The sequence below is a fragment of the Acinetobacter sp. SFB genome (genome assembly GCF_001647545.1).
In the GTDB taxonomy this organism is placed as follows: Bacteria; Pseudomonadota; Gammaproteobacteria; order Pseudomonadales; family Moraxellaceae; genus Acinetobacter.
On the sequence record NZ_LSZH01000001.1, the window covers coordinates 1 to 115,343 of the forward strand.

Here is a 115,343-nt window from a genome sequence, read left to right on the forward strand (position 1 = left end):
TCATGGCTAAGGCTAAGTTTGAACGTAATAAGCCACACGTAAACGTGGGTACAATTGGTCACGTCGACCATGGTAAAACAACTTTAACTGCTGCAATTGCAACGATCTGTGCAAAAAATTACGGCGGTGAAGCTAAAGATTACGCAGCAATTGACTCTGCACCAGAAGAAAAAGCACGTGGTATTACCATTAATACTTCACACGTAGAATACGATTCTCCAATTCGTCACTACGCGCACGTAGACTGTCCAGGTCACGCCGATTATGTTAAAAACATGATTACTGGTGCTGCTCAAATGGACGGCGCGATCCTTGTATGTGCTGCGACTGATGGTCCTATGCCACAGACTCGTGAACACATCCTGCTTTCTCGTCAGGTAGGTGTACCTTACATTCTTGTATTCCTTAACAAGTGTGACCTTGTTGATGATGAAGAATTGCTTGAATTGGTAGAAATGGAAGTTCGTGAACTTCTTTCTACTTATGACTTCCCAGGTGATGATACTCCAATCATCCGCGGTTCAGCGCTTCAAGCATTGAATGGTAATGAAGGTCCGTATGGCGAATCTGCTGTAATCGAATTGGTTGCTGCGCTTGATTCTTACATTCCTGAACCAGAACGTGCAATCGACAAAGCATTCTTGATGCCAATCGAAGACGTATTCTCAATTTCAGGTCGTGGTACTGTAGTAACAGGCCGTGTTGAATCTGGTATCGTTAAAGTTGGCGAATCAGTTGAAATCGTTGGTATTAAAGATACAGTTGTAACGACTGTAACTGGCGTGGAAATGTTCCGTAAATTGCTTGACGAAGGTCGTGCTGGCGAGAACTGTGGTGTTCTTCTACGTGGTACTAAGCGTGAAGACGTGCAACGTGGTCAAGTACTTGCTAAACCAGGTACAATCAAACCGCATACTAAATTCGACGCAGAAGTATACGTACTTTCTAAAGAAGAGGGTGGTCGTCATACTCCATTCCTTAACGGTTACCGTCCACAATTCTATTTCCGTACGACTGACGTAACTGGCGCAATCCAATTACAAGAAGGCGTGGAAATGGTAATGCCTGGTGACAACGTTGAAATGTCAGTAGAACTCATTCACCCAATCGCAATGGACCCAGGTCTACGTTTTGCGATCCGTGAAGGTGGTCGTACAGTGGGTGCTGGTGTAGTTGCTAAAGTAACTCTATAATCAGTATTGATTGTATAAAAAAGCGCTCCTTTGGGGCGCTTTTTTTATGGGTAATAATTTCTTTGCTTGGGTTTTACATCAAAAAAAATTTCACTGATCCTAGTTTTTTTTCTTGCGTCAAAATAAAGTAGCACTTTATTTCTCCTCATGTCCTTAACTGATATTTTCCTGACCTTATCTGCACTTATAGCAAATTTTTAAATACGTAATATAGGAATTAAGAAAAACAAACATCAGTGAATTGAGCAATATTATTTTGCTAGATAGGAGTAAGAGTCATGAATGCAAAGGTCAATATTACCAATCGTGCAGGTGCAAGCTTTCCTGTACGTCGAATGAATTTCGATTTTAATAATGTGCCAGAATACTGGATGAATGGCTCGGCAGGTCTTACCCATTTTATGACAGCATTATCTGCATTATTTCCGGCAGGTGAAAAATTTTTCATTGATAGTGTTCGAGCTGTTCGCCACCATCCTGCCATTAAAGATAATCAGGAATTACAAAAAGAAATCAGTGCCTTTATTGGTCAAGAAGCCATGCATACTCAAGAGCATGTCGGTTTTAATGCTTCCGCCCAAAAATATGGGCATGATATTGCTGCTTTAGAATCTAAAACAGATAGCGTGATTCAAACTTTCCGCACAATATTCGTAAAAATGGCAAAACCTGTAGGTATTACGCAGGAGATGATTGATTTAACTGCCACTACAGCACTGGAACATTTCACCGCCACCATTGCATCTGAACTGCTGCGTAATCCGCATATTCAAGATCTGATGACGGATAAAACCATGGCGACTATGTGGGCATGGCATGCAATTGAAGAAAACGAACATAAAGCGGTAGCCTATGATGTTTTTGAGGGCGTGTTTGGCCGAGGTCTTAAAGCCTATATATTACGTACCAGCTCTTTAAGCTTAGCAATGGTCATTCTTTTTATCACTCAATCCTATTTTCTTGCACGCTTATTAAAAGAGGATAATCAGTTAAATCTGAAATCATTAAAAGAAATTTATGCTTATGCCTATAAGCCATCCCAAGGCATTATTGCCGGCATGGGTAAGGAAATGCTGGCTTATTTTAAACCCGGTTTTCATCCGAATGATTTAGATACTGTCAGTTTGCTTGAGACTTGGAAAGCTAAATTAGGTTTTTAAGCGGTGTTAACTCTTTGGGCAATAAATATTGCCCTTTTTTTCTCGATTTTTTAGGCAAAGTTTCTATAATGCGAAGCTCCTGTTATTTAAAAGATGAACGAAGATGATTCGTTTAATGCAAAAAGCGGATGTAAGTCGCATCACGCAAATTGAGCAATTGGTACAAAGCCATCCGTGGACCGCAAAACAGTTTGAAGAATCTATTGATTCTTATCTCAGTACCGTGATTGAGCAGCAGGGACAGGTGGTTGGTTTTTGTATCTTGCAACCCGTGTTAGATGAAGCCAATCTTTTACTGATGGCCATTCATCCGAGTCAGCAGGGTAAGGGATTAGGTTATCAATTGCTTGAAGCTTCAATTGCCCAATTGAAAAATGATCCGCTGCAAATTTTTTTAGAAGTGCGAGAAAGTAATCAAACGGCAGTTGCACTGTATGAAAAAGCCGGTTTTCATCAGATTGATTTACGTAGAAATTATTATCCCAATCCTGATGGCTCACGCGAGCATGCCATTATTATGGTGAAATCATGCAGTGATGATTTTTCACAGCTTTTTAAATAGTTAATAATTAATGTTATTTAATAATTGGGTTATTCCATCCAGATGGTAAGGTCGTCATGAGTGAGTTTCCCAATTGTTGAATTTCTTCTTGAGTGAGCAAGCGATTTAAACGGCGCCATTGCCCGTCAATTAAAAGCTCTAAAGGTACATATTGAGATTTGTAATTCATTTTATTGGAATGCGGAACCCAGTAGCCTAAATAAACATAAGGCAAAATTAAAGTTTGGGCATGTTCAATTTGTTTAAGTACTGCAAATACACCCAGTGAGCGTCGACTTTCATCCGGATCAAAAAAGGTATAAACCGCAGACACCCCATCATCTAAAGGATCACAACTTGAAACGCAAACAAGTTTGTCATCTTTCCAGAATTCGAGAAAAAAACTGTCCGTGCAGCTATGTACTAAAAATTTTTCGAATTGATCTAAGCTGGGCGGGAACATATCGCCATCGGCATGACGCTCAATGATATAGCGTTCATACAAGGCATAATGAATTTCCGATGCATCGGCAGTACGACTAATTTTAACGGTCAGGTCTTGATTGCGTTTCCATGCCTTTTTTTGCGTACTGTTCATGTGAAAATCAGCAACAGGGACGCGGCTAGACAAGCATTGACGGCATAAGTGACATTCAGGACGATAAACAAAATCGCCACTGCGACGAAAACCGACACGAGAAAGTTCAGATAGACTGACCACATCAATGCGATGTGCAGGATCGAGAAAGACCATCCGCGCTGATTTATTTTCCAGATAACTACAGCTGTGTGGTGGGGTAATATAATACTGTAAATCATTCAATAGGGATTTTGGGTGATACGAATTCATGGCAAGATCCCTCTGTTATTTTCATTCAATTAATCGTGCGTGTTGCGCTATTGTTTTACTTGAAAATACACCCTCCTGATATTTTTTCCAATCTATAGCGGGCTGTTTCACAACATTTTGTAACGAATTAAGATACGCTTGGCGAGAAATTGTACAAGCACCTAGGCTCAAAAGGTGATCATTGACCAGTTGGCAGTCCACCCAAGGCAGATGATTGTCCTGGCCAAGCAGCATTAAGGTGTAAAAAGCCATTTTTGAAACATCGGTTTGAGTACTGAACATTGATTCGCCAAAACAACCCTGTCCAATGGTCACTCCATACAAACCGCCCACCACTTTGCCTTCATCCCATACCTCAATGCTATAGCCATAACCCGCATCAAATAATTGGCAGTACCCGTCAATAATATCCTCAGAAATCCAGGTATCTTCCGCATAACTACGGGGTAGAGAGCAGCAACGAACCACATGTTCAAAAGCATGATTAATTGTGATTTTATAATCAAATTTTTTCATGTTACGCACGAGAGATTTACTGGGATGGTAATCTTTGGGACGAATGATGCAGCGCGGTTCAGGGCACCACCAGCAAATAGGCTCACCCTCACTAAACCATGGAAACAGACCGTGAGTATAAGCTTCAAAAAGCGTAGCAGGGGAGAGGTCGGCACCGATGCAAATGAGTCCCTGATCATCGGGGTCAGCTTCGATAGGATCGGGAAAAATGAATTCTGAGGGTGCTAAGGGGTGCATAGGATTCATCCTGAACGAGAACAGTAACTCGCGATAAGCGTTTATGATTTTGATCATATAAAAAAACCGCCCAGTGAAGGACGGTTTTTTTGTTTAGATAAAATTATTCACCTAAAGCATCGAGATATTTTTCAGCATCAAGTGCAGCCATACAGCCTGAACCTGCAGAAGTAATCGCTTGACGGTAAACGCTATCCGCAATATCACCTGCAGCAAATACACCCGCGACAGAAGCCGCAGTTGCATTGCCTGCAGTGCCACTGTGAACTTGAATATAACCATCACGCAGGTTCAACTGACCTTCAAACATGCCGCTATTTGGTTTATGACCAATGGCAACAAATAAGCCAGTGACTTCTACATCTTGCTTAGAGTCATCTTGAGTCGATTGCAGACGAACTGCAGTTACACCTGACTTGCTGTCACCCAGAACTTCATCGACTTGATGATTCCAGATGATGCTGATTTTGCCTTCTTTCTCTTTCTCGAAAAGATGATCTTGCAGAATTTTTTCTGAACGCAAAGAATCACGGCGGTGAACAAGTGTCACATGGGATGCAATATTTGAAAGATAAAGTGCTTCCTCAACAGCGGTATTACCACCACCGACCACCATGACTTTCTGGTTTTTGTAGAAGAAACCATCACAGGTTGCACATGCGCTCACGCCTTGACCCATGAATGCAGCTTCAGATTCAAGACCTAGGTACTGGGCTGTTGCACCTGTTGCAATAATCAGTGCATCACAGGTGAATTCTTCCATATCGCCTTTTAAAACGAATGGACGAACGCTTAAATCAACTTCGTTGATATGGTCATAGACAATCTCTGTACCAAAGCGTTCAGCATGCGCTTGCATGCGTTCCATCAGTGCAGGACCTGTTAAACCTTCAGGGTCACCCGGCCAGTTGTCAACTTCAGTTGTCGTGGTCAGTTGACCGCCCAATTGTAAGCCTGCAATCAGCATTGGCTTTAAGTTGGCACGTGCAGCATATACAGCTGCGCTATAACCAGCAGGGCCTGAACCTAGAATAATCAAACGTGAGTGACGAGCGCTCATTCGCGGCATCCTTTTTTTATTTAGAAATTTGTGAAATTATACGTGAAACTTGATAACAGTTGTGTGCGTTCGATGTCGATATTATTGATCATTCAAATCGATTTGAGCTATATACAATAATAATGCAGTACTAGATACTGCATTCAGTAGTATAGGTCGTTACAGCCTATACATAATATTGCATCTTTTTCCTTGGAACAGGTGCATAATATCGAGTTGAATTGCGAAACTATTTTGTCTTAGTTTCTTACAAAAACATGAATGAAAAATTGGTTACAGGACAGTATATGACTGCGGTGTCGAGTGCTTATGCACAGCGCTTAATAATGACATTATTTTTAGTCTCTTTTGGGATTTACTTATTCCTTGCAACAGTGACTTATACGCCTTTTGATCCAGGCTGGATGCATATTTCCAGTGATACACAGCAGGTATCGAATGCCAGCGGTGTGGCAGGTGCTTGGATTGCAGATTTACTGTTCGGTTTTTTAGGCTGGGCAAGTTTACTCATTCCAGTCTTTCTATTCGTTGAGGCGATACAGGTCTGGTGGCCGTATAGCTTTTTGAATAAACCTTTTCGCTATTCTGCACAGTTTTTTATTTTACTGGCGACAGCAAGTTTATTGTATTTATATTGGCAAGTGCCTGCCGACACTTTAGATAATTCATCGGGTGGTATTATTGGTTATGAATTGGGAGAAAGTCTGTCGCAGATTTTAACCATTTATGGCGCAACCGTGTTTCTTGTCATATTTTGGGTGGTTTTATTTACCCTGTCATTTGGTGTGAAGTGGAATAAAACCTGGGTCACACTCAAAGCTACACCTGCTTATTTACAAGACTTATTTTATAAAAATGTTCCAGAAACCGAGTCTGCATTTGATCGTACAACGCCTGAAGTTAAAAAGTCAGTTGCTGGTGCCAAGCAAAAAACTGTAGCAGAAAGCGTGACACCTGCTCCAGAACATCGTGAAGTTCAAGAGACCTCATCCGTAGTGCGAGATCAGGCTGCGGAACGCCTGTTCAACGATATGGTGGAAAAAGAACAATATGCACAACAGCAACTCATTGACGCTGAAGATGAAGCGGAATTCGCACAAGTCTTGGAAAAAGCACATCGCCTAGAAGAAAATACTCGACGCGTGGTTGCAACGGGTGAAGTTTGGCGTGCCTTGAACTCGGATGAAAATCAACAACATAAACAAGATATTGATGCTTTATTAAAAGCAGCAGAAGAATCTGAACTACATACGCCGCATGAACATTTTAAAGCCTTTGTTGATGAGCAGCCTGTATCAATCGCTACGCCACAGTCTAAACAGAATTTGGACTGGGATGATGATGAAATTTTTGACGAATTACTTGCCGCTGTTCCCCATGGAAAAACAGCCACCGATGTGCATACCCCATTTAATCATGTAGAGAGTGAATCTTTGCTATCCAGTGTTGAAGAAAAGATTGTAATTGCACCTACTCTAGCAGCTTCACCATCGATCCATACGAGACCTAAGAATTCGGCTTTAGATGACGAGTTCGATGGACTAGATGATTTGCTGGTAGAAGATTTGTTGATTGATGAGGTTGAACAAACGGCCCCAGTTCGTACTACTACCAGCAGCTATGCCCAATCATCCGCATTTATCAGCGGTGCAATAAAAACTCAAATTCAGCAACCGATTATTTCAGAAGATGAAAAAGCTTTAATTTCATCAAATAAAGATGTGTTTCGTGAGGTTTGGCAGGAAACGGCAGGTAAACCCGTCGAGGTCGAGGAAGAAGAATTTGACTTCGATGCACCGTTAACTGATGCCTCAGGTCGTCCGATGTCGCTTGCGATGCAAGTGGCTGCACGTCGTAAAGATTTGTCCCCATTACCGGGACTGGATTTACTCGATAAAGTCGATCCAAATAAAAAAGTCAATTTTACTGCCGAACAGTTAGCCCGATTATCTGAACTTTTAGAGATTAAACTACAAGAGTTTAATGTTAAAGCCAAAGTTGTGGAAGCACAGCCGGGACCGGTAGTGACGCGTTTTGAGCTGGATTTGGCACCAGGTGTAAAAGCCTCTAAAGTGACCAATATTTCACGTGACTTGGCGCGTTCAATGTCAATGGCATCGGTGCGTGTGGTCGAAGTGATTCCAGGCAAACCGTATATCGGAATTGAAGTACCGAATAGCACACGTGAGATGGTGCGTTTGATTGAGTTATTAACTATTCCTGCGTTTACCGATCCAAACAGCATTCTTTCGGTGGCGATGGGTAAAGATATTTCGGGTAATCCGGTCATTGCTGACTTGGGCAAAGCGCCGCATATGCTGGTCGCAGGTACAACTGGTTCAGGTAAGTCGGTGGCAGTAAACTCGATGATTTTATCGATGCTATTGAAATATACTCCGGATCAGTTGCGTTTAATTTTGATTGATCCGAAGCAGCTAGAGCTTGCCAACTATAACGATATACCACATTTGCTTACGCCAGTCGTGACTGACATGAAAGATGCCGTCAATGCCTTAAACTGGTGTGTCAATGAAATGGAACGTCGCTACAAGCTGATGTCTTACTTGAAGATTCGTAAACTCAGTGACTATAACCGCAAGGTTGAAGAAGCTATCGCCAATGGTGAAGACTTAATTGATCCGACCTGGAAAGCAAGTGACTCAGTTGTAGGAGAGCGTGCACCACGTTTAACGCCATTGCCATCGATTGTGATTGTGGCCGACGAATTTGCCGACATGATTATGCAGGTGGGTAAAAAAGCTGAAGAAATGATTACCCGTTTGGCGCAAAAATCTCGTGCAGCGGGTATTCACTTGTTACTTGCAACGCAGCGTCCATCGGTCGATGTCATCACCGGTTTGATTAAAGCCAATATTCCAACCCGCGTGGCTTTACGGGTAAACAGTAAAATTGACTCACGGACTATTCTGGATGCCAGCGGTGCAGAAGACTTACTCGGTCATGGTGACATGCTGTTCCTTGGGCCAGGTAAAATTGAGCCTGAACGGGTGCATGGCGCTTTTATTTCCGATGATGAAGTCAACAATATCTGTGATGCATGGCGTGAACGTGCTGCTCCGAATTATGTCGATGAAATTCTGACGCCTTATGATGAAGAACCAGCTTCACGTGGTTTTGAAGATGGTGATGGTGGCTCGGATCGGGATGCCTTATATGACCAGTGTGTGTCCTTTGTGCTGGAAACCCGCAAGGCTTCAACCTCATCGTTACAGCGTAAGTTTAGCCTCGGTTATAACCGTGCTGCACGCATCATTGATCAGATGGAAGAAAATGGAATTGTCAGTAGCATGGGTGCCAACGGTAAACGTGAGATTTTAGTCTAAATTTTCATATTGAGTTCAAGGCCTGCTTATGCAGGCCTTTTTCTGGACATTTAAAATACCTAGTTTAAAAGTTATATGAAGAAGCATTAAGGCGATAAAGATTATTGATCTGATGCAATGGAAATAAAATTTAGGGATGAAAAATAGAGAATGAATATGGTAATGGCTTTGTTTCCATTAATTATTTTAATTGCCTTAGGTTATATCTTTAAAAGGGTGCAGTTTTTAACGGATGAATTTTGGCGTGGCGCTGAAAAACTGAATTATTTAATTTTATTTCCGGTATTACTTTTTAATAATCTTGCTTATATAAGACTGGAACTTGCAACCTTTACTCAGGTGCTATTAGCTCTATTTATTGTCATTATTATTAGTAGTTTAACGCTGTGGATAGCAAAAGCGATATTTCATATCCCGGTCGCGCGTTTTGGTGTGTATGTACAAAGTCACATTCGTTTTAATACTTATATGGGTTTATCCATTATCTCATTGCTGTTCGGTGCTCAGGGCATGCAAATGTTTGCCATGATGATTGCGCTGACCATTCCTTTGGTCAATGTGATATCAGTGCTGGCCTTTTCCCAAGGGCAGGGTTTAAAACCGGCACAAATTCTACTTTCTTTGATAAAAAACCCCTTGATTTTGGGCTGTGTGGTTGGAATTATTTTTAATCTGCTACAACTGTCATTATTTTCTGGTGTGGAACAACTGTTTAAGATTTTAGCCAGTATGAGTTTGCCACTGGGATTAATTTCTGTAGGCGCTGCCTTACAGTTTGCAGAATTGAAACATGATTATTCAAGATTATTGTTGAATACTTTAGGGCGATTAATGCTAATGCCGTGTTTGGCATACTTGATTTGTTATGCATTAAATTTAAATCAGTTTGAAACCACGATATTGGTGGTCTTTTTTGCTTTGCCTACCGCATCTGCTTCTTATATTTTAACCCGTTATTTTAATGGCGATAGTCAACTCATGGCGGGTGTAATTAGCTTGCAAACACTCTGCTTTGCAGTGACTTTTCCTGTGTTGATGATATTGCTAACTTAATGCGATTATCTTGGCTGCCTCATAAAAAAAGCCTGTCAGTATGATTTAAACAGACAGACTTTTTTAATTTTTAGCTATATTTTTATAAATTAGGCAAACTTCGCCAAAACGTCTAAGAAACCTTCGCTTTGACGAGGGTATTCAGCAATCACATCATGAATGCGTTGGCCTTCAGGATTGGTTGCATTGACATCACGACCATCGGCAACGAATTGCGTCAATAAGCGTTCAAAGTCATTTGGACGCATATGCTTGAATGCGTGATAAAGCACGTGAAAATCGGCATTCACGCCTGCAGGAGGAAGCTGTGTTAAATAGGCAAATACACGCTCGTCTGACCATTCTTCATTGAACGTTGCTGGCTGAGATAATGCCATCGCAATCTCTCCTTGGTAAATTGAATAAAATAAAAAAAGGCAAAATATGCAGGACAAGAGAAAGTAGTTTTGCTTGCGCCTGCGAACTTGAAGCACCGCTTCTCATCTTGCGGCTGGGCAATGACTACTTTGCTGATCCAGTCTCATATTTTGCCTTGATTCAATTTGCTTGACTAATCAGAATTCAGATTATCGCTCTTCAGGCAAATTGATATTCATTTCTAACATTTCGAGATTTGCTTCAGAACGAACCGACATTTGAATATGCTGCTCATCCACACCACGAACATAACGATTGACCACCTGCATGATTTCTTTCTTCATTTGGTCAATTTTGTCTTGGCTTAAGCGTTTACTTAGACCTTGCTCAGAGGCAACAATTACTTTTAAGCGATCTTTAGCAGTTTGTGCGCTTGAAGGTTTATCATCGTTGCTGAATAACTTACTCCAGAATCCTGCCATTTCTTACGCTCCAAATAATCGTGCTAACCAACCCTTAGGTTTTACCGAAATGTGACGGTAAGGACGTTCTTCACCCAAAAAGCGTGCTACAAGGTCATCATAAGCCTGACCTGCTGCATCTTCAGTAAACAGAATCACCGGTTTACCTTCATTTGATGCTTGTAATACGCTTGGACACTCAGGAATCACACCCAGTGTTGGTACGCGTAAAATGTCTTTAGAAATATCGTCAATCGTTAACATTTCCTGTTTATCCGCACGTTCTGGATTGAATCGTGTAATACACAAATGTTTACGGATACGACCTTCGTTTTGTTCTACTTTTTTGGTTTTGCTGTCGAGCATTCCAATAATACGGTCAGAGTCACGTACTGAAGAAATTTCAGGATTGGTCACAATGATCGCTTCATCAGCATGGTACATCGCCATGATTGCACCGCGCTCGATCCCCGCAGGTGAGTCACAAATAATGTAATCAAATTCTTGCGAAAGTTCATCCATTACACGTGCTACGCCTTCATCTGTCAAGGCATCTTTATCACGGGTCTGTGATGCAGGAAGGATATATAAGTTCTCAATATCTTTATCGCGAATAAGCGCTTGTTGAAGACGAGCTTCGTTATTTAAAACATTCACAAAATCATAAACAACACGGCGTTCACAACCCATGATTAAATCTAGGTTACGTAATCCCACGTCAAAATCGATCACAACAGTTTTGTGACCACGAAGGGCTAAACCTGTTGCAAAAGATGCACTAGTCGTAGTTTTACCTACACCACCTTTGCCTGATGTTACGACAACAATTTTCGCCACCGAATCCACTCCTGTTATGGTTCAAATCCCCTTTTAGATATGGGGGCTTTTGGTGTTTATTTATACATTAAAATTCGAGAACTTCAAACATAAGTTCTTGTTGATCATTCAAGCAAATATGCACAGCTTTTTTGAGGACATGCTGAGGAATGTCATCTGCTACACAATATGTACCTGCAATCGATACCAGTTCTGCTTCTAGGGAATGACAGAAAATACGTGCTGCACCGTTCCCGCCTACGCCGGCGATGACTCTACCACGCACGCTACCATAAATATGTATATTTCCTGAAGCAATGACTTCAGACCCACTATTAATGCCGGCATTGAGAATAATATCGCCATGATCTTGTACCAGACATTGACCGGTGCGCAAAATTTCATCGTGATAAGAAGTCACATGACGAATCACTGGCGCGGGAATGTCTTCCACTACAGTTTCTTTTACCAGATTGGTTTCTGATGCTGTAGAGGTAAGTTTGCTTTCAACCACCTGTTCTTTGGTGGGTTTCACTTGCTGCATTGGGCGGTCTGCAGGAATCACCGGGAATTGAATTGAGCGAGCCTGATCTGCCAGTAAACCTTCAGTTACCGCCATTGGTTGTACTTCCAGGCTGATCAATAACTGAATTAAGGCAATAAGTTCTTGTTCAACTGAACTTTCAATCACAACTAATGTACCCGGCGGAAATGCTTTTTGTAGCATTGGCGCGAGTTGCTGGCGGATTGCATCATGATCATTGGTGTCTAAGCTAATGCGAATCGCATTGACCATTCTGCCTTTTATCCGTATATCAGCCATAATTATTCCTTAATACTTCTGACTCATTCATTTTATGTCGAAGTGATGTTGTAAATAGAGCAAATCCTAGAACAAATTGAATGATTTCTCTAGCAACGTTTTAAATATTTTTATCTGATGATCATTCTTTAACTTGATCATGTTGTTCCAGCATTTGTTGCCATTGCTTTACTTTAACTTGTTGACGAATCGCTTCTAAGCTCTCAAAAACGGCAGACTCAACCAGTCTTTCAACATGGACATTATTTTCAAATTGTATTTGACTGATTCTATTTGAAATTTCTAAATAAGTCAGATTTTCTTTGTTTTTATTACTTTGAGCAAAAGGCTCAATCAGTCCTTGGGTAATGTTTTCACCCAAACGTTGTCCAATACTTTGAATCTGTTGTTCGATCCGTCCACCCACAATCGGAATTAGTCGTAATAATTGTGTTAATTCGGGCGTATCTTCAATGGCCTGATTGACAATGCTTCCAACATTTTTTGCAATGGTCAATCTTTGCGCTTGTAACTCTTTGCCCAACGATTCTTGTAAAATATCGGCAAGGGCCGTGGCGAACATTTCACGGTGATGGGCAACCAAATCTTCAATCAGTTTTTTATGCGTGGTACTGGTGGAAAGTTCATGTTTTATGCTGTCTAAAACAGTAATCACAATACGGCTGGTTAGTTCCTCGAGCACCACGTGATAATAAAATTTGGCACGTTTATACCAACTGTCAGGAATCACTTTATAGCCATGCTCATGCAGGTTGTAGGCGATTGAGCCGGCACGTAATAAACGCAAAAAACGCAGTTGTGGAATAATGGAGAGAATTTCATACCAATGAATAAAAGGAAAGAAAAACCAACGCTTATGATGCTGGCCCAGGATGGCAATTCCCCAACGGATTAGCAGTTCAATCACCAGAAAACTGGTAAACCAACTTTCGGTAATAATCACCCAAGGGCGTAACTCTGTCCGATAAAACTGCAACAGTTCAGGAAGATAGATAAAGTTAAATAACCAGCCGCCAAAATCACTCATCAGAAGGGCGTTGGCACTTAAGCAGAACAAATTAATGATGATCAAAAGCATCATAAAAATGTCATAGCACAGTGCAACTTTCCAGCCCCAAGAGTCTTTTTTCACGAAATGAAAGGTTGGCTTGGCTATTTTCTCGTCTTGATTCATTTTCTTCCTTAAATATTATTTATGCCTTTGCAGCCAAGTCTTGCTTCATGCGTTCAATTAGTTGATCTTTTTCAGTCCATAACTCATCGACCCATTGCTGAAAGTGTTCACGATATTCAGCATCATCTTCATAGTTGCCGCTTAAAACCCAGCTTGGAATATCAATTTTACGCAAATTGACTGCAATACGATTAACATCCCCCAACCAAAAATCACCGTAGCCTGGTGGGCCATCAGGATAAACAATGGTCATATCTACCAGAGCATCAATTTTGTCACCTAAAATATTTAGGGCCAAAGCTAAGCCACCCGCTTTAGGTTTGAGGAGATGTTTATAGGGAGATTGCTGTGCATCATGTTTCTCGGGGTTAAAACGTGTACCTTCTAAATAGTTCAATAAGGTAAAAGGTTGACTCAGCAATTGTTCACACGCTTTACGTGATTCTTCTATATCACGTTTTTTAAGCTCCGGATTTCTAGAAATTTGTTCCTTGCTATGACGTTTCATCATGGGGAAACCCAAGATTTTAAAGGCTTGTCCAACGAAGGGAATAAAGATCAGTTCCCACTTGGTAAAGAAACGGGTCAGCGGCATACGGGTTAAACCAAAATACTGATTTACAGTGGTATCAACCCAACTTTGATGATTACAGGTCATCAGGTAACGGCCCTTCATGCTCAGATCTAAATCGTCATCAATACTGATGTCCCATTTTAAATGCGGTAACACATGATCAATCAACCAATTGTTGACCCCGAGCCAACTGTTGGTAATCTGAATATTGGTTTCATCCACTTTACGTGATTTTTTAACCAGTTTAGTCAATCCTAAGGCAAGCACAGGGGGGCCATGAAAAAACGTACTTCCGGTAATCACTGAGCCGACAGTTAATCCACGAGATAATTTTTTTAATATAGATTGCTTCTTGATTTGCGATGACATAGAAGAACGGTCCTAAAGATGAAGTCGTCTAATTTCTTTTCACCATTTAATATAAGTGTAGAATTTGAAATAAAAAAGTCTATTCATGCAACTATGTAGGAATTATGACCAAGATATCGTGATCGGCAGTATAAAATATTACAAAATGTAACTGAGGCATTTATTATTTACAAAAAATCAATGGTATGCCCAATTCTTTTAATCCATTATTCCACCATACGATAAAACACAAGAAGGAGGCATGCAATGCGTGCACTAGCAATTTCAGCAGTAGTAGGGGCAATGGTATTATCAGGTTGTTCAACAACGGGTAATAACTTAGGCGGCGTAGAATACGACAAAACAGCAATTGGCGCACTTGTAGGTGCTGCTGCTGGTTATGGTATTTCTAAAGGTAGTGCAAATTCGAGTGCACAAAACAACCGTGCAGCAGCAATTGGTGCTGTGTTAGGTGGTGCTACTGGTGTTTATCTTGATAATAAAGAGAAAAAACTTCGTCAACAAATGGCGGGTACTGGTGTAGACGTAAACCGTAATCCAGATGGTTCTGTTGGTCTAGTTATGCCGGGTAGCATTACTTTTGATACCAACAAATCAAATATCAAACCAAACTTCTATACGACTTTGAATAAAGTTGCACAAACTTTAACTGAAGATAACAAGAGCGGTATTTTGGTAACGGGTTATACCGACAGTACAGGTAATGACTCAATCAATATTCCATTGTCTCAAGCACGTGCGCAATCAGTAGCTAGCTACCTTGCTTCTCAAGGTGTTTCTACTTCACGTATCAATGCACAAGGTCAAGGTTCTGCGAATCCAATTGCAAGCAACTCAACTGCAGCAGGTCGTGAACAAAACCGTCGTGTAGAAATTAGCATCTACGCTATTCAATAAGTTTTATTGAATATATAAAACCACCTTCGGGTGGTTTTTTTATGAATGTCAAATCTGTATTTTAGGTTATGCAAGCTTGGCTTTGACGACTATAATCTAGCTCGAATCAAAACGAGGAAATACTATGTCGTCGGCAAGTCAACTCAATGACAAGCAACTTGAAGCCATGAAATATACTCAAGGACCCTTGTTAGTACTTGCAGGGGCAGGTTCAGGCAAAACATCCGTTATTACGCGAAAAGTCGCACATTTGGTGCAGAATTGCGGTATTCCTGCACATCGCATTACGGCTATGACCTTTACCAATAAAGCCGCACGTGAAATGAAAGAGCGTGTCGGAAAATTATTATCTCGTGAAGAGGCCAAAGGCCTTTCTGTTTCGACCTTCCATACTTTTGGTTTGAATTTACTTCGTTTAGAAATTAAACATACGCCATTAAAAAATAATTTTTCAATTTTAGATGCAGATGACTGTAAACGTATTCTGATGGATTTAATGCATCGTGATAATTTGTCCGGAGCAGAGAGTAAAGAGCTTATTGCCAAAGCAATGAGAATGATTTCGGAGTGGAAAAATGACCTGATTCCGCCCGAGCAAGCACATACTACCTGCGAGACAGCAGAAGACGTGCAATTTGCGCATTTGTATCAACTGTATGAGCGCAACTTGCGTGCCTATAATGCAGTGGATTTCGATGACTTGATCGTGATGCCGACCCGTTTATTGCAAGAAAATGCCGAAGTCCGGGATAAATGGCAAAACCGTGTTCGTTATCTGTTGGTCGATGAATATCAGGATACCAATACTGCGCAGTATATTTTGGTGAAATTGCTGGTCGGGGTGATGGGACAATTCACCGCTGTAGGGGACGATGACCAGTCGATCTATGCATGGCGTGGTGCAAAACCAGAAAACATGGCCTTATTGAAAGAAGATTTTCCGAATTTAAAAGTGATTAAACTCGAGCAAAATTATCGTTCGACCAGTCGTATTTTGAAAGCAGCCAATACGGTTATTGGTAACAATCCACATATTTTTGATAAAAAGCTTTGGTCAGATAAAGGTCATGGCGATGTGATTCGTGTCATTACTTGCCGTAATGATGATGATGAAGCAGAACGCGTAGTCAAAGACGTCATCACGCATAAACTGATGAACGGTAAAAACTGGAAAGATTATGCGATTTTATATCGCGGTAATTTCCAGGCACGGGTTTTAGAAACCCAGCTACGCCAAATGCAAATTCCGTATAAATTGTCGGGTGGTCAGTCGTTCTTTGGACGTGCTGAAATCAAAGACATCATGAGTTATTTGCGTATTATCATTAATCCGGAAGATGACAGTGCATTCTTGCGGATTATTAATACGCCTAAACGTGCAATTGGTCCGGTGACTTTAGAGAAATTGGGCCTGTTCGCGCAAGAAAATCATTTGTCGTTACTCACCGCGGCCGCTGATCAGCGTTTGACGATGGTGATGCCGAGAAAAGCCACTACTCAATTAGCAGAATTTGCCGATTTTATTGGTAACTTTACCCGTAACTTGCTTGAAGATGACGAGCCTGTGCCGATCATTCGTCAGATGATGCTTGAAGCCGGGTACATCGATTACATCAAAGAGCAGGCGGCAACACCTGCACAAGAAAAAACCAAGATCGATAACATTGAAATCTTGTACAGCAGCATTCAAAGCCTAATTAATCGTGCGGAAGATGTCGATGAGAAAAACATTGAAAGCGTGATTCGTAAAATGGTGTTGCTGGATATGCTGGAGCAGCAGAAGGAAGAGGAAGATATCGACAAGGTCAATTTACTGACTTTGCATGCCTCAAAAGGTCTTGAATTTCCTTATGTTTATCTGATTGGCTTAGAAGAAGAGTTATTGCCGCATAAAAACTCGATTGCTTCAGAAACCGTTGAGGAAGAACGCCGTTTGATGTACGTGGGGATTACTCGAGCACGTCAAGGCTTAACCATTACGCTTGCTGAACAGCGTAAAAATGGCGGCCAAATGAAGCAAATGACCCCAAGCCGTTTCCTCGATGAATTGCCTCAAGATGATTTGGACTGGCTGGGTCGCAAGAAAAAATTGGCAGGCAATATTGATCCAAAATTGCAAGCACAGCATTATCTCGAAAATTTACGTGCGCTGATTAAGCGTTAATACCCTATTTAAACCATGCGATTAGGAAAGAACAGATGAAAGTTCAAGTGAAAGTACTCGATACACGTTTAGGCAGCCAGTGGCCTATGCCCACCTATGCGACTTCGGGTTCAGCAGGTTTAGACTTACGTGCTTGTGTAGACGAAGCGACTGTCATTGAGCCCGGTCAAACGGTATTGGTTAAAACAGGTTTGGCCATTTATATTGAAGATACCAACTTCGCAGGTTTGATTTTACCGCGTTCTGGCTTGGGTCATAAACACGGAATTGTTCTAGGCAACCTTGTAGGTTTAATCGATTCAGATTACCAAGGTGAGTTGATGGTATCGGTTTGGAACCGTAGCCAAACCGCATTTACTTTAGAGCCCGGTGAACGTTTAGCGCAATATATACTCGTTCCTGTGGTGCATGCGGAATTTGAACAAGTGGAAGAATTTGTAGCAACAGAACGTGGTGCAGGCGGTTTCGGCCATACCGGTAAAGGCTAAACTGTAAATTTAGTTTAAAAAATTTAGAACCTGATAAATGAACAATAACATTAGTTTTTTTATCAGGTTTTATTCTTTATTTCACTGTCTATTTCATAAAATAATTCCTAAACAAGGATTTACAATATTGGAATTAGAATGATTGCTTTTAATGCCTTTTCATCTTTGGATGATTTTTGTTTTTATTTTGTAGATTATTTATTTTTAAATAAAAAATTGCTTGCTAAATATAGTTATAAAATGGAATAAATGATCTGTTTTTCAATTGTGTATCCTCTCTCTTAAAAATATTTGTAAGACCTTTTTACCATTGATAAAATATGAAATGCTTTTAAAATGCTAATCTTCTTCTTTAAGTAAGATGATGCACGGCTTATGAAATCTAGCCTAATCCAGCATTCCATAAGATTTTCACTTTATGGACTACTTTTAAGTAGAAGAACTCATCATGAATTTAAAATATAAAAAATTTCCGGCACAAATTTTTCGTGCTTACGATATTCGTGGAAAAATATCATTTTTGACGCCTGAAGTTGTAAAAGCGATTGCCAATGGATTGGTGGTCCAATATCAGAAGATGGGACAGACTCAACTTGCCATTGGTTATGATGCGCGTTTAACCAGTCCAGCATATGCAGAAATCATTAGACAGGTATGTGAAGAGAAGGGCTTGAATGCAACGATCATCGGTTGCTGTTCAACGCCAGTATTATATTTTATTGCGCGTCAATTTAATGGTAACGGGATCATGCTCACGGCAAGTCATAATCCAAAAACCGATAATGGAATTAAATGGATTATTCAGGGTGAACCTCCTTGTCCTGAGATGATTCAACAGGTCGGCATAAGTGCCAGTCGGGTTTTTGATCTCTCCGAAAAAGTAGGTGTCAAACCGGTTCAGCATGAAGTTATTGTTGAATATTGTCTCGAATATCAGCAAGCACTATTAAGCGATATTCAGTTAAAGCATCCTTTTAAAGTGGTACTCGATGGTTTAAATGGTTCGGCAGGGCGCTGTGCGGCATTGGTATTAAAAAAATCAGGTTGCGAGACCACGACTATTCGCTGTGAGGCGAATGGTGATTTTCCTGATCATGCACCCGATCCTTCCCAAGAAAAAAATCTGGTTGAATTGCGAAAAACCGTACTTGAACAGCATGCTGATATCGGTATTGCACTGGATGGTGATGGTGATCGTCTGGTGTTAATAGATGAATATGGCACGATTATTTCAGCAGATCGATTATTGGCTTTATTTTCCGAGATGTGTTTGAAAACGCATCCTGGTCATGAAGTTGTTTATGATGTGAAGTGTTCGACCATGGTCAGGAATACGGTTCATCAATTAGGTGGACAGGCGAAAATGATTCGTACAGGCAGTTCTTTCTTGCGGACCTACATGTCACAATCTAAAGGAAAGGCAGTTTTTGGCGGAGAATATGCAGGTCATTATGTGTTTAATGATGGTCGTGGTTTTGGCTATGATGATGGTTTATATGCAGCTTTACGTGTGCTGGAATATTTGAGTCAAGAGCCTGGTTTAACCCTGTCAAAAGCATTGCAAGCCTATCCAGAACGCAGTTGCACCGAAGACCTTTACATTAGTACCCATAGTGAAGACCCTGCAGCGGTATTACATGATGTTGAAGTTAAAAGTCAGAATCTGGGTGCACAATTAAGTAAAATTGATGGTGTACGACTTGATTTTGAAGATGGATTTGGCATTATTCGAGCATCGAATACCGGTGAATATTTTACAGTGCGCTTTGATGCGGACAATCCTGTAAGATTAAACGCGATTCGACACACATTTGTTTCCATGTTAAGTGAACGATATCCTAAAATCGCACAAGACATTTTAGATGCTCAATAAGGAGAGGCGAATGCCACATCAGCATACTGGCATCGACAAAGCACAAATTTTGACTGAAGCTTTGCCGTATATTCAACGTTTTGCGGGTAAGACGCTAGTAGTGAAATATGGTGGCAACGCAATGACCGATCCGGAGCTGGAAAGCTCGTTTGCACGTGACATTGTATTGTTGAAAACCGTCGGTTTAAATCCAATCGTGGTGCATGGCGGTGGTCCACAAGTGGATTCCTTCTTGAAGCAACTCGGTCGTGAATCTGACCGTATTGATGGCATGCGTGTAACCGATGCTGCAACCATGGAAGTGGTTGAAATGGTTTTGGGCGGCAGTGTGAACAAATCTATCGTCAACCTGATTAATCAACATGGTGGACGTGCCATTGGTTTAACCGGTAAAGACGGTAATTTGTTGCGCGCTCAAAAGCTGTTGATGCAAAAGACCGCTGCAGATGGCACAGTACAACAGATTGATCTTGGTTTGGTCGGTGAAGTGGTTGGCGTGAAGACTGACGTGCTGGAAATGTTCACGAACAGCGATTTCATTCCGGTGATTGCACCACTGGGTGTAGATGATGAAGGCAATACTTATAACATCAATGCCGATTTAGTCGCGGGTAAAGTGGCTGAAGCCTTGGGTGCAGAAAAACTCATTCTTCTGACCAATATTTCTGGTGTTCTGGACGAAAATAAAAACCTGCTCACCGGTCTAACCACTCAAGAAGTCGACCGTCTGATTGAAACAGGGGTAATTTACGGTGGCATGATTCCTAAAGTGGGTTGTGCACTTGATGCAGTGAAAGGTGGCGTAGTCAGTGCGCATATTGTGGATGGTCGTGTTCCCCATGCAACCTTGCTGGAAATTTTCACAGATCATGGCGTAGGGACGTTAATTACCAACCGTGCCAAACATTAAATAAGCCATTTAAAAAAGCCTCCTATGTGAGGCTTTTTTATTGCCTTATGTGGCTATCTTAATTAAATAATTAATAAAATTAACGTTTTAAACATTATTCTTGAGCTAATACATAAAAGAGTGATGAGTATTGTAAATTGAGATTTGCAACGCCTAGTCCAGTCATGCAAAATAGAAAAATCCTGTATTTGCTGTTTGATCAAAACTATGTGCCAGTTGCTCGGAATGAATTGTGCTACGCCAACGGATGTAACTTTCTCATTTCGTGGTTTTTCTCAACGCGCGGGCATTACATCCGACCATTGTGACGGTTTTGGTATTGCCTTTTTTGAAGATAAAGCCTGCCGACTTTTTGTCGATAATCAATCGGCAGTTGAATCTCCGATTGCTGAACTGGTGCGTAATTATCCAATCAAGTCACGCAATGTAATTGCCCATATTCGTAAAGCGACGCAAGGTAAAATTAATCTGGAAAACTCTCATCCCTTTAGTCGTGAACTGTGGGGGCGGCAGTGGATTTTTGCCCATAATGGCGATTTACATAATTTTAATCCCATTTTATCCGGTCGTTTTACCCCCGTGGGAAATACCGATAGTGAACGCGCTTTTTGTTTTTTACTGGATCAGTTGGTGCATAAGTTTGGTTATCATGAACCGAAGTTGAATCAAATTTTTGATCTGTTGGCGGAAGTCTGTCCAAAAATAGCCGAACATGGAACATTCAATTTTTGTCTGTCAAATGGGCAGGCTTTATTTACTTATGCCATTACCAAATTGCATTGGCTGGTAAGAGAATATCCATTTAAACCGGCTCAATTGATTGACCTTGATGTGGAAGTTGATTTCAGTCAGGTGACAACACCTGAAGATCGCGTCGCCGTGATTACCACAGAGCCTTTAACGCAAAATGAACTGTGGACTGCTTTTGAACCTGGAGAGATGATTTTATTTCAAGAAGGGCGTCCTATTAGAAAACAACAGACTTATATAGAACGGCTCGAACGTGAAAAATTAAACCCGGAATTAAAAAGAATCACCAGAGCAGACCAATATTAATCAATAAAAATTTAATATATGTAAATCTATAAAGTTATTCGAGTAAATAGTTTTATAGATTTTTTTATGAGTAGAATATTTTTTAAAATTAATTCTCTCGGTGAAAATGGAGTTAAATAATTTATTTTAGATCATGTTTTTATCATTCTATAATCTTAATTATTTTTTCTTAATTATCAAAAAATGTGTTGATTCTTCTGATTTATCTTATCTCCATCCATATTATTTTTTTAGCTCTAAATTCAACTTAAGTATTTTATTTTTTTAAATAATTTATAAGAACTAAAGTTTTTTGATTCTTATTAATCAGATTGATGGATTATATTGGTTAAAAAATACTTTACTCTTTTGATTGGGATTAATTTTAAAAACAATAGATATCATGTGCTTAAGTAAAAAGTAAAGTTTTCTCATTAAAACCAACTGTTTTGGTTGATTTTTATTTGTTTAAAATCAATATATTATGAATTTATGTGATGAGTCGTATATATTTTATAGGTGGTCGTAATGAAAATGAAATGGGTTCCAGAATATAATACTGGTATCGATGTGATTGACGATCAGCACAAAAGAATTCTTGATTATATCAATGAAATTAATGAAGTTGCACAACATACGGATCGTGCCCGTATTAAACAGATTTTTGATAATATCATTGATTATACGCAATCGCATTTTACCTTTGAAGAGTCTTTGCAAGAAGAAGCAGGTTATAAATACCGCGTACCACATAAACGTGTACATGATTTATTTATTAAGAAAATTGAATCTTACCGTGACCGTTTTGAATTGGGACAAGCCATTGAAGGTGAACTCCATGAAGTGCTTTCAAAATGGCTCATTAACCATATTCAGCACGATGATGCCGATTATGTCGGTGCAGTGAAAGAAAATATGATGGGAATCATTAAAGAAAAGGAAAAGAAAACAGGCAAAAACTGGTTTGCTCGTTTCTTTTCATAAAGAAAAATAAACCTGATAACAGCAAATAAAAGTCATAATAATCTTGCGCAGCAAATCATTAGAGATGATGGTTTGCTTTTTTCTTTTTGATTTTCTTGCATGACAAAGGCAAAATAGCCAAAGACTTTTTTAAGGAACGCATCATGCAGGACAATGCTATGTCAGGATGGCTATCACCGCTGATGGCATTTTGTTTATCTTTTCTCATCATTGCCACATTAGCACCGGTTGTAGGGATTCAAGTTGAGCGTCAACTTGATTTTTGGTTGTTATGGTTAGGGACTATGCTTATTTTGGCATTACCGATCTGTTATTTAGAAATTGCCTTGGCAAAGCGCTCCAAAACAACAGCGTTAAATGCATTGTCTAACTTAACGCGTGATGCGGATGCATCGCAGAAATGGCGCTTAGTCGGTTGGTTGGCCGTAGTTTTTATTCCATTCCTGGCAGGCGGCATGCTGTCTAATGCAAGCCAACTATTGGGACATTTTGCATTTAATGGCATTGCACCAAATCTGTTGTTCATAGGCTTGGCGGTTATTGCAATTTCACTTTCATTTGCACCGCGAAAAATTATTGTCATTTTAAGTGTTGTGGGTGCTTTAGCCTCCTTGATTCTAGCGAACGTAATGGGAACGACTTTGCCTGCTTGGCAAGTAACGCCCGTTGAATTTAGTGAATGGGGTAGTGCGACCGTATTGGCACTCGTCGCTAGCGGTTTGGGTATGGGCTTGTACTGGCAAAGTAGTTTGCCTACGGTAAATCAACAAGAGGTTGCAACCAAAACTGTATTACCTATTTGGATTGCACAATTACTAGCAGTGATTGCTTTTGGCTTCTTTGCTGCCAATGCTCAAATTCCAGGTTTTGCATTCGTGCTAGCGGTAGTGAGTGCATCTGCACTTTTACTCAATATGGCCCGTGAACAATTAATACAACGTCAACTGAATATCGCGATTCAATGGCTTGTCATCTTAGCGGCTGTATTGGTTTGGGCCATTCCTGCAATGAGTCCAATTTTTAATACGGTGCTTATGCTTTGGGGCTTAGTGATTTGCTTGATCTATGCCATTTTTGCTGGTTGGATTATGAAAATCAGCCATTTACGTAAATCTATGAATTTTAGCAATGAGCTGTTTTATAACCTGTGGCGTATCGCAGTACGTGTAGTGCTTCCTGTATCGATCGTCTTAGCGATGATTGCAATCATTGGACAATTGGTCTAATGAGTGAGATACAACAGGTTTGGGTGGCGTATGCGGCTCAGGATCAACAATTTCATCTGGCTGTCCCTTTTCAACTTGGTATGACGGCTTTGGATGCGATTGAGCAAAGTGGTATTCGGGCACAGATTGATTTACCCGACCCGCTTGTATTGGGAATCTTTGGGGTGAGATTGCAAGATCCAAATCAATTATTACAAGTCGGTGATCGTGTCGAGATTTATCGTGCCTTAACCATCAATCCGAAGGAAATTCGCCGCAAACGTGCTGCAGAAAATCCGGTCGGACTTTATTGTCGCGGAAATCGCTTTAAATAATTGAAGTGATAAGAAAAACCCCTCATTGAGGGGTTTATTTTTATTTCAAAGCGGCTATAGTGGTGGCGCATTTAGAATCGCTTCTTTTGATCCTGGTAAGCCGGGTTGAGATTCTGGAATGGTTTCCAAACCTTCAATCTTTTGTACTGTTCCTGTTGGATCAAAATAGATTCTTAAATGTTGACCCTGAGCTGCAGGAATTTTGGCTTTTTTAGCATAGGTTCCTGGTGTGTAGTTGTAGATGTAGTCCCAACGTAAAGGATTCATTGGGTCTGAAACTGTAGGACTACCGAGCAAGAAGCGAACTTGTTGGTGACTCATACCGACCTGAATTTTTGAAGCTTGTGCTTGAGTTAATGGGGTCCCTTGCGGAATATCAACTTTATACACGCCCAAGGTCGAACAGCCTGCGAGCAGTGAAGTGACGAACAACGTCAACATGATTTTTTGCATTTTGCTACACTATCCCAAATTAATTATGATGCATTTGATCCACGGATAGATCATACTGCATCTAAACTTTGTTGCATATTCCAACTTTAAATTTGTTGAGAGACCTTTTTACATGCCTATTTCAAATCAAGATTTACGCAAAGCTGGACTTAAAGTTACGCTTCCACGAATAAAAATATTGGAATTATTAGAAAATTCAAGACAACACCATTTAAGCGCAGAAGACATTTATAAAACTTTACTCGAACAGGGTGAAGATGTCGGTTTAGCAACTGTGTACCGCGTGTTAACACAGTTTGAAGCTGCGGGTATTATTCAGCGCCATCATTTTGAAAACAATCATTCAGTTTTTGAAATCATGCAAGAAGATCACCACGATCATATTGTTTGCCTGAATTGTAACAAAGTCGTTGAATTCATCAATGACGTGATTGAACATCAGCAACATGAAGTGGCTGAAAAGTATGGCTTCACTTTGACAGGTCACTCTTTAAATCTATATGGTTATTGTGATGCACCTGAATGCCAAGAGGCATTACGTAAAAAATAATACTGACTTCAAATCAGTTAAAAAACAGGCTTCATTTTAAGCCTGTTTTTTTTGCTTTTAAGCTTGACCATCAAAGGTGATATTCGAACTTGCATGTAATAAGCGTTCGGCACCTTCTTCAGACAACTTGATTTGTAAACGCAGATCGTTGGGAGAATCCGCATGTTTCAAGGCATCTTTATAAGTAATTTGTTTGGCTTTATATAAGTCAAACAGTGCCTGATCAAAGGTTTGCATGCCCAGTTCTCGTGAACGCTTCATCAACTCTTTAATTTCATGCACATCACCTTTACGGATCATATCTGCAATTAAAGGGGAGTTGATCAAGATTTCAATTGCTGCGCGGCGAGACTGACCATCCACAGAAGGAATGAGCTGTTGTGCAATCACTGCTTTTAAGTTGAGTGATAAGTCCATAAACAATTGACTATGACGATCCGCATCAAAGAAGTGAATAATCCGGTCAATCGCTTGGTTGGCGTTGTTGGCATGCAGGGTGGCAAATACCAAGTGACCGGTTTCAGCAAAGGCAATGGCATAATCCATAGTTTCACGCGAACGGATCTCACCAATCAAGATCACATCGGGTGCTTGACGCAGAGTGTTTTTCAAAGCAATTTCGAAAGAGTCGGTGTCAATGCCCACTTCACGCTGGGTAATGATACAGCCCGCATGTTGATGAATAAATTCAATCGGGTCTTCAATGGTAATGATATGACCTTTGGAATTCTGGTTACGATAGCCAATAATGGAAGCCAAAGAGGTGGATTTGCCGGTACCTGTGGCACCTACAAACAAGATGATGCCGCGCTTGGTCATGGCCAGTTCTTTTAAAATAGGCGGTAACTTCAGCTCATCCATAGTGGGAATCACGGTTTCAATACGACGCAAGACCATACCGGGTTCATCACGTTGTTGAAATGCACTGACACGAAAACGTGCCGTTTTATCGCGATTACTGATGGCAAAGTTACATTCGCGGCTTTCAGCAAATTCTTTACGCTGTTTTTCACTCATAATTGAGTTTAAAAGCTGACCGACAATTTCGCCAGTCAGTTTGGTCTTTGCGATTGGAACAATCTGACCATTAATTTTCATGGATGGTTCAACATCGGCAGTAATAAATAAGTCAGATGCCTGCTGTTGAATCATCAAATTCAGTAAGTCGTTAAAATCCATACTAAGATCCTAAATCCGTTTAAACTTATAAGAATGATTCTGGCTGTTTTGCCATAGTGCGGGCAACTTGCGGACTAATAATGCCTTTGGCGACCAGCGTTTTTAGGCTTTGATCGAGCGTAGTCATACCGTAGTTGGCACCCGTTTGAATGGCAGAATACATTTGAGCCACTTTGTTTTCACGGATCAGGTTACGGATAGCAGGAATACCGATCATAATTTCATGTGCCGCGACACGACCGCCGCCATTTTTCTTCAATAAAGTTTGAGAAATCACGGCTTGTAATGATTCAGACAACATTGAACGCACCATGTCTTTTTCTTCAGCAGGGAATACGTCAATCACACGGTCAATGGTTTTTGCCGCAGAGGTCGTATGCAGTGTACCAAAGACCAGATGCCCCGTTTCAGCGGCAGTCAAGGCCAAACGGATGGTTTCAAGGTCACGCATCTCACCGACCAGAATAATATCCGGGTCTTCACGCAACGCTGAACGTAATGCTTCGTTAAAGCCATGCGTGTCACGATGCACTTCACGTTGGTTAATCAAACATTTTTTCGATTCGTGTACAAATTCGATTGGATCTTCGACCGTTAAAATATGGTCATAACGGTTATCATTAATATAGTCGATCATCGCCGCAAGGGTAGTTGATTTACCCGAACCCGTTGGACCTGTCACTAGAACAATACCGCGTGGAAAATTACAAATATCTTTAAAGATTTGGCCCATGCCAAGATCTTCAATGGTCAGAACTTTTGAGGGAATGGTACGGAATACAGCACCGGCACCGCGGTTCTGGTTGAATGCATTGACACGGAATCGTGCCACACCTGGGACTTCAAAAGAAAAGTCAGTCTCTAACTTTTCTTCAAAATCACGACGCTGTTTATCGTTCATGATGTCATACACAAGTTTGTGTACTTCTTTGTGTTCTAAAGCCGGTAAATTAATACGACGAACTTCGCCATCGACACGGATCAGTGGCGGCATACCCGCAGATAAGTGTAAGTCCGATGCCCCGTTTTTAGCAGAAAAAGCTAAAAGTTCAGTGATGTCCATAATTTCCCCGAGATCATTTAAATGTTATTTATTTTGTTAGAATAATAAGGCTTTCCCAGAGCTTAACCAACAGTTAGTTTAGAGGGAAAGTAAAAAAGATGAATGAAAATGAGAACCTTGTCAATGAATAGTCTTCAAGCGTCACGAAATCAAGTTTTACAGCAAATTCAGGATGCCTGTAAACAGGCCCAGCGTGAGCCGGAAAGCGTACAGTTACTGGCTGTTTCGAAGACTCATCCAAGTGAGTCCTTGCGCGAAATGTACCAAACCGGGCAGCGCGCATTTGGTGAAAACTATTTGCAGGAAGCTTTGGATAAAATTGAAACTTTAAATGATTTGGATATCGACTGGCATTTCATTGGCCATGTGCAGCGCAATAAAACCAAACATCTGGCTGCAAGCTTTGCTTGGGTACATGGGGTAGACCGTTTTATTATTGCCGAGCGTTTATCCAGTCAGCGCGAAGCCTCTCAAGTGCCCCTCAATATCTGTTTACAAGTCAATATTGATGCACAGGACACCAAAGACGGTTGTCAGCCAAATGAAGTGGTGGAACTGGTTAAACAGATTAGCCAGCTTCCACACTTAAAACTGCGTGGTTTGATGGTGATTCCCGCACCGAATAATACTCAAGCTTTTAGCGATGCCAAGCAATTATTTGAACAAGTGAAATCTGAACATGCACATCCCCAAGATTGGGATACCTTAAGCATGGGCATGTCAGGCGATATGACCGAGGCGATTGCGGCAGGTTCAACTATGGTTCGAGTGGGAACGGCATTATTTGGGGCACGAGATTACTCAAAATAAACCATCCTTGCATTCATTTTGATTATTTAGAAAACTGAACTTTAGGGTTCAGTGTTTGTTTTAAAAATTGAACTTTCCACTAAAGTTGAGTACAAGAAGAACCAGCTAAAGCAATAATCTGTATAAAATCCATTGATTCGACCAGGGAAATAGGCAAGTTTATGGCGGCATATTATCAACTCATTGAACGAAATATCGATAGCACTGGAAAAGTTACGGCGCATTATCGCTCAACGATACTGGCTCAAGGCGCATGGAATGAACATGAACAACATATGGCACCGGCGACCGGAATTATCTGTGCGGAATTAGACCGTTTCATGCCTCGTCAAGATATGCGCATCGGCCGGATTAGTTTAGATATTTTAGGGCTGATTCCTGCGGGAGAGTTTAGTATCACAACTAAAGTGATTCGCCCGGGCAAGACCATTGAGCTGATTGAATCAGAGATGATGGCAGGTGGTAAAATGTGTGTGGTCGCAAGAACCTGGCGCATGATCACCCAAAACAGCCAGTTGATAAAAGGTCTGGAAGATACTGATACTTCGGATCCTGAAAGTGCACAGATTTGGGAAGGAATTCGTCAGTGGCCCGGTGGATATATTCAGTCTATCGAAGCTAGAAGTCATCAGCGCCGTGCTGGGAAGGGCATTGTTTGGTTGCGAACGCAACATGACATGGTTGAAGCTGAACCGACCAGTGATTTTGTCCGCTTGATGGGAATGGTCGATACCGCCAATGGTATTGTGCCACGTCAAGAAATACCTTGTAACTGGGGTTTTCCAAATCTGGATTTACAGATCCATATGCACCGTTTACCGCAGGGTCAGTGGCTGGGTCTGGAAACCGTACAACAGTATGGAGAAGATGGCATTGGCCTGACCAGTTCCGTGTTGCATGATATTGATGGACCATTTGGACGCAGTGAACAGATTCTGACTTTGCGCCCCATGGCATAGTTTTTTGCATAAAAAAGCCTAGATCATTTTCTGGGCTTTTTTTATGATTTTGAATTAACCCACCACCTGAATGGTACTTGCACCGGCACCCAAAGGCTTGACCTGAATCTGTACCGGAATACGTTCGTGCATTTCTTGAATATGCGAGATCAGCACTACTTTTCGCCCTTGGCTTTGCAACTGATCCAAGGCATTCATCACCATATATAAAGAAGATGCATCTAAAGTCCCAAAACCTTCATCAATAAACAGCGATTCAATTTTCATCGAACCGGAAGCCATATTGGCAATTGCCAAAGATAAAGCCAGAGCAGTCAGGAAGGATTCACCGCCAGAGAGGGAAGAAACTGAACGGGTTTCTCCATCCATATCGTGATCGACAATCGCGAGGCTTAACGAGTGATCTAAACGCTTGAGGGTATAACGCTGCGATAACATGGCAAGTTGCTGATTGGCATGTTCCACCAGAATGTCGAGATTGTATTGCTGTGCATAATCACGGAAATCTTTGCCTTTGGAATCACCAATCAAGCCTGAAATTTTGCCCCAGCGATGTTCCTGTTGTTGAATGCTTTGAATCTGATCGGCATATTTTTGCAGTTTGTGCACATTTTGCTGATGCACTTCGAGCTTTAAATTTAACTGGTCATAAGCATCACGCTGATTTTTTAATAAGCCAAGATGTTGCTCCAAGCGCTGTTGTAATGCTACGAAATCACAGTCAGGCTGTAATTTTAAATGTTCATTCAATTGTCCATGCATGGTTTTTAAAGCAGAGGATGATTCATTGAGCATCCGTTCGGCTTGCTGGAGTTGCTGACGAATCTGATGTTCTTGAGTGCTATCAATTAGGAGTAACTGGCTTAACTGATCCGCTTCAAAATCAGGATGCAGCGTCAACCATTGCTGAATTTCAGTATCCGATTTTTCTTTGGCCTCTATATGCTGTTGTTGCTGGACTTTAAGCTGGTTTAACTGATTTTTCTGCGTTTCAAAATTTTGACGTAATTGTTCAAACTGTTGTTTCAATTGAGTATAAGTGGTTTGCTGCTGCTGACGTTTTTGATCATGGGCTTTGAGCCAATCATTCGGCTTATCTTGCTGTGTGCCAGTCATCTCAAAAATAAGCGAACAGGCAATTTTACTGTTCTGCCGGCCTTTGTCCGAGAGTTCATTGACGGCTTGTTGCGTCTCCTCAAGCTGCTTTAACAGATAGCCAAGATCGGACTGTACTTTTTGCAGTCCCTGTTGTTGTGCGCTTAGATCTGTATCGAGCCGTTGCAAGTGCTGCAGTTGTTTAAAGCGTTGCTGCAAATCCTGTTGAATTTGCTGCGCCGTATGAACGGTGTTCTGTTGCCAGGCTTGTTGTTGGGCTGCATTTAGGCAAGAGAAAACATCATTCACTTGAGTTTGCAAAGTCTGAGCAGATTCAAGTAAATGCTGTTGTTCCTGAATCTGATGAGATAATGACTGCTGATCTTTAGCGGCTTGAAGCAAATTTGAAATCTGCTGTTCAGCCTGCTCTAAACTCAGTTTGAGCTGTGTTTGGGCCGTCAAAAATTCTTCATTTAAACATTGCTGCGGCTGCTCCATATCAAGCTGTAATGCAGCAACTTTAAACAGTGACTCTAATGCATCTTTTGTCGCTTTAAGTTTTATTGTTAATTGGAGAATCGTCGTTTCAGTTTGGGTATATTCAGTTTGTAATTGAGTCAAATGCAGTTGCTGATCTTGCCATATTTTAAATGTCGACTGCTCAAGTTCAATCGCTTGATGCTCTTGTTGCTGTTGTAAATTAAACAGGGTTTTAGAAATAACGCTTTGATCTGCTTTATAAGGATGATGGGTACTGCCACAGACCAGACACGCTTCACCTGATTGCAAGCTGTCACGCAGCTGTTCAATATTTTCAGTATGCAATAAGCGTTGCTGTTGCAAAAATTGTTGCAGTTTTTCACGCTCTAATTTAGCCGCTTGATAATCTTGTTCTGCCTGTTGAACCTGATGTTGCAGTTGTTGCAAGTTGATGGTTGACGTATCTAATTGTGATTGAGCAGTTGTTTTTTCATAATTATCTGTAAACCACTGCGCAAGTCGTTGCTCGATCAAACTGAACTGATTCAGTTGTGCCTGTTGCTGTTCACGTTGCTGACGGATTGCTGCTAACTGTTGTTCTAATGCCGCAATATTTCCAAACTGTGAAATATGCTGTTCAAACTTTTGTTTTTGCAATACAAAATTCTGTTGAGCCGTCGCAAGATTGCCTAAACTATTTTCAATATTTTGATAGTGTTGAATAAAGCGTTGTAATTGTCCGAGATGAACATCTAAACCTTGGTCTAGAGTTAAAAATTGTTGGCTCTGTTGCAGTTGTTGCGTAATAGTAGCTTGGTTGTGTTCAAGCTGTTGAGCCAGTTGCAAGCTTGCGTTGAGTTGTTGTTCTAAAGGCAGCTTTTGAAGTTTAAGTTCATCCAGTTTGGTATTGGCTTTACGAAAGTCTTGCGCAATAAATTCCCGTTCCAGAATGCACTGACGAACCTGTTGTAAGGCATGGTCGTGTTGTTGTTCAAATTGCTGGGTGATTTTTAGGTCAGTTTCAGCCTCTAGATAAATCTTTTTTTCGGCTTCAAATTGTGCCTCAAGAACTGAAAACTGCTGTTCAGAGTGTAAGATTTTCGGGGCAAGTTGTTGCTGTGCTTGAATGCTGTGTTGTTGCTGAAAGACCACAGGGCGGATACTGGAAAATACCTCTAAGCGTTGTAGCTGTTCACGTTCTTTTGACAGCTGTTGATGACTCAGCTGCTGTGCATCAAAATGCTGCTGTTTAAGGATGATGTCTTGTTGCAGTTTATGTTTATGTTCAAACCATTGCTGTTGGAGTTCAAGACGGGTTTTTTCTTGCTCAAGTTGAGTCAGCTGTTGTTGGGTTTGATGATGTTGCTGTTTTAACTCAGCCAGATCTTGCTCCGAAATAATCTCAATATGACCCAAAACTTCTTCGATTTTTTTACGTTCTTTTTCAATATCTGCCGTTTTACGAAATGCAATCTCTCCAATTTTGGCAAAAATATTGGAGTTGGTTAAATATTCAAGTAAAGCACCACGTTCATTATCCCGAGCTTTTAAAAATGCAGTGACTTCAGATTGAGCCAGTAAAACTGCACGGGTAAATTGCTCAAAACTGAGTTGGGTGATTTTGAGAATACTGGCATCGACTGCTTTGGCTTTATCTGCAATCACCACACCATCAGTTAAACATTTTAAATGGCGTTGTACACTCTGTAATTTACCTGTGGCACTTTCCCGCGCACGTTTAATTTCCCAACGCGCCAGATAATGTTTCTGATCCTGTGCCACAAAGACCAGTTCGGCAAAACCATGTCCGGTACCACGGCGCAGCACGGTTAAAGGGGAGTTGGTCAGTAATTCTGAACCATCCACATCGACCAGTTTGCCATCACTGCCTTTAAGACGCGGCACCTGGTTAAACAGTGCCAGACACATGGCATCTAAAATCGTGGATTTGCCTGCACCGGTTTTGCCAATAATCGCAATTAAGCCGGCACTGGCCAAAGGTTCACTTTCAAAATCAATAAAGTGTTCGCCAGCAAGAGATGCCAGATTTTTTATACGTATAGATAAAATTTTCATGGCACATCCTTAAATCGTGTTTTTATTTTCAAGTGAATGATGCGCTTCCTGAACCAGCGTTTGAAAATCTTTTAACACGGCATCATCCTGCACATAACCTTTATTCTGCCAAATTTGTTCAAACAGTTTTTCTGGCGTTGGCGGTTCGAGCTGAATTTTTGTAGCATTATTTTGTATTTCAAGATTTTTATACTGACGTGAAATTTTCACCAGTCGATAACGGTCTTTTGGCAAGGCATCTTCAAACTGTTGTCTTAAATTGGGCAGTGGAGGTGTGTCGGTATGATATTCAATATCGATATATTCACGTTGGTCAATATTGGTAATCTCGCCACTGGCCAGCACTTTAAGCTGTGCAAACACCTCAGTCAGTTCACCTCGAATCCGGTGCAATTGAATACTGCGAGGAATAGGCAGGGCTTCAAATTGAAAAGCAGTTTCAGCCGCTTTTGAAGGTTCGATTTTGACTTCAACCACTTGATGTTTGTAGTTAATTTCACTGAAGGAAAGTGGAATCGGGGAGCCGCTATAGCGAATATGCGGATGCTGAACTTTTTGTGGTTTATGCAAATGTCCAAGCGCTACATAATCAATCACATCATCAAATAACGCTGTTGAAAGCGCTTCTTCATTGCCAATAATAATCGGGCGTTCCGAGTCGGAAGTTTCGCCACCTTGCATATGCGCATGCGACATTAAAATTAGCGCTTGGTCATCGGTCTTGCGTTTTTTGGCTTCGCTAATCAGTTGCTGGTGCAAATAGGCAATCGCCGTTTGACTATTGCTGGTGTGCTCATTGAAACCGGTAATTTCAGCAGCACGTAAAAAGGGCAGAGTTAAACACCACGCCACAATATTTTTATCTACGTCATAAATTGGCAGTAATAAACGATCGAGATCTAAAGTTTTGTCATCCTTCCAGCGCACCACGCCCACCGTTCTGGCATTGTATTTTTCCAGTAAAGGTTCGACCTGTTCAATGCGGTAACCTGAATCATGATTACCTGCAATCATCAGGGTTTGCATATGCGGGGCAAGTGCATGAGCATCTGCTAAAAACTGGTAAAGCTGTTTCTGGGCACTTGATGCAGGATTGATGACATCAAAAATATCGCCTGCAATCAGTAATGCATTGGGTTGTTTTTGTTTAACTTGTTCGAGCAACCAGCTTAGAAACTGTTCATGTTCATATTGGCGTGAATGGTTGTAAAAAAATTGTCCCAAATGCCAATCTGATGTATGAAAAAAATGAACAGCCATGAACGCCCCAAATCACAAAATTATGATAAGGCTATAAATTACCATAAATCATGGGGGGTGCTCTGCAATTCATAGCAGCTAAAATCGCTATAGTCATGTTAATTGATTAAAATTTCAGGCTTTTTTTATTTGGTATTTTTATCTGCATTAACCAGAGCAAAGGTGTCTTGATATGATTTGATTTAAGCCGAGAAAATATCCCTGCCATTAACATTCTGGGATAGTCAATTTGGGAAAAGCCATTTAAATATCCGAGCTAAGAATCTTGTCCGAAACTGCATCAAAGTTTTTGACTATGACAGACCGGTAAAAGCCGATGTCTGCGGCTGAATGTGAAAGCTGGATTTTAAAATAGAGCATGTTATGAATGATCTAGTTCAGAATATTGTTTGAAATATTGCACAAAAATCGAGCTGATATCTTCGTGACATGAATGCTTGTTGATTGCTTTAAAAATTAATCAAATTGTCGGAATAATGTGTTTCTTCCTTGGGAAATATTGTATAAGAATTAAGCAGATTAAGCTTTGGAAAATAATAAGTCTGCAAAAAAGTATTTATATTTTGGGGGCCTACTAGAGTAGGTGTTGAATAGAGAGCAAATTGAAATTCACTTCGATCGCCCGTTTATATGGCCTCATTGAATTGCGCTTGCATCCAGATTAGAGCACAACTATGCCGAATAATTCGTTTGATGAGCATCAATTATCGAATGACATGTTTTATAAAACATTATTAGAGTCAACTTTAGCTATACCCTGGAGTATAGACTGGGCAACAAAACAGTTTAGTTATATTGGCCCGCAAATTGAAAAGTTACTGGGCTGGAAACAGGATTCCTGGAAGTCGGTGCAGGATTGGGCAGACCGTATGCATCGGGATGATCGTGATCATGTACTAAATTTTTGCGTATCACAATCTATTGCAGGTATAGATCATGAGGCGGATTATCGAGCATTGAAAGCTACGGGTGGATATTGCTGGATTCGGGATGTGGTGCATGTGATACGCAAGCAAAATGGTGAAGTTGAAAGTTTAGTCGGCTTTATGTTTGATATTTCTGACCGTAAGAAAAAGGAAGAAGAACTAACCGCCTTACATCGCAAGCTGGAAGAATTTTCCTATAAGGATGGTTTAACCGAAATTGCAAACCGCCGTCTATTTGATGATTTTTATTCGCGTGAATGGTACAACGCAATCCGTGAGCAAAAGCCGCTCTCAGTGATTATGATCGATATTGACTTTTTCAAGCAATACAATGACTTTAATGGACACATTATTGGCGATGCCTGTATTAAGCAGATTGCGCAGATGTTGGAAAGTTGCTGTGTACGTCCACGTGATTTGGTGGCGCGTTATGGTGGAGAAGAATTTGCGATTGTATTGCCAGAAACCCCTTTAGAGGATGCAATGCAAGTTGCGACAAAGATACTTCACATGATTGATCAGGCAAATCTGCCGCATCGGGCATCACCCATTTCGGAAAATGTCAGCTTAAGTCTTGGAGTGAAATGTATTATTCCCACAGACAAGAATGACAAAATACACTTCTTGAATCTGGTGGATCAAAATTTATTCAAAGCCAAACAGAGCGGACGGAAACGCTTCATTGCCGATGAAGTGTCAAATTCTATTTTAAGTTCAGCAGATAATTGAAATGCAGATAAATACGAAACTCCCTTCTATTGAAGGGAGTTTTTTTAATCAATCTTTAAAATGCACCGGAATCCACTGATAACTCTTGCCGTCTTTAGAGTAAATATGTCCAATGCCCGGGAATGGTAAATGGGGTGCAGCGATAGTCTGTCCATTTTTAGCTAAACGTGAAAACTGTGCCAAACGTGTTTGCACAGCTTTTTTCGGGTCAGTATCAAAATCAATCGCAGTTTCAGGATGATCAAACTGAATGCTATGTGAATGCACAATATCACCGATAAATACGATTTCTTCATTACCAGACTTGAATGCAAAACTAAAATGTCCCGGTGTATGACCTGTTGTACTGATCACGTCAAAACCTTTAATTTTTTCGCCTAACTTAAAGGTCTTAAAGTGTTTTGTGTCTTGGTAGGGCTGAATAGCTTGCTGAATTTTCTCTACAGTTTGTTTGAATCGGGCTTGTTTATCTTGTGGTAACTTCGATACCTGTTTGGGATTTAGCCAATAGTTTGCTTCTGTATCAGCGACATAGACCGTGGCATTTGGAAAGCTAGCGCTACCTTTATCACTGATGCCACAGACATGATCCGGATGTAAATGAGTCAGTAAAACAGTGTCTACCTGTTCAGGCTGATAGCCGGCAGCTTTCAGATTCTTTACCACTGAACCAAAATCTGGCCCGTTACAGCTGGATGAGCCACTATCCACCAAAACCAGAGATGACCCTGTATTGACCAGAAAAGCATTGACCGAGGTTTGCACGCCTTTAGCCTGGTCGGCATAATATTTCTTTAGAGTTTTCGTTACTTCTGTTGCTGGAATGCCTTTAAACATCGATGGATTAAGGTAGTTTGTACCATCAAGAAGGGCGGTGATTTGTACATTGCCCAATTGATGCTGATAAAAGCCAGCGACCTGTTTTTGTTGGGCTATGGTTTGGGGGGCTGCTGCTTGTACGTTGCTGATATTTGCAGTGATAAGGCTAAGGGCAATGAAGAATGGTTTTAGGTTTTTCATAGGAATCTTATTAAGTTTAAAGTGATAACTATTTTTAACATATTGTGCAATTTTTATCATTGAGGTCTAATGAAATGATTAAATCATATTCAGAATTGCTCATAGAGAGAAGCTGTATTGAACTACATTTCAGAGCCAAACAAGCATATCGAAGACTATTTAGCCTACTACTTTGATGGTAAAAAAGATTTTCAATACGCTGTTCTTTTGAACGGGGCATGGGGGAGTGGTAAAACTTGGTTTATTAAAAAATATATAGAAAAGCAAGAAAGTAAAGATAAGAAAGTTGCTTATATTAGCCTAAATGGACTGTCCAAAACATCAGATATTGATGATGAAATTTTTAGATGTATCCATCCTAAGCTAGCAAGTAAAGGCGCAAAACTTTTAGGAAAGGTCGCTAAAGGTGCTCTTAAGGCAGCATTTCGATTTGATTGGGATGGTGATTCTAAACCTGATGGACAATTAAATGCTTCTATACCAAATATTGAGCTACCTGATTTTTTGAAAATAACGAGTAAGTTCATTCTTGTCTTTGATGATTTAGAGCGTTGTGAATTAAAAAAAGAAGAAGTTTTAGGTTATATAAATTATTTTGTAGAACAAGAAAAGATTAAGACTTTAATTATCTCTAACGAATATGAGATTAAAGAAAATGAAGAATATTCAAAGAAAAAGGAAAAACTTATAGGCGCAACGTTTAGCTATACAGAAGATCAGGATTTAGCAATTCAATGTATTCTTAATGAAATCGACGATCCAGAGTTACGAGAGAAAATTTTTTCGTTTAAGCTAATGATTATAGCTACATTTAATCAAGTCGGTTATCAAAATTTAAGGTCGTTAAAACAGACAATTTTTGCTTTTGAAAGGTTTTATTGTAAAGATTTTTTTGAAAGAGATGGAGTTTTTGATAATGAAATTTTTGAAAAAATTTTAAAATCATTTTTGATTTTATCTTTGGAAAGTAAAAAGGGACGTTTTGATGGAGAAGTTTTAAACTTTAAAAAAAATAAACAATTAACAAATAAATCTGAAGTTAATAGTGCTGATTCAATTTTAAACATTTGTCGTGGAATTGATAGTAAAGATTCAGAAGAATTTATGAATAAATACTCTTGTTCACTGAATGATTTTATTTTATCAGTTGATCGATGGAATGAAATCTTAAATCAAAACATTATCGACAAAGTTAAAATAAATTCAGAATTATATGAGAAATATTTTCGCCTACGAGAAGAAAGACCTATTTGGTTCAGGCTTATGAAATTCTTTGATTTGGAAGAAAGTGAGTTTGAGGAATTGGTTAAGTCAGTAAAAGAAAGCATTGAAAAATATCAACTACAAAATACTACTGATGTTTTACATAGCGTAAGTATGTTGATTTACTTTAGAGAGCATTCATTGATACATTTTGAAATAGATCCATTACTTCCTCATGCTGTACAACAGTTAAAGTCATTATTTAATGTCAATGAACGAATAAAGAAAATTAACGATTTTGGTTTTAGAGAGCATGCTGGGCAATTTGGTTTTTATGCTACAGGGATTAAACAGTTCGAGAGGTTTATGAACGTTGTCATCCAATCTTATGAGGATAAATATCAGGAAAAAAATAAAGAAAGAGCAATGGCTTTATTTGAATTAATGAAAGACGATGGTTATCTTTTTTATCATAGGATAAATTTAACAAATAGCACTGAAAATTATTACTATGACCTCCCTATCTTAAAAGAGATAGATGCACAAAATTTTGCTGTTTGTTTATGTGAAATACCATATGAAAATACAAAGAGAGTACTTTCTGCACTTAATAATAGATATACTTCTCAGAGTATTGCCAAAATGTATCTAGACGAACAGAAATGGTTTGATGAGTTAATTGGACATATCGAACATCAAATACTTCCATCTGCTAGTAAATTATTAAAAGCTAAGATTAATTTGAATATATTGCCCTCTTTATTAGAAACAAAACAAAAGGCATATAAGGGTTAAAATTACAACTCTCCCTAACCCTCTCCTAAAAGGAGAGGGAATGTCTCAATATATTTTTAGTAATAGATAGTCCTTCTCCCTTTGGGAGAAGGTTGGGATGAGGGAATAAAAAGCAGCAATAAAAAAGCCCCTACATCAGTAGAGGCTTTTCTTATCTTAGGCTTTAAATCTTAAGACACTTTATCACCCGGTTTAGCACCAGATTCAGGTGAAATCACCCAAACGCCTTCGCCATTACCCGCTGCTAATACCATACCGTTTGAAATACCAAAACGCATTTTACGTGGTGCAAGGTTTGCCACCATCACCACCAGTTTGCCTTTAAGGTCTTCTGGTTGGTAGAACTCACGGATACCACTAAATACATTACGTGGCTCAGCTTCACCGACATTTAACGTCAATTGAAGCAGTTTGTCCGAACCTTCCACAGTGGCAGCTTCTAATACTTCCGCTACACGTAAGTCTACTTTTACAAAGTCATCAATCGTGATGATTTCAGCTTCGCCAACTTTCTGTTCAACTTTTGCAGGAGCAGTTTTCTTCTCTTTTTTCTTTTCAACTTTTGGTGCTTCGGCAGGGGCAGCTAAAGAATCCTTAGATGCATCGACCATTGCTGCAACAGCTTTCGGGTCAACACGTTGCATTAAAGGTTGGAACAAGGCAATTTCATGACTAACCAAGATGTCTTTACGAGATTCGAAGTTGAAGCTTTCAAGTTGCAAGAAGTCTTGAACTTGCTGAGCCAAATTCGGCAACACAGGTGCAAGGTAAACTGCCAATTGACGGAACAAGTTGATCCCGACAGAACATACATCATGCACTTGTTGTTCCTGACCTTCCTGCTTCGCAAGCGCCCAAGGTTTTTTCTCGTCAATGTACTGGTTAGCTTTATCTGCAAGTGCCATGATTTCACGAATCGCAGCAGAGAATTCACGTGCTTCATATTGAGCAGCAATTGACGCGCCTGCATCAATAAAGCTTTGTACTAATTCAGGCTCAGCACATTGATTTGATAATTTATTGTCAAACTTGGTGTTGATGAATTTTGCACAACGGCTGGCAATATTGACCACTTTACCGACCAAGTCAGAATTCACTTTTTGCACGAAGTCATCAAGGTTCAAGTCGGAATCTTCAACTTTATCTGAAAGTTTAGAGGCAAAGTAATAACGTAAATATTCAGGGTTTAAATGCTCTAAATAGGTTTCCGCTTTAATAAACGTACCACGAGATTTCGACATTTTCTGACCATTTACAGTCAGGAAACCGTTCACAAACAAGCCAGATGGCGTACGGTAGTTCGCACCTTCAAGCATCGCAGGCCAGAACAGCGCGTGGAAATAAACAATGTCTTTACCAATAAAGTGATAGACCTCATTTTCAGAGTCTTTTTTCCAGTAATCATTGAAGTTCAATTCAGGACGTTTGGTTTTGATGTAGTTCTCAAAACTCGACATATAACCAATTGGCGCATCGACCCAAACGTAGAAGTATTTGTTGGGCGCATCTGGAATTTCAAAACCGAAATACGGTGCATCACGAGAGATATCCCAGTCATTTAAACCTGCTTCAAACCATTCATCCAACTTGTTGGCAATAGAAACGGGTAGGCGACCTTGATCACGGGTCCATTTTTGCAGGTATTCAGCAAAGTTTGGCAGTTTAAAGAAGTAATGATCTGATGATTTCTCAACAGGTGCAGCACCACTTAACGTTGATTTTGCATCCAGCAATTCTGTTGCATTATAGGTTGCGCCGCAAACTTCACATGAGTCGCCGTATTGATCTTCCGCTTTACATTTCGGGCAGGTACCTTTAATAAAACGATCTGACAGGAACATGCCTTTTTCAGGGTCGAATAACTGTTTGACTGGACGAACTACGATATTGCCTGCTTCACGGTTTTTAAGATAAATCTCGGACGAGCGATTTTTATTTTCTTCGCTGTTGGTCGAGTCGTAGTGATCGAAATGAACACCGAACCCATCAAAGTCACGGATATGCTCTTTTTGCACATTGGCAATTTGCGCTTCTGGCGAAATACCGTTCGCTTCAGCACGAAGCATGATGGCTGTACCGTGAGCATCATCCGCGCAGACATAAGTCACGTCATGGCCCATTGCACGCATGGCACGAACCCAAATATCTGCTTGGATATAACCGAGTAAGTGACCCATATGGATTGGACCATTGGCGTATGGAAGGGCGTTAGTGACTAGGATATTACGCACGGATATGACTCTCTCATTCGTCTATTATGCAAGGTGAACGATTTTACCTTAGTTGCATGCCAGATGCACAAGGGATTAGCTGAATTCTTTTCAAAAGTAGATTTTTATATATTCGCCCATCAAGAACAGCGATAATAGCCTGCTATATAGATGTGAATGAGTAGCAAACCCATGATTGATGATGATTTTGATTTAGATGATTTCGAACGAGCAGTGACCCGAATTCCACAAAATCAGAATGCTCAAAACAAACTCGGGAAAGGTATTTTGCAAAATGCCGAGCAATATCTTCAGGCAATGTCTGCGGGTGAACATACACATTTAATGCAAACATTACGTCAGCATGCTCAAGTTGAAGCTTATTTTGATGTACTTGCCGATGATCTGGATCAGCCAGTCGACGCAAAATTTGCCAATGATGCCTTAAACCTGATTCATATCTGGAGCTTGGTCAATCAACATGAAAATGATGTGGCAAGCTTCAATCTTTTAGAGGTAATCAATACCGATTATTTTCAGGCAGAACTGCTTCAAGCCTTTGATGCTTTAGAGATTGATGCGGAAAATAAAGCACAGCGCCGTCTGGTGATTGAAGAAGCGTTTAAACTATATGAAATGCAGTGTTTTGCAGGCTGTATCCCGCTTTTGTATGCGCAACTGGAAGGTCTATTGACCGATGTCCTGATTGAACGTGGTTTCTTAAAACAGAACCAGACCAAATTTGTCGATGTTTATAAAATTGTTCCGGGTTTAAAAGGGCATGAAATAAAGAGCTTGTGGCATAAAGCGAAAATTGCCTGTGAAATGAATGTTTATTTTGCAGAATTGGCAGCCTATAAAATGGATAGCAGTTCTACCGTGACCATGACCCGCCATAATATTTTGCATGGCACCGATGTCAGTCATTTTAATAAAGAACGCAGTTTTATATTGTTTATTTGGCTGTTTTCAGTCGTGAGTTTTATGAGCACACTTAGAAAGTAATAAAATAAGCATCATTAAATTAAATTCTGTTGATTTGAAATTTACTTTAGTGAAGCTCTGAAATGATCCTGGAAAATATACCATCCAAATACAGGTGGTGTATTTATCTAAAGCTAAGCTTTGTTAAAGTAACGCTTAATCCATTCTATTTTTTAGTATAAAAGGCATGAAAAGAACAATAAATATTGAATGAATGATGAAGCGGATCTTTATTTATTGAACGAGCAGTGGGATCTATAAACAGGGCGGATAAATTCAAATTTTTCTTCGAATGAATGAAATAGAGAGCGTAATTAGCTTGGCAGTTTTGAATCGCTGCAAGATAGTAACTTAAAAATAAAAGCATGAATTGAGTAGAGGAATTGCTCTGGTGCGTTTGAAAATAACCACACCAGAATAGATCGAACTTATTATAATAAATTGAAAAGAGTATGATCTTAAGCTTGAGATGGGGGAGTTGCACTCAAGCTTAGATTATACAGTACAGCCTTTTACGCTGGGAAAGTTTGGATTGAATCTTATAGTTCACGCCAGACTTTATTTTCATCATTTAAAGAAACGGTAAAATTAAAGTTTGAATCATCAGATACAAGCAGACCGGTAGGTGTGTGCATGACGACTTTTAAGATAGTGCCTTGCTCAAAAACCAAAGGATTGCAATTTTCTTTTTTTAAAATGACTGGTTTTAATAATTCGATGACTGAATTGTCCATTTTACTTCCCTGATCGTTTTCAATAACCTAATAAAATACTAGCATAATTTGATAGATATTTAACCAATTTTATCAGCATTGAGAATTAAATCAAAAAAATCAGATGGAATTTTTATGTGATATACACAATAAATAGAAAGTTGCTGATGTGTTGAATTTTATAATTTGATTGTGTCATTTTTTATAACTTATTTTCTTTCAAATAAAGGAAAATCCATTCGCTCATTGGCTGATTTTTTAATATTGTTTTAATTTATGAGTACTAGCCTATTGAGTCATAGGATTCATGGTTTTGGTATGTTCTCATCTGCTTTAGGGTTTCAAGAGAGATGAGAGCACATTGCTTGACTGTGGTTTAAGCATGTCTGTGATGCACATCTCTAAAAATTTTATCCTGAGAAAATAAAGCTTATCTTCTTTGAGCTTTGTATCTATGATGAGTAGAAATGATGAAAACCTTATCGTTAGCTTAATTTAAAACTACACATCGTTTATTGGAATATCGGGTAGTTGAACATGATTCACGCGAAAAAACATTTCACAAACAGTGAAGAAGTTGCTACAAAGATGAAAATACTAGAATAATGGCGGATCCATCCATGGGGCTAAAAATCGGTTTGGTTTGAGTGGATGGCTTAAGTTGTACATTAAAAAATAAAAGGAATATCCATACGCAATGTTTAAATCTTTTTTTCCGAACCCGAAGTGGTTCTTTTTGTCGTTGGTGCTTTGGTTTCTAATCAATGTGGCTTTGTGGTATTCAGGTGGAAGTGGTTGGGGAACATTTTTAGGTTTTGCACAAGGTTATCATGAGGCTGAATTGCCTATTGGCGTGAGTCGTTTCTGGACACCTTCATTTTTATGGTTTTATCTGTGGTTCCTGGTTTCGACAGTTATTTTTGCCCTGTTCTGGCGGTTTAAATCCAGCAATCCTTGGCAAGGATGGTCAGTCTGGGGTTCTGCCTTTATTTTGTTTAATATCTGGTTTTCAGTACAGGTCAATGTCGTGGTGAATGCCTGGTACAGCCCATTTTACGACTTGATTCAGAAAATGCTCGGTAGTGGCGGGGGAGATGTCAATTTACTTTACAGTGAAACCATGACCTTCTTATATGTTGCCATGGTTTACGTCACCATTGCAGTATTTAACCTGTTCTTTGTCAGTCATTACATTTTTCGCTGGCGTACTGCAATGAATGACTATTACACAGCTCATTGGGAACAGCTACGTCATATTGAAGGGGCTTCACAGCGTATTCAGGAAGATACCATGCGCTTTGCCAAAACTACGGAAAGTCTGGGGGTGAGTTTCATTCAAGCCTTGATGACTTTAATGGCATTTTTACCTGTGTTATTGCAGTTGTCATCGCATGTGAAGCAATTGCCAGTGATTGGCGAAATTCCGTATGCACTGGTCTGGGCAGCCATTAGCTGGGCAGTCTTTGGTACTGTGGTGCTGATGGTGGTGGGTTATAAATTGCCGGGTTTGGAATTTAACAATCAGAAGGTGGAAGCTGCATACCGTAAAGAACTGGTCTATGGTGAAGATTATGCTGATCGTGCCGATCCGCTGACCTTAAAAGAATTATTTAGCAGGGTTCGTTTTAACTATTTCCGTTTATATTTCCACTATGCCTATTTTAATATGGTACGGATCTGGTATATGCAACTGGATAATCTGTACGGTTTATTTGTGTTATTCCCGAGTATTGCCGCAGGGACGATTACCTTAGGTTTAATGATGCAGATTGCCAATGTATTCGGCAAGGTACGTGAATCATTCCAGTATTTGATTGAGTCATGGCCAACCATTATTGAACTGCTATCAATCTATAAACGTCTAAGAGCATTCGAGGCGACATTGCATAAGTAAGCATAAGTAATTTGAGTTGAAATAAGAGCCCGCATGACGCGGGCTTTTTGCTTTTTGATTTTTTAAATCGGCTCCGTAGATTAGGCAGATGAGTTCGCTTGGTTAGCTGCTTGAAAGGGAGAAATAAAAGCATTTTGAAATAATTAAGCAATACGGGAAGTCTTCATTAGGATGTTGTTAGAACCCATTTTAATTGGTGAGTAACAGATGTATATTGATAAAAAAGGCTGGGATAAGAAAAGATGAAAGTTTTCTACAGTTTGATGTCTCTCATTTGTTTAACTGCGCTGAGTCCCTTCACGGTGGCCCAAGAAATTCAAGGCCGGTCTTTTTCTTATCTGGATTGGGAAGTGCATTGTAGCAATACCGGCACATGTCGAGCGGCCGGTTATCAACCTGATAGTGCGCAGACAATGCTGGCCTCGATATTGTTGACGCGTCAAGCGGGTGCAAAACATGCAGTTCAAGGGAAGTTTGCCTTATCCAGTGATGGTCAAAATTTAGAGCGCAAAAAAATAAACAATATTCACCTTTATTTAAATGGCAAAGATTTTGGTGCAGTCCAATTAAATTTCTCAGATCAACCTTTAATGGGAACGCTGAATGCCCAGCAAATCAATGGACTATTACAGTACGCCCAGAAAAACCTAAAAATCGTGTTTAAAAATAACCATTACAGCTGGCAGGTTTCAGATGCGGGCATGACTGCAACTTTATTGAAAATGGATGATTTCCAGAAGCATACGGGTACAGTCGGCGCATTGGTAAAAAAAGGATCGGCAAATGAATCAAAAGTTCTAGCTGCACAACCCAAACCGTTGGTTAAAAAGGTTAACACAGCGGCAAAACCCTATTTAACCCTGCAGCCGAATACCGAACAGTACCAAGCCGTACATACACTTCTTATGGCTGCCCAACCAGCGCTTCAAGATGCGCATATATTCTGTGAGGGTATTGATGAAGAAACGGTTGCAAAACCCCAAGTCATAGACCTTTATAAACTCACCGATCATAAAGTTCTGGCAACAACACTCTGCTGGCGTGGTGCCTATAATGAAGGCTATGGTGCCTGGGTGCTGGATGAATCTTTAAAAGGCAAGGCGACCTTTGTGACTGAATTTGCCTCAGACTTTGCAGCAGGTGAAATCCGCAGTGCGCAAAAAGGTCGTGGTCTTGGAGATTGCTGGGCAATGAGCCAATGGATCTGGAACGGTCAAGCTTTTGTCAAAACGCTGGATCGCACGACAGGCATGTGTAAAGGCTTTCCAAGTGGAATTTGGGATTTAGAGTTGATTGAAGCTGTGGTAAAGTGATTCATATAGTAAATAGAAAGAATATATTCAGTTGAAGCACCGGTTGCTGATGAGGCGATTATTGAAAAGTAATCAGTTAGATATAGGTTGAAGAAAATAAAAAAATTGTTGTGATAAAAAAGATAAAACTTCATCAGTGAGGAATTAAAATTGTCAAAAAGCTACGATGGTCAATTTCTCTAAACCCATTATAAATTTTAAAAATGCGATTTAATTGTTGTGCAGTTCAAATTTTAAGCGAGAAGCATTTATGACTTGGCAGTTTTTAGTCAGTTTTGAACAAGAAATTCAAAAAACAATTCAGTAAAATCAATAATTAAATCAAAGTTATGAGTTTGTTATTTTGGGGCTTTTAATATATTTTCATTGATACGGCATAATTGAGAATTGATACGTGAATTTTAGAACATTAATCTTGATGGGGGGAGCGGGCATCGCTTTACATGGCTGTACAAGTCTGAACAGTTTTAGCTCGAATTCAGCTGAGAATTTTGCTTCCCCACAGGAAATGATTGTTCAAAAAAATATGAATGCTGCCAACGGTCGGGCGAAAGAATATGTCTATTATTGGGGAGCAAAGCAAAGTAATAAAGAAGTACAATCGTTATATCCAAGAAAACATTTAAATAGTTATTGTTCTACCAAGGGCGGAAAATTCTCTCTTTTATATAAAAGTTCAATGAACTTGGTAAAAAATCAATGGGATAAAAAACAGTTATCCAGCTATAGCAGTGTCAAGCAAGGCATAGGTGCCTATAAGTGTATGCAAAGTGATGGACAAAGCTGGATTGTATCTATTGAACCTGTGACTGAACGCAAGTTGGATGATGGTAGTGAAGCCCGTATGGTCGCGCTGCAGACTAAAATAATGACGGCTTTAGATGCTCAAAGGTTTTATTCTAGTGCCAATTCTTCAAATAATTCTGCCGTAAAAAAAACCACTGTAAATAATCAAGCTGCTAAAAACACAACGAGTAAAGCGGTGACTCAGAAAGAAGTTGAGCTTAAAAAAGAAGTGGAAACTAAAAAGGAAACCAAATCTACACCTGAATTGCCAGTAAAACAGTCGATACAAGTTGCGGAAACACCACAACAGCAGCAACTAAAATATTATGTTGCAGCACGTCGGGACTTAAATAAAGGTACCAATCAGGTTACTGCCTGTAATAATGCGCAACGTGCTTATAGCTACGGCAAGTTACAGGGAACGGAAGGAACTAAAGTTTATACGGAATCCGGAATGCTGGTCGCACGCTGCTTAACCAGTGTGCCAAGTTATAGCAGTCGTTTTTCTAATTCTAATGGCCAGGCTGTCAAAATTTTGCAGAATTTGGCTAATAATTATAATCATGCTGGTGCGAAGAATATGTTGAGGCAGGTCAAGTAATTTGATGTCACTAAATTGGAGTTTTAAAAGACTCTTCCTAAGTTGGATGATGCCAAGGATGGGATAGAGGTAGATTTCTAAACCATCGCCCAGATAAATTCCATTTTATTGAATTTAATATTTTACGTGAATAGAACCCATCATTTTTAGGCTTTAATTTAATTTTCAGTGAGTCCAGTTTACAGAGTCATAACAGGTAAAACCCTCAGCCTTATGATACAAAGAGAATAATTTTTCACTGGAGTTCGCCTGATGTCTCACAAAGTTCTAAGCTCTGCTCGTCATAGCATGTCACGTATAGGTTTCTCCGCTTTGATGGCAGTTGCATTGTTGGGTTCCGCACAGTTGGCGACAGCAGGTCCAACGGTCGATCAATTAAGTAATTGTCTGGTGAAATCGACTACTGCAACTGATAAAAAGACAGTATTGCAATGGACCTTTGTGGCGTTGTCTACACATCCTGACTTGAAAGCCTATAGCAATGTGACTGATGTTCAGAAAGAGCAACTGGATAAAAGTCTAGCGACCGTTTTACAGCGTATCTTGGTGGAGCAATGCTCGAGTCAGACCAAAGCTGTGATCGCTGCTGAAGGAGTGCAAGCGGTAGGGGATAGTTTTCAGGAGCTTGGAAAAATTACGGGTGAGGAAATTTTGGAAAACCCTGAAGTGAAAAGTCAGCTTAAAGGTGTGCTGCGTTATGTCGACTTGAATAAGTTGGTGATGACATTTTTGACGCCTGATATATGGAATAAGTTGGGGACAATTAGAAAGTAATTCTATTAAAAACACCTCTCCCTAACCCTCTCCTAAAAGGAGAGGAAACTTTCAATATTAATTTTAAAACAGCATTTGATTTGTAATGAAAGCTCCTTCTCCCACTGGGAGAAGGCGGGGGATGAGGGAAAGATTTAAAAAAGAGAAAATTAAACCAAATCCAGATAGAACTTTTCAAATTCTTCATTCACCGCTTCGCCTCGCAGCAAATAGCCTTTCGGTTGAATATAACTATAAATTTCCCGTGCAGGCTGTTCGTGCCAACCAATATTAAAAGCGCATAGTTTTGGGAAAAATTGCAGGTGGCTATAATTTAAATTGTTATGAATCCAATACGCCAGTTGTTGCCAATTCGCCGGATCTTTCTCATATAGTTCTAAAAATGATGGAATAACAATACACGCTGTTGCACCATAGCCTTTGGTATCAGGATAATAATGTGACTCGCGTAGTTTTTCTCGTTACTGGCACAGTTATGTCCCTTTTCATTGCCGAGTTGATTCACGTTTGATGAACGATAAGCAGATCTAATGGCAATGCCTCCAAACTTGTCTTGCAATGGTTCAAGTAGTTGTTGGCAGAGTTCTGTACCTGTGCGAATCGCAATATCAGGATGATCGGGAAAGTTGGGTACACCGTACCAATTGGCAATTTCGCTATAGAGGAAGTCGCGCATAAAAAAGGACTTGGAAAGCTGAATGCGTCCTAAGTCTTCGAGTTTTACGATAGAGGATATTTTTTTGATGGTCATATTGTTTTTGGTGTGAAGTATTTGAGTTGATTGTATGTTTAAAATGATGAAATTCAAATAATAATCCTCTCCCTAGCTCTCTCCTTTAAAAAAGGAGAGAGCACCACGCGTATCCAATGGATTACGTGACGAGTCCCCCCCTTTGGAAAAGGGGAATTTAGGGGATTCAAAAGTCGCGCATAAAGAAAGACTTTGACAGTTGAATACGTCCTAGGTCTTCAAGTTTAGCGATTGAAGATAATTTTTTGGTGGTCAGGTTATTTTTATGTCAAGTTATGAGATGGATTGTATTTAAAAAGTATTATTATAAAATAAGCTAAAATTAAAAGAGATTATAAAATTCAATGAATTATAGTGAAATAATTTTGTCTAATTTCCCCTCTAAATTGGGAGTGTTAACTCCTGTAGGTGACAGTACACAAGATATAAGTTCATTTAAGTATTTGGGCTATGTGAATCGACAGGATTATAAGATTCTCATGGAGAATACGTTACAAAAGCTATTTTTAAGCTTAATTCTTTATGAAAAAATTTATATCTCAGACAAGGATTTCATAAAACTTGTTGAAATAATTGGATGGCTTGATGGTCTAGAACTTCTTGAACAAGGAATAGTTAAGATTTTTTATGATAAATATGAGCCTAGCGTAACTGCTCATCGTAGTAAAAAGCATCTACTATTGATGCCTTGGTATGAGATTGAATCAACGTGCTATATTAGAAAATTAGATTGGTTAGATATAAACTATAAAGATAGTGGACTTAAATCTGTATTTAAGGGAAAAGTTGTTAATACTTTTCAAGATGCTTATATAAATTTAGAAGACGTAGATGAAAAGTTTTATAATTCAACAATAAAAATTATTAATGAATTAGAGCAAAAAAATATTAAAAACTTAGACTATCAAGACACATTACGTATATTAAGAGTCTATGAGATATTTAATAGTTTTCAACAAAAAAAACGTTTTGATTTAAGTACACATCTTGTAGATGGTTTTGCACGAGAGTATTTGCAAGGGAATGCTATTACGTCGTTATTTACAGATGAAAGGGCATCGAAATTAGAAAAATTTGAGTCTCTCACAGAAGAGAAGGGTATCCCTGATATATACGAGTTATATAGGTTAGGTTTATTAAATATTAAACAGGTTCTGGAAATAAGAGATGATTTAAATACGCGGAAGTTTAGAGAGTGGTTTTTAGAACCTTTGAGATCTGACAATGAAATATTTTATGACGTGATCAACAAGCAAAATATTTTTGATAAGGTCAATTGGGATGCCATTAAGTTTGCAACAGCAACATTGGTTGGGGTGGCTGATCCATTATCAGGGTTATTAACTAGCATTATTTTTGAAAGAGAGATATTCAAAAAAACTACTGAAAGTTGGCATCCTACTCTGTTTTTAGATGATGTCTTGAATAAGAAACTAAATAAGCTAATAAAATAAGAAAACCCGCTCTAAAGCGGGTTTTCTATTCCAAAATTAATCAAATCAACCAATCAATTTTTTCATTAATTCATTTACTTGCGCAGGGTTGGCTTTACCACGTGACGCTTTCATCACTTGACCTACAAGACCGTTAAAGGCTTTCTCTTTACCAGACTTGTATTCTTCAACCATCTTCTCGTTTGCAGCAAGCACTTCCTTAATAATCGCTTCAATTGCGCCCGTATCAGTTTCCTGTTTCAAGCCTTTTTCCGCAATAATTTCGTCTGCAGTTTTGCCTTCTTCCCACATAAAGCCGAACACTTGTTTCGCGATTTTGCCGCTGATTGTGTTGTCCACAATACGTGCGACCATACCGCCAAGTTTTTCCGCAGTTACAGGAGAATCGGCCAAATCTAGGCCTGCTTTGTTTAAGGCAGCCGAGAATTCGCCCATTACCCAGTTTGCCGATACTTTACCTTGTGCAGCACCGCCAGCGGAAGCAACGACAACTTCGTAAAAGTCTGCAAGTTCACGAGAAAGCGTGAGTACGTGAGCATCATATTCAGTCACGCCAAAGTCCGCGATGAAACGTGCACGACGTGTTTTCGGTAACTCAGGCAACGCAGCACGTGCTACTTCAATTTGCTCATCAGAAATGATTACAGGCAACAAGTCTGGATCAGGGAAGTAGCGGTAATCGTTCGCTTCTTCTTTCGAACGCATTGAACGCGTTTCCATTTTCACCGGATCGAACAAACGTGTTTCTTGGTCGATCTTGCCGCCATCTTCCAAAATATCCATTTGACGTTCAATTTCAACGTTAATCGCTTGTTCAATGAAACGGAATGAGTTGAGGTTTTTCAGTTCACAACGCGTACCAAATTCATTGCCCGGACGACGTAACGACACGTTGCAGTCACAGCGGAATGAACCTTCCGCCATGTTACCGTCAGAAATACCCAACCAACGCACCAACGTGTGAATTGATTTAATATAAGCAACCGCTTCTTCAACCGAACGCATATCCGGTTCGGAAACGATTTCTAGAAGTGGCGTACCTGCACGGTTCAAGTCGATACCTGACATGCCTTCAAACTGGTCATGAATCGATTTGCCTGCATCTTCCTCAAGGTGCGCACGCGTTACGCCAATACGTTTAATCGTGCCATCTTCAAGCTGAATATCCACATGACCCAAGCCCACAATCGGGTTGTCCATCTGGCTAATCTGGTAGCCTTTTGGAGAGTCAGGGTAGAAATAGTTTTTACGTGCAAATACGGAAGCCTGGTCGATGTAAGCATCTATACCCAAACCAAAGCGAATCGCAAGATCAACCACTGCTTTGTTGAGTACTGGCAACACGCCCGGCATTGCAAGGTCTACAAGGCTTGCCTGTGTATTTGGATCATTACCAAAAACAGTAGAAGAACCTGAGAAGATTTTTGAGTTGGTCGCAAGCTGAGTGTGAATCTCGATACCAATAACGACTTCCCAGCCATCAATCAATAATGACTTAGGTTTAGCCGCTTTTGTAGAATTGTTTTGAGCTTGAGTCATTATGCGTTCCCCTCAGCAACTGCAGCGCGTTTTGTATGCCAATCGGTTGCTTGCTGATATTGATGCACAACAGACAACAATTGAGATTCTGACCAGTAATTACCAATCAACTGCAAACCCACAGGTAAATGGTCTTTGTCAAAACCTACAGGTGCATTGATGGCTGGCAAACCTCCCAAGTTCACTGCGATGGTGTAGATGTCGCCCAAGTACATTTCAACGGGTGTCAGATTTGCACCAATTTTATACGCCGTGGTTGGTGCTGAAGGTGCAGCAATCACGTCAACAGATTCAAAGGCTTTCAAGAAATCTTGCTGGATGAGACGACGTACTTTTTGTGCTTTCACATAGTACGCATCGTAATAACCGGCAGAAAGCGCGTAAGTACCAATCAGAATACGACGTTGAACTTCCGGACCAAAACCTTCTGAACGTGAACGTTTGTACAAGTCGGTTAAATCCACCGAATTTTCACAGCGGTAACCGTAACGAACACCATCAAAGCGTTGTAAGTTAGACGACGCTTCAGCAGGTGCAATTAGGTAATAGGTTGGAACATAAGCATCAGTCATGTTGAGGTCAATCTCAACCAGAGTCGCGCCCATGTCTTCCAGTTTTTTCAACGATTCTTCTACACATGCTTTCACATCCGCATCTAAACCGGCAACGTTGAAGTATTGTTTCGGAATACCAATGCGTAAACCTTTTACAGACGTACCATTCAGATTCGCAACGTAATCATCAACATCTTGATCCATCGAGGTTGAATCTTTGGCATCGTGACCAGCCATCACGTTCATCAAATAGGCACAGTCTTCAGCCGAACGTGCCATGGGGCCGCCTTGATCTAGTGATGATGCATAGGCAATCATACCGAAACGAGATACACGACCATAAGTCGGTTTTAAGCCTGTAAGACCACAGAATGACGCAGGTTGGCGAATTGAGCCACCAGTATCAGTACCTGTTGCAAACGGTGCAAGGTCAGCCACCACAGCTGCAGCAGAGCCACCTGAAGAACCCCCGGGAACATGATCAAGTGCCCACGGGTTTTTGGTCGCGCCAAAGTAAGATGACTCGGAGGTTGAACCCATGGCGAATTCGTCCATGTTTACCTTACCTAAAGTCACCAAACCTGCAACTTTACCTTTCGCTACAACGGTGGCGTCGTAAGGAGAGATAAAGTTGTCCAGCATTTTAGAACCGGCAGTGGTTTTAATGCCTTGGGTACAGAAAATATCTTTATGCGCAATGGGTACACCTGTCAGTATATTTGCGTTGCCTGCTTGACGCAGAGCATCGGCCGCATCAGCTTGGGCTAAGGCTTGTTCAGGCGTAACCGTGACATAACTGTGTACTTGAGCATCAATTTTTGCAATGCGTTTTAAATAATGTTCGGTGAGTTCACGAGACGAGAATTTAGAGCCAGCTAAACCCTCAGAAAGTTCACGAATCGATAAGCGATGTAAATCTGTCATAAGAAATAATTCTTTACGTTTAATTTAACAAAAATGATTTGACTGATTGGAAATTATTCAATCACGCGTGGAACAAGGTACAAGCCATCTTGAGTTGCAGGTGCAACAGCTTGATATTCTTCACGATGATTTTGTTCAGAAACCACGTCTTCACGTAAGGGTTGCGGATGGTCAAATGGGCTTTTAAGCGGCTCGACACCTTCTGTGTCAATGCCTTTTAAGGTTTCCATCATGCCTAAAATTTTATTTAGACTTTGAGCATATTCAGCAGATTGCGTATCATCTAGCGACAATCGTGCTAGATTGGCGATTGCTGAAACTGTTTGTGCATTTAAATCTGCAGAATGCTGTGCATCCGTTGTAGACATAACATCACCTGATCAGTATTAAAAAAATTCAAAATATCGTACGTTATAATAAGCGATTGACTTGTTCAAATCATCACATTTAGTTAAAGTTGCCACCTTGCGTCCACATAATGTTTAATCGAGAACGTCTCCGTGATTCTAAAAAGACTAATTGGCTTGTTTTCGCCCGATCTAGCCATTGATTTAGGTACAGCAAATACACTTATTTATGCACCAGGACGAGGCATTATATTAAATGAACCGACGGTTGTGGCGATTCGTCACAGTGGTTCACAAAAAATTGTTGCCGCGGTAGGTCTTGACGCAAAGCAAATGCTTGGTCGTACTCCTGCGAATATTACCGCAATCCGTCCCATGAAAGATGGTGTGATTGCCGATTTTGAAGTGACTGAAACCATGCTGAACCAGTTTATTGGTAAAGTGCATGAAAGACGTTTATTTCCACCTGCACCGCGCGTTGTGGTGTGTGTTCCTTGCAAATCAACACTGGTAGAACGCCGTGCCATCCGTGAAGCGGTATTTAATGCCGGTGCGCGTGATGTTCGCTTAATTGAAGAGCCAATGGCTGCTGCAATTGGTGCGGGTATGCCGGTTGAGCAAGCATGTGGTTCAATGGTGGTGGATGTCGGGGGTGGTACCACTGAAATTGCCATTATTTCATTACAAGGCTGTGTCTATTCAGACTCGCTACGTATTGGTGGTGATGTATTTGATGAACAGATCATTAACTACGTACGTAAAGCACATGGCTGCGTGATTGGTGAAACCACTGCTGAAGTGATTAAAAAAGAAGTGGGAATGGCATTGCCGGATGAAGGTGCTAAACCACTCGAAATTGAAGTTCGGGGTCGTAACCTGGCAGAAGGTGTGCCTCGTGCCATTACTGTGACTTCTGATGAAATTACTCAAGCCATTTCTGATCCCTTACAGAATATTGTCTCTGCGGTGAAATCTGCACTGGAACAAACACCACCTGAATTGTCGTCTGACATTGCAGAACGTGGCATTGTCTTGACAGGTGGTGGTGCATTATTGCGTAACCTCGATAAACTGCTTGCACAAGAAACAGGTTTACCTGTGGTTGTCGCAGAAGATCCTTTAACTTGCGTGACACGTGGTGGTGGTAAAGTCTTAGAATTCTTTGATAATCCCAATCATGACATGCTATTTGTAGGCTAAGTTAAGGACCAGGCGGGTGCAAACAAATCTGTTTTCTAGACAACCGCCATCTTTTCGCTCATTTATCATTGCGGTCATCACATGCTGGGTTGTGCTGTTTTTTAACTGGCGCATGCCACATGTGATTCAGCCCGCACGTGATGTCTTGTATGCGGCATATAATCCCATTTATGCCTTGGCAAGTTATCCAGTGTTATCGCGAGAATGGCTAAATCAACAAACCAAGTCTGAAGCCCAGTTACGTCGTGAAAATACCGCGATGCAAGCCGAGCTTTTACAGGCGCAAGTTCGTCTGCAAAAATTATCTGAACTTTCTGCTGAAAATACCCGTCTAAGAGGTTTGCTCGATACCCCACTGATTATTGATGGGCGTATGGAAATTGCAGAAGTGATTGGTACCGATGCAGATCCACTTAGACATATTATTGTGATTAACCGGGGTGCAAGCAGTCAGCTCAAAGTCGGTCAAACGGTTTTGGATGACCAAGGCATTATGGGGCAAATCATCAATGTCTATCCGCATAGTAGCCGGATCATGTTGCTGTCCGATAAAGAGCATTCTCTCTCTGTACGTTTAGAACATACCGGAATGCGTGCCATTGTTAGCGGTACAGGTGATTTAGGTCATTTGAAGATGGAATATGTTCCAACCAGCGCCAACATCAAAGTTGGTGAAAAAGTATATAGCTCAGGTTTAGGCGAACATTTCCCTGCGGGTTACCTCGTGGGAACAGTGTCTAAAGTAAATCGACATAATTCGGGTGAGTTTGCCAAAATTGAAGTCATTCCAGCCGCGCTATTGGCAGGTGGACATCATGTAGTGGTACTTTTTTCTGACTCTTTAGCGATGGAGCAACCGCATGCTGATCGCTAAATTACGCTCTGAGAATAAACGTGATCCGCTTATTGCTATTATTCTTTCAGTTATTATCTGTTCAGTACTGATCGTTTATCCATTGTCCTATGCGGTTTCAGGTGCACGTCCATTATTCATGTTGCTGGTGATGCTCTTCTGGATCATGTGCCAGCCGACATGGTGTGGAATCTGGTTTGCTTTCGCGACCGGTATTTTTACCGATCTTTTGGTTGATGCTCCGTTGGGAATGAATGCTTTAACCTTTGTGATGATCACTTTTATCGCCAGGTTTTTAACCCAGGAACGACGCATTTTGACCTTTGGGAATTTATGGATCATTAGCTTCTTGGCCGTGTTGGCACATTTGTTTATGACTGGGTTGGCTCAAATTATGGGCGGCATGCAATTTTCAATTGCACGACACTGGCAGCCTTTATTGAGCAGTGTTTTATTTTTCCCTGTTATTTATTTTTTCCTAAGAAAATGGCGCATTTAATTCTTGCTTCGAGTTCTCCGCGCCGTCGCGAGTTGCTTCAGCAACTTGGACTGGAATTTGAAATTTTTAGTCCCGAGATTGATGAGTCGGTTTTAGCCGGCGAGGGCGTTGCTGCCTATGTGGAACGTCTCGCATGCAGCAAAGCTCAAGCGGTCTTGGATCATTTTCCCGGTGCAGTGGTTATTGCTGCGGATACCAGTTTAAGTGTCGATCAGCAAATTTTAGGTAAACCTGAATCTAAACAACATGCTTTTGAAATGTGGCAACGCATTTCAGGTCGTAAACATGATGTATTTTCAGGTGTTTGCGTACGTACAATGACAAAAAAATCAAGTATAGTGGTACGAACGCAGGTTGAGTTTCAACACTTAAGTCTCGATGATATGGAAAGTTATTGGGCAACAGGTGAACCTCTAGGTAAAGCCGGAGCTTATGCCATTCAGGGTATTGCAGCACGTTATATTCCTCGTATAGAAGGAAGTTATAGTAACGTTGTAGGCTTGCCTTTATATGAAACGGTACAGTTATTACAGTCGGTTAAGGCACTAAATTAACGGCTGCAAAAAAAGAATTTTTATAATGTTTTGAGTCTTATTATGTCTGACGAGTTGTTGATTAACGTCACACCCATGGAATGTCGGGTGGCCTTAATCCAAAATGGTACGGTCAATGAACTATTCGTAGAGCGCACGGCTAAACGTGGTCTGGTTGGAAATATTTATAAAGGCAAAATTGTCCGCGTTTTGCCGGGTATGCAAGCTGCCTTCGTCGATATTGGTTTATCTCGTACTGCTTTTTTGCATATTAACGATATGGTCTGGCCGCGTAACCAGCCGACCCCGAATGTTTTTGAGCTGCTGCAACCGGGGCAAATCCTTACTGTTCAAGTGATGAAAGACATGCTGGGAACCAAAGGTGCGCGTTTAAGTACAGATCTTTCCATTCCTTCGCGTTATCTCGTGCTCATGCCGTATGGTCATCATATTGGCGTTTCCCAACGGATTGAATCTGAAGTCGAGCGCGATCGCTTACGTTCGATGATTGACGGTATTCAAACTAAACATAAGCTACCGGGTAGTGTGATTGTACGTACCGCTGCTGAAGGTATTGATGAATCAGAAATTGCTCAGGATATGGCGTATTTGGCCAAGCTTTGGGAATTTGTTCAGCGCAAGCAAACCAGTATTGCTGTACCTTCACTGATTTTTGAAGAACTGCCGCTTCCGCAACGGGTGATTCGTGATTTAGCCAATGAAAATACCGCCAAGATTTCAGTAGATTCACGTGAAATTCATGCCAAGTTGCAAGAGTTTGTCGAAGAATTTGTACCGAGTATGCAAACCAGATTGATGCATTACCCGGGTGAACGTCCTATTTTTGACTTGTACAATGTAGAAGAAGACATTCAAAAAGCCTTGCAAACGCGGGTAGCTCTCAAGTCGGGCGGCTATTTAATGCTAGACCAGACTGAAGCGATGACCACGATTGATGTCAATACCGGTTCCTATGTCGGTGGTCGGACACTAGAAGATACTGTCTTCAAAACCAATATGGAAGCGACGCAAGTGATTGCACGTCAGCTGCGGTTGCGCAATTTGGGTGGTATTATCATTATCGACTTCATTGATATGCAGGAAGCACAGCATCGTGAGGAAGTGATGAGCCAGTTTGAGCGCATGCTTGAACGTGACCACGCGAAAACTAAAATCACGCAAGTATCCGAGCTTGGTTTGGTCGAAATGACCCGTAAGCGTACTCGTGAATCTTTAGAACACTTGTTATGTGAATCATGTCCGATCTGTCAGGGTCGAGGTTATGTGAAAACCGCAGAGACAGTGTGTTACGAAATTTTTCGAGAAATTTTAAGATATGCGCGTGCTTTTGAATCAAAAAGTGAATTTACCGTGATTGCCCATCCTTTGGTGATTGACCGATTGTTAACAGCGGAAGCACCGGCAGTAGCCGATTTAGAGCACTTTATAGGGCGTATGATCAAGTTCCAAGTGGAAAATCTATATACGCAAGAGCAATACGATATCATTCTGAGTTGAAATTGTAACAGAATATCGTTAAACACTTGTTACATCTGAAATTTTACTTTCGAAGTGTAATTTCTAATACTAGTCATACACAGTAGCCAAAGCCAAAATCTCCCTTTTTGGCTTAGCAAAAAGAGGTATGACATGAGTATGAGCCAAGTTGTTAGTAATAAAAGTTTGAAAGCTTTAGATCACAAACCAACACAGAAAGGCTATATCGTCGATGAGCAAGGTAAAGAAGTTCAGATTACTGCTGCCATGATTCGTTCGGTTTGCCATCAATTGTTAAATCAATGCCGTAGTATTAAAAATTAAGGGGCGAATAAACGCCCCCTAATTGATTTATATTTATTCTTTTTAAACTGCGGTTAACTTACCGCCTGTAACTTTGGGGTTTCTTGACCCACGATCTCTTCAAATCGCTGAATTTCATCTTCCAAGTGAATCAATAGGTTTTGCATTTTAGGTAATGCATTACGACAGCCTGTTAAGCCCACTTCCAGTTTATCTAAATAACTGGTCATTGTAATATTGAGAGCTTGCCCATCTAAAACAATAGAAGCCGGGTAGAGTGCATCCAGTTTTGCACCATTCCAATATAACGGTTCACGTGGGCCGGGAACATTGGAAATTACAATATTGAACGCTTGACGTGTAGGCATCATGCCTGAAACGATATTTAAACCAGCCGCCCCATAAACCAATGCACTATAGTTCAAAATTTGATTTGAGTTCATGCGTTTAAAACGCTGCTTCGCATTGAGTACACTACGACGGATTATCTGCAGACGTTCTAATGGTGTTTCTTTATGAGTGCCTAAATTGGCTAAAATCATCGTAATACGATTTGAAACCTCAGAATTATCATCACGTACTGACGCAGGCACCATGGCAATGAGGGGTTTTTTCGGTAAAGCCTTTTGACTGATCAGATACTCGCGTAACGCACCCGAACAAATCGCCAGTACCACATCATTAATGGTCACACCGAGTGCTTTGGCAATCTTGCTTAAGCGGCCCAGCTCAAAGGATTGTGCTGCGAAACGGCGTGATGAACTCACGCGTTGATTTAAAATACTGCTTGGGGCCTGGAAACTTGAAACATAGTCAGGATTACGTCCCATATCTTTAAAGATGGTTTGAGATAATTCATACATGACTTTTGGGGTGGATTCAAATTGTTCTTTTAAAGCACCCATAATTTTTTTTATGCGACTCTTCTTCTGGGGCTCTTTAGAGCGTTTAGCGCGAGGGCCTTCAACACACCACAGCGGCACAATACTTTTTGCCTCTGGATCTTGCGACAATGATTTTTCAACTAAACGCATTCCTGCAATGCCATCCACCATCGCATGGTGAATTTTAAAATACATGGCAAAGCGGTTGCCTTCAATCCCTTCAATAATATTGCAGGTCCAAAGTGGTTTAGCACGATCAAGTAAAGCGCTATGTTCTTGTGAAATATAAGTCAGTAATTCACGGATTCGAGCTGGGTGAGGAAGTGCAATGTGACGGAAATGGTGGTCTAAATCAAATTCCTGATCTTCATCCCAAAATAGGCCATTCAGTTTATTATTAAAAGGGGCAACAGGAAGAGACTTGGACTTACGGATATCGGCAACGAGGTCTTGAATAAATGTATCAGGGGCATTGTCAGGAATCTGAAATAGAAAAAGTCCACCAACATGCATGGGTTGCTGACGTTTTTCTAGCGACAAAAAAATAAAATCAATAGGGTGTAAAGGACGCATAGCGTGGAATGCCTCACTGCAATTTCATTGGCTGTTCTTATTTGAACAGGCTTGTTAGAATTATAAAAACCGTTTTTTCAGTATATCTTTTTTCAAAAATAAAAGAACCGCTTTCTATGTAAGGAAAAGTGAACAAAAAGCCACTAAAAACAGTGGCTTTTTTTGAAAAAATTATTTTATTAAATTTCCGGCATGTAAGCCACATTCTTTATGAGTGGCTTCTTCCCACCACCAGCGACCCTCACGTTCATGTTGATTTGGAAGGACTGCGCGTGTACACGGTTCACACCCAATAGAAATGAAACCACGTTCATGTAAGGGATTATAAGGAATTTCCATCATACGAATATAATTCCATACATCAGCGCTTGACCAGTTAGCTAGGGGGTTATATTTGATCAGTTGCTTTCCGGGTCCAGAAAAACCTGTATCGGCCTGAACCACAGGAATTTCATCACGCGTACCTGGGCTCTGGTCTTTGCGTTGTCCGGTAATCCAGCCATCTAAGCTTGCCAGTTTTTTACGTAGCGGTTTAACTTTGCGAATACTACAACACTCTTGGTGACCGTCGCGATAGAAACTAAATAAACCTTTTTCAGTGGTAAGTTGCTGAATTGCCTCGTTCTCTGGAAAACAAATTTCGATATCAATTTTATAATGCTTACGCACAGTTTCTATAAATTGATAGGTTTCTGCGTGCAAACGACCAGTATCTAAACTAAAGACACGAAAGGGTTTGCCCAGATGGGAAGCCATATCAATTAAAACCACATCTTCAGCACCTGAAAATGAAATTGCAATTTCACCCTGCTGACTCAAAGCAAGTTCCAGAATTTCGCTGGGAGATTTATCCGCATATTCAGATGCAAGTGCATCAACAAGGTCAAGGGTGGGGATTGTAGTCATGACAGTTCCTGGCGTATAGGCTTGGATACTTAAACACCTATATTAATTTAATTCACAACGATTTTAATAGAATTGGAATAGTCTGCTTAGCACTAAAAAATAAATACTTATGAATAAAATAGATTTAAAAAAACAGCATATGGAATGTCAATTTTTAAGCTATCATAATGCAAATTTTTCACTGACATTGGGAGAACCCATGGAAATCGTATGTCTTGATCTTGAGGGGGTATTAGTTCCAGAAATTTGGATTAACTTCGCCAAAAAAACTGGAATTAAAGCATTGGAAGCCACTACACGTGATATCCCAGACTACGATGTATTGATGACACAGCGCCTGAATATTTTAAAAGAGCATGGTTTAGGCTTAAATGATATTCAGGAAGTGATTGCAGATATGGGACCATTCCCGGGTGCAAAAGAATTTGTGAAATGGGTCAGTACTCATTTCCAGCTGATTATTCTTTCCGATACTTTCTATGAATTTGCGCATCCACTGATGAAGCAATTGGATTGGCCAACAATTTTCTGTCATAAGCTGGAAACCGATGAAGCAGGAATGATCTCTGCCTATAAACTTCGCCAGCCGGATCAAAAACGTCAGGCGGTGAAAGCACTGCATGGTTTGAACTTCCGTGTGATCGCAGCGGGGGATTCGTATAACGATACCACAATGCTAGGTGAAGCAGACCACGGTTTCTTGTTTGATGCACCTGAAAATGTGATTGCTGAATTCCCGCAATTCCCGCCAATTTATGGTTATGATGCATTGAAAGAAGCGATTCGTAATGCTTCTGTTCGTGACATTCCCGCTTAATATTTAATAGATATTTGAATAAAGAAGGGCGCTCTAAGCGCCCTTTCTTGTTTATGCTAATTTTAACGTAATTAGAAACGGTAACCGATTTTCATACCATAGCCAATGGCGTGATTGTCTTCAAAATCACCTACCGGAGTACCACCAGTTTGTGCAGTTGCGTCACCTAACCAGAAGTATTTTACACCCGCTTGGATAAAATAATTTTCTGCAGGGCTGTATTGACCGCCTAGACCCACACTCCAGTAACCTTCAGTCGGTCCTAAAGTCGTTACAGGGTTACCAGCGCCAGAATCGAATCCAACTGCTGCTGTACCCGACCATTTGTTAGTAAATTTATGACCTAAGCCAACGGTTGCAGACCATTGATCATCGGAGTAGTCAATTAAATTTTGTGCTTTGCCTTTAGCCAGCGCAGAAGCTTGCGCTAATAATTCTGGCTTAACAGCAAATTGGTCCCAATGTACCCAACGAAGATTTGCAAATGCTAAAGTGTTTTGAGCAATACCTGTTTGTAAATCGATATTAACAGATTGTGGAGTAGTCGCTTCTACAATGCTTTCTCTAGCACCCATAGTTGCCAATATCGGTTTAGCAGGGCTTAATGGATGACCTGTTGCAGGTAACTGTTGTCCTAACAGAGCTAAGCCTGACGTTTCATTAGCTTGGGCTTCATGTTTAATTTCAGAACGATAGGTTACTGCTGCTTTAAGAGCAATTTCAGGAATTTGATAAGCAAAACCAGCGAGCCAACCGAAAGCTTCTTCTTGATCAACTTTAATATTATAGCCACTCAATAAGGAGTAAGCTGCACCACGTAATTTAATATCAGCTTCAACAGTCTGCCAAACTGGACCGGCATAAAAATTCCAGTTTTCAGTTGGCTGATACCCGATTAAAGCTGTGAGGGTATTTGTTTTTACTTCTACAGAAGTGCCTTCTGTACCATTACCAAATGAACCAGCAGTTGAAGCATATTGAGAGTCAGCACCAAATGGTTGGTCGTATAAGAGACCTACAGAAATTTTATCAGTTGCTTGAACTTTTATTGCGGCAGAAGGGAAGTAATAATCTTCTGCCATATCGCTAACATTGAGTTGGTTTGATTTTACTTCAGGATCTAGAACAGAAATACCTGCTTCAGCATAATTCCCTGGCTGTAAAAAAGCCGAAATGGATTGACCTGAACGGTCTAAACCGCCTGCAATTACTGAAGTAAGTGGAAGAGTGCTAATAAAGATAGCAATAGATAAGGTATTGAGCTTCATAGTTCTTTCCCTGATGCCATTTTGTAACTAAAAGTCATGGAAAAGTAACATAAATAAAAAAAGAGTAAATGCTCAGCTATGATTAGATAATGAACTGATCAATTCAAAAAATGAACTTGAATAGAGTAAAAGTACTAACAATACTTTTGTATATTAATGATTTATAAGTAAAAAAATAGAGTAATAAGCTTAAATAATTAGGAAGCTACAAGTAATTCTTTTTGATCAAATTTGAAACATATAGATTGAGATATTAAAAAAACAAGAGATGTAATGTAAAAAAGGCCATTGTAAACAATGGCCTTTATATTAATTTATTTAATGATTTTAGAAGCGGTAGCCGATTTTCAGACCATATGCGATGGCATTGTTATCTTCAAAGTTAGCAACGTATTCATTTCCACCAGCTTGAGCACCAGTTTGGGCTTTTGCATCACCCAACCAGAAGTATTTCACACCACCAGCGATAAAGTAATTTGGTGCTGGACTGAACTGTAGTCCTAAACCAACATTCCAGTAGCCTTCTGTAGGACCTAAAGTAGAAACGGGGTTACCCGCACCAGAATCCCAACCTACAGATAAATTACCAGCCCATTGTTCGTTTAGTTTACGACCAACACCGACAGTTGCTGAAATTTGGTCATCAGAATATTCAACTAAGTTAAAACCATTTGGACGTTGGACTAGAGGACCCACTGCATCAGATAATAGACCAAATTTATAAGGACGAATTGAGAAACTAGACCAATCTACCCAGCGAACATTAGCAAAAGCAACGGTATTTGCCATTATACCGGTTTGAAAATCTAGATTTACAGATTGTGGAGTCGTGATTTTAGTCTCGCCACTTGCTGCTGCAATCCCTGCTGCTGCTGCTGCACCATTTGGAAGTAATGTTAACGCTGGTAGAGTGGGGATACTCTCATTAATATTTACATCGTGATCAATTTCAGAACGATAAGTCAAAGATGCTTTCAAAGCAATATCAGGAATTTGAAATGCTAGACCTGCTAACCAACCTGTACCACTTGTTTCTTTAATACTTGCATCATAGCCATTGAATATGCTGTATGCCTGACCGCGCAAACTTAGATTACCTTTAACAGTTTGATAAACTGGACCAGCATAGATATTCCAGTTTTCAGTTGGTTGGAAACCTGCAATAAATGATAAGTTTTGAGTGTCTACTTCAACTCGGGTATTTCCAGTACCAAGTAAACCATTAATATTAGCTAATCCAGCATCTACTGTTGTAGCAACTGTATTATTTACTTGTTGTGTGATTGAAGCTGTTACGCCTTGAGTAATTGCAGTCATTGCAGCTGTATCATTGCGGATTGCTGATTCTGCAGTAGCTTGGTCTGGTGCTACACCCGCAGTTACTAATGCAGCAGCTCGTTGTGTAACTTGATTGTTTACACCTGGTGTTAAATTAGTAGCAAGTGCCCCTGGTAAGACCGCTGCAACATTCGTATTAATAGTATTTTGACGAATTTCAGCTAATGCTGTTGGAGCCAAAATAGTATTTGAAGCCTCAGAAACAAAAACATTATTGCCTTTATATTCAGCATCTGCACCAAAAGGTTGGTCATACAAAATACCAAATGAAAATTTGCTAGTAGGCTGAAATTTTAGGGCTGCACTTGGGAAATAATAATCACCCGCCATATCTGAAATATTGCGTTGTGTTGCACTGGTACCAGCTTCTTGGCCTTCTACAGTAGGATCTAAAACAGAAATACCCGCTTCAAAATAATTCCCTGGCTGCAAAAATGCAGATATTGATTGACCAGAGCGGTCCATTGCGGCTGCGAATACACCAGTCATTGGCACAGTTGCTAGAAGAATCGCTGTACTAAGAGTTTTTAATTTCATTGTGTGTCTTTCCTTGAGGTACAAATTTTTTTTTACTGCGGCTTTATGTTATTTATGCTGAGTATTAATTTTTGGTAACATCGGTCTTTCAACCAGATATCATTTGTTACTCCATGTGACAAAAATAACACAATAAAAAAAAGAGTAAATGCTCTAGAAAAACTAATTAGAATAAAAATACCACTTATTAGCGTTTTTAATTTTAATCTGATTATTTTTTGATTTTAAGTTTTTGATAAATAATCATATATTTAATTTAGACTCAAAATCTTATTTGGTCAAAAAATAACCATTTAGCGTGAGAAGTGTAGTAATAATTTGTTATCTAGATCACATTATTTTTTTACTTAAAAATTACAACATAAATCTAAGATCTGGAAGGAGTAAATCGTAATAGGGTAAATTCTTATTTTAGCTTAAATTCTTTAATATTTATTTTTAATTGTTAAACAAATCATACTCTTATTCATGGAGAGCTGCATCTAAGAGATTCTTGATACGAATTTTTATTTTTTATTGGTACGCTTGTGCGCCCTGCGGGAGTCGAACCCGCGTCGGTCACTTAGGAGGCAACTGCTCTATCCAGTTAAGCTAAGGGCACAATGCGCAGCTAATTTAGCGCAAATACTGATAAAAAAAAAGTTATTGTCGAAACAATAACTTTTTAAAAGACTGCTCTTTATAGTATCTGCTTAAGATTTATTCATCTTGAGGACTTTAAATAGACCCAACATGATCACAATCCAGATCGGAATCATCAGTACAGATTCTTTAAAACCTTGCATCCACATAATATAAAGTACGGTCACAATAAAGATGAGTACTAAATAATTACTGATTGGAGACCAAAGTGCAGGGAACTTGGTTTGGATGGAAGCTTGTTTAATCGCCTGTCTAAATTTCAAGTGCGTCAATGTAATCATGGCCCAGTTGAGTACTAATGCACCCACCACCACATAGATTAGATGGCTTAAGGCATTTTCTGGCACAAAGTAGTTTAAAAGTACACAACCAAAAATTAACAGTGCTGAGAATAAAACAGCAGGGATAGGCACCCCTTGTTTATTTACTTTATTAAATACTTTAGGTGCATTGCCTTGTTGTGCTAAACCGTAAAGCATACGGCTATTGGCATACATACCGCTATTATAAACAGACAGCGCCGCAGTCAAGATAATGAAATTCAGTAAGTGAGCTGCCCAGCCAATCCCAAGTTGACTGAAAATCATTACAAATGGACTTTTATCCAGACCACCTAATTCCAGCTGATCCCATGGCACCAACGATAAAAGAATCGTCAATGAACCGATATAGAACAGCAAAATTCGGAACACCACCTGGTTAATGGCTTTAGGAATCGTTTTTTCAGGATCTTTAGCTTCTGCTGCAGCCATCCCAATCAGCTCAATCCCACCAAAGGCGAACATGAGGAAGGCAAGCATATAGAACAGGCCTTCAAAACCATTGGGGAAGAAACCACCATGTGTCCAAAGATTGCTAAACGAAGAAGTTGAGCCTGCATCTGCGGTGAGCAGCAAATACACACCAAAGACAATCATGGAAATAACAGCGGTTACTTTGATGATGGAAAGCCAGAATTCCGATTCACCATAAAATTTTACATTGCCGAGATTGACCAAGGTGATGACAACGAAAAAGAACAGTACCGATGCCCATGCAGGAATAAAAGGCCACCAGTAATTAATATATTTAGCGACAGCAGTCAGCTCTGTCATGGCGACTAAAATATATAAAATCCAGTAATTCCAACCCGCTAAAAAGCCGGGAAATTTCCCCCAATATTTAAAGGCAAAATGGCTGAATGATCCTGCTACAGGCTCATGTACAATCATTTCACCCAGTTGACGCATGATTAAAAATGCAATCAAACCACCAATGGCATAACCCAAAATGATGGAAGGACCTGCAGATTGAATCACCTGTGCGGAACCTAAGAATAAGCCTGTACCAATTGCTCCGCCCATGGCGATGAGTTGGATATGACGGTTCTTTAAGCCACGCTGAAGTGTAGAAGACTCGCTATTCAAAGTAATCAGCCCGACAATGGATAAGTGAAGTGATTGTAATGGATTGATTTGTATTAGCCTAGTACAACCCCAGTAAGGTCATGATTATGTGAACAAGTGCAAAATATGATTTGCATAGAATTAATAAATGAATCAATAGATTAATTTTATTAATACAATGACTTGTAAGTTATAAATGCTTTTTATCAATAAGATTGAGCGTTTCTTTTTTATACTTAAGTCCTGTGGTAAATGCTTTTGCTGAAAAAAGCATTATGATAAAAGTGATCAACACTCCCCATATATTGTGTAAAACAATGATAAATATCAAGGATCAATGAAATGAGTTTTGCTGCACAAATCAAAATTCCAGCAACCTATATGCGTGGCGGTACCAGTAAAGGTGTGTTCTTTAAACTCGATGACTTGCCCGAAGCCGCACAGCAGGCTGGAACAATTCGCGATCAATTGTTATTACGTGTGATTGGCAGTCCAGATCCATATGGTAAGCAAATTGATGGCATGGGTGGAGCAAGTTCAAGTACCAGTAAAACCGTGATCTTGGCCAAAAGTTCACAGCCCGATCATGATGTGGATTATTTATTTGGACAAGTCGCCATTGATCAGCCTTTTGTTGACTGGAGTGGGAACTGCGGCAACTTAACAGCTGCCGTGGGATCATTTGCGATTTCCAATGGTTTGGTCAGTCCAGAGCGCATTCCTGAAAATGGCATCTGTACGGTACGAATCTGGCAGGTGAATATTCGGAAAACCATTATTGCACATGTGCCTATGACCAACGGACAAGTGCAGGAAACCGGGGATTTTGAACTCGATGGCGTGACTTTCCCTGCAGCAGAAGTTCAGATTGAATTTCTAGACCCGGCAGATGATGGTGAAGATGGCGGTGCCATGTTCCCGACTGGCAATGTGGTCGATACTTTTGAAGTTCCCAATATCGGCACTTTTCAGGCGACTTTTATTAATGCCGGTATTCCGACCATCTTCTTAAATGCAGAAGAGATTGGCTATACAGGAACTGAATTACAAGAAGCCATTAATGGTGATGCGCAAGCATTGGCACGTTTTGAAACCATTCGTGCTTATGGTGCAAAACAGATGGGCTTGATTCAGGATATTTCCGAAGCTGAAAAACGTCAGCACACCCCAAAAATTGCCTTTGTCTCGAAACCTAAAGCCTATACATCTTCTAGCGGCAAGCACATTCAACCCGATGATGTGGATTTACTGGTGCGTGCCTTGTCGATGGGAAAACTGCATCATGCCATGATGGGAACCGCGGCTGTTGCCATTGGCACTGCTGCTGCAATTCCCGGAACCTTGGTGAATTTGGCTGCCGGCGGTGGGGCACGTGAAGCTGTGCGTTTTGGGCATCCTTCAGGCACTTTACGTGTCGGTGCGCAAGCAGTGCAGGAAAATGGACAATGGCAGGTGAAGAAGGCGGTGATGAGCCGTAGTGCACGCGTGTTAATGGAAGGCTGGGTTCGAATTCCAGAAGATAGCTTGAAATAACAAACCAGATAGAGAATCTTGCGAGAAAGCAGTATGATGAGTCGCAAGTTCTCTGTCGATGATGACAAGAGCGTTGTAGATTAGATTAAGCTAGATCTGGCAGTATTCCTGTGGATTTAGATTTACTCACCAAAGCAAAGTATTCGAGGCGAATGTGTCATCTTTAACTGACGTACATGCAAATGTATTAACCCCAGCACAGCAACGTATCCAACAAGATTTATTGACGGCATTAGACGCATTTTCCATTCCAGAACCGCTGAAAGGCGCTGTGCATCATGCGGTGATGCTCGGTGGCAAACGTGTACGTCCAGCGCTTTGTTATGCCACAGCGGTCATCAAACCGAATGCAAATTTTGCGGCAGTACGCCGTGCGGCAGTAGCCATTGAAATGATTCATTGTTATTCACTGGCACACGATGATTTGCCGTGTATGGACAATGATTTACTGCGTCGTGGTCAGCCAACCTGTCATGTGGCTTTTGGTGAAGATACAGCCTTACTTGCCGGCGATCTTTTGCAGTCGATGGCCTTTGAAATATTAGGCAGCCGCCTGTTTGATCAAGGTCCTGCGGTTGCTCCATCCATTGTGTTAAAACAGATGCAAATTTTGGCGACTGCCAGTTCAAAAATGGTCTGTGGTCAGGTACTGGATTTACAAGCCGAAGGCAAGCATGTCAATCAGCAAGCTTTGGAAAATATTCACTGTAATAAAACCGGTGCACTCATTTCTGCTGCAGTGATGATGGCTACGGTATGTGTGTTTGAAGGCACCGATCAAGCGATTCCTAAATTACGTGAATATGCGCAAGCGATTGGACTGGCTTTTCAAGTGCAAGATGACATTCTGGATATTACTTCCGATACAGAAGTTCTAGGAAAAACTGCAGGCAAAGACCAGCAAGTGGATAAATCGACGTATCCTGCATTGATGGGATTGGACAAAGCTCAGGCTTATGCTCAAGAGTTGCATGATCAGGCCTTGAGCGCTTTAGAAATTTTTGGTGACAGTGCAGATGAACTGAATCAGATTTCACAGTTTTTGTTGTCGCGTAAAAGCTAAATACTGGATTTGAAAGTATGATCTAGAAAAATTGCATCAAAAAAAGAGGACTTATAAGTCCTCTTTTTGATGCATTCAAGATTATTTAGAGTCTTGATATAAACGGTCACCTTCATCGAAACGCGTGGTGATTTCTTCAGTAGGTGCCTTACCCATTAAGCTGACCACAATAATGGCAATCAATGAGCAAATGAAGCCGGGAATGATTTCATACAGCCCGGTCGCACTGAACATATTTTTCCAGAAAATCACCACAACGGCACCAATCAACATGCCGGCAAGTGCACCATTTAAAGTCATACGACGCCAGAACAATGACAGAATAATTAGTGGGCCAAAAGCTGCGCCAAAGCCTGCCCAAGCATATGCCACTAAGCCCAGAACTTTAGATTCAGGATTTCCAGCCATCCAGATTGCAAGCAGGGCAATCAGGAGGACCATCAAGCGACCAATCCACACCAATTCTTTTTGCGTTGCATTTTTGCGTAAGAATGATTTGTAAAAGTCTTCAGTCAAGGTACTTGAGCACACCAGTAACTGGCAGCTTAAGGTACTCATCACCGCGGCTAAAATGGCAGCCAGCACAATTCCGGCAATCCATGGATTAAACAGGATTTTGGTCAGTTCCATAAATACGGTTTCTGGATTGACAGTTACCGCACCGGCAAGTTCAGGGTGTTGCTGGAAGTAGGCAATACCAAAGAAACCGGCAGCAACGGCACCGCCTAAGCACAGAATCATCCAGGTCATGCCAATACGGCGTGCATTTGGAATGGATTTGACTGAATCGGCAGCCATAAAACGCACCAGAATATGCGGTTGGCCAAAGTAGCCCAGGCCCCAGGCCAATAATGAAAGAATCGCGACGAAGCTTAAATTGCCAATCACGTCAGTTGCTTGGGGACGAGCAGCTTCAAGTGCCAAAGTCAGCTGATTCATATCGGAAAAACTTAACACGACCACCACAGGCGTCAGCAACAAGGCAAAAATCATCAGGCTGGCTTGAATAGTATCGGTCCAGCTGACTGCCAAGAAGCCACCAATAAATACATAACTGATGGTCGCAATCGCACTGATCCAAAGCGCCGTGTTGTAAGACAAGTCAAACATGTTTTCAAATAAACGTGCGCCAGCCACCATGCCTGAAGCACAATAAATCGCAAAGAAAATCAAAATGATGAAAGCAGATGCTATACGCAGAATTTTCTTTTGATCGTTGAAACGGTTGGAGAAATAGTCTGGCAAGGTCAAGGCATTGTGCTGAACTTCGGTGTGCACGCGAAGACGTCCGGCCACCAGTCGCCAGTTCAACCATGCGCCAATAATCAGGCCAATGGCAATCCACATTTCAGACAAACCTGAAAGATAAATTGCACCAGGCAGACCCATCAGCAACCAGCCACTCATATCTGAAGCACCCGCAGAAAGCGCCGTTACGAAACTACCTAAACGACGACCCCCCAAAATATAATCAGAGAAATTGGCTGTTGCACGATAAGCCATCAGGCCAATCGCAATCATGGCGACAATATAAAAAAGAAAGGTAATTAAGGTCGGATTCAGGGAGCTCATACGGTATCCATTTACAAGGTGGACAGTAGATCGAAATAAAGGCTTATAAAAAAGCACAAATAATTTCAAAAAATAACGCGAAATTTAATCATAATTTCACAATGATTGCAGAGTTTTTCGCAGCTGAAATAAAAATAGACAGCCAATGCTGTCTATTTTATAGAAAAATGCAGAGCTTATGGATTACGACCCATCACGCCGCGAATGGTGTTCATGATATCTGCAGGCAACACCACAGTTTTGGCATTATTCGATTTCGCCATCTCTTGCATGGCTTTGACATACTGTTCACCAAGCAAGTAGGCCACCGGAACTTCTTTATCACCGACCGCAGAAGTAATCATCTCAATCGCACGTTGTGATGATTCAGCCAAGACCACTTGTGCTTCAGCATCACGACGTGAAGCTTCCAAACGGCCATCTGCTTCTAAAATAGCGGCCTGTTTTTCACCATCTGCTTTGGTCACGGTGGCACGGCGCTGACGTTCGGCCGCGGCTTGCGCTTCCATCGCCGATTGCATAGTGCTTGATGGCTGAATATCCTGAATTTCAACCGTTTTTAGGGTAATACCCCAGTCTGAAATATCATCAGAAATAGCGGCTTTCAGTTTTGCCTTAATGTGATCACGTGATGATAACGCATCATCCAGATCCATTTCACCGACAATTGAACGCAGTGAAGTCTGTACCAGGTTTTGAATGGCCCAGGTATAATTTTCAATACCGTAGACCGCTTTTTCTGGAGTGGTGATATTGATATAGGCCATAGCATTCATCAGTAAAACCGCATTATCCCGGGTAATCACTTCCTGAGAAGGAATATCCATCACAATGTCTTTGGTGGTGACTTTATAAGCGACTTCATCGACATAAGGAATCACAAAGTTTAGACCCGGTGTCAGGGTGGTATGGTATTTACCCAGACGTTGTACAATCCATTTATAACCCTGTGGGACAATGCGTACCCCTTTAAAAATGGTAACGCCTGCAAATACCAGGATGGCTAAAACAATAATAGATCCGCCAGACATGTTATTTCCTCGCTTTATGTATTTTCATTATGTGAATTGTGGGGTTTTACCACCAGATCATTGCCGAGAATATCGACTACGCGCACGCGATCTCCAACACGCACAGGTTCTAAGCTACGGCAGTTCCATTCATCAGAACCCAAAACCGGCATGGGGAAACGTACTGTAATCAGGTCATGTTCCATATGGATTTGAATGACCATACCCACCTGACCAATGGTCGCTTCACGGGATAAACCGGCTTTGGTCTTATCGGTTGAAAGCGGTTTAATAAATTTAAACCAGAGTAAGGTGCACAGAACGGACAGGATAATCCAGGTGACGAGTTGGGTGGTGAAGCCCATCATCGGAAACAACCAAAATAAAACACCCACCATGATGGCTGCGATGCCAAACCATAGTGCAGCAAAAGCGGGGAGTACCAATTCAGAAAGAATAAGTAAAACACCCAATACAAACCAATGCCAAGGTTCGAAAGCAAATTCCATACATCTACTCGTGTATTGTTAAAATTGATATAGATAACCAAGCGTCTATATCAATCTAGCAGATGAGTAAGTCTTTGAATATTAAAAAAGCATCTTTTTTAGATTTTGGCTTTTGCTGCAGGTTTGAAGGCGGCTGGAGACTTTTTGAAATCGGTAATGGCTTTCTCAATTGCGATGATTTTCAGTTGAGCTGCTTTTTCACCTTCCAGAATCGACTGGTTACTGGCTTTCAAATCCAGTGTGCCCAAGTGTCCCACTTTAGGTTGAATCACCACAGTCGCTTGGCTGAGTTCTTCATTAATACTTTGCTGTCCCATAATGTTTATGGTTTGATCAAGCAAGCCCCACATGTTGAGCGACTTAGCACCGACTGGACGTGCAGAAATATCCACTGCAATCACAATATCAGCACCCATATCCTTCGCCGTCTTCACCGGAATAGGACTGACCAAACCGCCATCAACATATTGTTTGCCCCCAATGGTCGCAGGCACAAAGACATTTGGAATACTGCACGAGGCACGAACCGCCTGACCTGCATTACCTTTAATAAATTCGGCTTTACGTCCGGTGTCGAGGCGCGTTGCAACTGCGGCAAAACGAATCGGAAACTGTTCAATCGGTTTGTTGGCAATGTGCTTGTTGACATAGTTCTGCAATTTTTGGCCTTGCACCACGCCTTGACTGTTGAAGGTTAAATCGCGAATGTCAGATTCTTTTAAAGTAAGGGCAATTTGCTGTAGTTGGTAAGGCGTTTTACCACTGGCATAAATACTGCCGACAAAACTGCCAGCACTGGTGCCTGTAACAATTTTCGGTTTAATACCATGTGACTCTAAAACTTTCAGCACCCCAATATGGGCAAAACCTTTGGCTCCGCCACCCCCTAAAGCAATGGCAATTACAGGTTCACGCGCTTTTATCGTTGTGGTTTGTGAGGAGGTTTTTATGGCTTTATCACAGCCGATCAGGCTAAACGCAAGGAGACCGATTAAAGAGTATTGCACAAACTTCATAATTAAAATTGAACGCTAAATAGACAAAAAGTTGCGCACATGACAGCAGATTGTTGTCATTATGGCTAGCTATTTTTTATACGATTTTGTAACGGTCTGGCTAACCATTTCGGATTTTTGGGAGAAAATTTCCCCCGATAGTGATCTAAAATTTGCTCTACATCTTGTTGATAATTTCCCGTTGGGTGAAACACACCTAAGCAGTGAATGGTCTTATGCTGGTAATCAAAAGCAAACATCACAATCGGGATATGGGCGCCCACGGCAATACGGTAAAAACCACTTCTAAACGATGCTGCCTGTTTTGCGCGTGCCTTCAGGTGCCATACCGACCCAGATCCGATCTTGGGCATCAATAAAGTCGATAATTTGCTGAGTTGTGCCTTGCTGAATACTGCGATTGACCGGAATTACGCCAATCCATTCCAATAAGGGTTTCAGCGGTGTGTTAAATAAGGTGTGTTTGCCAAAAATGGTAATTTTAATGCCCAGTCCAAGCAGGGCGGTGAAACCATGCCATGCATCTATATTGGAGGTGTGTGGGGAAATAATGGCGACGGCTTTAGGCAGGTTTGGAAATTCGCCTTCAAAACGCCAGCCTTGGGCCATAAATAATTTTTTGAACATCGTTCGGCTCAAGCTGCTACCGCGAGCAGGCACTTGATCGGGCAAGGTTGGGAAATGGGCTGACATGGTTTTATCGGCCTCCCTGATAAAAAAATATCGCATTTTAATGATGTTAAGCTTTTGTTAAATAAGATTCATTGGCAAAAAGTAAACTACAATTCAGCTGGTTTGATATAAATAATCAGTCTGCTTTTTTCATCATAAGGGATGCTATGCCGAGTACACGTAATATTTATATCGTGTTGTTTTCTTTATATTGGGCACAAGGTTTACCGGTCGGTTTTATGACCCATGCCTTACCGGTAATTTTACGTGCACAAGGGGTGTCACTGGCACAGATCGGTGGTTTTGGATTATTGATGCTGCCATGGTCGATTAAAATTTTTTGGGCACCTTGGGTCGATCGTTTTGGCTATTCAACTTTTGGACATTACCGGAGCTGGATTGTTCCGACTCAGTTATTGAGTGTGGTGGTACTGATCGGCCTATCCTTTCTCCCGATCCAGGCTTTAAATCAACCTGAATATTTACTGGCATTTTTTGTGGCTTTACTCAGCATGAATCTGCTCGGTGCCACCCAAGATATTGCAACCGATGGCTTGGCCGTCAATATTCTAAAAAATGAGCAGCAGCATTGGGGCAATACTTTTCAGGTGATCGGTTCACGGCTGGGTTTTATTGTCGGAGGTGGCGCGATTTTATGGGCACTGGATTGGCTGGATTGGCAAATTACGTTTTTAGTTTTGGCAGGACTGGTACTTTTAAACACGCTACCTGTTTTATGCTTTAAAGAACCTTCTCGATTCCAGCATATTCAGCAAGCGACTGACAAAGAATCATTTAGCTGGAGCAAAGTAAAAAGTTATCTATCCTATTTTCATCAAGACCGCAGTCTGATTTTATGGCTAGGGGTGCTGATCACTTTTAAAATTGCTGATGGTTTAGCCGGTCCTTTGCTGAAACCTTTAATGGTTGATTTAGGATTAACATTTTCCCAAATTGGCATTTATGTGACCATGCTGGGGGCATTGGCCGCACTTCTGGGCGCGGGATTGGCCGGCCTAAGTTTGAAGTACATTTCTCGTGCCAATGCACTGCTTAGTTTTTCTATTTTGAAAATTTTCAGCTTGGCTGCATACACCTGGCTGGCATTTCAATATGAGGCACAACAGTCAATTAAACCGTGGCTTATTTATTTAATTAATGCCGCTGAAGATATGATTTCAGCCATGCTGCTGGTGGTGATGCTGACTTTGATCATGCAATATAGCCGTAAACATTTGGCAGGCACAGATTTTACTTTTCAGGTGGCGCTGATGGCGACGGTCAGTGGGGGACTATATAGCCTAAGTGGAATATTGGGTGATTTTTTGGGTTATGCAGCTTATTTGGCCTTTATTACCTTGGTTGCTGTCATCTGTTTATGGCCGGTTGTTAGATGGAAAATTAGCCTAAAATAATGCATACAATCGTTTTAATTCAATTCAATATCTATTTAAAATCTAAGCAGTAAAAAAGATAACTTAATAAAATCTAAATCATTTTTTTAAATATTTCTAAACAGTAACATCTGTTACAAAATAACTTAGGGGTATTTAAAAATGAAAAGCAAAATTGCAGCAGCAATTACTTTAACGCTACTTGCAGGCTCTACTTTTGCCGCGCCAACATTCTATGGGGAAATCGATGCTTCTATCGATTATTTACCAGAAGATAATGCATCACCCGTTTCTGATCGTGACGTTGTTGAAGTCAGTTCGAATAGCTCGTTCATTGGTGTTAAAGGTGATGAAAAGCTGACTGAGCAATTAAGCGCAGTTTATGCTATTGAGTGGGGCCTAAGTGCAGATGGTGATAGTACAGACTGGACCACGCGTAACCGTTTTGTTGGTTTAAAAGATGCTCAATTAGGGACTTTAAAAGTGGGTGCGCATGACACTCCATTGAAACAACTTTCTAGTTCTGTTGATACATTCAATAACTATGTTGCCAATAAAGCTGACGTTAACGGTATTTTTACTGGTGAAGCCCGTATATCTAATGCCGTCATTTATGAGTCTCCAGCTATTAAATTACCTGCAGGTGCAATCAAAGTGAATGCCTTGTTGGCTTCTGGTGAAGATTCAGGCATTGCCAAAGGGAATGGATCATCTAAGACTGCTGGTCGTGGCTTAGGCGATGCCTGGTCTGCATCAGTTGTTTATGATAGCCCAGCGGTTGTGGCCGGTATTGCGTATGATAAAGCGATTCCAACGGGGTTTTTAGGTCGTGGTTTCGATAATTCAAATGTAGGTGAAATTTTTGCACCAACTTCCAGCTCAATTTTTGCTGCAGCTAATACACTTCGTGCAATTGGACGTGTAAATTTTGAGGGTGGTTTAGTTTTAAAAGCACTTTACCAAACATCAGAAGTTGAAGAAGCTAATGGTAATGGAAACTCTTCGGCTACTTTAAGTAATAATGTAGTTCTTCGTGCAAATGATATTGATGATTCACAAGGCTGGTTAGTAGGCGCTGAATATAACATTCCGACCGCTAAAGCTTGGACTGTAAAAGCTCAATATAGCCAAAATACAACCAGTTTTAAAAATGCAACGGCAGACTTTGAAGCGAAGCAAATTTTTGCAGGTGCAGATTATGCCTTTAACAAACAAGTTAAGGCATATGGTTATGCAGGTTATTTAACCCTTGAACAAGGTTCTAATGAAACCAAACAACCTGTTGTGGGTACAGGTTTGGAATATAAGTTCTAATCAACTATTCCTTTTAGGTGATCAAAAGGCGATGTTTACATCGCCTTTTTTTATTTAAGTGAGTTTTAAGTTTAATATTCTAGATTAAAGCATCAGTAAAAAGACTCGCTACAAAATGATGCTAAATACGATTACTCGACTACGGAATAAAATTAAGCCAATTTCTTTAAGCCAATTTAATTTGTTGCTCGCCATTTGGTTGGGTGTGATTCTAAACTTTGCTTTTTTTCAAAAAATACAAAATTTAACGCCTTATCAAGGTCCTAAAGCCTACTTGTTTTTAATGGCAACCGTATTGGTGATTGTTGCAGCTTATAACTTCATTTTTCAACTGATCCAATGGAAATGGAATGCAAAAATATTTGCTTGTATATTGCTTTTCATTGGCGGTTTTACTGCATATTTTGTGAATAGTCTGGGTGTGGTGATTTCACCTGAACAAGTTCAGAATATGATGCAAACCGATGCACGTGAAGTCCGGGGCTTATTGTCTTTACGCTTTGTACTGTGGACAGTGTTCTTGGTGATCTGTCCGCTCATTGTAGTGGCGCTGGTTCGTATCAAGCCTGAAGTCTTTTTATCTAAAGTGACTAAAAAACTCATCAATAGTATCGTTTCATTGTTATTGGTGGGTGGATTGTTGTTTCTTTTCTATGTCGATTACGCCGCGATTTTTCGGGAACATCGTGATTTAAAAGGCATGATTTCTCCACAAAATACCATCTCATCGACACTATCTTATTATCATAAATCTAAACCTGTGCAGAATTTACCTTTAGTGACTTATGGTGAGGATGCACATTTGCTTGCGCCTGTAAGTCAGCATCCTAAACCTAAACTGATGGTTTTGGTGGTAGGTGAAACGGCACGAGCAGAAAGTTTTTCTTTAAATGGTTATGCGAAAAATACCAACCCTGAACTTTCTAAACTGGATATTATTAATTTTAATCAGGTCAGCTCATGTGGTACGGCAACAGCAGTTTCAGTACCTTGCATGTTCTCTGGTATGCCGCGTAAAGATTATGACGAACAGTTGGCCAGTCACCGTGAAGGATTGCTCGATATTGCACAGCGAGCAGGCTATAAAGTGACTTGGATTGACAATAATTCAGGCTGTAAAGGCACCTGTAACCGGATAGAGCAGTATCAAATTCCGCAACAGTTAAAAGACAAATGGTGTGCTAAAGACGGGGATTGTTATGATGAAATTCTGGTAGACAGTTTAAAGACTTATCTTGCAGCGATTCCTGAAAATGACCAGACACCGCGTTTAATTGTACTTCACCAAATGGGAAGTCATGGACCTGCTTATTACCAGCGTTCCACAGATAAATTCCAACCGTTTAAACCCAGCTGTGATACCAATGCGATTCAAGGCTGTAGCAGCACAGAATTATTGAACAGTTATGATAATTCGATTGTATATACCGACCATGTTTTAAGCTCGCTCATTCAGGTGTTAAAAGGCAATTCCACCCATCAAGCAGGTTTCTGGTATTTGTCCGACCATGGTGAATCGACAGGAGAGCATGGTTTATATTTACATGGCTCACCGTATGCCATTGCACCCACGCAACAAACCCATATTCCAATGTTGATGTGGTTTTCCCCTGAATGGACTCAACACAATTCTGCACAAATTGCTTGCTTAGCCAAGCAAAAAAGCAAAGAATTGAGCCAAGATAACTTATTCCCAAGTCTGCTCAGTTTGTTGGATGTTAAAAGCCAAGTTATTGATGAACAGCATAATATGTTGCAGCAATGTGAATCAAAAAAGAAAGCGTGAGTTTAAGGCATGACTAAAATATTAATAATTGAAGATGATTTTATGATTGCTGAATCCAGCATGACTTTGTTGAAATATCAGCAATTTGATGTGGAGTGGGTCAACAATGGGATTGATGGTTTAAAAAAACTGACCCAAGCAAAGTTTGATATTGTTTTGCTCGACCTGGGCTTACCGATGATGGATGGTATGCAAGTGTTAAAACAGATTCGTCAGCAGTGGCCGGCTTTGCCGGTACTGATTATTTCTGCACGTGATCAATTACAAAACCGTGTAGACGGATTGAACCATGGGGCAGATGACTATTTGATCAAGCCCTATGAGTTTGATGAATTGTTGGCGCGCATTCATGCTTTGTTACGCCGTAGTGGCGCAGAATCGGCATTGCAAGACAGTCTGAAAATTTTAAGTTATGGTGATTTGGTTCTGGATGTCGAACAGCATATTGCCAAGTTCAAAGGTCAATATATTGATTTGTCTAATCGTGAATGGGCAATTTTAACGCCTTTGGTGAGTCATCCGAACAAGATTTTTTCTAAGGCCAATTTAGAAGATAAGTTATATGATCTGGATAGTGAAGTAAGCAGTAATACTATAGAGGTCTATGTGCATCATTTGCGTGCCAAACTTGGAAAAGATTTCATTCGCACCATTCGTGGTTTAGGCTATCGACTCGGACAACTATAAGGTTAGCATTTGGTGCAGTCACAGTATTCATTAAGAAAACGCCTGATTATTTATATTTCTGTTTTTAGTATTGCCTTGGGTTGTCTGCTGATTTTTTCTGCGTATCGGATTGCACTACAAGAAATTAATGAAGTTTTAGATGCGCAGATGAAAAATTTAGCAGAACGCGTCGCGGCTCATGATCCTGTGCCGGTTAAAAGCCAGTTTGATCCATCCAAGCATTATCATGAAGAAGATTTGTTTGTTGATGTGTGGTCTTATGCACGTGAAGAACATAAAAGCCATACTTTAAATTTATTGATTCATCCGGTTCATAAAGCAGGATTTTACACCCACAAAACCCCACAAGACATTTGGCATACTTATGTTTTGCCTTTAGAGCATTATCAGATTCAGGTCAGCCAGCAGCAATCGACACGGCAGCGTTTAGCACTCGAGCTTGCGGGAAATATGTTTATTCCTTATCTGCTGTTTATGCCTTTTGTGATCTGGGGTTTAAGCTGGATTATTAGCCGCAGTTTACAACCAATTGATGATTTTAAAGCGGAATTGGCACAGCGTGATTTAGATGAGCTAAGTGCAATACAACTTAATAATTATCCTGTGGAAATTGTTCCTACCATTACCGAAATGAATCATTTGTTTGAGCGTATTCTACATTCGCAACAGGAACAGCGACAGTTTATTGCCGATGCTGCACATGAGTTACGCACGCCCATCACTGCATTAAATTTGCAAATGCAAATTCTGTTAAAACAATTTCCAGAAGATCATGATTTACAAAATTTAAGTAAAGGATTAATCCGTATTCAACATTTGGTTAGCCAGTTACTCAATCTGGCAAAACAAGATGCTTCAATTCTGGAAGTTGAAAGCAAGCAGCAGTTTTTACTCAATCAGGTGGCAGTCAATTGTGTAGAACAGTTGATTCATTTGGCGATGCAAAAAGAAATTGATTTGGGGATGGAGCGCCAGGAAGAGATACTGCTAAATAGCCAGGAATCTGCGGTGCATTCGATTATTTTCAACCTGATTGATAACGCGATTAAATACACCCCGAACCAAGGGGTGATTAATGTTTCTGTGTTTGAACAAGATGGTTTCGCCATGGTTCAAGTCGAAGATAGTGGCCCGGGGATAGCCCCCGAGTTACACCAGCAGATTGTTAAGCGTTTCTACCGGATTCATCATCATTTAGAAATGGGTAGCGGTTTAGGACTTTCTATTGTCGATAAAGCCACGGAACGATTAGGGGGCCGTATTTCTTTCTCAACGAGTGCCAGTCTGGGTGGTTTACAAGTGAATGTACAATTGCCACTGGTCAAGCAGATTTAAACAACCCTTATTCTTGAGATGAGGGAGTCGTGATAAAATGCTTGTAATTGAAAAAGTAAAAAACCACATTAACCAGCCAGATAACCCAAGCTGTCCACAGGTTATGACTGAGAAAATGCGCTCCACGCATCATCTGGGCCCAGCCCATGGCAAAACCTAAAATACAGCCCGCGACCAGAAAAAAGTAGGCACGCTTTTTATTGGATAGGCGAAACACTGCGTAACCTGCCATGAGCGAAAAACCGGTAGCCGCATGCCCACCCGGGAAACAATGCCCTTTAGTGGTTGAAAAATCCCAAAAGAAGCCTTGAGGTGTAGGGATGGTGATATTCCAAGGGCAGGCGTGTGCCGATTGGGACTTTAACAGCCCAATGATTGAGGTTGATAGAATGACCATGCCGAAAAAATAACCATAGCTCCAGCGTAACGGTCTTAACTTTTCAAGTTTAAAGGAAGCGAGCCAGAGTATAAAAAAAATGACATAGACCAAAATGATCAGATCTTTGACATAACGGTGATTCAGTTCGGCTAAATACCAGTTATCACGCAACAAAAATTGTCCAGATTCACTTACCCAAGGATGAATCAATGCAAGGTCGATTGATCCACCGATAGGAAAAAATACCCAAAGCATGCAAAAACTAATGACCAGGAAACAGCCTTGATAGAGAATGAAGCGTTGCTTGTCGTGCATAAAGAGAAGATCGATTGATTTTATTTGCGCTATTACAACAACAAAAACTTAATCTAGACTTAAGTCATGCTCGAACAGGCAGTCTAAACACCTAGAAAGTTGTATATAGATAGACAATAGCGTTGTACTGAATCGTAATAAACATATAAAGCAAACTGCTTAAGCCTGTATGGCTTCGATGCTACATTAGTCGACAAGATTTGTGAGCTATTAAAATGACCATTCGTGCTGTTTTATTTGATCTGGATAATACCTTAACCCATCGTGATGAAAGTATTTTGGCCTATAGCCAGCATTTGGCTCGTACATATCAGCATCAATTAGCGCATGATCAGATCAGTCAAATTCAGCCGATTATTCGCCGTATTGATAATGGCGGTTACCCTAAAAAAGAGTTGCTCACTCATCCGAGTATTGCTGCTTCTGTAGCTGATGCACTGCTGCAAGAACTGAACTGGAACAGTGTTCCTGAACTGGATGAATTGACTCAATTCTGGTTTCAGCAATTTGGATTATCTGCAGTTGCCATGCAAGGTGCCGATACTCTGCTGGTCGATTTAAAACAGCAAGGTTATAAACTGGCAGTCGTTTCCAATGGTGGACATGCCACCCGTTTAACCATTCTGCAAGGTTTGGGTTTTAGCCATTATTTTGACGAAATTGTCAGTTCTGAATTAGTCGGTATGAGTAAGCCGAATCCTGAAATTTTTCTGTATACCAGCCGTCAGTTGCAGGTCGAGCCGCAACAGTGTCTATTTATTGGCGATCATCCAGTCAATGATATACAAGGCGCGACCCAAGCCGGCATGAAAGCCTTATGGCTACAAGGTTTTCATGAGATCGAAGCGCATAAACCCATTAATAAAATTCAAAATTTAGCTGACATTCAGCAATATTTATAATGCTCATTGTCCCTTAGCTATTTTCAGAAATAGAAATGACAGGGATACAGATAAAAAAACGACCCTTTCGAGTCGCGCTGAAAATCGTAATCAAATTTTAAAAGCCGGGTTTAAAATAAGGTTTATAATTTAAGCCTTAAAATAGGGCGTCTTCTGAATTGGCTGAGATTTTGTGAATAGATAAGTCCGCACCCCGAAATTCATCTTCTTGCGATAAACGAATGCCCATAGTGATCTTGAGTGCACCGTAAACCAGAAAGCCGCCCGTAAGTGCAATCGAGATTGCCAGCAATGTACCAATAATTTGAGAAATCATGGAAACATTGCCTAGACCACCTAACCATTGTTGTCCGAAAATACCTACGGCTAAGCCACCAAATGTCCCGCATACGCCGTGCAATGGCCAAACCCCCAATACGTCATCGACTTTAAGTTTATTTTGGGTATAGGTAAACAGTTTCACGAAGATCACCCCTGCAATGGCTCCAATAATCAGTGCTCCAACCGGATGCACCACATCAGAACCGGCACAGATGGCCACTAAGCCCGCCAAAGGACCATTGTGTAAAAAGCCGGGGTCATTTTTACCGATGAAGTTGGCAGCAATGGTTCCACCGACCATGGCCATGAGCGAGTTAATGGCCACTAGTCCTGAAATAGCATCTAAACGTTGCGCGCTCATCACGTTAAAACCAAACCAGCCCACGATTAAAATCCATGAACCCAAAGCCAGAAAAGGAATAGAAGAGGGTGGATGTGCACTTACTCGGCCATCTTTTTTATAACGGCCGTGACGCGCACCGAGCAAGATGACAGCGACTAAAGCGATCCATCCGCCCATGGCATGCACGACTACAGAACCGGCAAAGTCATGGAAACTTGCCCCAAATGTGCTTGCTAACCATTTTTGTAGTCCTAAATTACCATTCCAGGCAATGCCTTCAAAGAAAGGATAGATCAAGGCGACCAATAACAAGGTGGCAATGGCTTGGGAACGCATTTTGGCACGTTCGGCAATACCGCCAGAAATAATGGCAGGAATAGCGGCAGCAAAAGTCAGCAAGAAGAAACAGCGCATCAGGTTATAGCCATGATCCGCAGCTAAGGTTGTACCCATATGAAAAAAATGTTGTCCATAAGCAATATAATAGCCAACAAAAAAATAGGCGATGGCTGAAATGGAAAAATCAGTCAGAATTTTACTCAGCGCATTGACCTGGTTTTTATGTCGGACTGTGCCCAGCTCCAAAAATGCAAAACCTGCATGCATGGCTAAAACTAAAACCGCACCAAGAAGGAGAAAGAGTAAATCCATATTTTGCATATTTTGCATATTTTGCATATTTTGGCTCCATTTTAGTGCTGTTTTCACAAAAAGAAGATCAGTATATCGAGGCATAGGATTTGAGGAAGAGCTTTGAAAAAGGGAAATATTGATCATTCATTTAAAAAAATGCTCAAGACTCGATATAAAGCAAAGTATTATTTTTAGATGCATTTGATGCACTAAAATGAGGCAAAATGGTTAAATTAAAGTATAAATAAATATATGATTATTAGATTAAATTTAGATTTTATTATTTTTACTATTTTTTCAGTTTTTTTGCAGAGCACTGAATAGTGGCAATGTAATTAATTTTAACTATTAAAAATAATTTAAAGATAAAGGCATAAATGCATTTTGATAAAGCAATTCTAGCTGATTTTATAATCTATGATGCTGCGTTTGGAAAATTCTTGCTCATTCTCAAGCTAAATCGAGGAGGGTATAGATGCTAATACACGCGAGCTAAACTGAGCATATTTAAAGTAGATAAGGTGAATAATTAAACAATATGGGATACAAAACCTATAATGAATTGGTAGCTTTAGTTTTGATATCGCAGTTGCAACCCTAGAAGATAAGTGCTCATTTTATATTGTATTTTAAGGTTTAAAGATGAAACGGAGTTTGCTCGCATTACTGGCATTGGTTGGTTTTAATTCATTTGCAGCAGAAGGAACTCAATTTGATTGGGGCTATTCTAAAGAGACTGCACCTGAACAATGGAGCAAAATCAAACCTGAGTACCAAACCTGCGAAGGGCTGAATCAAGCACCGATTAATATTGATCAAACCATCTCCGCACAACTACCGGCTTTAAAATTGAATTACAGTTCAAAAGCAGACACGATTATCAATAATCAACGTACCGTACAAATCAATTTTTCCGAAGGCAGTACCTTGGAATTAGAGCAGAAAGTATTTCATCTCAAACAGTTCCATTTACATAGTCCGAGCGAACATACCATTAAAGCAAAAAGCTTTGCCATGGAAATGCATTTTGTGCACGTCACTGAACAAGACGAGTTAGCCGTGGTCGCAGTAATGTTTGAAGAAGGTGAGGAAAATAAAAAGCTGAAACAACTGTGGAAAGAATTACCGAAAAAATCAGGCAATACCGTACAGCTGAAACATCAAGATTTAGCTACAGCATTCTTACCTGTAAAATTAGATTACTATCGTTTTAATGGTTCTTTGACTACGCCGCCGTGTTCAGAAGGGGTACGCTGGATTGTACTTAAAGATATTCAACAGGCATCAAAACAACAGATTCAGATATTTTCAAGCTTGATGGAACATCCGAATAATCGTCCTGTGCAACCGACCAATGCACGCTTAGTGCTTGAATAATTTCATTCCAATAAAAAAGCAGATCATTTGATCTGCTTTTTTAAATGCTGATATATTTAGTGCAAAATTTTATTTAGGAATTGTTGCGCCCGTTCACCACGTTGGCTATTAAAGAATTCATCCTTGGTACAATCTTCTACAATTTTGCCCTGATCCATAAAGATCACACGGTTGGCCACCTGACGTGCGAAGCCCATTTCATGCGTGACACACATCATGGTCATGCCTTCTTTAGCCAGACCTACCATCACGTCTAATACTTCTGTAATCATTTCAGGATCAAGCGCGGAGGTTGGTTCATCAAACAGCATGGCAATCGGGTCCATGCTTAAGGCGCGGGCAATGGCAACACGTTGTTGCTGTCCGCCAGAAAGCTGTGCAGGGAATTTATCTGCCTGAGCACTGAGTCCAACACGGTCCAAGTAAGCCAAACCTTTTTGCTTAGCTTCTGCTTCCGAACGTCCCAAAACTTTAATCTGGGCAATGGTCAAGTTTTCAGTAATGCTCAAATGGGGAAACAGTTCAAAATGCTGAAATACCATGCCGACGCGACTGCGCAACAGGTTTAAATTGGTTTTTGGATCTTTAATGGAAATACCATCGACCGTGATGTTGCCTTGCTGAAAGGCTTCCAGACCATTTACCGTTTTAATTAATGTGGATTTCCCTGAACCCGAAGGACCACAGACCACCACCACTTCACCTTGACGAATTTGCGTACTGCAATCTGTGAGTACCTGAAATTTGTCGTACCATTTACTCACGTTCTGAATGTCGATCATCACTTTGTTATCATTCATACGTGTAACCTTCTTTGTAATTTTTTAACAGTATAGGTGGCCAAAAGACTAATGGTGAAATATACCAACCCTGCAAATAAAATGTACTGGGTCAGCAATGACATCAGGTCACCCCGGACATAGTTGGTTCTGAAAAAGTCCAGTAGGCCAATGGCATAGACCATGGTTGAATCCTGAAATAAGATAATGGTTTGTTGCAGCAGTAAAGGGGTCATTTTACGAAAGGCTTGCGGCAAGATGATGAGACGCATCGATTGCCCATAACTCATGCCTAAAGCCGAAGCTGCAGCGGATTGTCCACGCGAAATCGACTGAATGCCGGCACGTACAATTTCAGAAAAGTAGGCGGCTTCAAACAGCATAAAGGCCACAATACTGGAGACCAATGCAGTATCAATGGTCAGGTAATTCCCCGTGACTGCGGTATAGATAAAAGGCACCGCAAAGTAGAACCACATCAGCACCAACAGCAAAGGAATGGAGCGGAACAGGTTCACATACCCTTGTGCAATAAAGTTAAAAACTTTAATCGAAGACAAGCGCATTAAAGCCAGTATGGTGCCAATTAAAATTCCACCGACGGTTGCAATACAGACCACTTTTAAAGTGATACTAAAGCCATGCCATAAGGCAGGAGCAGAGAGTTGCAAGTCATTTAAAAATGCAGAGAGCCATTCCATTATTTACCTCCTGCAATTAAACCGGGCACATATAAGCGCTTTTCCAGCAAGGTCATCGCCGAGATTAAGCAGACATTAATCACAATGAAAATCACGGTCACGATGGTGTAAATTTCAATGGTATTTTGCGTATATTCACTGATGGTTTTCATTTGGGAAATAATTTCTGCAACACCGACTAATGATGCTACGGAAGTATTTTTGACACAGTTGGTCAGCTCGGAACTGAGGGGAGGTAAAATCGTGCGAAAGGACTGCGGTAAAATCACGTAGCGATAGAGCTGAGCCGTACTAAAACCCATGGCATAACCGGCATTAACCTGTCCGACCGGCAAGGCTTCAATGCCTGTGCGTACCTGTTCACACACCCGTGCAGCTGTAAATAAACCCAAACCGACACTGGCTGAAATCAGTGCAGTGGTGTTGGCGCCTAGGTCATTGATCCACCAGTCGCGAATGACTGCTGGTAAAAAATTGGGAACCACATAAAACCAGATAAATAATTGAATCAGCAACGGTATATTTCGGAAAATGGTGACATAGCCTGTACCAATGGCACGTGCAGTCTTATTCGGCAAGGTTCGCATGATGCCCAGAATGCTGCCCAAAACCATGGCAATAGTCCATGCGACAAAAGCAATCACCAACAACCAGCCCAGACCCACTAAAACCCATTGCAAATAGGTACTGCCACCGACCCCTGTGGATTGCCACAAAACACTCCAATTCCAACTATAATTCATAGTGACTCCACCGAAGAATCAGGTAAAAATCCATGTTTACCTGATCTTGAAAGTATGTTGTTTTAAAGTTTATTGATCGCGATCGTGCGGTTTAGCAATTAACGCTTTAAGCTGATCTGACATTTTGAAGTTTAGATTGATATTTTTTGGTGGAATTGGCTGCTGGAACCATTTTTCGTACATTTTGTTGATTTCACCCGAACTATAGGTAGTCTTAATCGCATCATCGACCACTTGCTTAAAGCCGGTGTCGCCTTTACGCATCATACAGCCGTAAATTTCATGAATCGGGGCGGTGCCGACAATGACCCATTTATCCGGATCGGAGGCTTTGGATTTTTCACCGGCCAGCAAGATGTCATCCATCATAAAGGCAGCAGCACGACCGTTTTGCAGCATCAAGAATGACTCTGCATGGTCTTTGGCAGAAATAATTTCACCAATACCAAGTTCTTGCTGATGTTGGCGGATATAACGCTCGGATGTTGTTCCGGCTGTAGTTACCAGTTTTTTACCTTTCAGGTCAGTAAAATCTTTCACCCCTGAATCTTTGGCGGTAAGCAGACGGGAACCGACTTCAAAGAAACCGACAGAGAAATCGACTTGTTGCTGGCGTTCCTTGTTGTTGGTGGTTGAGCCACATTCTAAATCGACCGTGCCATTTGAAACCAGCGGAATACGGTTCTGGCTGGTGACCAGGTTATAGCGAATTTTTAGGTCCGGCATATTCAGTTTTTGTTTTACCGCGTCTACCACTTTTAATTGCAGGTCATGTGCATAACCGACCGGCTGATTCGGGTTGTCTGCGATGTAAGAAAAAGGAATGGAAGAGTCGCGATAGCCCAGCACAATAGTGCCGGATTTTTTGATTTTATCGAGGGTACCTGAAGTAGTGGCATCGGAACCGGTTCCCGCTGCCTTTTCGCCCGCTGCTGGAGCCTTATTGTCACTACAAGCACTTAGGCCAAGCATGAGTGCACTTGCACAAAGTAGGGATGTTACGCTGCGTTTATGGGTCATCTATAAAACTCCTTTTTTATTTCATTATCATCAAGTGCTAAGTTGTTGGTGGAACGCCACCAGTTTTTATGCATAAGATGTTTTTTTCTATGTATATATAAATACATCAGATTTCATCTTAAGCGAGTTTTGAACAATTGCTCAAGCAAAATTTTGGCAGAATTTGTTAATGATAAATATTGAGGAAATAACCAGTTTTTAGGACCAAAGCGGTATAGCACGTGACTTTAACTGCAGCAGAAAACATGCCAGATTGAGTCTGATTTTCAGACTCACGACTAAAGTTTAACAGGGCATCATTTGAACAAAAGATAAAATTATTTAGTTTTTAGACTATTTTATCTGAGCATCTGCTCATTCATGGCTTTGGCCCAGCGGCAGCATTTACAACGTGAACACTGCTGATCCGGCTTGGAAATATAAGCGACATAACCGCAGTACATGCAGGCATAGCAGATTTCCGGTTTTACTTGAGTGGTTTGCTGATACTGTTTGGGGAAGAGCGGCAGGCCGTAACGCACTTCCTCTGGTTTGAACAATAAAATACTAAATTCACCGTCGGTTTCCAGCAAGCCGGCACGCACCTGACCCAAATGTTCGATGCCTTGCTGACGCATTTCAGCAAAGAATTCATCATGCGACATTTTTCCGCGTTTAATCTTGTCTAGAACCAGCATGCCATCTTCCACAATATACAGCGAGGTTCCTTCAATTAAGTCTTCAAAAGGTTGATATTTCATCATCAGCCAAGTGGTCAGACGGTAAAGGATGATCACAATACTCATAATCAGCAGGGCTTGAATCAGCGGCAGGTCTTCAGTGAACATCGGGTCACCGGCAATGGAACCGAGGGATAAAATAATTGCCAGCTCAAAAATGGACAGTTGCCGAATACCGCGTTTACCGGTTAGGCGCAGAAAGATCATGATCATGCTAAACATAAGCACTACGCGTATGCTGATTTCTGCGGCAAAGGTCCAAGTGGTGTCATGAATAAAGATAGTTGCCCAATCCATCAATGTCGTTCCTTTTTATTATTGGTTCATCATTCTCTTTATACTATGCCCCAGTAGAGCGGAATGTATGTTTATATTTAGGTAAAGAACTGCCAGTATTTTAGCAACTTACTGAACTTAAAATAACCAGTATTACGCAATAAAAAAATGAATAATCCAATAACTCAATGTGCATTTTTAACTTTTGCTTAGCTGTACAATGTCTGCGGTTATCTGTCATTGAGTCAGGAATATTGCTATAGTTTTTCTTTTGCTTTTTTCCTCTCTATGTCTTTCGATTTAAAAACCACAGTTCAGCCAGATACAGAGCTTTCACCACAACAGAAAAAGCTCAATCGACTGATTGAAAAAATCGAACAGCAAAAAATACACCTGATAGCCTGGGAAAGAGCGCAAAACGACATTCAGCAATATGCACGTCAAACCTTGATGCCTGCTTATAACGAATTACATACTGTATTGTTTCAGCAGCTTGAACAGCTATGGAAACACTTACATGGCGGTGAATTTTCAAAAGCAGAAATGGTACAGCTTGATGAAAAAATCCAGCACCTTGCAGCATACCTAAAAGATTCAAATGCCTTGTCAGCGCAACAAGCCAATACAGTCGATGAAATTGATACTTTTTATCAGCAATATGCAGAGCATACCAACGCAAAGAAAACCAAGAAAAAGCCTTTCGTGGAAATGGATTCTAACGTTGAAGATATTGATTCAGATGAAGAGGAAACAGCATTTGATCTCTTTGAGGATTGGGACAGTACACAGCACGAACAGCAACGGGCACAGGCCAAGTTCAAACGGCAACAGGAGAAGCGCAAACAAGCAGAGAAAATGGCAGAGCAATCTTTAAAAACTGTTTATTTGAAAATTGCAGCGACCATTCACCCTGACCGTGAACAAGATGAAAGCAAAAAAATTGAAAAAACAGAAATGCTGCAACATGCCAATGCCGCTTACAAGCAGCAGGATTTATTCTATTTACTGAAACTGCAAATACAGATTGAGCAGAATAGAGGGACAAGGCAAAAGGGTTTAACTGCAGATCAAGTGAAGTTTTATCAGCTGGCATTGAATGCACAAAGTCAGCAGTTAGATAGTCAAATAGATGAGATTATTGATTCATTGGTCTGGACAGAAAATGCCAAAATTGCAGTGCAAAAGTCCAAAGGGAAGCTTCAGATTAACGACCTGTATAAGCAGATTGATGCAGATACCGCAGCAATTAAACAGCAAATGAAATGGGAAAAAGATCGGTTGAAATATATGAGTCGGTTAAAAGGTTTGGAGATGTTGTTGGAGAATGGGGCATTATAATTCTTTATTTACCTCTCCCTCTTGCGAAGCAGTGCTTCTCATCGCATAGGCAGAGGGAGTAGCAAGTGATTTTATACCTACATAAATTTAATAATGGACGCTCCCTCTCCTTTTAGGAGAGGGCTAGGGAGAGGTTATAAATTCTGCTAATCTAAAGAAAAAATAAAACTAAAATCCTATGAACAAAAAGCTCGAGCCTCACCTTTTATTCTTCGCCAAATCCATGCGCCAATCTGCCACCGATGCAGAACATTTGATGTGGCAATTACTCCGTGCTAAGCAATTTATGAATCTGAAATTTCGTCGTCAGCATGTGATTGCACCGTATATTATGGATTTTTACTGTCATGAAATTGGCTTAGTAATCGAGCTAGATGGTGGTCAACATGGTACGGCTGATGCGATTGAATATGATGCTGAGCGAAGTAAGTTTTTAGAGGCTTTGGGTTTAAAAGTGGTGCGGTATTGGAATCATGAGGTTTTGAATCAGGTAGATTCCGTATTAGAAAATTTATGGGAAATTTGCTTAAAACTAAAAGATGATAAGTAATGGAAGCAGACCTCTCCCTAACCCTCTCCTAAAAGGAGAGGGAACTTCATTGCGTATCAAATGAAAAGTGAATTCACAAAGAATGCTCCCTCTCCCTATGGGAGAGGGCTGGGGTGATGGATTAGATGCAAATCGACATGGCTCGAATTCTTACAGCTGGACCTTTAATTTTTAATCTCAACACTTGGTTAAGTTTTTCCATAATAATATCTTTGATTAATAAAAATTGGGTAGCTTTTTGATGGTCTTGCCAAGCAACAAATCCATGTTGAAGAATGCGAAGTAAGGGAGAAATTAAGCTACGCTGAATTAAATCAATTTCACCATCTGGACTAACAATCTTTGTAATTTTTCCATAAATATGAAAATATCCATCTGTTAGTTGAGCCTTAATTCTTTTTGGATCTTGATCGTTAATATCTAAATCTACGATTCCAATGCATTCACCATCTTCATTTAGAATCATCATTTCAAGTAAATTAGACTCTAGATAATTTTTCTCCAGTTCATTAATCACACCGGTTAAAATTTGAATACCATTTTTTGCATTTATAGCTTGATTATTCACCGGACTTTTTTTATGTGAAGTTACAGGTGTATTAAAAATTTGATTGCCAAATAAATTAAAAATAGTTTCAAAATGTGGTGTTAATGATTTTATTATTTGAATAATCTCGAAGAAATCAACTGGCTGTAAAATTCCTTCAATTTTTTTATATGGAATCTCATTTTTAATATTTGATATATTGCTGATTTCATAAACAAATTTTTGTTGGTAAAGCTCTTTTAGGACTTTCATATGCAGAGCTCCCAAAGTTAAATATTTGGTTGAGCTTCTAGAGTAATTATTATTATTTTGATTATCTAATTGTCCTTCAAAGTTGCCTTCTGCTTTTGCTAACCACTCTAGAATGCCATTAGTTCCTAATACAGCAGTTCCTTTAAGATGATTATTTGATTGATTAGAATTCGTCTGAGAAATATTAGTAGATGTTTCGACTCCATCAAATAAATACCCAGCACAGTTAAGTAACATTTTTTCATTTAGGTAAATTGGTTCTAATAAGTCTTTCATATTTATAAAAATAAAGGGCTGAATAATCAGCCCTTTATACACACATTAGATCAAACTAACAACACTTAAAGCGCTGCAATCTGATCCATATTCGCTTGAATCTTCACTAACTGATCAGCAAATTCAGCCAATTTAACTTTCTCGCCTTCAACCACAGCAGCAGGTGCTTTTGCCACAAAACCTTCATTCGAAAGTTTGCCTGCAATTTGGTCATGCTGCTTTTGAACTTTATCAAAGTCTTTCTGCAAACGACCGAGTTCCGCTTTAGGGTCAATTAAGCCCTTCATCGGAACGAATACAGAGGCATGACCGACTACAGATGAAGATGACAATGGTGGTTGTTCGTCATTTGCCAAGTAAGTAATGCTTTCCACTTTTGCTAGCGCTTTAAACAATGGCTCGATACGTGAAATTTGCGCCACTTCAGCATCAGTGATGTTTTGCATCAATACCGGAAGTAAACGTGCATTACCTAAGCCCATTTCACCACGGATGTTACGTACCGCACCAATCAAACCTTGTAGCCAGTGCATATCTGCTTCAGCTTGGTCATTGATTTTCGCTGGGTCAGCAACAGGGTAAGCCGCAGTCATAATGGTTTCGCCGCCCAAACCAATCATCGGCGCAAGAGTTTGCCAAATTTCTTCAGTCAAGTACGGCATGATTGGATGCGCAAGACGTAAAGATGCTTCCATCACCGCAAGAAGAACACGACGAACTTCCGCTTTACGTTCCTCAGCCACATTTTCATCATTCAGAACCGGTTTAGTCAGTTCGACATACCAGTCACAGTATTCATTCCAGATAAACTCATAAATCGCTTGTGCAGCCAAGTCTAAACGATAGGTCGCAAACGCTTGTTGAACAGCAAGTTCCGCTTTTTGTAGGCGGCTGACGATCCATTGTTCAGGTAATTCCCAAAGATCAGGACGTGCAGTTTGACCAACCGTTTGACCTTCCACATTCATCAGAACGAAACGTGTACCGTTCCAGATTTTGTTACAGAAGTTACGGTAGCCTTCAACACGTTTCATGTCGAATTTAATGTCACGACCGGTGTTGGCAAGTGCGCAGAAGGTGAAGCGAACTGCATCTGTACCGTAAGACTGAATGCCTTCAGGGAATTCTTTACGGGTTGATTTTTCAATCTTCGCCGCTTGTTTCGGGTTCATCAAACCTGTAGTACGTTTTTGTACCAGAGTTTCTAAATCTACACCGTCAATCAGGTCTAAAGGATCAAGCACGTTACCCTTAGATTTAGACATTTTCTGACCTTCGCCATCACGTACCAAACCATGTACATACACAGTTTTAAACGGGACTTGCGGTGTGCCATCTTCATTCTTCATGAAGTGCATGGTCATCATGATCATGCGGGCCACCCAGAAGAAGATGATGTCAAAACCGGTCACCAACACATCGGTTGGGTGGAAAGTATTGAGGAAATAGTTTTCCGCATCTTTCTTGGCATCGCCAGTCCAACCGAGTGTTGAGAACGTCCAAAGACCAGACGAGAACCAGGTATCTAAAACGTCTTCGTCTTGTTTCAGTTCTACATCAGCCGCAATGCCGTTTTCCGCGCGCACTTCCGCTTCCGAACGACCCACATAGATGTTGCCATCTACATCGTACCAAGCCGGAATACGGTGACCCCACCAGAGTTGACGTGAGATACACCAGTCTTGAATGTTGTTCATCCAGGCCATGTACATGTTGCTGTATTGCTCAGGCACAAATTTAATGTCGCCATCTTTCACTGCTTGAATGGCAGGTTCAGCAAGTGGTGCAATTTTCACATACCACTGATCCGTCAATAACGGTTCAACGATCACGCCTGAACGGTCACCGCGAGGGGCTTTCAAGTCATACGGCTGGATTTGATCGAGCCAGCCTTCGCTTTCCGCTTGTTCAACCAGTTTTTTACGCGCAGCAAAACGTTCTAAACCAATATACTCTGCAGGTGCAGCAATGGTTTTAGAAATCTGTTCGCCCGCTTTGGCAATGTATTCAAACTCAGCCAGCACTTCAGCATTTTTATTGAAGATGTTGATGATTGGTAAGTTGCAACGTTTACCCACTTCATAGTCATTGAAGTCATGTGCAGGTGTGATTTTTACACAGCCTGTACCGAAGTCTTTTTCGACATATTCGTCGGCAACCACAGGAACCAAACGACCTGAAATTGGCAGAACAATATTCTTGCCGACAAGATGTGCATAACGTTCATCTTCAGGGTGTACCGCAACAGCCGAGTCACCGAGTAATGTTTCAGGACGAGTCGTTGCGACAACCAGGAAGTCTTTGCCATCTTTGGTGCGCAGATCTTTATCTTCAAAGAAATACTTAAAGTGCCAAAGTGAACCTTTTTCTTCTACTGATTCAACTTCAAGGTCAGACAGGGCAGTTTGCAGTTTCGGATCCCAGTTCACCAGGCGTTTACCACGGTAAATCAAGCCTTCTTTATGTAAACGTACGAAGACTTCTTTCACCGCATTCGATAAACCATCATCCATGGTGAAGCGTTCACGTGACCAGTCTACTGATGAACCTAAACGGCGAATCTGGTTGGTAATGTTGCCGCCAGACTGTTCTTTCCATTCCCAGACTTTTTCAATGAACTTTTCACGGCCCAAGTCATGACGGCTGATGTCTTGTGCAGCCAGTTGACGTTCTACCACCATTTGGGTTGCGATCCCGGCATGGTCAGTTCCCGGTTGCCACAGGGTATTTTTACCTGACATGCGGTTATAACGGGTCAAGGCATCCATAATGGCATTGTTAAAACCATGACCCATGTGCAAGTTACCAGTGACGTTTGGGGGCGGAATCATGATACAGAAAGAGTCGCCTTTTTCAGACGGCTTAAAGTAGCCGTTTTCTTCCCAAGTCTTGTACCATTTTTTCTCGATCTCGGTAGGATCGTATGTCGTAGCAATATTTTGCGCAGAATCAGTCATAGTCAGAACAGATCAAAAGTGAATGAAAAATTAGGACTATTGTAGCAAAAAAATTACCGAATGAGGCAGCTTCGCCAAATGCAAACTTTATGCAATTGGCATAGACTAAATAAGATCTTATGATAAGAGTTGAATAAAAACAGCGCGAATGGTCGCATAACAATTCTAAAAAGGACATTATCGGTATGAGCTATTTTATTTCTTTAAAATTAACCCGGGAAACCCATCAGCGTTTTCAGCAGATTCATCAGCAATTGAATCAGGGTGAAAGTCAGAGTCTAGCCAAACCTTTAGGTGAGGTTTTGGCTGATATTTCCTGTGAAATTGTCGATCAGGTATTTGGCGAAATTGCGCGGTTATCGACTTCGGCTGATCGGGAATCGGAAAAGATGGTGCAGCACATTTTAGATACCGTACGCAAATATATGCCATGGTCGGTTTCATTCTTTGGTAATGATCGCTTGGTCCCGATGGTGAATTATTTAAAAGATAAGGCCTATGAAAAAAATGGTCAAAATTATATTTCTTATAGCGTCGATCATGTCTTGGTGGTGGAATTGCTGGAATGTGTAGAGCAAATGAAACAGGGTAATACGCATTATGTTTCGCCCGGTTTAAAAGCATTTACCCGGTTGGTCGATCAAGGGGTGACCAGTCTGGTTCGTGAGCCTAAAAACATATTGAAATTCAATTTGGTGGTCGATAAAACCTTAAATGGGGTGATTCATTTAACCACCCAGATGGGTTATAAGCGTTTAGAAAAGCTGGGTACACAGTACGATTCACAAATGACCCACCGTTATTTTGATCATTTTCTGATGTTTTTAAATCACGAGCAAAAACATTAATAAGGTATCAATGCATTAAGGTATCAACACATTATCAATCTATAAGTGGAATGAGGAACAACAAGATGGCGCAGCAGAACAGTTTAGACAATAAAGTGGTATGGATTACCGGTGCATCTTCAGGTTTGGGTAAGGCGCTAGCACAGGAGTGTGCTTTACACGGTGCACAGATTGTACTTACTGCCCGCCGTAAGGATGAACTGGAAAATGTGCGTCAAAGTTTAGTCAATCCGGATCAGCATATTTGTATCAGTGCCGATATTACTGATGAAACGCAAGTTCGCCATGCATATGAACAGGTTTTAAATGAGAAAGGGCGTATTGACTGGTTAATTAATAACGCCGGCCTGAGTCAGCGTGCCTTAATTGCCGATACCACCATGCAAACTGAACGCGCAATTATGGAAGTGGATTATTTCTCTCAAGTGTTCCTCACCAAAACCGTTTTGCCGACGTTCTTAAAGCAAAAATCAGGTCGAATTGCGTTTGTTTCCAGCGTTGCAGGTTTATTGGGAACCCAATACCGCGCAAGCTATTCAGCAGCTAAAGCCGCGATTCATATGTGGGCAAACAGCTTAAGAGCAGAAGTGGCGGATGAAGGCGTGGGCGTTTCTGTTATTTTCCCCGGTTTTATTAAAACTAATGTTTCATTTAATGCCTTAAATGGCGAAGGCAAAGCACAAGGCCATCAAGATGAAGCGATTGAAAATGGCTTGCAACCTGAAGAATTTGCCAAAACTGTCGTTAAATCCCTCCTGAATGATGAAGAATATATTGTGGTTGGGGGGACTAAAGAAAAACTTGGTGTTTTGGTTTCGCGTTTATCACCAACCACACTGTATAAAATGATTCGCAAGATGAAGGTGAAGTAAGCAAAGCTTTCTCACTTTTTAAAGTGCAGAAATATTTGTATATCGAGTGGAAGTTGAACTCAAAAGGGATGCTCCCTCTACCTGTAGAAGAGGGTGGGGAGGAAGGTAGATTTTATGAAAATATAATCCCTCCCTTAGGCAACATTGTTGTCACCTTTCATAAAGGGAGGAGCTATTAAAAATCTCTCTTATGCAGTTGTAGTTCTTGGTTTGAGCAAAGGAAGATTTTTATAAATTTAAGGTTTAATTGCCGTTCCATAAGCAAATACTTCTACTACCCCGCCTTGCATGCCCAGTTCAGTGGTACTCAATCGCAAGCCCAGAATATGCGATGCGCCTATTTTTTCAGCTTCCAGTTTTAAACGCACAATAGCTTCACGTCTAGCACGCTCAACTACGCTTTCATAACTGGTTAAACGGCCACCCAAAAAGTTCTGAATATTGGCAATCACATATTTGAAGTAATCATGTGAAATGACGACATTGCTGCTCACCAACTGTCCCTCATGAGCTGAAGTCTTAAAGCGACTATTATCCAGCGTGATATAAGCTAGCCGCTGTTCTTGTTCATCCAATTCATTTAAATGCTTTCTTTCTACATGGCGACCAAAGCCCCAGCCAATCGCAAATAAAATCACAAAGATGACAATTTTTAATATCAAGGCATCCATAGCTTAGCCTTGAGTCGGGAAGGGATCAGGCAGATTTTGTGCATTTGCTTCAACCACTACCGCAGTGCCATATACAAACAGTTCAGAAGCACCTTGGGCAATATTTGAAGTCGAAAAGCGGATACCGACCACTGCGTTTGCCCCGATGGATTTTGCTTTCTCAATCATGCGGCTCATGGCTTCCTGGCGTGATTCTTCAAGCAATTCGGTATATGCCGTCAGCTCACCACCGACTATATTTTTTAAGCCGGCCAGCAGGTCGCGTCCAACGTGTTTGCTACGCACCGTGCTGCCATAGACCACATCAACTTGACGGAGAATGGTATGTCCCGGAACAGATTCTAGATTACTTAAAAGCATTTTTTAATATTCAAATAAGGGGTTGTAGTGAAGATAGGAAATCATGCTTTAAAAAGCAATAAAAAAGCCTGCAGAGTGCAGGCTTTTTTACAATGGTTAAATATTATTGAGTGCTGTTTTCAGCTTTACGTTCAGCAGTAGAAGCTGGTTGTATAACGACATCCCCAGTGTTGGCTTTAATACCTCCACCGAGGGTTTTATACACTTCAACCTGATTATTCATGTTGGCTTGTTCAAGCAACAATAAACCTTGTTCAGCTGCATAAGATGCACGTTGCGCATCCAGTACCGTCAAGTAACTGTCAATACCTGCGCGGAAGCGGGCATTAGACAGTCGGTAGGTGGTATTGGTGGCATCAACCAAACGACGTTGTGCTGCCAAGCGGTCACCGATATTTTGGCGAACGGCCAAAGCATCATTCACTTCGCGGAAAGCGGACTGAATCGATTTTTCATAGTCAGATAATGCAATTTGCTGATCTGTTTCTGAAATTTTGATATTGGCTTTACGTGTGCCCCAATCGAAGATTGGAAGATCAATACTTGGACCAATTGACCAGACGAATCCACCAGATTTAAACAAGTCACTTAAGCTGCTTGAAGCATAGCCTGCATTACCCGTCAAACTAATGGTCGGGAACAAGCGTGCTTTAGCTGCAGCAATATTGGCACCCGCTGCAGAAAGTTGGTATTCGGCAGCACGGACATCAGGACGGTTGTTCAGCAAGTCACTTGGTAAACCCGCACTAAAGGCATTGCTTTTGCTAATACGTGTTACACGTTGAGTCGGTAACAAGTTTGCAGGAACTGGTTCACCTACAAGCAAGTTAAGCAAATTCTGTGCTTGCGCAATTTGAGTCTTGTAATTGGCAACATCATTACGTGCAGTTTCTACAGAAATCTGTGCCTGACGAACAGGAACTTCACTGTCGATTCCCACATCGAAACGTTTTTTGTTGAGGTTATAAGATTCAAGTTGAGCTTTTAAGGTTTGGTCTGCAAGTTTTAAATTTGCATTTGCAAACGAATAGTTCAACCAGGCTTGAGCCACCTGACCTATAAGCGCAATTTGAGTAGCATCACGTGCACTCGACGTTGCCAGATAAAGATCTAAAGCATTGTCTTTTAAGCTACGCACACGACCCCAAAAATCCAGCTCATAGGCAGTTACGCCCAGTCCAACATTGTAACTGGTCATTGCACCATTGGTATTGAGCGTATCTTGACGCAGCACACTACCGCTGGCACCAATTGTTGGCAGCTGATTGTTCTGGGTAATTTGATACTGTTGCTGCGCACGTTGAATATTCAAGGTCGAAGTACGTAAATCACGGTTATTGGCTAATGCCAGATCGAGCACCTGTAATAGGCGCTGATCGGCAAAAAAGTCCTTATAACCCTGTTCAGCAATAGAAGGACCAGAGTTACTGGTTAGATAACCTTGCTCTGGAATATTGGCTTGAGCGACGGGCTCTGGCCCACGCATGCTTTGACACGCTGTCAAAGCAAGCGCAAGTGCAGATACCGCAATGCTACGACCTGTAACAGACCATACCTTTTGCATCACGATGTTTGCTCCTGATTATTTGGCTTTTTAGGTTTAAATTTAAAGATACTTCGAATCCAGACATAGAACACAGGAATAAAGAAAATACCCAATAGAGTTGAACTGATTACGCCACCCAGTACACCATAACCGACAGAGTGCTGGCTACCTGCGCCTGCACCCGAAGAAAGGGCAAGCGGAAGTACACCAAAACCGAAGGCTAGGGTAGTCATGATAATTGGACGTAAACGCATTTTTGCTGCATGCAAGGTTGCGTCAAGTAAAGGCTCGCCTTTATCTTCTTGCAGTTCCTTGGCGAATTCTACAATCAGGATCGCATTTTTTGCAGCCAAACCAATGACGGCAATAATCGCGACCTGGAAGTAAATGTTATTGGTCAGATTTGGATCTTTCAGCAGAACCATACCCAGGAAAGTCAGACCCACTGCACCGACAATACCCAGTGGAATCACCAGCATAACCGAGAATGGAATTGACCAGCTCTCATACAGTGCTGCAAGACACAGGAATACAATCAGCATTGAAAGTGCATACAAGCCAAGCGTTTGTGAGCCAGATTCGCGCTCTTCCAAAGATAAACCTGTCCATTCATAGTCAAAACCGTTCATACCCATTTCAGGTAATTTGGCAATGATTTCTTCCATGGCAGCCATGGCATCACCCGAGCTGACACCTGGAGCAGGCGTACCCTGAATGTTGACTGATGAAATACCGTTATAACGCTCTAAACGTGGTGAGCCATAGGTCCATTCACCGGTGGCAAATGATGAAAACGGAACCATTTGACCTGTGCTGCTACGTACATACCACTTGTTGAGATCTTCCGGCATCATTCGTGCATCAGGAATGGCCTGTACATACACCTTCTTCACACGACCACGGTCGACGAAGTCATTAATGTATGAACCACCCCATGCAATACTCATGGTGCTGTTGATTTCTGCAATGCTGACGCCCATAGCACTGGCTTTTTCATTATCGACATAGATCTTGTACTGTGGCGTATCTTCCTGACCATTTGGACGGACACCGGCCAAACGTTTGTCCTGAGCGGCCATTCCTAAGATCATGTTACGTGCGGCCAGCATTTTTTCATGCCCATTACCCGCAGCATCTTTCAACATCAAGTTAAAGCCCGCAGAAACACCCAGTTCAGGCATTGCTGGAAGCTGTAAAGGCATCACATAAGAGGCATCTTTGGCAATCACGTTAAGCGCCATACCACGTTGAATAATGGCACCCACAGTAGATTCTTTACTGGTCCGTTCTTTCCAGTCTTTCAGCTTAATAAAGGCAAGACCGGCATTTTGACCAACACCGGTGAAAGAGAAGCCGGCAACACTAAAGACAGAGTCGACATTGGCCTTTTCACTTTCCAGAAAGAAATTCGTCATCTGGTCAATGACTTTTTCAGTACGATTCAGCGTAGCATTTGGAGGCAGCTGAACCAGCGTCATGACCACACCTTGGTCTTCATCCGGTAAGAATGAGCTTGGCAGGCTTTTGAACAAGAACAGCAGACCGACAATCACTACCGCATAAATCGCGCCGGCAATGATTTTATGAATCAGCAGTTTTCCAACCCAGTTTTGGTAGCCTTGCGCCATACGGTCGAAACGACTATTGAAGCCACGGAAGAAACGGGCAGAGTAACCATTGCTCTGTTCTTTGTCTTGATCATGCTGCTTTAATAAGGTTGCACACAGTGCGGGGGTGAATGTTAATGCCACAATCAGTGACAGAACCATTGCGGTAACCAAGGTAATCGAGAACTGACGGTAAATCACCCCGGTGGTTCCACTAAAGAACGCCATTGGCACGAATACCGCGGACAATACCGTGGTAATACCAATCAGTGCACCTGAGATCTGACTCATCGACTTTTCAGTCGCTTCAACAGGCTCGAGGTGTTCTTCCACCATAATACGTTCAACGTTTTCGACCACCACAATCGCATCGTCGACCAGTAGACCAATGGCAAGAACCATGGCAAACATCGTCAGCGTATTAATCGAGAAGCCGAATAAGTTAATAATAGCAAAGGTACCCAATACCACCACAGGCACTGCCATGGTTGGAATAATGGTTGCGCGCCAGTTCTGCAAGAACAGGAACATCACCAGGAACACAAGGATAATTGCCTCAATTAAAGTGTGAACTACACTTTCAATTGAAAGTTTGATAAATGGTGTTGTATCAAACGCCAGCTGATCTTTTAAACCAGTGGGATAATTTTTACGTAACTGTACTAAACGTTCTTCTACCGCAGTTGCTGTATCTAATGCATTTGCACCAGTGGCCAGTTTAATCGCTACACCGCCCGCAGGCTTGCCGTTAAATTTAGAGGTAAACTGATAGTTGTCCGAGCCTAATTCAACTTTGGCAACATCACCCAGAGTTACTTTTGCTCCAGTACCGGCACTTTTTAGATAAATATTACGGAACTGATCTACTGTTTGTAGCAGGCTTTGCGCATTTACGGTCGCATTTAAAACCTGACCTTCAACAGCAGGAGCACCGCCCAATTGACCCACCGCAACCTGTGCATTTTGGGTGCGCAGGGCGGCTACCACATCACTTGGAGAAAGCTGGTAGCTGGCTAGTTTGGCAGGATCAAGCCAAATACGCATTGCATATGAACCACCAAACACCTGAACTTCACCGACACCGGCAACGCGGCTGAGCGGTTCAGAAATATTCGAGTTCACATAGTCTTTAATGTCGGCATCGCTCAGTTCACCATTCGGTGAATAGAAAGCCAATACCTGCAAGAAGCTTGCACCTGACTTGGTTACTCGAAGTCCTTGACGTTGTACATCTTCAGGTAAAAGTGCAGTTGCAGACTGTAATTTGTTCTGGACTTGAACTTGGGCAATATCAGCATCGATCCCTTGTTCAAAGTTCAAGGCGATAGAAGCTTGACCATTACCCGCACTATTTGAAGAAATATAGCGCAAGCCATCCAGGCCATTCATTTGCTGCTCGATGATCTGGGTCACTGTATTTTCTACAGTTTCCGCAGATGCACCTGGATAAGTCGCAGAAATACTAACCGTTGGCGGAGCAATGGTCGGATATTGTGCAATCGGCATTTTGCTGATGGTTAAAATACCCGCCAGCATAATCACCAATGCAATCACCCATGCAAAAATCGGGCGATGAATAAAAAAGTGAGCCATTATCGTCTACCCCTTATGTATTTGAAGTAGATTTTTGTTCAGTTTTAGGTTGTGCTTGCTGCGCAGGTTGAGCGGCTTTATTGGCTTCTGCTGCAGGCTGACCTGCACCTTGAGGAGCAGCGGCCGGTTGATAAGGCTTGGCAACCACAGTTGCACCTTCTTTAACCTTGGCAATACCATCAACAATCACTTTTTCACCGGTTTTTAAACCAGAAGTTACGATCCAGTCTTTACCTTGTACACCGGCAGTTTCCACAGGACGTGTTTCAACTTTACCTTCAGCATTCACAATCATGGCAATCGCTTGGCCAGTCGGAGTACGGGTAATCGCTGCTTGTGGAATCAACATGGCATTTGGAATTACACCTTGTACAATTTTAGCAGTGGCATACATTCCCGGAAGCAACAAATGGTTCGGGTTCGGAAATACAGCACGTAAAGTTACGGTACCAGTTTCCGGATTCACACTGGCATCAGAGAAGGCAAGGCGGCCTTCAACCGGGTAGTCGCTACCATCTTCAAGCTTAAGTTTGACTTTGGTATTATTGCTGCTGTCTAAACTGCCTTTGCTCAATTGTTGGCGTAAACGCAATAATTCAGCACTTGACTGGTTAATGTCGATATAGATGGGATCTAAACGTTGCACAGTGACCAAAGGATCTGCCTGGCTCGCCGTGACTAAAGCACCTACGGTAACAGTTGAACGGTTGGTTTGACCTGAAATTGGTGCACGCACAGTTGAATAACCGAGGTTGATTTCGGCATTTTTAAGTTCTGCCTGTGTTGCCGCAAGATCAGCTTCAGCCAATTTTACTTGCGCAGCAATATCATCATATTCTTGTTTTGAAATGGCATTGCTGCCGACAAGTTGACGATAACGTCCTTCTTTAACGCGTAATACATTCAAGTTGGCTTGTTGACGATTCAGTGCGGCACGGGCACTATCGACGCCAGCACGATTGGTACGCGAGTCAATTTCATACAAGGCTTGCCCTTCACGAACATAACTGCCTTCAGTGAAAAGTCGTTTTTGAATGACGCCACTGGTTTGTGGGCGCACTTCAGAAATTTCAAATGCCGTGGTCCGACCTGAAAGTTCCACCGATTGTTCAACGCTTTGGGGTTGAGCAACAATGACACCAACTTCAGTCGGTGGCATCTTTTGGGCTGCTGCAGCTTGCTGCGCATCCTTTGGATCTTTGCTACAACCAACAAGTGCAATACTTGTTGCTAATGCGCAAGCGGTAAGGGCGGGCGCCCATAGCTTTGCAGACATCATTGTTCCACCTCGATTAGATTTTTATCTAAAAATTAATTTGTTTTCGCTCTACTGAATTTGACGTACAGCATATAAAGTAGTGTGATCCAAATAAAACTTATGCTCCAACCAGCCAAAACATCAGAGGGGAAATGTACCCCAAGGTAAACCCTTGAAATTCCCATAATTAACAACCATATAAAAGCACAAATACAAATCAGTGTGTGCTGTGGATGTTTTTGACTCAGATAAATTGCAAGACAGCCCAAGGCAGCGGCATAAATACTATGAGCACTGGGAAATGAAGCACCATAGCTGTTGACCAGATGATACATTTCGGGTGGACGAGGTCTTGAAATTATATATTTAAGCAGCCAAACCGTGGCAATGCTTCCAATAAGCCCTAAACTTATAAAAATAACATTTGTGTATTTTTTATACCATACTTGGTGTAAACACCAGATTGTGGTTAAAAATAGCACAAATGGCATGCCACCTATAATAGAAAGTGTGATAGTAATCGTATTTAATTGCACTGTGCGATGCTGACTTATCCATTCAACCATCGCTAAATCATACTGATGAAGTGATGGAATAAAAAGCATTAATACACTGAAAATAAATAAGAAAAAACCTACACCGAGCAATAGGTACGGCATGTAAGGAACCTTTGTTATCTTGGTCAATTAGAGTAAGACTAATTTAATGGTTAAAGTGTACTCATCAGTACACTTTATTTCAAGTGTGTGTAAATTATGCTAATTACTTTTTTGCTAATTTTAAAGCTGAATTAAAAAAAAAATAACCAATTATTTATGTGTCATTTTTTGTGAAGGTAATGATTCATCTACTTCTAACGGAATCTTGGGAGGCCAAAAGAAGTCACTGGGGCGGGTCAAGAAATGAGTAAGCACCAGTTTGGCTAAAGGCTTCCATTGTTCAAATCGAACTCTTCGTGCGCGTAAGGCCACAATAATGGTCAGACTAAAACTCACAAATAAGTTCGTCAGTCCAATCAGCAGCACCCCTAAAAATGATACAAAAATCAGACCGATTTCAGGGCTACCATTAATATCGATCAAACCCTGAATAAAGTTGGCTGAAGCAAAGGCAATATGTCGAATATCAAGGGGAAGACCCAAAATAAAACCAATGGTTCCCATACTTCCAAGCATAATCCCGAATAAGAAGTTCCCCGCCAGCGCGCCTAAATTTAGTTCAATATAAAGCGCGAAACGATTCAGGCGTTCTTCTCCCATCCATTGTTTTAATCGTGCATGTGCCTGCAAACGCGGACCGACTTTACGGTATACCGCCATATTGTCGAAATAACCGGCAATCAAACCCGAGAAAAACAGACAAACTCCAGCAATGGCAGCATGTGGAATGGCCAGTGAAATAAATGGATTAAGTGAATGTAAGGTTGCAGTCGCCTTGGCATGAGACAGCAGTGGTTCATTCATTCCATATTGCCAGAGCAGGCTAATGACTGCAGCCGTTGGAATGGCAATCGAAATATTTCCGAGAATGGCAATAAACTGGGTTCGAATAATATTAATGATCAGTGCAGCAAGTTCAGCAATTTGTGCAGTTTTAGAGCCTTTTCGATGCTGTACAGTAGCGGCAAGCGCTGCTGCTGTCATCGCCGGTTGTTTGGTCGCAACGGTAAAATGCAGCACATGAATTAGCATGAAACCGAGTGAATAGTTCATGCTAAACATAAACGCCTGCATCAATGGTGCCATGACCAGTCTTGCCGCCAATATTTTTAAGGTCGCCATAGCAGCAATAATGACGCCAGCGCCTGCGGCCGCCTTGTACATCGACCAAAAACCTTTTTTGTCGGTACTTACATAGTGCTCGCCGGTTTTACTGGCATTTTCGGTCACTTGTAAGGCAATCAATTCACTGTTGTTGGCAAGTAAAGAACGTACACTCCGTTCGCTATAAATGGCAGAGGTAATATCGACCAGTAAAGCACTGAGCGACTCATAACGAATTTTGTCTTCTTCAACAATTAAGTTAATTAACAGTTCGATTCGATCTAGACACTGTTCCAGCAGTGATAATAAGTAAGTCAGACTGATACTTACCCCAATCCGTTTGATGGCACGACGAATTTTTAAAACCACATCGCGACATTGCTCAATCATGACCAACGCTTGTGAGGCATCGGGGGGAATAATGACGGCCAGAGGATCGGTATTTTGATGCAGCTTTTTATAATGCTGAATGAATTCAACAATTTCACGATTTTGAACCAGAAAAGGTGATTCGTATTCAGTTAAATCGGGTTGTGCATTGATAAATTCCGGATATAGACCAATTCCGCTAATCCGGTAAGATAAAACGGTAATAGCTTTAATTAGCTCACTGTTAATTTTAAGTTTTTCAGCCTGATTGCCATGACCTTGCCCCAGTAATGCAAATAACTTTTGCCAATCCTCACTGGAAATGCTGTCCAACCAATATTTATCACTACGTTGATAAAAAACGCGACGGACTAAATCTTGCAATTGGCTTTCGTCATTAATTAGCGGTAAAAAATGAGCGCCTACGCGTTGTGCGAGCTGATTCCAAAAACCATCCAGAGATAAAATACCGGTATCGGCATACAAACTGGTCTGTTTGTACTGGCTAATCAGTTTTATGACAAAATTTTGTAAGGTAGAAACGGCATTGGGGGTAATCAGTAATGCTTGTACAAGTGCACGAAATTTGCAGTTAATTTCTTCAGTATTGGTTGAGTCATCTGGTCGAATTCGGTTAACCAGCTCAATTAACAGTGAGTCATCAAGAACAGCTTGATGAGATTCAAGCTGCTCCTGCATTTTTAAAAATAGATCATTAAAATTTATATGCATAGGCGAGGGTTAAGTCTATTTTTTCAACATCCATCATTGAATTCGGTTTAAGGCAAGTTGGGTCAGGTTAATCAGTGCTTGGCGATATTCGCTATGCGGAAGCGCATCTAAAGCTTGCAGCGCAGATTCGGTTTCTTCTGTTGCACGTTGGCGGCAGTAATCAAGCGCGCCACAATTTTGTACAATGTCAATAACACGTTCTAATTGGGCTGTGCCACCGGTGGCAATGCTGCTGCGAACAATTTCATGTTCTTCATCGGTGGTTTTTTGCAGTGCAGAGATTAAGGGCAAAGTGGGTTTACCTTCCATTAAATCATCACCAATATTTTTACCTAATGTTTCAGCATCTGAGGTGTAGTCCAAAATATCGTCAATAATTTGAAAGGCATTACCAAAGTGACCGGCAAAAATTCGTAGCGGTTCACGGTATTGCGGTGTACCGGCTAAAATGGCCGCACCTTCTGTCGCCAGTTCAAATAAACGTGAAGTTTTACCGTGAATAATATCAAGATAAGTCTGTTCTGAGGTTTCAGGCTGATGCTGTGCTTGTAATTGTAGCACTTCTCCTTCAGCAATTTCACAGGTTCCGGTCGAGAAATCTTTGAGCAAGGTCATATCGTTTAAATCGACCAACAAATCGAAAGCACGCGAAATCAGGAAGTCACCGACCAAAACCGCAGTTTGATTATTCCAGGTGGCATTGGCAGTTGGACGACCACGACGCAAGCCTGATTCATCGACGACATCATCATGGACCAACGTTGCAGTGTGTAGCATTTCAATAACCGCCGCCAGTTTACGTTGACGTTCTATATCGGTCGCGCCGCAGGCTTTTGCCGCCAATAAGCACATAATCGGGCGCATACGTTTACCGCCTGCTTCCACTACGTGCTTACTTACTGCCATCACCAAGGCAACTTTCGAAGTAATCCCTTCATTAATAAACGTGTCCATCGCAGCAAAGTCTGAAGCAACAGGAGCGAGAATATCTTGCTTAAAGTCGATGGCCATGTGAAGAGAAACCTCTAAAAATTGAATTGCTTATTCTATAGTGTAACAACTATATCTAATGATATAGCTAAGATCTTAAGATAGTTGCTCAAATCCTGACTAGGCAACTAGTTTTAAGCGAGTGCCCGTTCTAATACCTCATCTCATATGTGACTGAGCCGGTATTGCGTAGTCTATAGTAGCGGATTGATTTCAAAAATCTATTTCATTTTATAAAATGTAAAATTTCGAGCTAAAAGTCATTTATTTTCGAGATTTAGATCGTTTATAAAATAAACATCCAATCCGCGCAAAAAAACCTTAAAATGGCTTGTTGTTTGATTTATTATCACTTACTATGTTTGCCCTAATATATACCCCAGTGGCGCTCGTATTAAGATCGGTATATTCCTTTATCGACACGACGACACGGGCATGTTTGGAGTACATTATGTACGCAGTAATCCAAAGCGGTGGTAAACAGCACCGTGTTATTGAGGGTGAAACCCTTAAAGTAGAATTGTTGAAAGCTGAAACTGGTACAACTATTACGTTTGATGACGTATTAATGCTTGTAAACGGCGAAAGCATTCAAATTGGTGCTCCAGTTGTTGCTGGTGCTACAGTAACTGCTGAAGTAGTTAGCCACGGTCGTCACGACAAAATCCGTATTGTTAAAATGCGTCGTCGTAAACATTACCGTAAACAACAAGGTCACCGTCAATGGTTTACCGAGTTGAAAATTACTGCTATTTCAGGCTAATTACGAGGATTATGAAACATGGCTACTAAAAAAGCTGGTGGATCGACACGTAACGGTCGTGACTCGAACCCTAAAATGTTAGGTGTTAAAATGTATGGCGGTCAATCTGTGACTGCTGGTAACATTATCGTTCGTCAACGTGGTACAGAATTCCATGCTGGTACAAACGTAGGTATGGGCCGTGACCATACTTTATTTGCTACCGCTGATGGCGTGATCAAATTCGAAGTGAAAGGCCAGTTCGGTCGTCGCTACGTATCTGTTGAAGCGTAAGCTTAAATAGAAAAAAACCCACATTTGATGTGGGTTTTTTATGTCTGTAAATTGGTTGAAAATAATCAGCGTCTTCATAATGATGTAGAAAAAACGACATTGAACATTAATAACAATACAAAACTTCTTATTTTCTCAATTATTAGAAAGAAAAATTGGTTTAAGATGGCACATTGAAGAAATTGTAATACAGCAAATAAAAAGGTGATGAGATGAAAATGCTTCGTAAAACCCTATGTGCTATGACATTAGGTACAGCAACGCTTGCACCGATCATGAGTACTGCTGTTTTTGCTGCGCCTGTTGCAGCGTCGGAGCAGCAAGCAACCAACAACTTGGTCAAACAGTTAACTAATATCCGTAGTTTGTCAGCAAATTTTGAACAAACGACCAAAGCCACTTCGGGGAGTAAAGTAGCTCAGAAAAAAGGCTTAACCGGACAACATATGAATCAGACCTTTAAAGGTGTAATGAAGGTTGCCCGTCCTGGTAAGTTTTTCTGGGAAACCACCAGTCCGTCAAAACAGACTATTGTGACTTCAGGTAAAACCGTCTGGATTTATGACCCTGACTTGCAACAAGCAGTTCGTCAAAGTCTGGATGATCAAGTTGCGAATACACCAGCTTTATTATTGTCGGGCGATACCAGCCAGATTATGCAATCTTACCGGGTGACACAACCGGATAAAGGCAAGACTTATTACACCTTGCTGCCTAAAGACCGTGATGGTGCATTCCAAAGCTTGACCATTAGTTTTGGTGTCAACAAAGCACCAAGTTTAATGATTTTGGAAGATTCACTGGGTCAAACCACCTATGTTCGATTTAACAATGTGAAAGTGAATCCTTCAATTCCAGCATCAACTTTTAATTTTACACCGCCTAAAGGCACAGATATTATTGATCAGTAATTAATTAATTTATAATGAGTTAATTAAGTAATTATTATTTAAAAGCAGTCATCCGTGACTGCTTTTTTAGTTTATATTGCGCTAAAAATATAGCGATGCTTTTATAGACAAAATAAACTTAGGCAAAAATAAATCTAAGCTGCAGAATAAATGTTCTAATTGCTCAGATATAAAGATAATAAGCGAAGGGGGGAAATAACCAAGATCAATGGTTCCTTAAAAAAACAAAAAATAAAAAATGAAAGCAGCAGAGAAAAAAGCTCAGGAGAATTTAAAAAGTGAAAAATAAAAATGTACTGAACCCAGTTGTGGATTATCCGCGTTTCACAGATTTAAAATCAAAATTTAATACTTATCGTCAAAAATTCATGGGACTGGGGGTGACTTGGCTACAAAAACGATCCATAGCTTCATCCAAAAATAAAACGAAAAATCCTTATCTTCATGGGATATTTGCTCCCGTAGGTGAAGTTGAAAACAGGGAGTTCAATATTATTGGTGAAATTCCAAAGCAATTAACGGGGCTATTGTTAAGACTAGGACCAAATCCGATTCATGTGGAAAATCAAGATGCCTATCATTGGTTTACAGGCGATGGAATGCTGCATGCTTTAAAAATTGAACAGGGTCAAGCAGTGTGGTTTAAAAGCCATTATATTGAAACGGATGCCCTGCAAAAGCAAAAGAACAAGCCTGTTAAAGCTGGATTTCGCCGTGGTCCCAGTGATGTGGTGAATACCAATGTTTTTTATCATGCCAATAAAATTTGGGCGAGTGTGGAAGCGGGTACTTTGCCAGCTCGCATAGATCTAGACCTGAATACAGAAGAACACCGTTTTTTTAATACCGATGCAGACCTGCCTTTTACTGCACATCCGCATAAAGACAATAAAACCGCCCATTTACATGCCATTTGCTATGATGCGCTGGATATTAAGCATGCCTATTATGAAGTCATTGATCAGCAAGAAATGTTGCTGCATTGGGCTAAAATACCTGTGCAACACGGTCCCATGATTCATGATTGTGCCATTACCGAGCAGGATATTTTAATTTTTGATTTGCCGGTAACATTCTCTTTCAAGCAACTTATCAAAGGGAATCCCTTGCCTTATGCGTGGAATGAAAAGCATGCTGCACGCATTGGTATTTTGCCTAAATATGGTCGTGTAGATGAAGTACAATGGATTTCTATAGAGCCTTGTTTTATTTTCCATGCTGCAAATGCTTATCGGAGTGATCAACAGCAAATCATTCTGGATGTAGTGGTTCATCGCTACATGTTTAAAAAATCCCATCAAGGTCCATTTGAGCAGCAGAATACTCAATTGCAGCGCTGGACAATTGATCTAAAGCAAAATACTGTCGACCGACAGGTATTGGATGCACAGGCGCAAGAATTTCCGAGAATTGACGAGCGCTATACCGGTGAAAAGCATCGTTATATTTATAGTATTAGTTTTGATCCTATGACAATGATCAAAGCCAATCACTTGATTTGTCACGACCTGCAAATAAATGAAAAAGCCACATATAAATTTGGTGATCAATAGGTGACCGGAGAAGTCGTTTTTATTCCCGAGTCATCTAATGCGGCTGAGGGCGAGGGTTACTTATTATCCTATGTACATCACATCAATAAAGAAGGTTCAAAAGTGGGGATTTTAAAAGCCCAAGGTTTAAATATTCAGCCTCAAGCAGAAATTTTGCTTGGTGTACATGTGCCATTGGGCTTTCACGGAAATTGGGTCGATTTATCATAAAATTAGGGAATGTTTATTTTGTTTATCACGATTAGATTAAATATTTTTAAAGATACAATTTAAAATTTCATTTAGTTACTGAGCTTTGTATAGTGAAGCCGCATGATAAAAGGCACTAGGTTGTTAAAATAAGATGAAAATACGCATGAATCAACAATGGCTCTGGATACTTCCTTTTTCTTTTGCTGCACTGGTGATGACCGGATGTCAGGAGCGAACTGCCCCACAAGCTGAACAGGCAGTAACAACAAAGCAGGAAAAGGCAGAATCCATTGCATTAATTCAAGCCAAAGTTGTTCCTGTGAAACTGAGCAAACCTGAAGCTTGCGATGCAGATGGCTGTATGCAGTACGACATTCAGACGGTAAAGACCAATCTTAATTGGATTGACGATTATTTTATCGAGCGAATTAAAAAAGCCGATCCTATTGCTTTTTCAACCGCACCGAATCAAAAAATCAATACTGCTGAAGGTGCTAATCCCAATCTAAGTCAAAGTTCGACCTATGTACGTTTTATTGGGCAGCAATATGACCGCGCGACCTTTGCCATTCAGACTTACAATTATTCATCGGGTGCAGCACATGGCATGTATCACCAGGAATTTGTGAATTTTGATTTGAAAAACCAGAAACGTCTGGCGCTACAGGATATTCTGGTGAAGGGTACAGAACAGCAAGTATTAGATGCGCTTTATGATTCAAATAGCATCTGGTTAGATCAGCATAGTATTGAGCGCAGTAAGCTGAAGTTAAGTGATAATTTTTACTATGGGGCGAATGGGATTGTATTTGTCTATCCTCTATATGAGTTGGCTTCCTATGCAGAAGGGATGACCGAACTGACCTTGCCTTATGTTGCATTGACCAAATTGATCAAAGCAGAATATTTGCCAAGTTTGCCGCACTATTCGATGCCTTGATTTTTAGTTAATTCGGTTGAATTTGCTTTAATAAGGCGCAGCTGTAAGCTCGGTCACTGTCTTTTTTAGCGTTTAGCGCTTACACTATAGCCAGTTTTTTTCTTTGCAAAAGATTGGCTATGATCGACCCGAAATTAATCAGAAATAATATTGAGGCTGTAAATTTAGCCTTAGCAAAACGTGGCGTACAGCTGAATGTAGAAGAGTGGGCTTCACTGGAAGCGCGCCGTAAAGAGCTTCAATCGAAAACTGAAGCTTTACAGGCAGAGCGTAATTCGGGTGCTAAACAAGTTGGCCAAATTAAAAAATCTGGTGGCGATGCATCTGAAATCATGACGCGTATGGCTGCGATTGGTGATGAAATTAAAGCAGCTGAAGTTGCGCTTGCTGAATTGCAAAATGAAATTGAAACCAAGTCTCTCAGCATTCCAAACATGCCGCACGAATCTGTACCTGAAGGTAAAGATGAAGACGATAACGTTGAAATTTTAAAATGGGGCACACCGCGTCAATTTGATTTTGAAATCAAAGATCATACTGACCTGGGTGAATGGATGGGCGGTTTGGAGTTTGAAACTGCAACCAAATTGACAGGTACGCGTTTTAGCGTATTAAAAGGTCCATTGGCGCGTTTACAACGTGCGCTTACCCAATTCATGCTGGATACCCATACCTTAAAAAATGGTTATACCGAAGCCTATGTCCCGTATCTGGTGAATGCAGAATCTTTACGCGGTACCGGTCAGTTGCCTAAATTTGAAGAAGACTTGTTCAAGTTACAAGGTGAAAAAGAACTGTATCTCATTCCGACTGCGGAAGTGCCGGTAACCAATTTCGTGCGTGATGAAATTGTCGATCCAGATCGTTTACCTCTGAAATATGCAGCGCATACCCCATGTTTCCGTAGTGAGGCAGGTTCGTATGGTCGTGATACCCGTGGTTTGATCCGTCAACACCAGTTCGACAAAGTTGAAATGGTACAAATTGTTAAACCTGAAGAGTCTATGCAGGCTTTAGAAGAGCTGACGGGTCATGCGGAAGGTATTTTGCAGGCGCTTGGTCTTCCATATCGTAAAATCATCCTGTGTGGTGGCGATATGGGCTTTGGCGCAATCAAGACTTATGATTTGGAAGTCTGGGTGCCAAGCCAAAATACTTATCGTGAAATTTCCAGCTGTTCATGTATGGGCGACTTCCAGGCACGTCGTATGAAAGCACGTTACCGTGTCGACCAAAAGAAAACCGAATTTGTGCATACCTTGAACGGTTCGGGTTTGGCCGTGGGTCGTACCTTGCTTGCGGTGATGGAAAATTATCAACGTGCAGACGGTTCTATTGAAGTTCCTGAAGTGCTTCGTCCATATATGGGTGGTGCAGAATTTATTGATTAATCTCCGGATTGATCAATAAATCTACAAATAGCACAGTTTTGTGCATGAAAATTGTTTAAGACAGTCAGATTTAAAAATACTGAGGTAATTCGTGGATATCTTTCCAATCTCTTTAAAGTTGCAACAGCAACCTTGTCTGATTGTCGGTGGCGGACGTATTGCTTACCGTAAAGCGGTACTTTTGGCAAAAGCAGGTGCAATCATTCACGTGATAGCACCTGAAATTGAAGCCAATCTTCTTGAGATTGTGCAAGCGTACCACGGGCAATATGTCCAAGCGCCTTTTAGTCCAGATATTCCGTTACGCAATTACCGTTTGGTGATTGCCGCAACCAATGATAAAGCGACCAATATTCAAGTTTTTGAAGCGTGTGAAGCTGAAAAAATATTGGTAAATAGTGTAGATGATCCACCGCATTGCCGTTTTATGGTTCCCGCCATTATTGACCGTTCACCCCTAGTGGTTTCGATTGCCACCAATGGCACATCACCGGTTTTATCCCGTCAAATCCGTACCCAGTTAGAAGCAAGCATTCCATATGGTATGGGAAAACTGGCTGATTTTTCCGGGAAATGGCGTGCTGCCGTCAAAGCTAAAATTGAAAATCCAGATGAACGTCGTATTTTTTGGGAAGACTTGTATGCAAGTCCCCTCAAGGAACAGGTGTTTAATGGCAATATGGCAGAAGCGGATCGTTTAATTGAACAAGCTTTAATGGAGTGGCAAACCCCAAAAGGTGAGGTTTATTTGGTCGGTGCAGGTCCGGGTGATCCGGAACTTTTGACCTTAAAAGCTTTACGCTTGATGCAACAGGCTGATGTGGTTATTTATGACCGTTTGGTGTCACTGCCGATTTTAGATTTATGTCGCCGTGATGCAGAAAAAATCTATGTCGGCAAGGCCCGTTCCAATCATAGTGTTCCTCAAGATGGTATTAATGCTTTATTGGTGGAATATGCAGCGCAAGGTAAGCGTGTTTGCCGTTTAAAAGGCGGTGATCCATTTATCTTTGGTCGTGGTGGTGAAGAGATTCAAGAACTCTTTGCTGCAGGTGTGGCTTTTCAGGTGGTGCCGGGGATTACCGCGGCATCGGGCTGTTCTGCTTATGCCGGTATTCCTTTAACGCATCGTGATTATGCGCAAAGTGTCCGCTTCCTGACTGGACATTTGAAAGAAGGTTCGCCTGAATTGCCGTGGCATGAACTGGTCTATGAAAACCAGACCCTGGTGTTGTATATGGGCTTGGTCGGATTGGAAAAAATCTGTGCCCAACTGATTGCACATGGCCAGCGTTC

The 115,343-nt window shown here is 41.0% G+C and carries 98 protein-coding genes, 1 tRNA gene and 2 pseudogenes (1 of these 101 running past the window's edge); 52 read left to right on the forward strand and 49 right to left on the reverse strand.

Going from position 1 to position 115,343, the window contains the following annotated elements:
* Positions 1-2 precede the first annotated feature (2 nt).
* The 3 genes from tuf to rimI all read left to right on the forward strand — a co-directional run bounded on the left by tuf (position 3) and on the right by rimI (position 2,915).
* Positions 3-1,193 carry an elongation factor Tu gene (gene tuf, locus AY606_RS00005; protein WP_067862897.1) on the forward strand — a complete coding sequence of 397 codons (1,191 nt, stop codon included), beginning with the start codon at positions 3-5 and terminating at the stop codon, positions 1,191-1,193.
* A 278-nt stretch (positions 1,194-1,471) separates the two neighbouring features.
* Positions 1,472-2,353 carry a metal-dependent hydrolase gene (locus AY606_RS00010; RefSeq protein WP_067862900.1) on the forward strand — a complete coding sequence of 294 codons (882 nt, stop codon included), beginning with the start codon at positions 1,472-1,474 and terminating at the stop codon, positions 2,351-2,353.
* A gap of 103 nt (positions 2,354-2,456) precedes the next feature.
* Positions 2,457-2,915 (forward strand): ribosomal protein S18-alanine N-acetyltransferase, encoded by a 459-nt coding sequence (gene rimI, locus AY606_RS00015; RefSeq protein ID WP_067862903.1) that lies wholly within the window; start codon positions 2,457-2,459, stop codon positions 2,913-2,915.
* A gap of 13 nt (positions 2,916-2,928) precedes the next feature.
* On the opposite strand, the gene AY606_RS00020 is transcribed toward rimI, so the two are convergent.
* The 3 genes from AY606_RS00020 to trxB all read right to left on the reverse strand — a co-directional run bounded on the left by AY606_RS00020 (position 2,929) and on the right by trxB (position 5,557).
* Positions 2,929-3,744, reverse strand: coding sequence for an arginyltransferase (locus AY606_RS00020; RefSeq protein ID WP_067862905.1), 816 nt, complete (start codon positions 3,742-3,744; stop codon positions 2,929-2,931).
* A gap of 21 nt (positions 3,745-3,765) precedes the next feature.
* Positions 3,766-4,497 carry a leucyl/phenylalanyl-tRNA--protein transferase gene (gene aat / locus AY606_RS00025; protein ID WP_067862907.1) on the reverse strand — a complete coding sequence of 244 codons (732 nt, stop codon included), beginning with the start codon at positions 4,495-4,497 and terminating at the stop codon, positions 3,766-3,768.
* A 103-nt stretch (positions 4,498-4,600) separates the two neighbouring features.
* Complete coding sequence (trxB, locus tag AY606_RS00030) at positions 4,601-5,557, reverse strand: thioredoxin-disulfide reductase (RefSeq protein ID WP_067862917.1); 957 nt, start codon at positions 5,555-5,557, stop codon at positions 4,601-4,603.
* Between the two features lie 287 nt (positions 5,558-5,844).
* Between trxB and AY606_RS00035 the strand changes: the two genes are divergently transcribed.
* Positions 5,845-8,901, forward strand: coding sequence for a DNA translocase FtsK (locus tag AY606_RS00035; protein ID WP_067864444.1), 3,057 nt, complete (start codon positions 5,845-5,847; stop codon positions 8,899-8,901).
* A gap of 150 nt (positions 8,902-9,051) precedes the next feature.
* The gene (locus tag AY606_RS00040) at positions 9,052-9,954 is read left to right on the forward strand and encodes an AEC family transporter (RefSeq protein WP_067862925.1); all 903 of its coding nucleotides are present in this window, start codon (positions 9,052-9,054) and stop codon (positions 9,952-9,954) included.
* Between the two features lie 89 nt (positions 9,955-10,043).
* Here AY606_RS00040 and AY606_RS00045 read toward each other — a convergent pair whose 3' ends face one another.
* From AY606_RS00045 to yihG, 6 genes are all read right to left on the reverse strand, one after another.
* The gene (locus tag AY606_RS00045) at positions 10,044-10,331 is read right to left on the reverse strand and encodes a PA4642 family protein (RefSeq protein ID WP_067862928.1); all 288 of its coding nucleotides are present in this window, start codon (positions 10,329-10,331) and stop codon (positions 10,044-10,046) included.
* Between the two features lie 189 nt (positions 10,332-10,520).
* Positions 10,521-10,793 (reverse strand): cell division topological specificity factor MinE, encoded by a 273-nt coding sequence (minE, locus tag AY606_RS00055; RefSeq protein WP_067862935.1) that lies wholly within the window; start codon positions 10,791-10,793, stop codon positions 10,521-10,523.
* Positions 10,794-10,796: 3 nt separating this feature from the next.
* On the reverse strand, positions 10,797-11,609 hold the full coding sequence (minD, locus tag AY606_RS00060; RefSeq protein WP_067862937.1) for a septum site-determining protein MinD: 813 nt from the start codon (positions 11,607-11,609) through the stop codon (positions 10,797-10,799).
* 67 nt (positions 11,610-11,676) lie between these two features.
* Positions 11,677-12,411, reverse strand: coding sequence for a septum site-determining protein MinC (gene minC, locus AY606_RS00065; RefSeq protein WP_067862939.1), 735 nt, complete (start codon positions 12,409-12,411; stop codon positions 11,677-11,679).
* A 121-nt stretch (positions 12,412-12,532) separates the two neighbouring features.
* Complete coding sequence (locus tag AY606_RS00070; protein WP_067862941.1) at positions 12,533-13,585, reverse strand: hypothetical protein; 1,053 nt, start codon at positions 13,583-13,585, stop codon at positions 12,533-12,535.
* A gap of 19 nt (positions 13,586-13,604) precedes the next feature.
* Positions 13,605-14,528, reverse strand: coding sequence for a 1-acylglycerol-3-phosphate O-acyltransferase, YihG family (gene yihG / locus AY606_RS00075; RefSeq protein WP_067862943.1), 924 nt, complete (start codon positions 14,526-14,528; stop codon positions 13,605-13,607).
* 246 nt (positions 14,529-14,774) lie between these two features.
* On the opposite strand from yihG, the gene AY606_RS00080 reads away from it, so the two are divergent.
* From AY606_RS00080 to AY606_RS00120, 9 genes are all read left to right on the forward strand, one after another.
* Complete coding sequence (locus tag AY606_RS00080; RefSeq protein WP_067862944.1) at positions 14,775-15,425, forward strand: YiaD family glycine zipper/OmpA-like lipoprotein; 651 nt, start codon at positions 14,775-14,777, stop codon at positions 15,423-15,425.
* Positions 15,426-15,549: 124 nt separating this feature from the next.
* Positions 15,550-17,589 carry a UvrD-helicase domain-containing protein gene (locus AY606_RS00085; RefSeq protein ID WP_067862946.1) on the forward strand — a complete coding sequence of 680 codons (2,040 nt, stop codon included), beginning with the start codon at positions 15,550-15,552 and terminating at the stop codon, positions 17,587-17,589.
* Positions 17,590-17,624: 35 nt separating this feature from the next.
* Entirely contained in the window at positions 17,625-18,077 is a 453-nt protein-coding gene (gene dut, locus AY606_RS00090; RefSeq protein ID WP_067862949.1) for a dUTP diphosphatase, read from the forward strand.
* Between the two features lie 448 nt (positions 18,078-18,525).
* Positions 18,526-19,950: a phosphomannomutase/phosphoglucomutase gene (locus tag AY606_RS00095; RefSeq protein ID WP_067862952.1), complete on the forward strand. Its 1,425-nt coding sequence runs from the start codon at positions 18,526-18,528 to the stop codon at positions 19,948-19,950.
* Between the two features lie 10 nt (positions 19,951-19,960).
* Complete coding sequence (gene argB / locus AY606_RS00100; protein ID WP_067862954.1) at positions 19,961-20,860, forward strand: acetylglutamate kinase; 900 nt, start codon at positions 19,961-19,963, stop codon at positions 20,858-20,860.
* Between the two features lie 207 nt (positions 20,861-21,067).
* Complete coding sequence (locus AY606_RS00105; RefSeq protein ID WP_067862955.1) at positions 21,068-21,916, forward strand: class II glutamine amidotransferase; 849 nt, start codon at positions 21,068-21,070, stop codon at positions 21,914-21,916.
* 507 nt (positions 21,917-22,423) lie between these two features.
* Positions 22,424-22,879 carry a bacteriohemerythrin gene (locus tag AY606_RS00110; RefSeq protein ID WP_067862957.1) on the forward strand — a complete coding sequence of 152 codons (456 nt, stop codon included), beginning with the start codon at positions 22,424-22,426 and terminating at the stop codon, positions 22,877-22,879.
* A gap of 143 nt (positions 22,880-23,022) precedes the next feature.
* Entirely contained in the window at positions 23,023-24,105 is a 1,083-nt protein-coding gene (locus AY606_RS00115) for a hypothetical protein (protein WP_067862958.1), read from the forward strand.
* Positions 24,105-24,419 (forward strand): RnfH family protein, encoded by a 315-nt coding sequence (locus AY606_RS00120; protein WP_067862961.1) that lies wholly within the window; start codon positions 24,105-24,107, stop codon positions 24,417-24,419. Before AY606_RS00115 ends, AY606_RS00120 begins: the two co-directional genes overlap by 1 nt.
* Positions 24,420-24,473: 54 nt before the next feature.
* Here AY606_RS00120 and AY606_RS00125 read toward each other — a convergent pair whose 3' ends face one another.
* Positions 24,474-24,872, reverse strand: coding sequence for an outer membrane protein assembly factor BamE (locus AY606_RS00125; protein ID WP_067862964.1), 399 nt, complete (start codon positions 24,870-24,872; stop codon positions 24,474-24,476).
* Between the two features lie 112 nt (positions 24,873-24,984).
* Here AY606_RS00125 and fur point away from each other — a divergent pair, with 112 nt between their 5' ends.
* Positions 24,985-25,422, forward strand: coding sequence for a ferric iron uptake transcriptional regulator (gene fur / locus AY606_RS00130; protein ID WP_067862967.1), 438 nt, complete (start codon positions 24,985-24,987; stop codon positions 25,420-25,422).
* Positions 25,423-25,479: 57 nt separating this feature from the next.
* Here the strand turns inward: fur and AY606_RS00135 are convergent, their stop codons facing one another.
* Together AY606_RS00135 and AY606_RS00140 are read right to left on the reverse strand one after the other, a co-directional pair.
* On the reverse strand, positions 25,480-26,601 hold the full coding sequence (locus AY606_RS00135; RefSeq protein WP_067862974.1) for a PilT/PilU family type 4a pilus ATPase: 1,122 nt from the start codon (positions 26,599-26,601) through the stop codon (positions 25,480-25,482).
* 25 nt (positions 26,602-26,626) lie between these two features.
* Positions 26,627-27,664: a type IV pilus twitching motility protein PilT gene (locus AY606_RS00140; protein ID WP_067862977.1), complete on the reverse strand. Its 1,038-nt coding sequence runs from the start codon at positions 27,662-27,664 to the stop codon at positions 26,627-26,629.
* 123 nt (positions 27,665-27,787) lie between these two features.
* On the opposite strand from AY606_RS00140, the gene AY606_RS00145 reads away from it, so the two are divergent.
* The gene (locus AY606_RS00145; protein ID WP_067862980.1) at positions 27,788-28,474 is read left to right on the forward strand and encodes a YggS family pyridoxal phosphate-dependent enzyme; all 687 of its coding nucleotides are present in this window, start codon (positions 27,788-27,790) and stop codon (positions 28,472-28,474) included.
* A 161-nt stretch (positions 28,475-28,635) separates the two neighbouring features.
* The gene (locus AY606_RS00150) at positions 28,636-29,433 is read left to right on the forward strand and encodes a thioesterase family protein (protein WP_067862983.1); all 798 of its coding nucleotides are present in this window, start codon (positions 28,636-28,638) and stop codon (positions 29,431-29,433) included.
* Between the two features lie 54 nt (positions 29,434-29,487).
* Here AY606_RS00150 and AY606_RS00155 read toward each other — a convergent pair whose 3' ends face one another.
* Positions 29,488-33,084, reverse strand: coding sequence for an AAA family ATPase (locus AY606_RS00155; protein WP_067862986.1), 3,597 nt, complete (start codon positions 33,082-33,084; stop codon positions 29,488-29,490).
* Between the two features lie 9 nt (positions 33,085-33,093).
* Positions 33,094-34,344 (reverse strand): exonuclease SbcCD subunit D C-terminal domain-containing protein, encoded by a 1,251-nt coding sequence (locus tag AY606_RS00160; protein WP_067862989.1) that lies wholly within the window; start codon positions 34,342-34,344, stop codon positions 33,094-33,096.
* A gap of 674 nt (positions 34,345-35,018) precedes the next feature.
* Between AY606_RS00160 and AY606_RS00165 the strand changes: the two genes are divergently transcribed.
* Positions 35,019-35,999 (forward strand): diguanylate cyclase, encoded by a 981-nt coding sequence (locus AY606_RS00165; protein WP_067862992.1) that lies wholly within the window; start codon positions 35,019-35,021, stop codon positions 35,997-35,999.
* Between the two features lie 48 nt (positions 36,000-36,047).
* On the opposite strand, the gene AY606_RS00170 is transcribed toward AY606_RS00165, so the two are convergent.
* Positions 36,048-37,019 (reverse strand): MBL fold metallo-hydrolase, encoded by a 972-nt coding sequence (locus tag AY606_RS00170; protein ID WP_067864447.1) that lies wholly within the window; start codon positions 37,017-37,019, stop codon positions 36,048-36,050.
* A 117-nt stretch (positions 37,020-37,136) separates the two neighbouring features.
* Here AY606_RS00170 and AY606_RS00175 point away from each other — a divergent pair, with 117 nt between their 5' ends.
* Positions 37,137-39,017 carry a P-loop NTPase fold protein gene (locus tag AY606_RS00175; RefSeq protein ID WP_067862995.1) on the forward strand — a complete coding sequence of 627 codons (1,881 nt, stop codon included), beginning with the start codon at positions 37,137-37,139 and terminating at the stop codon, positions 39,015-39,017.
* 170 nt (positions 39,018-39,187) lie between these two features.
* Here the strand turns inward: AY606_RS00175 and metG are convergent, their stop codons facing one another.
* Complete coding sequence (metG, locus tag AY606_RS00180) at positions 39,188-41,248, reverse strand: methionine--tRNA ligase (RefSeq protein ID WP_067862998.1); 2,061 nt, start codon at positions 41,246-41,248, stop codon at positions 39,188-39,190.
* A gap of 171 nt (positions 41,249-41,419) precedes the next feature.
* Here metG and AY606_RS00185 point away from each other — a divergent pair, with 171 nt between their 5' ends.
* Positions 41,420-42,232, forward strand: coding sequence for a hypothetical protein (locus AY606_RS00185; protein ID WP_067863001.1), 813 nt, complete (start codon positions 41,420-41,422; stop codon positions 42,230-42,232).
* A gap of 518 nt (positions 42,233-42,750) precedes the next feature.
* On the opposite strand, the gene AY606_RS00190 is transcribed toward AY606_RS00185, so the two are convergent.
* A complete protein-coding gene (locus AY606_RS00190) occupies positions 42,751-42,945 on the reverse strand; it encodes a hypothetical protein (RefSeq protein WP_067863005.1) in 195 nt (64 codons plus the stop codon).
* A gap of 676 nt (positions 42,946-43,621) precedes the next feature.
* Here AY606_RS00190 and sbmA point away from each other — a divergent pair.
* The 4 genes from sbmA to AY606_RS00210 all read left to right on the forward strand — a co-directional run bounded on the left by sbmA (position 43,622) and on the right by AY606_RS00210 (position 48,292).
* Entirely contained in the window at positions 43,622-44,818 is a 1,197-nt protein-coding gene (gene sbmA, locus AY606_RS00195; RefSeq protein ID WP_067863008.1) for a peptide antibiotic transporter SbmA, read from the forward strand.
* Positions 44,819-45,060: 242 nt separating this feature from the next.
* On the forward strand, positions 45,061-46,131 hold the full coding sequence (locus AY606_RS00200; protein ID WP_067863011.1) for a DUF1176 domain-containing protein: 1,071 nt from the start codon (positions 45,061-45,063) through the stop codon (positions 46,129-46,131).
* Between the two features lie 394 nt (positions 46,132-46,525).
* Complete coding sequence (locus AY606_RS00205; protein ID WP_171255331.1) at positions 46,526-47,518, forward strand: hypothetical protein; 993 nt, start codon at positions 46,526-46,528, stop codon at positions 47,516-47,518.
* Between the two features lie 252 nt (positions 47,519-47,770).
* Positions 47,771-48,292: a hypothetical protein gene (locus AY606_RS00210; RefSeq protein WP_067863016.1), complete on the forward strand. Its 522-nt coding sequence runs from the start codon at positions 47,771-47,773 to the stop codon at positions 48,290-48,292.
* A 376-nt stretch (positions 48,293-48,668) separates the two neighbouring features.
* Here AY606_RS00210 and AY606_RS16435 read toward each other — a convergent pair whose 3' ends face one another.
* Positions 48,669-48,968, reverse strand: coding sequence for a hypothetical protein (locus tag AY606_RS16435; protein WP_249409191.1), 300 nt, complete (start codon positions 48,966-48,968; stop codon positions 48,669-48,671).
* A gap of 419 nt (positions 48,969-49,387) precedes the next feature.
* Here AY606_RS16435 and AY606_RS00220 point away from each other — a divergent pair, with 419 nt between their 5' ends.
* A complete protein-coding gene (locus AY606_RS00220; RefSeq protein WP_067863019.1) occupies positions 49,388-50,497 on the forward strand; it encodes a hypothetical protein in 1,110 nt (369 codons plus the stop codon).
* 45 nt (positions 50,498-50,542) lie between these two features.
* On the opposite strand, the gene gatB is transcribed toward AY606_RS00220, so the two are convergent.
* The 3 genes from gatB to gatC are packed head-to-tail and all read right to left on the reverse strand — an operon-like array spanning position 50,543 to position 53,882.
* Positions 50,543-52,036, reverse strand: coding sequence for an Asp-tRNA(Asn)/Glu-tRNA(Gln) amidotransferase subunit GatB (gene gatB / locus AY606_RS00225; RefSeq protein WP_067863021.1), 1,494 nt, complete (start codon positions 52,034-52,036; stop codon positions 50,543-50,545).
* A complete protein-coding gene (gene gatA, locus AY606_RS00230; protein WP_067863024.1) occupies positions 52,036-53,514 on the reverse strand; it encodes an Asp-tRNA(Asn)/Glu-tRNA(Gln) amidotransferase subunit GatA in 1,479 nt (492 codons plus the stop codon). Before gatA ends, gatB begins: the two co-directional genes overlap by 1 nt.
* A 53-nt stretch (positions 53,515-53,567) precedes the next feature.
* Positions 53,568-53,882, reverse strand: coding sequence for an Asp-tRNA(Asn)/Glu-tRNA(Gln) amidotransferase subunit GatC (gatC, locus tag AY606_RS00235; RefSeq protein ID WP_067863027.1), 315 nt, complete (start codon positions 53,880-53,882; stop codon positions 53,568-53,570).
* 132 nt (positions 53,883-54,014) lie between these two features.
* Here gatC and AY606_RS00240 point away from each other — a divergent pair, with 132 nt between their 5' ends.
* The 6 genes from AY606_RS00240 (at position 54,015) to AY606_RS16240 (ending at position 58,767) form a co-directional block, all read left to right on the forward strand.
* Positions 54,015-55,061, forward strand: coding sequence for a rod shape-determining protein (locus AY606_RS00240; RefSeq protein WP_067863029.1), 1,047 nt, complete (start codon positions 54,015-54,017; stop codon positions 55,059-55,061).
* A 16-nt stretch (positions 55,062-55,077) separates the two neighbouring features.
* Complete coding sequence (mreC, locus tag AY606_RS00245; RefSeq protein WP_067863031.1) at positions 55,078-55,935, forward strand: rod shape-determining protein MreC; 858 nt, start codon at positions 55,078-55,080, stop codon at positions 55,933-55,935.
* Entirely contained in the window at positions 55,922-56,413 is a 492-nt protein-coding gene (gene mreD / locus AY606_RS00250) for a rod shape-determining protein MreD (protein ID WP_067863034.1), read from the forward strand. The genes mreC and mreD overlap by 14 nt, the downstream gene beginning before the upstream one ends.
* Positions 56,401-56,967, forward strand: a complete 567-nt coding sequence (locus AY606_RS00255; protein ID WP_067863037.1) for a Maf-like protein — start codon at positions 56,401-56,403, stop codon at positions 56,965-56,967. Before mreD ends, AY606_RS00255 begins: the two co-directional genes overlap by 13 nt.
* 42 nt (positions 56,968-57,009) lie before the next feature.
* Complete coding sequence (gene rng / locus AY606_RS00260) at positions 57,010-58,464, forward strand: ribonuclease G (protein ID WP_067863040.1); 1,455 nt, start codon at positions 57,010-57,012, stop codon at positions 58,462-58,464.
* A gap of 132 nt (positions 58,465-58,596) precedes the next feature.
* Complete coding sequence (locus AY606_RS16240) at positions 58,597-58,767, forward strand: PA1571 family protein (RefSeq protein ID WP_212838705.1); 171 nt, start codon at positions 58,597-58,599, stop codon at positions 58,765-58,767.
* Between the two features lie 53 nt (positions 58,768-58,820).
* Here AY606_RS16240 and AY606_RS00265 read toward each other — a convergent pair whose 3' ends face one another.
* Both AY606_RS00265 and AY606_RS00270 read right to left on the reverse strand, forming a co-directional pair.
* A complete protein-coding gene (locus AY606_RS00265; protein ID WP_067863042.1) occupies positions 58,821-60,203 on the reverse strand; it encodes a WS/DGAT/MGAT family O-acyltransferase in 1,383 nt (460 codons plus the stop codon).
* A 171-nt stretch (positions 60,204-60,374) separates the two neighbouring features.
* Positions 60,375-61,109, reverse strand: coding sequence for a phosphoadenylyl-sulfate reductase (locus tag AY606_RS00270; protein ID WP_067863045.1), 735 nt, complete (start codon positions 61,107-61,109; stop codon positions 60,375-60,377).
* A gap of 199 nt (positions 61,110-61,308) precedes the next feature.
* Between AY606_RS00270 and thrH the strand changes: the two genes are divergently transcribed.
* Positions 61,309-61,926 carry a bifunctional phosphoserine phosphatase/homoserine phosphotransferase ThrH gene (gene thrH / locus AY606_RS00275; protein WP_067864449.1) on the forward strand — a complete coding sequence of 206 codons (618 nt, stop codon included), beginning with the start codon at positions 61,309-61,311 and terminating at the stop codon, positions 61,924-61,926.
* 71 nt (positions 61,927-61,997) lie between these two features.
* Here thrH and AY606_RS00280 read toward each other — a convergent pair whose 3' ends face one another.
* The 4 genes from AY606_RS00280 to AY606_RS00295 form a co-directional block, all read right to left on the reverse strand.
* Positions 61,998-63,194 (reverse strand): OmpP1/FadL family transporter, encoded by a 1,197-nt coding sequence (locus AY606_RS00280; protein WP_067863048.1) that lies wholly within the window; start codon positions 63,192-63,194, stop codon positions 61,998-62,000.
* A gap of 327 nt (positions 63,195-63,521) precedes the next feature.
* Positions 63,522-65,069, reverse strand: a complete 1,548-nt coding sequence (locus tag AY606_RS00285) for an outer membrane protein transport protein (protein ID WP_067863051.1) — start codon at positions 65,067-65,069, stop codon at positions 63,522-63,524.
* Between the two features lie 528 nt (positions 65,070-65,597).
* Positions 65,598-65,670 (reverse strand) — tRNA-Arg (locus AY606_RS00290).
* 91 nt (positions 65,671-65,761) lie between these two features.
* The gene (locus AY606_RS00295; RefSeq protein ID WP_067863054.1) at positions 65,762-67,117 is read right to left on the reverse strand and encodes an amino acid permease; all 1,356 of its coding nucleotides are present in this window, start codon (positions 67,115-67,117) and stop codon (positions 65,762-65,764) included.
* Positions 67,118-67,438: 321 nt separating this feature from the next.
* On the opposite strand from AY606_RS00295, the gene prpF reads away from it, so the two are divergent.
* Positions 67,439-68,629: a 2-methylaconitate cis-trans isomerase PrpF gene (gene prpF, locus AY606_RS00300; protein ID WP_067863057.1), complete on the forward strand. Its 1,191-nt coding sequence runs from the start codon at positions 67,439-67,441 to the stop codon at positions 68,627-68,629.
* Between the two features lie 154 nt (positions 68,630-68,783).
* Positions 68,784-69,692 (forward strand): polyprenyl synthetase family protein, encoded by a 909-nt coding sequence (locus AY606_RS00305; RefSeq protein WP_067863060.1) that lies wholly within the window; start codon positions 68,784-68,786, stop codon positions 69,690-69,692.
* Positions 69,693-69,773: 81 nt separating this feature from the next.
* Here the strand turns inward: AY606_RS00305 and putP are convergent, their stop codons facing one another.
* From putP to AY606_RS00330, 5 genes and pseudogenes are all read right to left on the reverse strand, one after another.
* Positions 69,774-71,264, reverse strand: coding sequence for a sodium/proline symporter PutP (gene putP / locus AY606_RS00310; protein WP_067863063.1), 1,491 nt, complete (start codon positions 71,262-71,264; stop codon positions 69,774-69,776).
* Between the two features lie 176 nt (positions 71,265-71,440).
* A complete protein-coding gene (locus tag AY606_RS00315) occupies positions 71,441-72,295 on the reverse strand; it encodes an SPFH domain-containing protein (RefSeq protein ID WP_067723944.1) in 855 nt (284 codons plus the stop codon).
* A gap of 14 nt (positions 72,296-72,309) precedes the next feature.
* Positions 72,310-72,783, reverse strand: coding sequence for an NfeD family protein (locus AY606_RS00320; protein ID WP_067863066.1), 474 nt, complete (start codon positions 72,781-72,783; stop codon positions 72,310-72,312).
* Between the two features lie 98 nt (positions 72,784-72,881).
* On the reverse strand, positions 72,882-73,799 hold the full coding sequence (locus AY606_RS00325) for a patatin-like phospholipase family protein (RefSeq protein WP_067863069.1): 918 nt from the start codon (positions 73,797-73,799) through the stop codon (positions 72,882-72,884).
* Between the two features lie 65 nt (positions 73,800-73,864).
* A pseudogene (locus tag AY606_RS00330) lies at positions 73,865-74,492 on the reverse strand (1-acyl-sn-glycerol-3-phosphate acyltransferase).
* A 146-nt stretch (positions 74,493-74,638) separates the two neighbouring features.
* On the opposite strand from AY606_RS00330, the gene AY606_RS00335 reads away from it, so the two are divergent.
* From AY606_RS00335 to AY606_RS00355, 5 genes are all read left to right on the forward strand, one after another.
* On the forward strand, positions 74,639-75,886 hold the full coding sequence (locus AY606_RS00335; protein ID WP_067863073.1) for an MFS transporter: 1,248 nt from the start codon (positions 74,639-74,641) through the stop codon (positions 75,884-75,886).
* 141 nt (positions 75,887-76,027) lie between these two features.
* The gene (locus AY606_RS00340) at positions 76,028-77,179 is read left to right on the forward strand and encodes a porin (protein ID WP_067863076.1); all 1,152 of its coding nucleotides are present in this window, start codon (positions 76,028-76,030) and stop codon (positions 77,177-77,179) included.
* 118 nt (positions 77,180-77,297) lie between these two features.
* Positions 77,298-78,965 (forward strand): phosphoethanolamine transferase, encoded by a 1,668-nt coding sequence (locus AY606_RS00345; RefSeq protein ID WP_067864452.1) that lies wholly within the window; start codon positions 77,298-77,300, stop codon positions 78,963-78,965.
* A gap of 9 nt (positions 78,966-78,974) precedes the next feature.
* Positions 78,975-79,652: a response regulator transcription factor gene (locus AY606_RS00350; RefSeq protein ID WP_067863078.1), complete on the forward strand. Its 678-nt coding sequence runs from the start codon at positions 78,975-78,977 to the stop codon at positions 79,650-79,652.
* Positions 79,653-79,664: 12 nt separating this feature from the next.
* Positions 79,665-80,987 carry an ATP-binding protein gene (locus tag AY606_RS00355; RefSeq protein ID WP_067863080.1) on the forward strand — a complete coding sequence of 441 codons (1,323 nt, stop codon included), beginning with the start codon at positions 79,665-79,667 and terminating at the stop codon, positions 80,985-80,987.
* A 7-nt stretch (positions 80,988-80,994) separates the two neighbouring features.
* Here AY606_RS00355 and AY606_RS00360 read toward each other — a convergent pair whose 3' ends face one another.
* Entirely contained in the window at positions 80,995-81,681 is a 687-nt protein-coding gene (locus AY606_RS00360) for a phosphatase PAP2 family protein (protein ID WP_067863083.1), read from the reverse strand.
* Between the two features lie 215 nt (positions 81,682-81,896).
* Between AY606_RS00360 and AY606_RS00365 the strand changes: the two genes are divergently transcribed.
* Complete coding sequence (locus AY606_RS00365) at positions 81,897-82,583, forward strand: HAD family hydrolase (protein WP_067863086.1); 687 nt, start codon at positions 81,897-81,899, stop codon at positions 82,581-82,583.
* A gap of 136 nt (positions 82,584-82,719) precedes the next feature.
* Here AY606_RS00365 and AY606_RS00370 read toward each other — a convergent pair whose 3' ends face one another.
* Positions 82,720-83,907, reverse strand: a complete 1,188-nt coding sequence (locus tag AY606_RS00370; RefSeq protein WP_067864456.1) for an ammonium transporter — start codon at positions 83,905-83,907, stop codon at positions 82,720-82,722.
* Between the two features lie 615 nt (positions 83,908-84,522).
* Here AY606_RS00370 and AY606_RS00375 point away from each other — a divergent pair.
* Entirely contained in the window at positions 84,523-85,257 is a 735-nt protein-coding gene (locus AY606_RS00375; protein WP_067863089.1) for a carbonic anhydrase, read from the forward strand.
* Positions 85,258-85,313: 56 nt separating this feature from the next.
* Here the strand turns inward: AY606_RS00375 and AY606_RS00380 are convergent, their stop codons facing one another.
* The 5 genes from AY606_RS00380 to AY606_RS00400 form a co-directional block, all read right to left on the reverse strand.
* Positions 85,314-86,039, reverse strand: a complete 726-nt coding sequence (locus AY606_RS00380) for an amino acid ABC transporter ATP-binding protein (protein ID WP_171255341.1) — start codon at positions 86,037-86,039, stop codon at positions 85,314-85,316.
* A gap of 14 nt (positions 86,040-86,053) precedes the next feature.
* Positions 86,054-86,737 carry an ABC transporter permease subunit gene (locus tag AY606_RS00385; RefSeq protein ID WP_067863095.1) on the reverse strand — a complete coding sequence of 228 codons (684 nt, stop codon included), beginning with the start codon at positions 86,735-86,737 and terminating at the stop codon, positions 86,054-86,056.
* The gene (locus tag AY606_RS00390) at positions 86,737-87,480 is read right to left on the reverse strand and encodes an amino acid ABC transporter permease (protein WP_067863098.1); all 744 of its coding nucleotides are present in this window, start codon (positions 87,478-87,480) and stop codon (positions 86,737-86,739) included. The genes AY606_RS00385 and AY606_RS00390 overlap by 1 nt, the downstream gene beginning before the upstream one ends.
* Positions 87,481-87,549: 69 nt before the next feature.
* Positions 87,550-88,500 carry a transporter substrate-binding domain-containing protein gene (locus AY606_RS00395; RefSeq protein ID WP_067863101.1) on the reverse strand — a complete coding sequence of 317 codons (951 nt, stop codon included), beginning with the start codon at positions 88,498-88,500 and terminating at the stop codon, positions 87,550-87,552.
* 338 nt (positions 88,501-88,838) lie between these two features.
* On the reverse strand, positions 88,839-89,516 hold the full coding sequence (locus AY606_RS00400) for a DUF421 domain-containing protein (protein ID WP_067863104.1): 678 nt from the start codon (positions 89,514-89,516) through the stop codon (positions 88,839-88,841).
* 267 nt (positions 89,517-89,783) lie between these two features.
* Between AY606_RS00400 and AY606_RS00405 the strand changes: the two genes are divergently transcribed.
* Positions 89,784-90,833 carry a molecular chaperone DnaJ gene (locus AY606_RS00405; RefSeq protein ID WP_067863107.1) on the forward strand — a complete coding sequence of 350 codons (1,050 nt, stop codon included), beginning with the start codon at positions 89,784-89,786 and terminating at the stop codon, positions 90,831-90,833.
* A 178-nt stretch (positions 90,834-91,011) separates the two neighbouring features.
* Entirely contained in the window at positions 91,012-91,383 is a 372-nt protein-coding gene (locus tag AY606_RS00410) for an endonuclease domain-containing protein (RefSeq protein WP_067863110.1), read from the forward strand.
* A gap of 121 nt (positions 91,384-91,504) precedes the next feature.
* Here the strand turns inward: AY606_RS00410 and AY606_RS00415 are convergent, their stop codons facing one another.
* Both AY606_RS00415 and AY606_RS00420 read right to left on the reverse strand, forming a co-directional pair.
* Positions 91,505-92,500 (reverse strand): DUF6414 family protein, encoded by a 996-nt coding sequence (locus AY606_RS00415; RefSeq protein WP_249409192.1) that lies wholly within the window; start codon positions 92,498-92,500, stop codon positions 91,505-91,507.
* 23 nt (positions 92,501-92,523) lie between these two features.
* Positions 92,524-95,415, reverse strand: a complete 2,892-nt coding sequence (locus AY606_RS00420) for a valine--tRNA ligase (RefSeq protein WP_067863113.1) — start codon at positions 95,413-95,415, stop codon at positions 92,524-92,526.
* A 185-nt stretch (positions 95,416-95,600) separates the two neighbouring features.
* On the opposite strand from AY606_RS00420, the gene AY606_RS00425 reads away from it, so the two are divergent.
* Both AY606_RS00425 and AY606_RS00430 read left to right on the forward strand, forming a co-directional pair.
* Positions 95,601-96,263: a hypothetical protein gene (locus tag AY606_RS00425; protein ID WP_067863116.1), complete on the forward strand. Its 663-nt coding sequence runs from the start codon at positions 95,601-95,603 to the stop codon at positions 96,261-96,263.
* 65 nt (positions 96,264-96,328) lie between these two features.
* On the forward strand, positions 96,329-97,135 hold the full coding sequence (locus AY606_RS00430) for an SDR family oxidoreductase (protein ID WP_067863119.1): 807 nt from the start codon (positions 96,329-96,331) through the stop codon (positions 97,133-97,135).
* 236 nt (positions 97,136-97,371) lie between these two features.
* On the opposite strand, the gene AY606_RS00435 is transcribed toward AY606_RS00430, so the two are convergent.
* From AY606_RS00435 to sdsA, 8 genes are all read right to left on the reverse strand, one after another.
* The gene (locus tag AY606_RS00435; RefSeq protein WP_067863121.1) at positions 97,372-97,806 is read right to left on the reverse strand and encodes a YbjQ family protein; all 435 of its coding nucleotides are present in this window, start codon (positions 97,804-97,806) and stop codon (positions 97,372-97,374) included.
* 3 nt (positions 97,807-97,809) lie between these two features.
* On the reverse strand, positions 97,810-98,166 hold the full coding sequence (locus AY606_RS00440; protein WP_067863124.1) for a YbjQ family protein: 357 nt from the start codon (positions 98,164-98,166) through the stop codon (positions 97,810-97,812).
* Between the two features lie 103 nt (positions 98,167-98,269).
* Positions 98,270-99,730 (reverse strand): multidrug efflux RND transporter AdeIJK outer membrane channel subunit AdeK, encoded by a 1,461-nt coding sequence (adeK, locus tag AY606_RS00445; protein ID WP_067863127.1) that lies wholly within the window; start codon positions 99,728-99,730, stop codon positions 98,270-98,272.
* Positions 99,730-102,912, reverse strand: a complete 3,183-nt coding sequence (locus AY606_RS00450; RefSeq protein WP_067863130.1) for an efflux RND transporter permease subunit — start codon at positions 102,910-102,912, stop codon at positions 99,730-99,732. Before AY606_RS00450 ends, adeK begins: the two co-directional genes overlap by 1 nt.
* Positions 102,913-102,925: 13 nt before the next feature.
* On the reverse strand, positions 102,926-104,191 hold the full coding sequence (locus AY606_RS00455; RefSeq protein WP_067863132.1) for an efflux RND transporter periplasmic adaptor subunit: 1,266 nt from the start codon (positions 104,189-104,191) through the stop codon (positions 102,926-102,928).
* Positions 104,192-104,223: 32 nt separating this feature from the next.
* The gene (locus tag AY606_RS00460) at positions 104,224-104,829 is read right to left on the reverse strand and encodes a phosphatase PAP2 family protein (protein ID WP_067863135.1); all 606 of its coding nucleotides are present in this window, start codon (positions 104,827-104,829) and stop codon (positions 104,224-104,226) included.
* Between the two features lie 150 nt (positions 104,830-104,979).
* The gene (locus AY606_RS00465; RefSeq protein WP_067863138.1) at positions 104,980-107,034 is read right to left on the reverse strand and encodes a site-specific recombinase; all 2,055 of its coding nucleotides are present in this window, start codon (positions 107,032-107,034) and stop codon (positions 104,980-104,982) included.
* 33 nt (positions 107,035-107,067) lie between these two features.
* Complete coding sequence (gene sdsA, locus AY606_RS00470) at positions 107,068-108,045, reverse strand: All-trans-nonaprenyl-diphosphate synthase (RefSeq protein WP_067863141.1); 978 nt, start codon at positions 108,043-108,045, stop codon at positions 107,068-107,070.
* A 430-nt stretch (positions 108,046-108,475) separates the two neighbouring features.
* Here sdsA and rplU point away from each other — a divergent pair, with 430 nt between their 5' ends.
* The 7 genes and pseudogenes from rplU to cysG all read left to right on the forward strand — a co-directional run.
* On the forward strand, positions 108,476-108,787 hold the full coding sequence (gene rplU / locus AY606_RS00475) for a 50S ribosomal protein L21 (protein ID WP_067723976.1): 312 nt from the start codon (positions 108,476-108,478) through the stop codon (positions 108,785-108,787).
* A gap of 18 nt (positions 108,788-108,805) precedes the next feature.
* Positions 108,806-109,060 (forward strand): 50S ribosomal protein L27, encoded by a 255-nt coding sequence (gene rpmA, locus AY606_RS00480; protein ID WP_067723977.1) that lies wholly within the window; start codon positions 108,806-108,808, stop codon positions 109,058-109,060.
* A gap of 212 nt (positions 109,061-109,272) precedes the next feature.
* Positions 109,273-109,971: an outer membrane lipoprotein periplasmic chaperone LolA gene (gene lolA / locus AY606_RS00485; RefSeq protein ID WP_067863145.1), complete on the forward strand. Its 699-nt coding sequence runs from the start codon at positions 109,273-109,275 to the stop codon at positions 109,969-109,971.
* Positions 109,972-110,339: 368 nt separating this feature from the next.
* A pseudogene (locus AY606_RS00490) lies at positions 110,340-111,734 on the forward strand (carotenoid oxygenase family protein).
* Positions 111,735-111,879: 145 nt separating this feature from the next.
* Complete coding sequence (locus AY606_RS00495; protein WP_081408333.1) at positions 111,880-112,656, forward strand: RsiV family protein; 777 nt, start codon at positions 111,880-111,882, stop codon at positions 112,654-112,656.
* 119 nt (positions 112,657-112,775) lie between these two features.
* Positions 112,776-114,047, forward strand: coding sequence for a serine--tRNA ligase (serS, locus tag AY606_RS00500; RefSeq protein WP_067863151.1), 1,272 nt, complete (start codon positions 112,776-112,778; stop codon positions 114,045-114,047).
* 91 nt (positions 114,048-114,138) lie between these two features.
* Positions 114,139-115,343 carry the 5' portion of a siroheme synthase CysG gene (cysG, locus tag AY606_RS00505; RefSeq protein ID WP_067863154.1) on the forward strand. It continues 172 nt past the right edge of the window, so only the first 1,205 of its 1,377 coding nucleotides appear in the window; the start codon lies at positions 114,139-114,141; its stop codon lies off the right edge, out of view.

What these genes read in the sequence shown, in the direction of transcription:
- tuf (WP_067862897.1), top strand. Translation starts at nt 3, where the DNA reads ATGGCTAAGGCTAAGTTTGAACGTAATAAGCCACACGTAAACGTGGGT.
- AY606_RS00010 (WP_067862900.1), top strand. Translation starts at nt 1,472, where the DNA reads ATGAATGCAAAGGTCAATATTACCAATCGTGCAGGTGCAAGCTTTCCT.
- rimI (WP_067862903.1), top strand. Translation starts at nt 2,457, where the DNA reads ATGATTCGTTTAATGCAAAAAGCGGATGTAAGTCGCATCACGCAAATT.
- AY606_RS00020 (WP_067862905.1), bottom strand. Translation starts at nt 3,744, where the DNA reads ATGAATTCGTATCACCCAAAATCCCTATTGAATGATTTACAGTATTAT.
- aat (WP_067862907.1), bottom strand. Translation starts at nt 4,497, where the DNA reads ATGCACCCCTTAGCACCCTCAGAATTCATTTTTCCCGATCCTATCGAA.
- trxB (WP_067862917.1), bottom strand. Translation starts at nt 5,557, where the DNA reads ATGAGCGCTCGTCACTCACGTTTGATTATTCTAGGTTCAGGCCCTGCT.
- AY606_RS00035 (WP_067864444.1), top strand. Translation starts at nt 5,845, where the DNA reads ATGACTGCGGTGTCGAGTGCTTATGCACAGCGCTTAATAATGACATTA.
- AY606_RS00040 (WP_067862925.1), top strand. Translation starts at nt 9,052, where the DNA reads ATGAATATGGTAATGGCTTTGTTTCCATTAATTATTTTAATTGCCTTA.
- AY606_RS00045 (WP_067862928.1), bottom strand. Translation starts at nt 10,331, where the DNA reads ATGGCATTATCTCAGCCAGCAACGTTCAATGAAGAATGGTCAGACGAG.
- minE (WP_067862935.1), bottom strand. Translation starts at nt 10,793, where the DNA reads ATGGCAGGATTCTGGAGTAAGTTATTCAGCAACGATGATAAACCTTCA.
- minC (WP_067862939.1), bottom strand. Translation starts at nt 12,411, where the DNA reads ATGGCTGATATACGGATAAAAGGCAGAATGGTCAATGCGATTCGCATT.
- AY606_RS00070 (WP_067862941.1), bottom strand. Translation starts at nt 13,585, where the DNA reads ATGAATCAAGACGAGAAAATAGCCAAGCCAACCTTTCATTTCGTGAAA.
- yihG (WP_067862943.1), bottom strand. Translation starts at nt 14,528, where the DNA reads ATGTCATCGCAAATCAAGAAGCAATCTATATTAAAAAAATTATCTCGT.
- AY606_RS00080 (WP_067862944.1), top strand. Translation starts at nt 14,775, where the DNA reads ATGCGTGCACTAGCAATTTCAGCAGTAGTAGGGGCAATGGTATTATCA.
- AY606_RS00085 (WP_067862946.1), top strand. Translation starts at nt 15,550, where the DNA reads ATGTCGTCGGCAAGTCAACTCAATGACAAGCAACTTGAAGCCATGAAA.
- dut (WP_067862949.1), top strand. Translation starts at nt 17,625, where the DNA reads ATGAAAGTTCAAGTGAAAGTACTCGATACACGTTTAGGCAGCCAGTGG.
- AY606_RS00095 (WP_067862952.1), top strand. Translation starts at nt 18,526, where the DNA reads ATGAATTTAAAATATAAAAAATTTCCGGCACAAATTTTTCGTGCTTAC.
- argB (WP_067862954.1), top strand. Translation starts at nt 19,961, where the DNA reads ATGCCACATCAGCATACTGGCATCGACAAAGCACAAATTTTGACTGAA.
- AY606_RS00105 (WP_067862955.1), top strand. Translation starts at nt 21,068, where the DNA reads ATGTGCCAGTTGCTCGGAATGAATTGTGCTACGCCAACGGATGTAACT.
- AY606_RS00110 (WP_067862957.1), top strand. Translation starts at nt 22,424, where the DNA reads ATGAAAATGAAATGGGTTCCAGAATATAATACTGGTATCGATGTGATT.
- AY606_RS00115 (WP_067862958.1), top strand. Translation starts at nt 23,023, where the DNA reads ATGCAGGACAATGCTATGTCAGGATGGCTATCACCGCTGATGGCATTT.
- AY606_RS00120 (WP_067862961.1), top strand. Translation starts at nt 24,105, where the DNA reads ATGAGTGAGATACAACAGGTTTGGGTGGCGTATGCGGCTCAGGATCAA.
- AY606_RS00125 (WP_067862964.1), bottom strand. Translation starts at nt 24,872, where the DNA reads ATGCAAAAAATCATGTTGACGTTGTTCGTCACTTCACTGCTCGCAGGC.
- fur (WP_067862967.1), top strand. Translation starts at nt 24,985, where the DNA reads ATGCCTATTTCAAATCAAGATTTACGCAAAGCTGGACTTAAAGTTACG.
- AY606_RS00135 (WP_067862974.1), bottom strand. Translation starts at nt 26,601, where the DNA reads ATGGATTTTAACGACTTACTGAATTTGATGATTCAACAGCAGGCATCT.
- AY606_RS00140 (WP_067862977.1), bottom strand. Translation starts at nt 27,664, where the DNA reads ATGGACATCACTGAACTTTTAGCTTTTTCTGCTAAAAACGGGGCATCG.
- AY606_RS00145 (WP_067862980.1), top strand. Translation starts at nt 27,788, where the DNA reads ATGAATAGTCTTCAAGCGTCACGAAATCAAGTTTTACAGCAAATTCAG.
- AY606_RS00150 (WP_067862983.1), top strand. Translation starts at nt 28,636, where the DNA reads ATGGCGGCATATTATCAACTCATTGAACGAAATATCGATAGCACTGGA.
- AY606_RS00155 (WP_067862986.1), bottom strand. Translation starts at nt 33,084, where the DNA reads ATGAAAATTTTATCTATACGTATAAAAAATCTGGCATCTCTTGCTGGC.
- AY606_RS00160 (WP_067862989.1), bottom strand. Translation starts at nt 34,344, where the DNA reads ATGGCTGTTCATTTTTTTCATACATCAGATTGGCATTTGGGACAATTT.
- AY606_RS00165 (WP_067862992.1), top strand. Translation starts at nt 35,019, where the DNA reads ATGCCGAATAATTCGTTTGATGAGCATCAATTATCGAATGACATGTTT.
- AY606_RS00170 (WP_067864447.1), bottom strand. Translation starts at nt 37,019, where the DNA reads ATGAAAAACCTAAAACCATTCTTCATTGCCCTTAGCCTTATCACTGCA.
- AY606_RS00185 (WP_067863001.1), top strand. Translation starts at nt 41,420, where the DNA reads ATGATTGATGATGATTTTGATTTAGATGATTTCGAACGAGCAGTGACC.
- AY606_RS00190 (WP_067863005.1), bottom strand. Translation starts at nt 42,945, where the DNA reads ATGGACAATTCAGTCATCGAATTATTAAAACCAGTCATTTTAAAAAAA.
- sbmA (WP_067863008.1), top strand. Translation starts at nt 43,622, where the DNA reads ATGTTTAAATCTTTTTTTCCGAACCCGAAGTGGTTCTTTTTGTCGTTG.
- AY606_RS00200 (WP_067863011.1), top strand. Translation starts at nt 45,061, where the DNA reads ATGAAAGTTTTCTACAGTTTGATGTCTCTCATTTGTTTAACTGCGCTG.
- AY606_RS00210 (WP_067863016.1), top strand. Translation starts at nt 47,771, where the DNA reads ATGTCTCACAAAGTTCTAAGCTCTGCTCGTCATAGCATGTCACGTATA.
- AY606_RS16435 (WP_249409191.1), bottom strand. Translation starts at nt 48,968, where the DNA reads ATGCGCGACTTCCTCTATAGCGAAATTGCCAATTGGTACGGTGTACCC.
- AY606_RS00220 (WP_067863019.1), top strand. Translation starts at nt 49,388, where the DNA reads ATGAATTATAGTGAAATAATTTTGTCTAATTTCCCCTCTAAATTGGGA.
- gatB (WP_067863021.1), bottom strand. Translation starts at nt 52,036, where the DNA reads ATGACTCAAGCTCAAAACAATTCTACAAAAGCGGCTAAACCTAAGTCA.
- gatA (WP_067863024.1), bottom strand. Translation starts at nt 53,514, where the DNA reads ATGACAGATTTACATCGCTTATCGATTCGTGAACTTTCTGAGGGTTTA.
- gatC (WP_067863027.1), bottom strand. Translation starts at nt 53,882, where the DNA reads ATGTCTACAACGGATGCACAGCATTCTGCAGATTTAAATGCACAAACA.
- mreD (WP_067863034.1), top strand. Translation starts at nt 55,922, where the DNA reads ATGCTGATCGCTAAATTACGCTCTGAGAATAAACGTGATCCGCTTATT.
- AY606_RS00255 (WP_067863037.1), top strand. Translation starts at nt 56,401, where the DNA reads ATGGCGCATTTAATTCTTGCTTCGAGTTCTCCGCGCCGTCGCGAGTTG.
- rng (WP_067863040.1), top strand. Translation starts at nt 57,010, where the DNA reads ATGTCTGACGAGTTGTTGATTAACGTCACACCCATGGAATGTCGGGTG.
- AY606_RS16240 (WP_212838705.1), top strand. Translation starts at nt 58,597, where the DNA reads ATGAGTATGAGCCAAGTTGTTAGTAATAAAAGTTTGAAAGCTTTAGAT.
- AY606_RS00265 (WP_067863042.1), bottom strand. Translation starts at nt 60,203, where the DNA reads ATGCGTCCTTTACACCCTATTGATTTTATTTTTTTGTCGCTAGAAAAA.
- AY606_RS00270 (WP_067863045.1), bottom strand. Translation starts at nt 61,109, where the DNA reads ATGACTACAATCCCCACCCTTGACCTTGTTGATGCACTTGCATCTGAA.
- thrH (WP_067864449.1), top strand. Translation starts at nt 61,309, where the DNA reads ATGGAAATCGTATGTCTTGATCTTGAGGGGGTATTAGTTCCAGAAATT.
- AY606_RS00280 (WP_067863048.1), bottom strand. Translation starts at nt 63,194, where the DNA reads ATGAAGCTCAATACCTTATCTATTGCTATCTTTATTAGCACTCTTCCA.
- AY606_RS00285 (WP_067863051.1), bottom strand. Translation starts at nt 65,069, where the DNA reads ATGAAATTAAAAACTCTTAGTACAGCGATTCTTCTAGCAACTGTGCCA.
- prpF (WP_067863057.1), top strand. Translation starts at nt 67,439, where the DNA reads ATGAGTTTTGCTGCACAAATCAAAATTCCAGCAACCTATATGCGTGGC.
- putP (WP_067863063.1), bottom strand. Translation starts at nt 71,264, where the DNA reads ATGAGCTCCCTGAATCCGACCTTAATTACCTTTCTTTTTTATATTGTC.
- AY606_RS00315 (WP_067723944.1), bottom strand. Translation starts at nt 72,295, where the DNA reads ATGTCTGGCGGATCTATTATTGTTTTAGCCATCCTGGTATTTGCAGGC.
- AY606_RS00320 (WP_067863066.1), bottom strand. Translation starts at nt 72,783, where the DNA reads ATGGAATTTGCTTTCGAACCTTGGCATTGGTTTGTATTGGGTGTTTTA.
- AY606_RS00325 (WP_067863069.1), bottom strand. Translation starts at nt 73,799, where the DNA reads ATGAAGTTTGTGCAATACTCTTTAATCGGTCTCCTTGCGTTTAGCCTG.
- AY606_RS00335 (WP_067863073.1), top strand. Translation starts at nt 74,639, where the DNA reads ATGCCGAGTACACGTAATATTTATATCGTGTTGTTTTCTTTATATTGG.
- AY606_RS00340 (WP_067863076.1), top strand. Translation starts at nt 76,028, where the DNA reads ATGAAAAGCAAAATTGCAGCAGCAATTACTTTAACGCTACTTGCAGGC.
- AY606_RS00345 (WP_067864452.1), top strand. Translation starts at nt 77,298, where the DNA reads ATGCTAAATACGATTACTCGACTACGGAATAAAATTAAGCCAATTTCT.
- AY606_RS00350 (WP_067863078.1), top strand. Translation starts at nt 78,975, where the DNA reads ATGACTAAAATATTAATAATTGAAGATGATTTTATGATTGCTGAATCC.
- AY606_RS00360 (WP_067863083.1), bottom strand. Translation starts at nt 81,681, where the DNA reads ATGCACGACAAGCAACGCTTCATTCTCTATCAAGGCTGTTTCCTGGTC.
- AY606_RS00365 (WP_067863086.1), top strand. Translation starts at nt 81,897, where the DNA reads ATGACCATTCGTGCTGTTTTATTTGATCTGGATAATACCTTAACCCAT.
- AY606_RS00370 (WP_067864456.1), bottom strand. Translation starts at nt 83,907, where the DNA reads ATGCAAAATATGGATTTACTCTTTCTCCTTCTTGGTGCGGTTTTAGTT.
- AY606_RS00375 (WP_067863089.1), top strand. Translation starts at nt 84,523, where the DNA reads ATGAAACGGAGTTTGCTCGCATTACTGGCATTGGTTGGTTTTAATTCA.
- AY606_RS00380 (WP_171255341.1), bottom strand. Translation starts at nt 86,039, where the DNA reads ATGATCGACATTCAGAACGTGAGTAAATGGTACGACAAATTTCAGGTA.
- AY606_RS00385 (WP_067863095.1), bottom strand. Translation starts at nt 86,737, where the DNA reads ATGGAATGGCTCTCTGCATTTTTAAATGACTTGCAACTCTCTGCTCCT.
- AY606_RS00390 (WP_067863098.1), bottom strand. Translation starts at nt 87,480, where the DNA reads ATGAATTATAGTTGGAATTGGAGTGTTTTGTGGCAATCCACAGGGGTC.
- AY606_RS00395 (WP_067863101.1), bottom strand. Translation starts at nt 88,500, where the DNA reads ATGACCCATAAACGCAGCGTAACATCCCTACTTTGTGCAAGTGCACTC.
- AY606_RS00400 (WP_067863104.1), bottom strand. Translation starts at nt 89,516, where the DNA reads ATGGATTGGGCAACTATCTTTATTCATGACACCACTTGGACCTTTGCC.
- AY606_RS00405 (WP_067863107.1), top strand. Translation starts at nt 89,784, where the DNA reads ATGTCTTTCGATTTAAAAACCACAGTTCAGCCAGATACAGAGCTTTCA.
- AY606_RS00410 (WP_067863110.1), top strand. Translation starts at nt 91,012, where the DNA reads ATGAACAAAAAGCTCGAGCCTCACCTTTTATTCTTCGCCAAATCCATG.
- AY606_RS00420 (WP_067863113.1), bottom strand. Translation starts at nt 95,415, where the DNA reads ATGACTGATTCTGCGCAAAATATTGCTACGACATACGATCCTACCGAG.
- AY606_RS00425 (WP_067863116.1), top strand. Translation starts at nt 95,601, where the DNA reads ATGAGCTATTTTATTTCTTTAAAATTAACCCGGGAAACCCATCAGCGT.
- AY606_RS00430 (WP_067863119.1), top strand. Translation starts at nt 96,329, where the DNA reads ATGGCGCAGCAGAACAGTTTAGACAATAAAGTGGTATGGATTACCGGT.
- AY606_RS00435 (WP_067863121.1), bottom strand. Translation starts at nt 97,806, where the DNA reads ATGGATGCCTTGATATTAAAAATTGTCATCTTTGTGATTTTATTTGCG.
- AY606_RS00440 (WP_067863124.1), bottom strand. Translation starts at nt 98,166, where the DNA reads ATGCTTTTAAGTAATCTAGAATCTGTTCCGGGACATACCATTCTCCGT.
- adeK (WP_067863127.1), bottom strand. Translation starts at nt 99,730, where the DNA reads ATGCAAAAGGTATGGTCTGTTACAGGTCGTAGCATTGCGGTATCTGCA.
- AY606_RS00450 (WP_067863130.1), bottom strand. Translation starts at nt 102,912, where the DNA reads ATGGCTCACTTTTTTATTCATCGCCCGATTTTTGCATGGGTGATTGCA.
- AY606_RS00455 (WP_067863132.1), bottom strand. Translation starts at nt 104,191, where the DNA reads ATGATGTCTGCAAAGCTATGGGCGCCCGCCCTTACCGCTTGCGCATTA.
- AY606_RS00460 (WP_067863135.1), bottom strand. Translation starts at nt 104,829, where the DNA reads ATGCCGTACCTATTGCTCGGTGTAGGTTTTTTCTTATTTATTTTCAGT.
- AY606_RS00465 (WP_067863138.1), bottom strand. Translation starts at nt 107,034, where the DNA reads ATGCATATAAATTTTAATGATCTATTTTTAAAAATGCAGGAGCAGCTT.
- sdsA (WP_067863141.1), bottom strand. Translation starts at nt 108,045, where the DNA reads ATGGCCATCGACTTTAAGCAAGATATTCTCGCTCCTGTTGCTTCAGAC.
- rplU (WP_067723976.1), top strand. Translation starts at nt 108,476, where the DNA reads ATGTACGCAGTAATCCAAAGCGGTGGTAAACAGCACCGTGTTATTGAG.
- rpmA (WP_067723977.1), top strand. Translation starts at nt 108,806, where the DNA reads ATGGCTACTAAAAAAGCTGGTGGATCGACACGTAACGGTCGTGACTCG.
- lolA (WP_067863145.1), top strand. Translation starts at nt 109,273, where the DNA reads ATGAAAATGCTTCGTAAAACCCTATGTGCTATGACATTAGGTACAGCA.
- AY606_RS00495 (WP_081408333.1), top strand. Translation starts at nt 111,880, where the DNA reads ATGAATCAACAATGGCTCTGGATACTTCCTTTTTCTTTTGCTGCACTG.
- serS (WP_067863151.1), top strand. Translation starts at nt 112,776, where the DNA reads ATGATCGACCCGAAATTAATCAGAAATAATATTGAGGCTGTAAATTTA.